111 protein-coding genes and 10 pseudogenes (2 of these 121 only partly in view) are annotated in these 110,708 nt (G+C 60.2%); 59 read left to right on the forward strand and 62 right to left on the reverse strand.

Annotation, left to right across the window (positions count from 1 at the left end):
* Both J2857_RS25190 and J2857_RS31545 read left to right on the forward strand, forming a co-directional pair.
* Nucleotides 1-428, forward strand: the 3' portion of a protein-coding gene (locus J2857_RS25190; protein WP_373426868.1) for a hypothetical protein. Its footprint begins 358 nt before the window's first position; the window shows 428 of its 786 coding nt (coding positions 359-786); the start codon falls outside the window, past its left edge; its stop codon occupies nt 426-428.
* On the forward strand, nt 382-813 hold the full coding sequence (locus J2857_RS31545) for a hypothetical protein (RefSeq protein ID WP_432420183.1): 432 nt from the start codon (nt 382-384) through the stop codon (nt 811-813). The genes J2857_RS25190 and J2857_RS31545 overlap by 47 nt, the downstream gene beginning before the upstream one ends.
* A gap of 305 nt (nt 814-1,118) precedes the next feature.
* Here J2857_RS31545 and J2857_RS25195 read toward each other — a convergent pair whose 3' ends face one another.
* The 7 genes from J2857_RS25195 to J2857_RS25225 all read right to left on the reverse strand — a co-directional run bounded on the left by J2857_RS25195 (nt 1,119) and on the right by J2857_RS25225 (nt 7,968).
* On the reverse strand, nt 1,119-2,807 hold the full coding sequence (locus J2857_RS25195) for a sensor domain-containing diguanylate cyclase (protein WP_245363810.1): 1,689 nt from the start codon (nt 2,805-2,807) through the stop codon (nt 1,119-1,121).
* Between the two features lie 224 nt (nt 2,808-3,031).
* A complete protein-coding gene (locus tag J2857_RS25200; RefSeq protein WP_210012818.1) occupies nt 3,032-3,298 on the reverse strand; it encodes a hypothetical protein in 267 nt (88 codons plus the stop codon).
* A gap of 133 nt (nt 3,299-3,431) precedes the next feature.
* Nucleotides 3,432-3,974, reverse strand: coding sequence for a MarR family winged helix-turn-helix transcriptional regulator (locus J2857_RS25205; protein WP_210012819.1), 543 nt, complete (start codon nt 3,972-3,974; stop codon nt 3,432-3,434).
* Nucleotides 3,975-3,997: 23 nt separating this feature from the next.
* Nucleotides 3,998-5,260 (reverse strand): TRAP transporter large permease, encoded by a 1,263-nt coding sequence (locus tag J2857_RS25210; protein WP_210012820.1) that lies wholly within the window; start codon nt 5,258-5,260, stop codon nt 3,998-4,000.
* Entirely contained in the window at nt 5,257-5,796 is a 540-nt protein-coding gene (locus tag J2857_RS25215; protein WP_210012821.1) for a TRAP transporter small permease, read from the reverse strand. The genes J2857_RS25210 and J2857_RS25215 overlap by 4 nt, the downstream gene beginning before the upstream one ends.
* 1 nt (nt 5,797) lies before the next feature.
* Nucleotides 5,798-6,904 (reverse strand): NADH:flavin oxidoreductase/NADH oxidase, encoded by a 1,107-nt coding sequence (locus J2857_RS25220; protein WP_210012822.1) that lies wholly within the window; start codon nt 6,902-6,904, stop codon nt 5,798-5,800.
* A 62-nt stretch (nt 6,905-6,966) separates the two neighbouring features.
* Entirely contained in the window at nt 6,967-7,968 is a 1,002-nt protein-coding gene (locus tag J2857_RS25225; RefSeq protein WP_210012823.1) for a TRAP transporter substrate-binding protein, read from the reverse strand.
* A gap of 143 nt (nt 7,969-8,111) precedes the next feature.
* Here J2857_RS25225 and J2857_RS25230 point away from each other — a divergent pair, with 143 nt between their 5' ends.
* Nucleotides 8,112-8,636, forward strand: a complete 525-nt coding sequence (locus tag J2857_RS25230; RefSeq protein WP_210012824.1) for a nuclear transport factor 2 family protein — start codon at nt 8,112-8,114, stop codon at nt 8,634-8,636.
* A gap of 760 nt (nt 8,637-9,396) precedes the next feature.
* On the opposite strand, the gene J2857_RS25235 is transcribed toward J2857_RS25230, so the two are convergent.
* Entirely contained in the window at nt 9,397-9,633 is a 237-nt protein-coding gene (locus tag J2857_RS25235; RefSeq protein ID WP_210012825.1) for a DUF6894 family protein, read from the reverse strand.
* Between the two features lie 1,613 nt (nt 9,634-11,246).
* Between J2857_RS25235 and J2857_RS25240 the strand changes: the two are divergent.
* A pseudogene (locus J2857_RS25240) lies at nt 11,247-11,495 on the forward strand (LysR substrate-binding domain-containing protein); the annotation flags it as partial.
* A gap of 12 nt (nt 11,496-11,507) precedes the next feature.
* Here J2857_RS25240 and J2857_RS25245 read toward each other — a convergent pair.
* The gene (locus J2857_RS25245; protein WP_210012826.1) at nt 11,508-12,410 is read right to left on the reverse strand and encodes an AraC family transcriptional regulator; all 903 of its coding nucleotides are present in this window, start codon (nt 12,408-12,410) and stop codon (nt 11,508-11,510) included.
* Nucleotides 12,411-12,508: 98 nt separating this feature from the next.
* On the opposite strand from J2857_RS25245, the gene J2857_RS25250 reads away from it, so the two are divergent.
* From J2857_RS25250 to J2857_RS25260, 3 genes are all read left to right on the forward strand, one after another.
* Nucleotides 12,509-13,267: an SDR family oxidoreductase gene (locus tag J2857_RS25250; RefSeq protein ID WP_210012827.1), complete on the forward strand. Its 759-nt coding sequence runs from the start codon at nt 12,509-12,511 to the stop codon at nt 13,265-13,267.
* Between the two features lie 39 nt (nt 13,268-13,306).
* The gene (locus tag J2857_RS25255; protein WP_210012828.1) at nt 13,307-14,251 is read left to right on the forward strand and encodes an alpha/beta hydrolase family protein; all 945 of its coding nucleotides are present in this window, start codon (nt 13,307-13,309) and stop codon (nt 14,249-14,251) included.
* A 1,124-nt stretch (nt 14,252-15,375) separates the two neighbouring features.
* On the forward strand, nt 15,376-17,637 hold the full coding sequence (locus J2857_RS25260) for a putative bifunctional diguanylate cyclase/phosphodiesterase (RefSeq protein WP_210012829.1): 2,262 nt from the start codon (nt 15,376-15,378) through the stop codon (nt 17,635-17,637).
* A gap of 43 nt (nt 17,638-17,680) precedes the next feature.
* Here the strand turns inward: J2857_RS25260 and J2857_RS25265 are convergent, their stop codons facing one another.
* The gene (locus tag J2857_RS25265) at nt 17,681-18,142 is read right to left on the reverse strand and encodes an ArsR/SmtB family transcription factor (RefSeq protein ID WP_306875978.1); all 462 of its coding nucleotides are present in this window, start codon (nt 18,140-18,142) and stop codon (nt 17,681-17,683) included.
* Between the two features lie 477 nt (nt 18,143-18,619).
* On the opposite strand from J2857_RS25265, the gene J2857_RS25270 reads away from it, so the two are divergent.
* Complete coding sequence (locus J2857_RS25270; protein ID WP_210012830.1) at nt 18,620-18,823, forward strand: hypothetical protein; 204 nt, start codon at nt 18,620-18,622, stop codon at nt 18,821-18,823.
* Between the two features lie 441 nt (nt 18,824-19,264).
* Here J2857_RS25270 and J2857_RS25275 read toward each other — a convergent pair whose 3' ends face one another.
* A complete protein-coding gene (locus J2857_RS25275) occupies nt 19,265-20,482 on the reverse strand; it encodes an NnrS family protein (protein WP_210012831.1) in 1,218 nt (405 codons plus the stop codon).
* A gap of 166 nt (nt 20,483-20,648) precedes the next feature.
* Here J2857_RS25275 and J2857_RS25280 point away from each other — a divergent pair, with 166 nt between their 5' ends.
* A complete protein-coding gene (locus tag J2857_RS25280; protein WP_210012832.1) occupies nt 20,649-21,344 on the forward strand; it encodes a Crp/Fnr family transcriptional regulator in 696 nt (231 codons plus the stop codon).
* A 50-nt stretch (nt 21,345-21,394) separates the two neighbouring features.
* Here the strand turns inward: J2857_RS25280 and J2857_RS25285 are convergent, their stop codons facing one another.
* The 5 genes from J2857_RS25285 to J2857_RS25305 are packed head-to-tail and all read right to left on the reverse strand — an operon-like array spanning nt 21,395 to nt 24,039.
* Entirely contained in the window at nt 21,395-21,595 is a 201-nt protein-coding gene (locus tag J2857_RS25285) for a hypothetical protein (protein ID WP_210012833.1), read from the reverse strand.
* Complete coding sequence (locus J2857_RS25290) at nt 21,592-21,888, reverse strand: metal-sulfur cluster assembly factor (RefSeq protein ID WP_210012834.1); 297 nt, start codon at nt 21,886-21,888, stop codon at nt 21,592-21,594. Before J2857_RS25290 ends, J2857_RS25285 begins: the two co-directional genes overlap by 4 nt.
* On the reverse strand, nt 21,881-22,402 hold the full coding sequence (locus J2857_RS25295) for a DUF2249 domain-containing protein (protein ID WP_210012835.1): 522 nt from the start codon (nt 22,400-22,402) through the stop codon (nt 21,881-21,883). Before J2857_RS25295 ends, J2857_RS25290 begins: the two co-directional genes overlap by 8 nt.
* Complete coding sequence (locus tag J2857_RS25300; RefSeq protein ID WP_210012836.1) at nt 22,399-23,757, reverse strand: hypothetical protein; 1,359 nt, start codon at nt 23,755-23,757, stop codon at nt 22,399-22,401. Before J2857_RS25300 ends, J2857_RS25295 begins: the two co-directional genes overlap by 4 nt.
* A gap of 12 nt (nt 23,758-23,769) precedes the next feature.
* Nucleotides 23,770-24,039 carry a DUF2249 domain-containing protein gene (locus tag J2857_RS25305; RefSeq protein WP_038546255.1) on the reverse strand — a complete coding sequence of 90 codons (270 nt, stop codon included), beginning with the start codon at nt 24,037-24,039 and terminating at the stop codon, nt 23,770-23,772.
* A gap of 199 nt (nt 24,040-24,238) precedes the next feature.
* Here J2857_RS25305 and hemN point away from each other — a divergent pair.
* Nucleotides 24,239-25,589: pseudogene (gene hemN / locus J2857_RS25310) on the forward strand (oxygen-independent coproporphyrinogen III oxidase).
* Nucleotides 25,590-25,656: 67 nt separating this feature from the next.
* On the opposite strand, the gene J2857_RS25315 reads toward hemN, so the two are convergent.
* The 6 genes from J2857_RS25315 to J2857_RS25340 all read right to left on the reverse strand — a co-directional run bounded on the left by J2857_RS25315 (nt 25,657) and on the right by J2857_RS25340 (nt 31,297).
* On the reverse strand, nt 25,657-27,555 hold the full coding sequence (locus J2857_RS25315; protein WP_210012837.1) for a nitric oxide reductase activation protein NorD: 1,899 nt from the start codon (nt 27,553-27,555) through the stop codon (nt 25,657-25,659).
* Between the two features lie 9 nt (nt 27,556-27,564).
* Nucleotides 27,565-28,377: a CbbQ/NirQ/NorQ/GpvN family protein gene (locus J2857_RS25320; protein ID WP_210012838.1), complete on the reverse strand. Its 813-nt coding sequence runs from the start codon at nt 28,375-28,377 to the stop codon at nt 27,565-27,567.
* A gap of 70 nt (nt 28,378-28,447) precedes the next feature.
* The gene (locus J2857_RS25325; RefSeq protein WP_210012839.1) at nt 28,448-29,794 is read right to left on the reverse strand and encodes a nitric-oxide reductase large subunit; all 1,347 of its coding nucleotides are present in this window, start codon (nt 29,792-29,794) and stop codon (nt 28,448-28,450) included.
* A 22-nt stretch (nt 29,795-29,816) separates the two neighbouring features.
* Entirely contained in the window at nt 29,817-30,269 is a 453-nt protein-coding gene (locus tag J2857_RS25330) for a c-type cytochrome (protein ID WP_105426817.1), read from the reverse strand.
* A 200-nt stretch (nt 30,270-30,469) separates the two neighbouring features.
* Nucleotides 30,470-30,742 (reverse strand): cytochrome C oxidase subunit IV family protein, encoded by a 273-nt coding sequence (locus J2857_RS25335; RefSeq protein ID WP_210012840.1) that lies wholly within the window; start codon nt 30,740-30,742, stop codon nt 30,470-30,472.
* Nucleotides 30,743-30,751: 9 nt separating this feature from the next.
* Entirely contained in the window at nt 30,752-31,297 is a 546-nt protein-coding gene (locus J2857_RS25340; protein WP_245363812.1) for a cytochrome c oxidase subunit 3, read from the reverse strand.
* A gap of 121 nt (nt 31,298-31,418) precedes the next feature.
* Here J2857_RS25340 and J2857_RS25345 point away from each other — a divergent pair, with 121 nt between their 5' ends.
* Together J2857_RS25345 and J2857_RS25350 are read left to right on the forward strand one after the other, a co-directional pair.
* Nucleotides 31,419-31,574 carry a hypothetical protein gene (locus J2857_RS25345; protein ID WP_167551678.1) on the forward strand — a complete coding sequence of 52 codons (156 nt, stop codon included), beginning with the start codon at nt 31,419-31,421 and terminating at the stop codon, nt 31,572-31,574.
* A gap of 10 nt (nt 31,575-31,584) precedes the next feature.
* A complete protein-coding gene (locus tag J2857_RS25350; protein WP_210012842.1) occupies nt 31,585-32,268 on the forward strand; it encodes an NnrU family protein in 684 nt (227 codons plus the stop codon).
* A gap of 20 nt (nt 32,269-32,288) precedes the next feature.
* Here the strand turns inward: J2857_RS25350 and ubiV are convergent, their stop codons facing one another.
* The 5 genes from ubiV to J2857_RS25375 form a co-directional block, all read right to left on the reverse strand.
* A complete protein-coding gene (gene ubiV, locus J2857_RS25355) occupies nt 32,289-33,224 on the reverse strand; it encodes a ubiquinone anaerobic biosynthesis protein UbiV (RefSeq protein WP_210012843.1) in 936 nt (311 codons plus the stop codon).
* 2 nt (nt 33,225-33,226) lie between these two features.
* Nucleotides 33,227-34,204 carry a ubiquinone anaerobic biosynthesis protein UbiU gene (gene ubiU, locus J2857_RS25360; protein WP_210012844.1) on the reverse strand — a complete coding sequence of 326 codons (978 nt, stop codon included), beginning with the start codon at nt 34,202-34,204 and terminating at the stop codon, nt 33,227-33,229.
* Complete coding sequence (ubiT, locus tag J2857_RS25365; protein ID WP_210012845.1) at nt 34,195-34,704, reverse strand: ubiquinone anaerobic biosynthesis accessory factor UbiT; 510 nt, start codon at nt 34,702-34,704, stop codon at nt 34,195-34,197. Before ubiT ends, ubiU begins: the two co-directional genes overlap by 10 nt.
* Before the next feature lie 133 nt (nt 34,705-34,837).
* Nucleotides 34,838-35,113 carry a DUF6522 family protein gene (locus J2857_RS25370; protein ID WP_210012846.1) on the reverse strand — a complete coding sequence of 92 codons (276 nt, stop codon included), beginning with the start codon at nt 35,111-35,113 and terminating at the stop codon, nt 34,838-34,840.
* A 130-nt stretch (nt 35,114-35,243) separates the two neighbouring features.
* Nucleotides 35,244-36,755, reverse strand: coding sequence for a UbiD family decarboxylase (locus J2857_RS25375; protein WP_210012847.1), 1,512 nt, complete (start codon nt 36,753-36,755; stop codon nt 35,244-35,246).
* A 664-nt stretch (nt 36,756-37,419) separates the two neighbouring features.
* On the opposite strand from J2857_RS25375, the gene nirK reads away from it, so the two are divergent.
* From nirK to J2857_RS25435, 12 genes are all read left to right on the forward strand, one after another.
* Nucleotides 37,420-38,553, forward strand: coding sequence for a copper-containing nitrite reductase (gene nirK / locus J2857_RS25380; protein WP_210012848.1), 1,134 nt, complete (start codon nt 37,420-37,422; stop codon nt 38,551-38,553).
* An 84-nt stretch (nt 38,554-38,637) separates the two neighbouring features.
* The gene (locus tag J2857_RS25385; RefSeq protein WP_210012849.1) at nt 38,638-39,543 is read left to right on the forward strand and encodes an SUMF1/EgtB/PvdO family nonheme iron enzyme; all 906 of its coding nucleotides are present in this window, start codon (nt 38,638-38,640) and stop codon (nt 39,541-39,543) included.
* Between the two features lie 147 nt (nt 39,544-39,690).
* Nucleotides 39,691-40,137, forward strand: coding sequence for a pseudoazurin (locus J2857_RS25390; protein WP_245363814.1), 447 nt, complete (start codon nt 39,691-39,693; stop codon nt 40,135-40,137).
* A gap of 302 nt (nt 40,138-40,439) precedes the next feature.
* Complete coding sequence (locus J2857_RS25395; protein ID WP_210012850.1) at nt 40,440-41,030, forward strand: hypothetical protein; 591 nt, start codon at nt 40,440-40,442, stop codon at nt 41,028-41,030.
* 308 nt (nt 41,031-41,338) lie between these two features.
* A complete protein-coding gene (gene ccoN, locus J2857_RS25400) occupies nt 41,339-42,991 on the forward strand; it encodes a cytochrome-c oxidase, cbb3-type subunit I (protein ID WP_210012851.1) in 1,653 nt (550 codons plus the stop codon).
* 4 nt (nt 42,992-42,995) lie between these two features.
* Nucleotides 42,996-43,748: a cytochrome-c oxidase, cbb3-type subunit II gene (ccoO, locus tag J2857_RS25405; protein ID WP_210012852.1), complete on the forward strand. Its 753-nt coding sequence runs from the start codon at nt 42,996-42,998 to the stop codon at nt 43,746-43,748.
* 9 nt (nt 43,749-43,757) lie between these two features.
* Nucleotides 43,758-43,928, forward strand: coding sequence for a cbb3-type cytochrome c oxidase subunit 3 (locus tag J2857_RS25410; protein WP_210012853.1), 171 nt, complete (start codon nt 43,758-43,760; stop codon nt 43,926-43,928).
* Nucleotides 43,919-44,800, forward strand: coding sequence for a cytochrome-c oxidase, cbb3-type subunit III (gene ccoP / locus J2857_RS25415; protein ID WP_210012854.1), 882 nt, complete (start codon nt 43,919-43,921; stop codon nt 44,798-44,800). Before J2857_RS25410 ends, ccoP begins: the two co-directional genes overlap by 10 nt.
* Nucleotides 44,801-45,010: 210 nt before the next feature.
* Entirely contained in the window at nt 45,011-45,817 is an 807-nt protein-coding gene (locus J2857_RS25420) for a DUF2189 domain-containing protein (protein ID WP_210012855.1), read from the forward strand.
* A gap of 6 nt (nt 45,818-45,823) precedes the next feature.
* A complete protein-coding gene (locus J2857_RS25425; RefSeq protein ID WP_210012856.1) occupies nt 45,824-48,097 on the forward strand; it encodes a heavy metal translocating P-type ATPase in 2,274 nt (757 codons plus the stop codon).
* On the forward strand, nt 48,094-48,246 hold the full coding sequence (ccoS, locus tag J2857_RS25430) for a cbb3-type cytochrome oxidase assembly protein CcoS (RefSeq protein WP_210012857.1): 153 nt from the start codon (nt 48,094-48,096) through the stop codon (nt 48,244-48,246). Before J2857_RS25425 ends, ccoS begins: the two co-directional genes overlap by 4 nt.
* 56 nt (nt 48,247-48,302) lie before the next feature.
* Nucleotides 48,303-48,614, forward strand: coding sequence for a hypothetical protein (locus J2857_RS25435; RefSeq protein ID WP_210012858.1), 312 nt, complete (start codon nt 48,303-48,305; stop codon nt 48,612-48,614).
* Between the two features lie 512 nt (nt 48,615-49,126).
* Here the strand turns inward: J2857_RS25435 and J2857_RS31070 are convergent.
* A complete protein-coding gene (locus J2857_RS31070) occupies nt 49,127-49,375 on the reverse strand; it encodes a flavodoxin domain-containing protein (protein WP_373426862.1) in 249 nt (82 codons plus the stop codon).
* Nucleotides 49,376-49,415: 40 nt separating this feature from the next.
* Nucleotides 49,416-49,532 (reverse strand): annotated as a pseudogene (locus J2857_RS31550) (zinc-dependent alcohol dehydrogenase); the annotation flags it as partial.
* Between the two features lie 126 nt (nt 49,533-49,658).
* Between J2857_RS31550 and J2857_RS31075 the strand changes: the two are divergent.
* Nucleotides 49,659-50,141 carry a hypothetical protein gene (locus tag J2857_RS31075; RefSeq protein ID WP_245363818.1) on the forward strand — a complete coding sequence of 161 codons (483 nt, stop codon included), beginning with the start codon at nt 49,659-49,661 and terminating at the stop codon, nt 50,139-50,141.
* 42 nt (nt 50,142-50,183) lie between these two features.
* Here J2857_RS31075 and J2857_RS31445 read toward each other — a convergent pair.
* A pseudogene (locus J2857_RS31445) lies at nt 50,184-50,321 on the reverse strand (hypothetical protein); the annotation flags it as partial.
* Nucleotides 50,322-50,472: 151 nt separating this feature from the next.
* On the opposite strand from J2857_RS31445, the gene J2857_RS25450 reads away from it, so the two are divergent.
* From J2857_RS25450 to J2857_RS25505, 12 genes and pseudogenes are all read left to right on the forward strand, one after another.
* On the forward strand, nt 50,473-51,228 hold the full coding sequence (locus J2857_RS25450; RefSeq protein ID WP_210012860.1) for a Crp/Fnr family transcriptional regulator: 756 nt from the start codon (nt 50,473-50,475) through the stop codon (nt 51,226-51,228).
* 21 nt (nt 51,229-51,249) lie between these two features.
* Nucleotides 51,250-53,172 carry a hybrid sensor histidine kinase/response regulator gene (locus J2857_RS25455; RefSeq protein WP_210012861.1) on the forward strand — a complete coding sequence of 641 codons (1,923 nt, stop codon included), beginning with the start codon at nt 51,250-51,252 and terminating at the stop codon, nt 53,170-53,172.
* Nucleotides 53,173-53,591: 419 nt separating this feature from the next.
* A pseudogene (napA, locus tag J2857_RS25460) lies at nt 53,592-56,014 on the forward strand (periplasmic nitrate reductase subunit alpha); the annotation flags it as partial.
* Between the two features lie 71 nt (nt 56,015-56,085).
* Complete coding sequence (locus tag J2857_RS25465) at nt 56,086-56,475, forward strand: nitrate reductase cytochrome c-type subunit (protein WP_373426863.1); 390 nt, start codon at nt 56,086-56,088, stop codon at nt 56,473-56,475.
* Between the two features lie 2 nt (nt 56,476-56,477).
* Nucleotides 56,478-57,185 carry a NapC/NirT family cytochrome c gene (locus J2857_RS25470; RefSeq protein ID WP_210012863.1) on the forward strand — a complete coding sequence of 236 codons (708 nt, stop codon included), beginning with the start codon at nt 56,478-56,480 and terminating at the stop codon, nt 57,183-57,185.
* A gap of 477 nt (nt 57,186-57,662) precedes the next feature.
* On the forward strand, nt 57,663-59,624 hold the full coding sequence (locus J2857_RS25475; protein ID WP_306875618.1) for a NosR/NirI family protein: 1,962 nt from the start codon (nt 57,663-57,665) through the stop codon (nt 59,622-59,624).
* Nucleotides 59,625-59,640: 16 nt separating this feature from the next.
* Complete coding sequence (gene nosZ / locus J2857_RS25480) at nt 59,641-61,572, forward strand: TAT-dependent nitrous-oxide reductase (protein WP_210012865.1); 1,932 nt, start codon at nt 59,641-59,643, stop codon at nt 61,570-61,572.
* A gap of 126 nt (nt 61,573-61,698) precedes the next feature.
* On the forward strand, nt 61,699-62,904 hold the full coding sequence (locus J2857_RS25485; protein WP_306875615.1) for a nitrous oxide reductase family maturation protein NosD: 1,206 nt from the start codon (nt 61,699-61,701) through the stop codon (nt 62,902-62,904).
* A complete protein-coding gene (locus tag J2857_RS25490) occupies nt 62,867-63,769 on the forward strand; it encodes an ABC transporter ATP-binding protein (protein WP_245363822.1) in 903 nt (300 codons plus the stop codon). Before J2857_RS25485 ends, J2857_RS25490 begins: the two co-directional genes overlap by 38 nt.
* Nucleotides 63,766-64,587 carry an ABC transporter permease gene (locus J2857_RS25495; protein WP_210012867.1) on the forward strand — a complete coding sequence of 274 codons (822 nt, stop codon included), beginning with the start codon at nt 63,766-63,768 and terminating at the stop codon, nt 64,585-64,587. The genes J2857_RS25490 and J2857_RS25495 overlap by 4 nt, the downstream gene beginning before the upstream one ends.
* The gene (locus tag J2857_RS25500) at nt 64,584-65,165 is read left to right on the forward strand and encodes a nitrous oxide reductase accessory protein NosL (protein ID WP_245363824.1); all 582 of its coding nucleotides are present in this window, start codon (nt 64,584-64,586) and stop codon (nt 65,163-65,165) included. Before J2857_RS25495 ends, J2857_RS25500 begins: the two co-directional genes overlap by 4 nt.
* A 3-nt stretch (nt 65,166-65,168) precedes the next feature.
* Entirely contained in the window at nt 65,169-66,080 is a 912-nt protein-coding gene (locus tag J2857_RS25505) for an FAD:protein FMN transferase (protein ID WP_210012868.1), read from the forward strand.
* Between the two features lie 483 nt (nt 66,081-66,563).
* On the opposite strand, the gene tatA is transcribed toward J2857_RS25505, so the two are convergent.
* Both tatA and J2857_RS31080 read right to left on the reverse strand, forming a co-directional pair.
* Nucleotides 66,564-66,749 carry a twin-arginine translocase TatA/TatE family subunit gene (tatA, locus tag J2857_RS25510; RefSeq protein WP_210012869.1) on the reverse strand — a complete coding sequence of 62 codons (186 nt, stop codon included), beginning with the start codon at nt 66,747-66,749 and terminating at the stop codon, nt 66,564-66,566.
* A gap of 274 nt (nt 66,750-67,023) precedes the next feature.
* A pseudogene (locus J2857_RS31080) lies at nt 67,024-67,313 on the reverse strand (IS30 family transposase); the annotation flags it as partial.
* Nucleotides 67,314-67,321: 8 nt separating this feature from the next.
* Here J2857_RS31080 and J2857_RS25515 point away from each other — a divergent pair.
* The 3 genes from J2857_RS25515 to J2857_RS31325 all read left to right on the forward strand — a co-directional run bounded on the left by J2857_RS25515 (nt 67,322) and on the right by J2857_RS31325 (nt 68,172).
* On the forward strand, nt 67,322-67,621 hold the full coding sequence (locus J2857_RS25515; RefSeq protein WP_210013048.1) for an oligopeptide/dipeptide ABC transporter ATP-binding protein: 300 nt from the start codon (nt 67,322-67,324) through the stop codon (nt 67,619-67,621).
* A gap of 90 nt (nt 67,622-67,711) precedes the next feature.
* The gene (locus tag J2857_RS31320) at nt 67,712-67,933 is read left to right on the forward strand and encodes a hypothetical protein (RefSeq protein WP_281068646.1); all 222 of its coding nucleotides are present in this window, start codon (nt 67,712-67,714) and stop codon (nt 67,931-67,933) included.
* Complete coding sequence (locus J2857_RS31325; protein WP_210012871.1) at nt 67,930-68,172, forward strand: hypothetical protein; 243 nt, start codon at nt 67,930-67,932, stop codon at nt 68,170-68,172. The genes J2857_RS31320 and J2857_RS31325 overlap by 4 nt, the downstream gene beginning before the upstream one ends.
* 90 nt (nt 68,173-68,262) lie before the next feature.
* Here J2857_RS31325 and J2857_RS25530 read toward each other — a convergent pair whose 3' ends face one another.
* From J2857_RS25530 to J2857_RS25545, 4 genes are all read right to left on the reverse strand, one after another.
* Entirely contained in the window at nt 68,263-68,631 is a 369-nt protein-coding gene (locus J2857_RS25530) for a hypothetical protein (RefSeq protein WP_210012872.1), read from the reverse strand.
* A gap of 327 nt (nt 68,632-68,958) precedes the next feature.
* A complete protein-coding gene (locus J2857_RS25535; RefSeq protein WP_210012873.1) occupies nt 68,959-69,189 on the reverse strand; it encodes a hypothetical protein in 231 nt (76 codons plus the stop codon).
* Between the two features lies 1 nt (nt 69,190).
* The gene (locus tag J2857_RS25540) at nt 69,191-69,826 is read right to left on the reverse strand and encodes an OmpA family protein (RefSeq protein ID WP_210012874.1); all 636 of its coding nucleotides are present in this window, start codon (nt 69,824-69,826) and stop codon (nt 69,191-69,193) included.
* A complete protein-coding gene (locus tag J2857_RS25545) occupies nt 69,823-70,272 on the reverse strand; it encodes a hypothetical protein (protein ID WP_210012875.1) in 450 nt (149 codons plus the stop codon). The genes J2857_RS25540 and J2857_RS25545 overlap by 4 nt, the downstream gene beginning before the upstream one ends.
* Nucleotides 70,273-71,442: 1,170 nt before the next feature.
* Between J2857_RS25545 and J2857_RS25550 the strand changes: the two genes are divergently transcribed.
* Both J2857_RS25550 and J2857_RS25555 read left to right on the forward strand, forming a co-directional pair.
* Complete coding sequence (locus J2857_RS25550; RefSeq protein WP_210012876.1) at nt 71,443-71,709, forward strand: type II toxin-antitoxin system ParD family antitoxin; 267 nt, start codon at nt 71,443-71,445, stop codon at nt 71,707-71,709.
* Between the two features lie 3 nt (nt 71,710-71,712).
* Entirely contained in the window at nt 71,713-72,027 is a 315-nt protein-coding gene (locus J2857_RS25555; protein WP_210012877.1) for a type II toxin-antitoxin system RelE/ParE family toxin, read from the forward strand.
* 222 nt (nt 72,028-72,249) lie between these two features.
* On the opposite strand, the pseudogene J2857_RS25560 reads toward J2857_RS25555, so the two are convergent.
* Nucleotides 72,250-73,119 (reverse strand): annotated as a pseudogene (locus J2857_RS25560) (IS1595 family transposase); the annotation flags it as partial.
* 277 nt (nt 73,120-73,396) lie between these two features.
* Here J2857_RS25560 and J2857_RS25565 point away from each other — a divergent pair.
* The 6 genes from J2857_RS25565 (at nt 73,397) to J2857_RS25590 (ending at nt 77,913) form a co-directional block, all read left to right on the forward strand.
* A complete protein-coding gene (locus J2857_RS25565; protein WP_210012878.1) occupies nt 73,397-73,714 on the forward strand; it encodes a hypothetical protein in 318 nt (105 codons plus the stop codon).
* Nucleotides 73,683-74,324 (forward strand): hypothetical protein, encoded by a 642-nt coding sequence (locus tag J2857_RS25570; RefSeq protein WP_373426861.1) that lies wholly within the window; start codon nt 73,683-73,685, stop codon nt 74,322-74,324. The genes J2857_RS25565 and J2857_RS25570 overlap by 32 nt, the downstream gene beginning before the upstream one ends.
* A 156-nt stretch (nt 74,325-74,480) precedes the next feature.
* Entirely contained in the window at nt 74,481-74,792 is a 312-nt protein-coding gene (locus tag J2857_RS25575) for a hypothetical protein (protein WP_210012879.1), read from the forward strand.
* Between the two features lie 387 nt (nt 74,793-75,179).
* Nucleotides 75,180-75,767 carry a hypothetical protein gene (locus J2857_RS25580; protein WP_210012880.1) on the forward strand — a complete coding sequence of 196 codons (588 nt, stop codon included), beginning with the start codon at nt 75,180-75,182 and terminating at the stop codon, nt 75,765-75,767.
* Between the two features lie 275 nt (nt 75,768-76,042).
* Nucleotides 76,043-76,966 (forward strand): ArdC family protein, encoded by a 924-nt coding sequence (locus tag J2857_RS25585; protein ID WP_210012881.1) that lies wholly within the window; start codon nt 76,043-76,045, stop codon nt 76,964-76,966.
* A gap of 638 nt (nt 76,967-77,604) precedes the next feature.
* The gene (locus J2857_RS25590; RefSeq protein WP_018326263.1) at nt 77,605-77,913 is read left to right on the forward strand and encodes a DUF736 domain-containing protein; all 309 of its coding nucleotides are present in this window, start codon (nt 77,605-77,607) and stop codon (nt 77,911-77,913) included.
* Nucleotides 77,914-77,974: 61 nt separating this feature from the next.
* Here J2857_RS25590 and J2857_RS25595 read toward each other — a convergent pair whose 3' ends face one another.
* Together J2857_RS25595 and J2857_RS25600 are read right to left on the reverse strand one after the other, a co-directional pair.
* Nucleotides 77,975-78,529: a hypothetical protein gene (locus tag J2857_RS25595; RefSeq protein WP_210013065.1), complete on the reverse strand. Its 555-nt coding sequence runs from the start codon at nt 78,527-78,529 to the stop codon at nt 77,975-77,977.
* A 164-nt stretch (nt 78,530-78,693) separates the two neighbouring features.
* Entirely contained in the window at nt 78,694-79,107 is a 414-nt protein-coding gene (locus tag J2857_RS25600) for a SyrB-like regulator (protein WP_210012882.1), read from the reverse strand.
* Nucleotides 79,108-79,501: 394 nt separating this feature from the next.
* On the opposite strand from J2857_RS25600, the gene J2857_RS25605 reads away from it, so the two are divergent.
* Nucleotides 79,502-79,729, forward strand: coding sequence for a hypothetical protein (locus J2857_RS25605; RefSeq protein ID WP_210012883.1), 228 nt, complete (start codon nt 79,502-79,504; stop codon nt 79,727-79,729).
* A 207-nt stretch (nt 79,730-79,936) separates the two neighbouring features.
* Nucleotides 79,937-80,110, forward strand: a complete 174-nt coding sequence (locus tag J2857_RS25610; RefSeq protein WP_210012884.1) for a hypothetical protein — start codon at nt 79,937-79,939, stop codon at nt 80,108-80,110.
* Nucleotides 80,111-80,145: 35 nt separating this feature from the next.
* Here J2857_RS25610 and J2857_RS25615 read toward each other — a convergent pair whose 3' ends face one another.
* The 6 genes from J2857_RS25615 to traC form a co-directional block, all read right to left on the reverse strand.
* Nucleotides 80,146-80,571, reverse strand: coding sequence for a thermonuclease family protein (locus J2857_RS25615; RefSeq protein ID WP_210012885.1), 426 nt, complete (start codon nt 80,569-80,571; stop codon nt 80,146-80,148).
* Nucleotides 80,572-80,715: 144 nt separating this feature from the next.
* The gene (locus J2857_RS25620; RefSeq protein ID WP_210012886.1) at nt 80,716-80,976 is read right to left on the reverse strand and encodes a WGR domain-containing protein; all 261 of its coding nucleotides are present in this window, start codon (nt 80,974-80,976) and stop codon (nt 80,716-80,718) included.
* Nucleotides 80,977-81,245: 269 nt separating this feature from the next.
* On the reverse strand, nt 81,246-81,398 hold the full coding sequence (locus tag J2857_RS25625) for a hypothetical protein (RefSeq protein WP_210012887.1): 153 nt from the start codon (nt 81,396-81,398) through the stop codon (nt 81,246-81,248).
* 15 nt (nt 81,399-81,413) lie between these two features.
* Nucleotides 81,414-83,357 carry a Ti-type conjugative transfer system protein TraG gene (gene traG, locus J2857_RS25630; RefSeq protein WP_210012888.1) on the reverse strand — a complete coding sequence of 648 codons (1,944 nt, stop codon included), beginning with the start codon at nt 83,355-83,357 and terminating at the stop codon, nt 81,414-81,416.
* Entirely contained in the window at nt 83,344-83,559 is a 216-nt protein-coding gene (gene traD, locus J2857_RS25635; protein ID WP_210012889.1) for a type IV conjugative transfer system coupling protein TraD, read from the reverse strand. Before traD ends, traG begins: the two co-directional genes overlap by 14 nt.
* A 4-nt stretch (nt 83,560-83,563) precedes the next feature.
* Complete coding sequence (gene traC / locus J2857_RS25640) at nt 83,564-83,860, reverse strand: conjugal transfer protein TraC (protein WP_210012890.1); 297 nt, start codon at nt 83,858-83,860, stop codon at nt 83,564-83,566.
* Between the two features lie 255 nt (nt 83,861-84,115).
* Here traC and traA point away from each other — a divergent pair.
* Together traA and J2857_RS25650 are read left to right on the forward strand one after the other, a co-directional pair.
* A pseudogene (gene traA, locus J2857_RS25645) lies at nt 84,116-85,795 on the forward strand (Ti-type conjugative transfer relaxase TraA); the annotation flags it as partial.
* A gap of 216 nt (nt 85,796-86,011) precedes the next feature.
* Nucleotides 86,012-86,800: pseudogene (locus J2857_RS25650) on the forward strand (IS3 family transposase); the annotation flags it as partial.
* 425 nt (nt 86,801-87,225) lie between these two features.
* On the opposite strand, the pseudogene J2857_RS31090 reads toward J2857_RS25650, so the two are convergent.
* From J2857_RS31090 to J2857_RS25670, 5 genes and pseudogenes are all read right to left on the reverse strand, one after another.
* Nucleotides 87,226-87,345: pseudogene (locus J2857_RS31090) on the reverse strand (IS110 family transposase); the annotation flags it as partial.
* Nucleotides 87,346-87,573: 228 nt separating this feature from the next.
* Nucleotides 87,574-88,236 carry an SH3 domain-containing protein gene (locus J2857_RS25655; RefSeq protein WP_210012891.1) on the reverse strand — a complete coding sequence of 221 codons (663 nt, stop codon included), beginning with the start codon at nt 88,234-88,236 and terminating at the stop codon, nt 87,574-87,576.
* A 26-nt stretch (nt 88,237-88,262) separates the two neighbouring features.
* Nucleotides 88,263-88,526, reverse strand: a complete 264-nt coding sequence (locus tag J2857_RS25660; protein ID WP_210012892.1) for a cysteine rich repeat-containing protein — start codon at nt 88,524-88,526, stop codon at nt 88,263-88,265.
* Complete coding sequence (locus J2857_RS25665) at nt 88,523-89,440, reverse strand: sterol desaturase family protein (protein WP_210012893.1); 918 nt, start codon at nt 89,438-89,440, stop codon at nt 88,523-88,525. The genes J2857_RS25660 and J2857_RS25665 overlap by 4 nt, the downstream gene beginning before the upstream one ends.
* Before the next feature lie 74 nt (nt 89,441-89,514).
* The gene (locus J2857_RS25670) at nt 89,515-89,820 is read right to left on the reverse strand and encodes a hypothetical protein (RefSeq protein ID WP_245363826.1); all 306 of its coding nucleotides are present in this window, start codon (nt 89,818-89,820) and stop codon (nt 89,515-89,517) included.
* Between the two features lie 216 nt (nt 89,821-90,036).
* Between J2857_RS25670 and J2857_RS25675 the strand changes: the two genes are divergently transcribed.
* On the forward strand, nt 90,037-90,741 hold the full coding sequence (locus J2857_RS25675) for a response regulator (protein ID WP_245363827.1): 705 nt from the start codon (nt 90,037-90,039) through the stop codon (nt 90,739-90,741).
* Nucleotides 90,738-92,084, forward strand: a complete 1,347-nt coding sequence (locus tag J2857_RS25680; RefSeq protein WP_245363828.1) for a sensor histidine kinase — start codon at nt 90,738-90,740, stop codon at nt 92,082-92,084. The genes J2857_RS25675 and J2857_RS25680 overlap by 4 nt, the downstream gene beginning before the upstream one ends.
* Before the next feature lie 242 nt (nt 92,085-92,326).
* On the opposite strand, the gene J2857_RS25685 is transcribed toward J2857_RS25680, so the two are convergent.
* From J2857_RS25685 to J2857_RS25695, 3 genes are all read right to left on the reverse strand, one after another.
* A complete protein-coding gene (locus J2857_RS25685; RefSeq protein WP_210012895.1) occupies nt 92,327-94,204 on the reverse strand; it encodes a heavy metal translocating P-type ATPase in 1,878 nt (625 codons plus the stop codon).
* 125 nt (nt 94,205-94,329) lie between these two features.
* On the reverse strand, nt 94,330-95,025 hold the full coding sequence (locus J2857_RS25690) for a VIT1/CCC1 transporter family protein (RefSeq protein WP_210012896.1): 696 nt from the start codon (nt 95,023-95,025) through the stop codon (nt 94,330-94,332).
* On the reverse strand, nt 95,022-95,426 hold the full coding sequence (locus tag J2857_RS25695) for an OsmC family protein (RefSeq protein ID WP_210012897.1): 405 nt from the start codon (nt 95,424-95,426) through the stop codon (nt 95,022-95,024). Before J2857_RS25695 ends, J2857_RS25690 begins: the two co-directional genes overlap by 4 nt.
* 275 nt (nt 95,427-95,701) lie before the next feature.
* Between J2857_RS25695 and J2857_RS25700 the strand changes: the two genes are divergently transcribed.
* Nucleotides 95,702-96,514 (forward strand): universal stress protein, encoded by an 813-nt coding sequence (locus tag J2857_RS25700; protein WP_210012898.1) that lies wholly within the window; start codon nt 95,702-95,704, stop codon nt 96,512-96,514.
* A 287-nt stretch (nt 96,515-96,801) separates the two neighbouring features.
* Here the strand turns inward: J2857_RS25700 and J2857_RS25705 are convergent, their stop codons facing one another.
* Genes J2857_RS25705 through J2857_RS25725 form a run of 5 tightly spaced genes read right to left on the reverse strand, consistent with a single transcriptional unit; the run spans nt 96,802 to nt 101,089 of the window.
* Nucleotides 96,802-97,722, reverse strand: a complete 921-nt coding sequence (locus tag J2857_RS25705; protein ID WP_210013051.1) for an FAD:protein FMN transferase — start codon at nt 97,720-97,722, stop codon at nt 96,802-96,804.
* Nucleotide 97,723: 1 nt separating this feature from the next.
* Nucleotides 97,724-99,922, reverse strand: coding sequence for a PepSY domain-containing protein (locus tag J2857_RS25710; RefSeq protein WP_210012899.1), 2,199 nt, complete (start codon nt 99,920-99,922; stop codon nt 97,724-97,726).
* Between the two features lie 18 nt (nt 99,923-99,940).
* Entirely contained in the window at nt 99,941-100,411 is a 471-nt protein-coding gene (locus J2857_RS25715) for a DUF2271 domain-containing protein (RefSeq protein WP_210013052.1), read from the reverse strand.
* Nucleotides 100,412-100,445: 34 nt separating this feature from the next.
* The gene (locus J2857_RS25720) at nt 100,446-100,778 is read right to left on the reverse strand and encodes a hypothetical protein (protein WP_210012900.1); all 333 of its coding nucleotides are present in this window, start codon (nt 100,776-100,778) and stop codon (nt 100,446-100,448) included.
* A gap of 44 nt (nt 100,779-100,822) precedes the next feature.
* Entirely contained in the window at nt 100,823-101,089 is a 267-nt protein-coding gene (locus J2857_RS25725; protein WP_245363829.1) for a PepSY domain-containing protein, read from the reverse strand.
* Between the two features lie 145 nt (nt 101,090-101,234).
* Between J2857_RS25725 and J2857_RS25730 the strand changes: the two genes are divergently transcribed.
* From J2857_RS25730 to J2857_RS25740, 3 genes are all read left to right on the forward strand, one after another.
* Entirely contained in the window at nt 101,235-101,894 is a 660-nt protein-coding gene (locus J2857_RS25730) for a response regulator transcription factor (protein ID WP_210012901.1), read from the forward strand.
* Nucleotides 101,895-101,944: 50 nt separating this feature from the next.
* The gene (locus J2857_RS25735; RefSeq protein WP_348635719.1) at nt 101,945-103,252 is read left to right on the forward strand and encodes an ATP-binding protein; all 1,308 of its coding nucleotides are present in this window, start codon (nt 101,945-101,947) and stop codon (nt 103,250-103,252) included.
* A gap of 248 nt (nt 103,253-103,500) precedes the next feature.
* On the forward strand, nt 103,501-104,748 hold the full coding sequence (locus tag J2857_RS25740; protein WP_210012903.1) for an MgtC/SapB family protein: 1,248 nt from the start codon (nt 103,501-103,503) through the stop codon (nt 104,746-104,748).
* Nucleotides 104,749-104,883: 135 nt separating this feature from the next.
* On the opposite strand, the gene J2857_RS25745 is transcribed toward J2857_RS25740, so the two are convergent.
* From J2857_RS25745 to arcD, 4 genes are read right to left on the reverse strand one after another with little or no spacing between them, the layout of a single operon-like run.
* Nucleotides 104,884-105,798 (reverse strand): carbamate kinase, encoded by a 915-nt coding sequence (locus J2857_RS25745; protein WP_210012904.1) that lies wholly within the window; start codon nt 105,796-105,798, stop codon nt 104,884-104,886.
* Between the two features lies 1 nt (nt 105,799).
* Nucleotides 105,800-106,801 carry an ornithine carbamoyltransferase gene (gene argF / locus J2857_RS25750; RefSeq protein WP_210012905.1) on the reverse strand — a complete coding sequence of 334 codons (1,002 nt, stop codon included), beginning with the start codon at nt 106,799-106,801 and terminating at the stop codon, nt 105,800-105,802.
* 13 nt (nt 106,802-106,814) lie between these two features.
* Nucleotides 106,815-108,029 carry an arginine deiminase gene (gene arcA / locus J2857_RS25755; RefSeq protein ID WP_210012906.1) on the reverse strand — a complete coding sequence of 405 codons (1,215 nt, stop codon included), beginning with the start codon at nt 108,027-108,029 and terminating at the stop codon, nt 106,815-106,817.
* 12 nt (nt 108,030-108,041) lie between these two features.
* Entirely contained in the window at nt 108,042-109,526 is a 1,485-nt protein-coding gene (gene arcD / locus J2857_RS25760; protein ID WP_210012907.1) for an arginine-ornithine antiporter, read from the reverse strand.
* 697 nt (nt 109,527-110,223) lie between these two features.
* Here arcD and J2857_RS25765 point away from each other — a divergent pair.
* On the forward strand, nt 110,224-110,708 hold the 5' portion of the coding sequence (locus J2857_RS25765) for a universal stress protein (RefSeq protein WP_210012908.1). It continues 340 nt past the right edge of the window; 485 of the gene's 825 nt are visible here — the first part of the coding sequence; the start codon lies at nt 110,224-110,226; its stop codon lies beyond the right edge, outside the window.

Below are 110,708 nucleotides of genomic sequence, written 5' to 3' on the forward strand. Positions count from 1 at the left end.
AAATCTGCCCCGATCGGGCGACGTCCGAGCTGATGGAACTGACGGCGCAGCTGGCAAGCGTTATATCCTACAGGCAGGCAGCGAATGTACTCGCTAAGTTTCTTCCTGTTGAGCCAACCGAGACGCACGCGACCGTGCGCAAGCGTACAATCAGGGTCGGCGAGCGGATCGACGACCAGTTTTCAAATGAAGAATGGCTCGCGACAAGGACAATGGAGGAGCGGCATCAACTCGAAATGCCGCTTCCTGGTGATCGACGCAAAGAGTTCGTCATCAGCATCGACACCGCCCATGTCCCATGCAGCAGATCGCGGACTGCATCGAACGATCCCAATCCGGTCTCTCCGAAGCCTCTCGTCCATCGACAGGGAGATCACAGGCGTGAAATGGCGCCTGTGGCACGGACGTGTCGATCGCGCCATCCGTAGTCTCGAGGGGCTATTGGCACGGCTGAAGCCGTCAGAGCAAGAAGGCATTTTCTCGCTCGAAAGGCTTCACAGCCTCGTTTCGCAATTATTGACCTATATTCGATCGAACCGAGGTGCGATCGTCAACTATGGACAGCGCTCCCGAGCCGGACTTTGTGTCGCCACCACCCTCGCTGAGTCGGCGGTGAACTCGTTGGTCGGCAGGCGGATGCTCAAGAAGCAACAAATGCGCTGGACGCTCAATGGTGCCCACATGCTCATGCAGGTTCGGGCGGCCGAGATCAATGGTGAACTTCGCGATCGATTGCGGGCACCGTTCCGACAGTCAGGGCTAAACGTGCCTTCCCTGTTCAAACCCCAACCGCCGCTCCTACGGGCCGCCTAGCCCCAGACAAGTTACCGGTCTCGGCAATGCTCACCACCCATAACCACTAAACGGCCTGACCAGGTTTTGGAAAAATCCGTCTCCACTCGCAACTTCCATTAATTGCTATAAGTTTAGGAGCGAATGCGGAGGTTGATTGCAGCGCTTCTCCCAATGGCTGTTCCCCGTCGGCCTTCTACAAACTCGCCCGCTTCGGCGGGCCTCTTTTTGAATCTCCATCGCTGTTCGGGGCCTATCCAAGTCCAGCGTCTATGACATTCAGCGAAACGAAGCTCCGCAGCATGGCGTTTGGAGCTTGCTTTCCGTCAGCCGGCCATAGCCGAAGCTACCTGCGGCGTGATCGGCGGACCTTGCCTGAATGTGCTGCGGGTTCGATTTCGCCCTGCACTCTTAGCTTCGTAAAGCAGCTTATCGGCTCGATCATAAAGGGTGGAAAAATCTTCGCCGCCACCGATGTCCGATATACCCATACTGGCAGTAACAGGTCGACTAAGGCCCGCAACCGCGTTAGCTACAGTCACTGAGATGGCCTGGCGTCGAAGTTCGGCCTGGATGTCGGCGTCGTCGCCACGCAGGAGAAGCACGAATTCTTCACCACCAAGGCGATATGCGTGCACGTTGGGGCCTGGCTGGAGTGAAGTCGCCACAGCCCGCAGGACTTGATCGCCGGCGCTATGGCCGTTCAAGTCGTTGATGGCCTTGAAATGATCAAGGTCAAGCACAGCAAGTGCGGAGAAGTCTTCAGTTCGAAGCTGCTCGAATTGTCGCTCGAGGGCTCGCCGGTTAAGTAGCCCGGTCAACGGATCGGTTTCCGACAACCGTTCTAGCAGATCAGCCTCGTTTCGTGCGCGGTCGCGCTCTCTTTTAATGGTCACGAGGCGCTCTGCCACGCCAAGGGTTGTAAAAAAAGCTTCACATATACAGCCGATATAGAAAAGCAGCATGGCATCTATACTGTGCAACCCGGGGACTGTGCCCGTCACTAGACGAACCAGTCCGACGAGTACCATCGGAGCGTATCCAATCGCCTGGAACCTTGCAGCGCGGCTCCCGCGGCACAAGGAATCGATCATTGCAATGATGAAAACAGCAAGAACCGGTGCAAACGCCGCCGTATACGCGCTCGATTGCACGGGACGTGCCACGAACGGGAAGGCTGCGTGAAACGCGCTTAGGAAGATTGCCCATACGGCACAAAAGGGCAGGATGCGTCGCAGAAACGGATGCATCAACCTTGGCTCGATGAAGCTGTAGGTAAACATAGCTCCCGAGCCAATCGTCATCCCGAATGCTAACGTCGTCATCCAGCTCAACGTCATAGCCGGAGGATCGAAAAACACGACTGACAGGCCAGACGTGATAACGACTGTCATCAGGAGCGAGAATGTGAGAGCCGCATGCCAGAGGACAAATGGTTCGCGCAAAGCGCGATAGAATGCTGCGTTGAAGATGAGGGGCATCACGAGCATGCCTGCAAGCCCCGCCAGGATCAGCAGGAATCGCAGGTCCTCGCCGTGAGTGTCCTCAGATGCGAGGTACGCTCTCTCCAGGGTCATTCGATGGCTGGGCAGGTCGAACGCGGCGACGACCTGGGTGGTCTGGCGTGTCACGTCTGGGAGGGACGCCTCGAAATATCCGCCGACAATCGAACTGGGCAAGGCGGAGGCGGGAATAAAGCTTTGACGGACCTCACCATCTTGATCAATCGCAACCAGATGCACCGCTTCAAGCGCGCTCCGTCTAGAAAGCAGGTGTTTGGGAACAGCATCGTCCGCCGCGATTTCGAAGCGAAGGAGCACGCGCTCTGCATCAATGGAAACTTCTTGGCCCGAGCAGGACCATCTCTCGTCGTTGCGCGCAATAGTGACGATATTTTCCGACAGACCGGCAGATGCCCAGCATGACGCGCGGATGGGAGTGGAATCGGCTGCGTTGGCGACGTCGATACCTGAGTGCGCCAGCATCATCAGAAGCAAACAAACTTTCAGCCTCATTAGAAATCCGCCCGAAGTCATGCTTTCTACGTTAAGGCGAAAAGCTTGTAATGCCGTTAAAGCGGCCAAAGAAGCGTCCCTTGAGGCCTGCGAAGCAGTTGCTGTGGCTTCAGGGGCGGATGCTCGGCTTGGTATCCAACGTTACGTCGAGAGAAAAAGGCGGCTCCTTTCGTCTATGTAAAGGCGCCATCCCAGCGTACGTTCCTTTGCATGAGTTGCTGAATCTACTTCAACACAGTCAGTAAATCTCCCGTCTTTTCCGGAGAGAATTTACCTTTTTGCGACTTGGCCGTTTCGGAAAGACGGTCGCGATTATCGTTGACCATCAAAGGCAGCGTAGAGGCAACAATGACGAGACACTGGGACAACTCGCCACAGAAGGCGTAGGTATTACGCGCGTGGGGACGCAGACCACAGAGGAGGCGATTCAATCGGGACAGCTGGTGCCGCTTCTGGAAGACTTCAATCCTGGAGAGGTTGAGGAAATCCATGCGGTGTTCGTTGGCGGGGCACACGCCGGCGCGCGTCAGGTGCTTTATCGACTACCTCGTTGAAAACTCACGCCTGCTCGGTCCCGGGCGCCCGGTGCGTCCGGACGAGGTACTCCACTTTCACGAGCGCAATCTAGCCGCTGGTTCTCTGGTTCACATCCCTCCTAGGCGTAGAACTACAATCCCTTGTCTCAGCTAAGTTGATGAGCCGATCAAGCGCAGTGAGGAAATCCGCTCGGGCGCGATTTCCACCAAGTATTTGGAGGAGTTGCTGCTCGTAAGCTCGCTGGCGTTTTTCCCCTTCTTCAAGAAGAGAGAGGCCTTTAGTCGTCAAGGTGATTTTTCGGGCACGCCGGTCCCCATCGACGGGGCTGCGTTCGACGAGCTCGCGACGGGCCAGACGATTGACGAGAGCCACGAAATTGGCACGCTTCAGCACCAGAAGGCTGGTCAGTTCCGCTTGACCCGCCTCTGGCGTCCGCTTGAGGAGCAACAAAAGAGCAAGCTCCGCCGGCCGCAACTCCAGATCGTGGAAGTGGCGCGCGAATTCTTCGAACGTCGCAAGCTGCGCACGCCGGAGTTTGTAACCCAGAATATCGTTCAGCACGCCCCCCACAGGTGCGGCCGCTTCGGGACCATTGTCGTAGGTCTGTTTCTTGACTGCTGGCGGAGCCATGGGTTCCTTTCAAGCACAGATTACTATCCCCGGTAGAAAAGCGAAAGGCCGGGAACGAGGATAACGACGAAAAGCACTATAAGCATGATTGCGATGAACGGCACTACCGCTTTGCATACGGTGAGGAAACTCTGCTTGAAGACGGCCGCCGCGATGATGACGTTGATCGCAACCGGCGGCATGACATAGCCGATCTGCAGGTTGACGATCATAATTATGGCGAAGTGGACCGGATCGAACCCGTAGGCTGCTCCGATCGGCGCGAGAAGCGGTGCAAGAATGATGATTGCGGACCCTTCATCCATCAATGCGCCGGCGACCAGGAGAAGCAGGTTAACGGCGACGAGCATCTGCCACTCGCTCGTCAACTGCGTCTGTGCCCAGGTGACAAGTGCTTGTGGCACACCTTCGTAATCCAGAATTGTATTGAGGCTGCCCGCGAAAGCGATGATCGGCATCATCGTGCCCAAAAGCTTCACCGTTTCGACGCCGATGGCGAAAATTTCCTTCGTCGAAAGCTCCCGGTGGATCAGCGTCTCGACGACCAGAGCATATCCGAGAGACACGGCCGCGGCTTCCGTGACCGTGAAGATACCCGAATAGATGCCGCCGAGCAGGATAACCGGCATCAGGATGGCGGAAATGCCGTCTCTGAGTGCTGCAAAAAGCTCCGAAAAGGAGAAGGCGGTGCGATCGGTATGGAGGTTTACGAAAACCGTGTAGATCGACATGAGGAGGGTCATCAACAGACCCGGCCCCCAGCCGGCCTTGAACAGGTCGGTGACCGAGACATCCGTCGAAATGCCGTAGAGTACCATGAGAATGCTTGGAGGGATGATGACCCCGAGCGTGCCGCCCGAACACAGTACCCCAAGAGCATAGCGCACGGAGTAACCATTTTTGACCAGTGCCGGATACATCAGCGATCCGATCGCCATCATCGTGACTATCCCGGAACCGGAAATTGCCGAGAACATCGCCATGGCGAGCACCGCCGCGACCCCTAGTCCGCCGGGCAAGGGACCTGTCAGGGCCGTCATGATACGCACCAGCCGGGCCGCGATCGTCCCTTGGGACATGATGACGCCCGCGAAGATGAACATCGGGATCGACAGGAGAAGTTCGCGATCTAGCGTGAACCACAGGTCCTGGATCAGATATTCCATCGCGCTGTTCGAGGCGATGAAAACGTGGATCATGCCGACCAGTACCGCAAGTGTCAAAATGACGTTCTGGCGAAGAGCGGTCAGAACGAGAAAGACGGGCAGTAAAGCGAACGCGTTCATGCTGCGGCCTCCGCCTCTTGTGGCTGGAGGGCCGGGAACAGGGCGTAGGTGATGTAGCGAACTGCACCCGAGAGGAACATCCAGATCAGAACGGACTGGATCGGCCAGACGACGATGCCGAGAGATGGATCCGTTTCGCCGAAATCACGGGTCTGCGACACGTAAAAGACCGCCCAATAGACGAAGAAGAGGCAGATCGCGGCGCTGACGATATTGGCGACGCGGCCTTGCGCCGCTTGCCAACGCTCGGGCACCAGCCCGTCCAGTGTCGAGACCCGGATATGCGACCCGGTGGCAATTGCAATCGGGAAGCCGATCAGCGCCGCAACGGCCGTGGAATAGACGGCTACTCGAAGCGCGCCAAAAAGGCCGAACTGGAAAAGCTCGCGGGTAATGATATCCGCGATCAGCGCGCCAGCAGAGAGGCACAGCGATACGACGGCAATGCTGCATTCAAGCTTGAAGATCGCGCTCAGTAAACGGTGTGCCACCACCGCAGCCGGTGAGGAGGCGGGGGCGTTTTGATCGGCAGTCATGCTATTGTTCTCCCCTTCCCATCGGGAATTCCTCCTGGAAGCCGCGAAAGCGGCGGACTGCCCGCCGATACGGCAGTGGCCAGGTCGAGTTGTCTTCGAGTTGTTCGGCAGCGCGATGGGCCCAATAGGGATCGTCCAGCTGTGCTCGCGCCATCATCACGAGATCCGCCGACCCGTCCTCGATGATGGAATTTGCCTGATGCGGATCAAAGATGACGCCGACTGTCGCCGTCGCCACGCCGGTCTCGGCGCGGACGCGGCGCGAGAATGGAACGTGGTATCCTGGATAGACCGAAACTTTTTCATCCGGGACGAGGCCGGCGCTCGAACATTCGATAACGTCCACCCCGGCGTCACGGAATTTGGCGGCGGCGGCGGTTGCATCATCGGGGCCGAACCCGCCCGGAGCCCAGTCCTCGAAGCTCAGCCTGAGGCCAAGCGGGAGCACTTCCGGCCAGGCCGCCCGGATGGCGTTGACGACACGTAACGGATAAGCGAGCCGGCGTTCCGGATCGCCACCCCAAGCGTCGTCGCGCAGGTTCGTCAGCGGCGAATAGAATTGGTGGAACAGATATCCGTGCGCGAAATGGAGTGTCAGCACCCTGAAGCCTGCCAGATGAGCAAGCCTCGTCGATTCCACGAAGGCGGCCTCTATCCTGTCCAGATCAGCCTCTGTCATCTCATGCGGCTGCCGGTAGTCACCGAACGACAGGGGGCTTGGAGCGTGGGTCGGCCATGCTGCTTCGGAGGGAAGAGCATCGTTGCCGTCCCAAGGGCGGTTGCGGGCGCTCTTGCGGCCACCATGCGCCAGCTGGATGGCCGGCACACTACCCTGCGATTTTATGAAATCCGTCACTGGTCGCAGGGCCTCGGCGTGGGCCTTCGACCAAAGGCCGAGGCATCCGGGCGTGAGCCGTCCCGTGGGTTCGACGGCGGTCGCCTCGGCGATCACCAGGCCGGTTCCACCGACGGCCCGGGAACCGAGATGGACCATGTGCCATGGAGAGGCGATGCCATCATCGGCCATATACTGGCACATCGGGGACATGGCGATGCGGTTCGGCAAAACAACCGAGCGCAGCGCGAGCGGAGAGAAAAGCGCGCTCATGAAAGAACCTCCGGATAGGGTAAGGAAGTGGCGTCGTTGGAGGCGCCACCCGAAGCTGGCAATCAGCGCTTCTGCGCGGCGAACTCCGTTTTGCCCTTCTTGACCGCCTCATAGATGGTCTTAACGCGATCGCTCATCGTCCCGACGAACTTGTCGATATTGGGGGTTACCATCGCCGCCCATTTGCCGCGTTGCTCGTCGCTCAGCTTGTAGAGCGTTCCACCCTTCTTGACGAAGGCCTGCGCCCGTTCATCCTGATCCGCGAGGAAGCGGTCGGTCGTCGAGAATGGTGTGGGAAGCGCTACCTTGATCGCCTTTTGCCTGTCTGCCGGTATCTTGTCCCAGACGTTCTTGTTCACGAAATAGAGCCAGGGGCTGTGGATATGATCGGTATAGACGAAATGCTGGGCGACTGCCGCGCCTGGCGTCGTCGAATAGAAGCCGATCGGAAGATCGCCCGCGACGACCAGTCCCTGTTCGAGCGCTGGCCAGACGTCCGACAGCGGCAGTTGGACAGGAATGGTCGAAACCGATTCCCAGAACATCCGTCCGCTGGCGCTGGGTGATACCCGCGTCTTCTGACCCTTCAACGCGGCCGGGTCGGAGCAGTTCATCTTGCAGAACACGCCGTTGTAGCCGGCTTCCTGGACGGAGAGAAGGACGAGGCCCTTCTCGTCGAACATCGCGGCAAGCGGATCCTTGAGCTGATGCGAGTAGACGTAATCGCGTTCCTCCCGGGAGATCCACAGATACGGCACGTTGAGCACCGCTATGTCCGGCATGGCCGCGGCGAGTGCGAGCGGCGACGTGACCCCGAAATGCAGACGTCCCCTCAGCACCTGTTGGACCATTTCCTGTTCGTTGCCGACGAACTGGATTTCGATCTTGCCGAGACCGCCGCTCGCTCCCACTACGGCGTTGGCAAATTCCTGGTCGAATGCAGCGCCGATATCCGGCGCGCGTTTGGCGGAAGCGAGTTTCCAGTCCTCGGCCGCTGTCACGGGCGCAGCCAGACCCGTTAGGCCGAGGCCAAGGGCCAAGGCCATTCCATGTAAGAATTTCACGATGTATTCCTCCCTTGTATTATTATGTCATTGACATAATCTTGGAGCGTACACCGATTTTTCGCCAAGGCAATGCTCTGTTGCACTAGGTGTCGGTGGGCGGAATAGGTACTCGAAAAACGGTGGGAGCCTCAGGAGGATTTATGCTCAGTTCAAATATTCCGGAGGTCCAATACCTCCTTGACCGGCAAGCAATACTTGATTGCGTCAACCGTTATGCCAGAGCAATCGACAGGCATGATGATGAGCTGATCATCAGCGTTTACCACGCCGACGGCATCGATGAACATGGTGTCTTCGATGGTAATCCAGTGGACTTCGCGAAATGGGCCAACGAGTTTCACGCCGAACACACGCTGTCGCACACGCACAACATTACTACTCACAATTGCGAAATAGATGGTGATACCGCGCATGCGGAATCCTATTGTCTGTACGCGCTACGGCGGCGAAACCAAAAGACCGTCATCTTGGGGGGCGGGCGATACATCGACAAGCTGACGAAGGAAAACGGCGAGTGGCGTATCAAGCTCCGTAAACTTTACATCGACTGGCGCGCAGAGGCTGACGCCACAATTTTCGATACACCAAACGGCTACCCGGTGGGTTCATGGGACCGCACCGACGTCTCCTACCAGAGGCCTCTCTCGCGCCGCGCGAACGCCTGATGAGAGCCTTTAACAGCTAGCACTTGTGCCAAAACAAAATTGGTGACGCCTCGAAGGGCCAGCCGTCCCGGAAGGCTAGCGCCATCGTAGGGACGTCCTGATCGGCGCGCGTGGCGCACGCCTGATGATCAGGATGCGATCCACTACACGGTCGCCAGGGTCTGCGGCGCGAAAGTTTGGACGCCTGCTGAGTGGCCTGGCGCAGACCAGAAGATGGCGAACAGCCCTGATCGAGCGCCCACAACTTGTCACCAATATCGCTTTCAAATCCCTGGTGAGTAGCGTCGGTTTGAACTGCTTTAGAGCAGATAGAAGTAGGCAAGCCACATGAGACCTATGGTCCACAATGCGGTGACCACAAGCAAAAGACCGAGAAAGAGTTTTACCATGCTGCGGACCTCCTGCACTTCATCGGCAAATCAACCGAGGTAGGACCTCAGTCCCGCACTGGAAAAGCTGAAAGCTGGCTCATAATGAAGTTGTATCCGCCCACCCATATGTAGGTCCACTCAGGTTTCTCGTCACCGAGATACCTGCAAGCGCGCCTGTCCTTTTTGACGGCCGCCGCGTCTTGCCTTCCTCGATCATCTTCTTTCGTTGCTCGCCAGTCAGATCCATGCCGCAGAATTAAAGACGGTTGCAGGCGTTCCAACCCTGTCGCCCAAAAATAAAATGTTTATACGGAAGATTACGAACGTCTTCGCAATACCCCGCGGGCTGCGACCGTGGAGGATAAGGTTACCGCTCTGCCGGGGAGGGGTTACCCCTGCCAATCGCCCGAGTACTGCAACTGGCCAACGAACACCTTGGCGTCCGCCTCATCACGGACGTTGACTAGGATTTTGACCGCTTGCTCGTTCGAGATTTCGTCTCGCGCGAGACCAGTCACAATCATTGCTACCTCTCTGCGAACAGCATCGGGGTCAGGAAGGTCAACCCCTTCATCATCTTGCATCGGTCCTTCACCGTTGATGACGTCGAAGTAGTATCTGGGCATGCTTCACCTTTCGTCAGTCTAGAGGACCCAAAACCCCACCTCCCAAAAACCGCTCCCGACGGGACCTCGATCAATATCGAAATTAACCGGAGGCAAACGGTCAAGTGAGTGGCTGCAGTAATTCGGCGAGGTCGTTCGCGTGAGATATTGATTGCTCGGCCTCATCGATCTTCTCTTCGTGCATTGGCTGTCCCTCGACCAGATCATCCCATGCCAGAGGAAGCTTACGCCGGAATGAAAGATGAAGAGCGAACAATGGCCGGGACAGCCCACATACGCCTCGGTCGCGACTGGCCTAGACCAGAAAGCCGTGGCTTGCCATTCAGGAATTCGTGCCATTTGAGGCCCGCAATGCAGCGCAGGGTCCCTGCGAGGCCAGCAGCGGCAGGCCTCTCCCGCACGGGGGTAGGGCCAGAGGGGCCACTGCGGTAAGCCACTTCTTCAAGGCGGTGAGTCCCGACGCTGACGCTGGTGTCTTGGTGATCAATCCGTGAATGTCCACGCCCGATGTCGCCTTGCGCGTCGTCTTTTCCTCAGGGTGACTTCGCTGTAGGCCGCAAGCGTTGCCCTTTACCCTCAGCGGCAGGCGATGCGATACCTGCATTGGGAACTATTTGCTGAGGGGCGGAGGTGTGGCGTTCGGCAAACACAAAATATGGACTGGAGACGACGGCGCCGAGTAGGACTATGCCTCCTGCTACCATTCCAGCCCTGCGACCAGATTTTCTTGAAATATCTGTCATGCCGGTTTGAACATACGTCCCAATGGACGTGCTGGCTAGACCGCCAAAAGTGGAAGCGACTACCTCTTCGCAGGGGGCGCGACGGCAGGGGGAGTATTCGAGATCGGAGCGGCAGAGTTCGGCTGACTGGGCCCGCGCGTCAAAAATGCGGCGAGCAGGATAATAACGATAACGGCGAGAATGCCGATCATCCCATTCTTTCCCATGTCACCGTTTCTCAGTTGATGGCCAACCACACCCCCCCGGCGATCAGGCAGCCGAGAGCTACGGTCTGGCAGCAATAAAACACGAATTCGTGCCGGTAGGGTGGTGTGCGGTACATCTTGATCTCCTCCTGGAAATCAAACCAACATGCACATCCAAGGTTCCAGAGGGGCCAGTGCAGGCGTGACGGCCTCATCGCGGCAAGAGCTACTTTGAGCTTGGCGACAATCTGCTCGGAGCAACTTAGATAACTCGTCCCTCCCGTGGCGCCTACCTCAAAAGTAGTCGGGCGAATTCGGCATTCTTTAAACGTGCATAATCCGTTCGGCTATCGTTCGGGACTGGTTTAGAGATTGCTAAAATTAGGATGGTCGAGACTCCATCTACTTCAATGCAAAATAGATGAGAGTAATTCCAAGAATAATTGAGCCGCCGACGAGGGCTGGCGCATAGAACAAATCCATGATCGGGCCTCCGGTGTTGCGGCCCTAACTAGGGCAGCTTGCCGAGACGTCCACCATTTCCCGGCCCGTCGCCTCCCCGCGACGCCCGATAAGGTGAGCCGGGCAAGGGCCCGGTTTACCGTCACATCGCGCTCAAGTCGTCGTACATTATCATGGGTATTCTCCCATCTGCTGCTGAACGCTTTTTAGCATTCTCACGCGCATCATGGTGCGGGATGCGGTGAGGGCAGGAGTTGGGCCGGCAAGGCTTCCGATCTCACTGGTGGCTCAAGATCTCGCTGATGGGACCTTAAAGCACTGGGGCGACATCGAGAATTCCGAAGTCGCGCTCTGGGCGCTCTACCCGTCGCGGCGCCTCTTGAGCGCGCGTGTCTCTGCTTTCCTCGATTTCCTGAAGCAGGTCTTTCCCAAGGGAACACCTGAAGAGTTGGCCGCCTATATCGGTGGATAAGGATCGGACGTATTAAGCCGCAGCAGCAACTGCGCGAGAATACGCCCCAGGCGGCATTCCCACATGCCGATTGAAGGCAACGCTGAAGGCGCTTGTCGATCCATAGCCGACGCGCTGGGCGATGTCGGCCATTGCGACATCTTCGCGGAGATACTCTTTCGCGAGCGCCATGCGCCATCCGGTCGCATACTCCATCGGCGCAACCCCTACTTCCTTGCGGAAACGATCGAAGAAGGTCGAACGAGACATCGCAGCCTCCTGGGCAAGCGTCTCCACCGTCATGCTGCGACCCGGATCTGCGTGGATGCGTCGCAGGATCGGCGCCAGCAGCGGATCAGCCATCCCACGCAGGAGACCCGGCGACGGCTTGGCGCTTGCTGCCGATCGTAACGCGTCGATGAACAACACCTCGAGCAACCGGTGGAGGACCATTTCGCGCGCCGCACGGTCGGCCCTCGTCTCGTCATTGATCATGCGGACCAGGGCCATCAGTCGTTCTTCCCCATGAACATGGATGACTTCCGGCAGCAGCGATACGAGAAGAGCTTTGTCATCCGAACCGAACGCACAATGCCCGACTAGTGCCTTGATCTCCGCCGGCGCTTCCGGGTCGCCCAGGCGAAAAACACCGGGGCTGGTTTCCAGGCGATGGGCAAGCGCGCCGCGTGGCGGCGGCTCCATGTTGCTCATCGTGAACGAGAAGATCTTTGGGACCAGGACGAAGTCACCCGCAGTGAGCACCATCGGCTCACGGCCGGCAATCGTCATCAGGCAACGTCCTTCGACCACGGCGCAGTAGAAGGGGCTTCCAAGCTCGGTGCGCTCAACAAGCCACTGACCGCCACCCGTCACCAGCTTTGAGATGGAAGGTCTTGGTTTCAGTAGGGAAACGACTTCGGCGACGGGATCGGTCATCAATTCGGACTTCCGCTAAACAATCTCGGACATACGCATATAGCAGGTCCGGGTGATCAGGTCCATCTTTAGCCTTGTTAAATGTCAGGAGACGGAACATGCCAAAGATCCTCATCACCGGTTGCTCGTCCGGTTTCGGCCTTGCGATCGCGCAGAAATTCTTGAACGCCGGATGGGACGTCGTCGCGACCATGCGCACGCCGCAAAACGACCTGTTTCCATCGAAAGACAGGCTGGAAATCCTGCCGCTGGATATAACCAGCGCGGACAGCATTACTAAGGCGGTCGAAGCCGCCGGCACGATTGATGCTCTGGTCAACAATGCCGGCGTCGGCATGCTCAATGTGCTCGAAGGCTCAGAGATGTCGAAGATCCGTGAGCTGTTCGAAACGAATGTGTTCGGTGCGATGGCGATGACGAAAGCCGTTCTCCCGCAGATGCGGGTCCGTCGCTCGGGCGTCATCATCAACGTCAGTTCCGCCGTCACGATAAGACCGCTGCCAGCACTTTCGGTCTACAGCGCCAGCAAGGCAGCGCTCAATGCCTTCACGGAGAGCTTCGCGATCGAGGCGGCGCTTTTCGGCGTCCGCGCTAAACTTGTTTTGCCTGGCTCGGCGCCGACGACCGGCTTCGGGAAGAATGCTGTTTCGCGCATGGGCATGGAAATTCCCGAGCCATATACCGCCTTCGTCGACGACTACATGACGAAGCTGCGGTCTGGCACAGAGGTCACGACATCGGATGCGGTTGCAGAGGCGGTGTGGCGGTCTGTGACAGAGATCGACGCGCCGATGAAGATCCCAGCCGGCGCCGACGCGGAAACCTCGTACCGCGAAGCGGGTCATTTGCTCGCCTGAACATCACCATCCGAAACCCACCTTTGGAGGTCCAGACCCATGAACAATCTGATCAATCTCGCCAAGCATATACCGACGCCTGAAACCACTTTGACAGTAGCCTACACGCCGATCCGTCTCTCGATGCCGGGCCGCCAGCCGTTGGAACTGCGTCTGACCGCGCCGGCAAACGGCGACAAGCTGCCGGTCGTGTTGCTATCGCATGGCTACGGTCCTTCCAACTATATCCCCTCAAAGGACGGCTACGCTCCCCTTGTCCAGTTCTGGGCGGAGAGAGGGTTCGTCGTCATCCAGCCGACGCATGCGAGTTCGCGGGTTGGCGGCTTGCCGTCGGATTCAACCGGCGCGCCGTTCTTCTGGCGTGAGCGTGTCGAAGAGATGAAGGCGATCCTGGACCAACTGCCGGAGATCGAGAGACAGGCGCCGGCCGTTGCTGGGCGGATGGATCATGCACGCATCGGCGCGGTGGGCCATTCCTTCGGCGGTCACACCGTCGGGCTCCTGCTCGGTGCACAGGTGGATGGTGAAAACTTCTCCGATCCACGCATCTCGGCGGGCGTTCTCCTGACAACGCCGGGACGCGGCGGCAAGGACATGACGCCTGAGAGTGCTGACCGGTTTCCGTTCTTCGACGTCGATTTCTCGACGCTGACGACACGCAACCTCGTCGTTTGCGGTGATATGGACAACCCGCATTTTACGACGCGCGGCCCCGAATGGCATGCGGATGCGTTTCATGACGCGCCGGGCGCTAGAGCAATGCTGATGATGCACGGCGTCGGGCATGGCCTTGGCGGGATCGCCGCACTGGACGCAAAGGAAACAGAGACTGAAGCGCCAGACGTGCTGGAAGCAACACGGCGGCTCACGCTCGCATGGCTTCAGACCGCGCTCAACGCGGACGAGGGCGCATGGGCGAGAGCGCGACTGATTTTAGAGGGTGAGGCTGCACCGCTGGCTACGGTCACTGAGAAGCCGCTGTAGCCGCCAACGCAGATCGGTACGGTTGAAGCCGGCCCAACGACGAGAGACCGGGCGCCACACGCTGGCGCTCGATGCGATCTGGATTATCCGTGGGTACTATTCCCGACAAGTTGCCGCAGTCAAATGGCAGAATCCGCGACCTGTTACGACGCCAGGCCCTGGCGTTGTACTCAGTCAATCCGGTCACAGGTCCTATGCATGAAGCGATCGAGGGCCGGCAACATCGGGCGCAGATCCACAAAAGTGGCTGGAGCTTGACGCACAACAAACTCGTCGGAGCTCTTTAGCTATAATTTAGAGATCACTTAACTAGAAGGGAGCCAACAATGCCAATCGAACTCCAGATGCGCGATCGATGCGTCCTGTATCAAAAAATGATCTGCGATATCGAGCGCGAATATCCCTACCTTGACAATCTTTCACACGCCCCCACCCGTCGGGAACAGGAAGTTATCATCTCGCTGGCGGGATATCGAAGTCAGCTAAGGGCCATCTTGTCGCGAGAGGACGCCGATCGGCATCCAAGCTAAAAAGCAAAACCCTGGGAAAAAACGGCCGCTCGAAGGACAGACCGCAGATCCGAGAGGGCGGCACCTGGCCGCAGTCCCTCCGGCCACTAAAAAAGATGAGGGAAGATAGTCGGTATTTGCTGACGCGTGAAAACTCCGGCGGCGTCTTTTTCGTCGTCCGCCGCACTACCGCAAGCGACCGAGAAATATGATCCCAGGCCTCCGCGAGGTCGTTATGACGGCAGATGCTCCATTCGCTCCGGGGGGAAAGCCTTTCATAGATCTCAAGTCAAACCAACCGCACCGCGAAGCAGGTTTCTGCTGCATAGGTCTGGTCGGCTCATCGGGAAGTCTAATTCGCGTCATTATCGCGGCGGCGGAAGCATAGGAACGTCATCCTGGGAGCGCCGGCGAGACGTCAGGTGATTTTTGTCGCGACACGGTCAGAGGTTGTCCGTGCCCATTGCTCGAGCATGTCTCCAATCGCTGCGTGTTGACTTATGCGGCACAGGTAAGGCCTTAAAATCAGAAGATGCTAAAACATTTACCAGATCCATTCGCGTGGGTTTAACCCAGGCGCGATAGACTGAGTCTGATTAGAAGGCAGATGTTCGCATGACTTGGCAATCGCAGTGGCTCTTGAAATGGTTTGTTCCGACGTTCACGTCGATCCTCGTCGGAGGGGTACTCCTAGGAACTATTTTCTGGTCCGCAGCGCAAGTAGACGAGGTAGCTGCGCTACGACAAAAGGATCTGGTAACCCTGATCGTCTCCCAGATACAGTCCGGTGTAGCCCATGACCAAGAAAGCGTGACGGTATGGGACGACGCTGTTATCAAAACAAGAGAAAGAGATCTTGATTGGATGGAGACCAATCTCGGCCAGTGGATGAACACCTATTTTGGGCATGATGCCGCTGTGGTACTCTCCGTCGAAGGGTCGCTCATCTATCAGTTTATAGCGGAGTCGGACAGCGCTCCTTCGTCTGAGGATGTTCTCGAGGCCTATTTGCCCCTGGCAAAACGCCTAAGGCAGCGACTTGCAATCGGAGACGAAGATGGTGTCTCAGATAGAGTTCTGTCGATCGGTGAAAGCGATTTGACATACGTTGGCAGCCGACCTGCGGTCGTCAGCGTCAAACCGATAACCTCCGACACGGGAGAGATTAAGCAGCGGGCTGGTGAGGAAAACCTTCATGTTGCGCTGCGGTTCCTTGACGGAGACTTTCCCCGCACTATTGGCGACGAATACCAGTTTGCGGAATTACAGTTCACGATCGGAGGGTCCCCCGACAAGGAGCATTCGCAGGTCGCCTTAATCTCGAAGTCGGGTCAGGGCATCGGATATTTCAATTGGCACCCGTTCCAGCCCGGCGCCCGTGTTCTGCGTGCGACCTTGCCCGTTATCGGTGTATCTGTCCTCGGCATATTCATTGCAGCGAGCTTTGCAGGTCACGCGATATGGAGGAGGTCTGTGAGGCTGGATTCCAACCGGCAAGAATTTCGGCATCTGGCACTCCACGATTCACTCACGGGTCTCGCAAATAGGGCCTATTTCAATTCAGAGCTTGCCGACCGGTTGGAGCGGGTGCTTCCAGAGGAGGCCCTCAGCGTTCTCTTCATCGATCTCGATCGCTTCAAGGCTGTTAACGATACCTTCGGTCATCCGGTAGGCGATAAGCTGATCTGTCTCGTGGCGCAACGAATGAGCGTGCTGTTGCCCGACTCCCTGATTGCTCGCATCGGAGGTGATGAATTCACGATCCTGATCGAGGGAACATGTTCAGAGGAGGTGGGGGGCATTGCCGACAGCATCGTGAAGTGCCTTCGTGAACCGTTCTCCATCGACGGCGTTCAGGTCTCGATTGGCGCAAGCGTCGGCGCGGCAATCGGACAGGGAAAAGCGGATCCCATTGAACTAACGCGGCAAGCCGACATCGCACTCTATCACGCCAAATCGGCGGGACGAAACACCTATGCCTTGTTCGGCGATCATATGGATGAACTTCTTCGCACTCGACGAAAACTTGAGCATGACCTTCGTGAAGCGTTAACGACGGGTACGCAGATAGAGGTGTTTTACCAGCCTATCTATTGTGCAGACAGCAGCGAGCCATGTTCGTTGGAGGCACTCTCACGGTGGAATCACCCGCAGTTGGGATCCATTTCCCCAGACGTGTTCATTCCTCTCGCAGAGGAGATTGGCGTCATCCACATGATCGGCGCATTCGTGATCGAAGATGCGTGTAGCCTGATCGCTGATTTGCCTTCCATTGGGGTGGCCGTGAATGCTTCTGCAGTGGAAATAGGTTCTCCCGGATATCCTCTCCGCGTTCTCTCCACGCTCGCCAAACGGGGGATTGAACCCGCGCGGCTTGAGATCGAAATTACTGAGAGCCTTGCTATCAGCGGGGAGGAGCAAACCGAGCGCAACATCGCGATGCTTAGGGCCGCCGGAGTGAGGTTCGCGATCGACGATTTCGGTACCGGATATTCTTCGTTCTCAAGGGTGCAGAGCGTGACCGTGGACAGGCTCAAAATTGACAAGTCGTTCATCAGGGCGATCCACGACGGCCGAAGCAGAGCGCTGGTGGAGGCGATTATCAACATGGCGCGAGCACAAGGACTAAATACAACTGCCGAAGGGGTTGAGACAGAGGAGCAAAGGGATGCGCTCAAGTCGCTGGGATGCGACAACGTCCAAGGCTTCCTGATGTCGCGCCCAATTACGCGCGGAGAAGTCATGAGCCTTATGGTAGCACAAGAAGACAAGATCGACCGGGCTTCAGGCGTGCGGCAGCTTCCCAGCGGCCCGAACGAGCGAGACGCCGAGGCCAATGTGTCCTCCCGGGGGCAAAGCGCGGCTCCGACCGGATGATTGGCCCAGTAGGCCAGCCAAGGACGAGAGCGTTGTAGTCTCTCTATGCGGTTCGGCGCGCAGAGCTTGATTCATCCTGATGCCTTGCAATGTCTGTTTCGAAGATCTCACCAAGGACCCCCAGGACACTCCGCACTCCATAGTCGCTGCATCGATAATAGATCGTCTGTGCATCTCGCCGGGTGCTTACAAGATGGTCATCCCTGAGCCTCGCCAGGTGTTGCGACAGGGAAGACTGACTCACGTTCAAGATTTGTGCCAGTTCACCAACGGAAACCTCTTTTTCTAAAATGATCGAAAGTAGTTCCAATCGGATCTCGTTGGATAGATTTGCAAGCAGCCTTGCCTTGGCCGCAAGTGAGTCATCGCGCATGAGTTGATTTGCTCCGCTAGTTCCCGCAGTAAGCCAGGGCTTAGCTGCGAAAGCTCGCTCCAGGCTGACCGGCATCCTGTTGATATGAGGAATTTCGGGATAGTGGGCGACCATGATTGGCGACGGGGACATCGTTGCAACTCATCCACATCGGCTATCTTCCGACGCAGTGCCTGCATCGATTGTAAAAAGAGTCTCGCCCGCGGGCTTCATAACATCCGGGGCTTAAGGCCAGGCCGACAGGTGCTGGACGCCGGAGGAGGGGATGCGCCGCGCGTGCCGCGGACTGACAAGCCAGCAGGTTGGAACCCCACATCTAGGGCCCTCTTCCACCAAGCGGAGCGGATTATCCGCTGCACTTTCAGGAAACTCTAGTGACCCGCGTTCAACCTTGTTGAGCCGGGGCTGGCTCGCGTCGGCTTTCATCTGCCGGCGGAGCCGCATAATCTCGGCGTCGCCCCGTGATCGAACGCTTCTAGCTGCCGCCCGTGATGACACCCGGTCTGCGAAGGCGCTGTTCGCGCCATCGTCGGAATTCTGCTTCGGGCTTGATCTGCCTCAATGCAACCATTTGTCTCGTCCTGCAATTTTTTGCCAAGAGGCACAGAGATGACCGAGGATTCCGGCATCGATTTCATTAGAGAGCAAGCTCTCATCTACCGCCTGCTGATCGCTGATCTGCAGCGGCGAAACCCTGAACTTGCGGCTGAACCCGCCACTCTATCCAAAGCCGGCACCGAAGACGCGCAACGCATCGTTGCCTACCGGGCATCACTCGCCTTGCTGTTAAAGTTCCTCGAAGCCGCCGGTTAGGGTCGGGGGATTGCGTAACATTGGCGGCGGGAGGTGCTGGGAACTACGTCTCCTATTCAAGCTAGCCCGTCTTCGGAAGCTGATTGCCGCAACCCAGCAAGTAGGCCCGGCCGCCAGATGGCGCGACCGAGAAGCCAGTTTCATTTGCTTGTTCAGGCCGCAACTTCGGCGCGCGCTTCGCCCGATATCAAGGCCTGCGAGTGAGACTGCCATCCTTCCAAGCCCGGTACCGCTTCGCTAGATCCGGGCATCTTGCCGACTGCGCGCTGGACAAGACTGGCGGCCCAAACCGTGTCACTTGCGCACCGGTCTTCCTCTGAACTGCAGGCGGAGCGTTCCCTCTCGTCGATACCTAGATGTCATGCCGGATCGCGTGAGCCCTCCTTACCAGATAGCGTGCTGAGGCGGCCTGAGGATGCTCGCCAAATCCAGACCGGTGCTTTATCCTTCCACCACCCGCCGCCGCACGCGGGTCAGCATCGGTCCGTATTCGAGGACAAAGAGGCCGAAAGCGGCAAGCCATGCGGCGCCGGAAAGCGAATAGATCAGGCTGGTAAATTCCGGAAAGAGGCCGGCGCTTGGCCTTATAATGGCGCAGAGCACGATTGCCGTATAGGAAGCGACGGTTGTTCGCGACGCCGTCAGGACCCGCCCGGTATGGCCCCGGCTTGCCCGTGTCATGACGGCGAGCATCATAGTGGTCACGGTTCCAACGCTCAGGACGTGGATTACGGACGTCTGGTCGAAGAGGTTCACGGCTGCGAGGCCGATCGCAAGGAGCCCCAGCGGCACGAAGAGGTAGGCGATATGCAGGATCGTCACCAGCATTTCCGCGGTCGTGGTCCAGCCCCGCCAGCGCGCGAGCCGGATAGCCTGCATGGCCGCCGCCAGTCCTGCCGCCCCCGCAACGAGCTCTCCGTCGTCCAGAATGACCCAGGCGGCTAGGGCGGCGACCCCGCACAGGATGGCGGCCGTATCAAACCGGTCATAGGCGGCGGGGAAATCCGTCCGGCCGGTCTTGTTGATCCAGTTGCGGGTGAAGCTCGGGATGATTCGCCCGCCCACAATGAGGATCATTGCGGTATAGGCCGAGAGGGCAAGCTTGATCCCCAGGGACGGGTGCTGCCCGCCGGCCACCGCCAGATGATACAGGATGTTTGCAGCGGAGAGCGCGACGAGGCCGGTGATGACCTTCAGATCCTTCCATTTCCGTCCGGCGACCACTTCGCGCACGCAGATAAAGAGGAGGAGGGGCAGAAAGGCGCTGTCGGCCAGGATGGCGGCCATGGTGCCGATAAAGTCGGACAGAAGAAGCGCCAGCCGGCCGGAGACCCAGACGAGAAACAGGAAGACCAGCGGCCAACCGGACACCGGCAGCCTGCCGGTCCAGTTGGGAACAGCGGTCAGCAGAAAACCCGCCAACACGGCGCTCGCATAACCGAACAGCATCTCGTGTGCATGCCAATGGACGGTGCCGTAGGAAACCGCCACGTCGATCAGCCCAGCCAAGCTTGCCAACCACAACAGCATCGCGACGGCCGCCCAGAGGGCGGACGAGAGAAAGAATGGCCGGAAGCCGTAGGAGAATATGATGGGGGCGGTTGTGGAAAGTCCCCTCGGGATGCTCCCAGATCGCCGCCCGGCCGGAATTGTCGTCATCTTCGGAACTCCTTGTTCGGCACCCTTGTAGCGGCGGCGGCGAAGCCCTTCATTGCGGCGTCGCAAGCAGACGCGGGAATGTTTGCTGCCGACGCGGCAATAGCGCATCTTCGATCTCGCCGCGGGCTGTGCTAGGTTCGCCCAGACCGTAGCGGAGCATAGGCCGTTGAAGATCGATAAAAGTCTCGTGAGAAGTTTTCCCCTGTTCGAAAGGATGGAGGATGCCGATACGGAAGCGCTTCTTGCTCACGCAACATCACGTCGGGTGCCGGTCGGCGAAGCCGTCTTCGAACAGGGGGCGGCCGCAACGCATTTCCATCTGCTTCTGCATGGCAGGCTGAAAGTAACGCAGGTCACCGAAGACGGTCAGCAGATCATCGTGCGCGTCGTCCACCCGGGCGATCTCTTCGGTTTTGCCAAGGCGCTTCAACGCATGGACTATCCCGGCACGGCGATGGCCGTCGCAGAAAGCGTCGCGCTTTGTTGGCCGACGGAACTCTGGCCCCAGTTCGTCGATCGCAATCCCCGGCTTGCGGTCACCGCCATGCAGACGATCGGGCAGCGCCTGGAAGAAGCCCATGCCCGTATCCGCGAAATGTCGACACAGGAGGTCGAGCAACGGGTCGCTCACGCGGTTCTGAGACTGGCCAAGCATGCGGGCCGCAAAGAAGGCGACGCGGTGCGGATCGACTTCCCGATTTCTCGGCAGGACTTAGCCGAGATGACCGGCACCACACTGCATACCGTCTCGAGGATCATAAGCGCATGGGAGGTGAAGGGGCTGGTCGAAGGCGGACGTCAGAAGCTGCTGGTGAAGGATGCCGAAGGCCTGCAGGTGCTGGCCGAAAGCACGAAGGGATAACGGGGGGATAGGCGTTCCGAAATGGGCGCCGGACAACCCGGCGAGATGCCTCAGATCTCCCGGATGATCGACTCGCTCAGGCGCTCTATTTCCTCGATGATGAACAATGCCGGATCGTCCGCAGCGCCGGATGCTACCATCTCGTAGACCGCATGGCGCTTGTCCCGGACATACCCCACTTGCGAAACGAGCGGCGCCCTTTCGTGGTGCCGTGTCTCTCTCCAGCGCCTGGTCAGCGTTAGAAGCTTCATGGCGTCATCATCGAAGGGTTCCACGGCGGATCGTAGGTTAGCTCCACCTCGACGCTCTTCACGCCGGCGACCGATGCGGCACAGGCCCGGATGGCTTCCTTCAGAAAGGTCGAGGCGGGGCAACCTTTCGTTGTGGTCGTCATCGATATGTGCATGTCGCCGACCCGATCCGCCTCGATGCGGTAGATCAGGCCCATGTCCACCACGCTGCGCCCCATTTCCGGATCGATGACCATGGAGAGCTGTTGCCTGACCTGTTCGATGAGGTTGGCCCGCTCGGACGTGTCAGGCATCGGCACCCCCTTTGCCGATGCGGATCATGATGCGGTAGGCGCTGCCGTCCCGATCGAAATTGCCCACCCATTGGTGGCCCCGGCGCGTCAGTTCCGGAAACAGGAAGACCGGCTCGCGTGCTAGCACCGCGAAGATCACTTCGCCTGGGTTGAGCGCTTCGGCCGCGCCGAGAATTCGCTGCATCGGTTCCGGCGGATCGAGATCGGAAAGGTCGAGCTGCACGGACGGTTCCGCCCACAGTTCGGGTGAGACCGCGTTTTCGGAGAGCGCTACCGGTTCTTGCCGGCGCGGCGTGAAGCGGACCTCGAAATCCCCGCCGTCGAGTTCGACAACGGAGTGATCGAAGCCCTTGGCATCCATGACGCGGTAGAGCGGTTGCGGCTTGAAGGGCGCAAGCAGCTTCAGTCCCTGACCGGGCTGCAGCGTCCCGACCGCCGTCATGATCGTTTCGAACGGCTCGCCGCCGTTCTTCAGGATCGGCCTGACATCGAGTTCCTTGAATTCCTGGGTCATCGTGACCTCCCGTTGAAGCTTGGTAAGATGAGCCGCCGTGCGGCGACGGCCGATGGCAGCCGGGTCGCGGCCGGAACCATGGCGAGGCGGCGGGCCTGGATGAACTCGAAGGAGAGAGCGCAGACAGCCGCGAGCTGAGCGAATGTAGCCGCCCTGAACATGTCCGGCATGTCGAGGATCAAGACTGCGGTCGCCGTTGCCGTCGCGGTGAAATAGAGCGCGAACCACAGGGATGCCCGCCGCTCGTTGACGAGGTCCTGGACGCGCGGGACGGCTGTGCGGCCAAGAACAGGGCCGTAGAACTCCAGCCACGTCATGAATGCCACGATCTTGTAGAGCTGCCCGAGGCCGAGCCCGGTCAGCCATCCGAACGTGAAGAGATGGGCGATCGGCATCACCATCCCGGCCGGGTTGCCGATCACGATCGAGGCGGCGAAAAGAACGAAGCAGAGGAGCAGCATGCCGATCGCCACCAGGCTCGCCATCACGTTCAGTTCCACGGACTTGCGTTTCCGCTCGCGGAAGATCGAGTGGATATCGATCGCGTAGAAAAGAGAGGCAAGTCCCGAGAGCGCTATCGCCAGGTGAAGCGGCCGGTCGGCGGGCAAGCCGGTTCCATCGGAGAAAATGCCACAGCCGGCGGCCACGAGAGCGGCGGCCAACAGCCAGCCGATCGCCCGGCTTATCCCGCGCGTCTTTTCGGGCGACAGCAGGAACATCGTCAGGAGGCGATAGCTGACGCCGATCGCGGTGATGGTCATCCATCCGAACAGGCCAAGATAGGCGTGCGCCGGCCCGGCCGATAGAACCAGCCCGACGAGATGCGGATCATCGGTGAGGCCGGAGAGAGAAAGGGTAAACACCAGCCCGACCAGCGCCGTGGCGATCAGTGGCACGCAGCCAAGGGCGACGAACTTTGTCGGCAGCGAGTACGGCCTCGCTGCCACGAGAGTGCCCGCGACCATCCAGCAGAGGCCCGCGAATGCCACCGTCAAGAGAAGGCCTCCGGCCGGCAGTGTCCATGTCCAGAGGGGCACGAGATCGGCCAGCCCCAGGAACCCGCCGAGTAGAAGGAGGAGCCCGATCATGGTCAGCAGCAAGGCGGGGAGGGCGAGATGGGGGGATTGCAGCTGTCGCGAGGCGATTACCGGTACGAACTGAAGTAGCGATCCGGCAAACAGGAGACCGAGCCAGCCGATCGCGATCAGGTGAACGATCACCAGCGAGGCCGGGTCGTCGATGGGAGCGGATGGATACCCGAACCCCGATATCGTCAAGGCCAGCCCGGCGACCAGGCAAACCAGCGCCGTCGCGAAATAGGATATCGTCCAGGGGGAGAGAGTGGCGCCGGGCATGGCTTTCGTCTTTCAATGACCGCAGCAGCAGTCGCAGCCGGAGCTTTGCGCCCGCTGGATTTCGACGCGCCAGACATCCGGACCCTGTTCGAGATATTGCCAGTCGAACTCTTCCGGATACCGGCTCTCGATCTGGTAGTGCAGCGGCCGGGGATCATGGTCGCTGGTGACATGCATGACGCCGCCGGGGATGAGGGACGTCAGCACGCCAAAAATCTTCGGGTGACGTTCGGCGGGAGCGAGCGTCCTGACATCGATGGAGGGGATCTCAATATCCGACATGGTTTGTTCTGGGCCTTTCGAGCTGGTGCAGCGGCCTGGCCGATCCCGGCCGCCTCGATGAGTTAGCAGCGGCCCGATCGACGGAATTTGCGTCGGGACAAATATTTTACAGAAAGACGACGCTGTCGTTGATTTCGCACAAAGAGAGGCGGCTGCGGGCAGCTAAATGCTCTTTCAAGAAAATTGAAAGGAGCCCGACATGTCCGCAGCGATAATCGAGAAATATGGCGATGCACGGCTACCGCGCTACACGAGCTATCCGACGGCTCCGAACTTCAGCTCGGATTTCGACGCCCTCGACTATCCGGCCTGGCTCAAGCGGCTGCCCGAAGGACAACCCACCTCGCTCTATATCCACATTCCCTTCTGTCGGTCGATGTGCTGGTATTGCGGCTGTCACACCACGATCACCGAGCGCGACAGGCCCATTCTCGACTATATCGAGATCTTGCACCGGGAGATCGAGCTTCTGGCATCCGCTCGAGCCGACAGCTTCAGCCTCGGGGAAATCCATTTCGGCGGCGGCACGCCGACGATCATCAAGTCGGAGGAATTCATCGCGTTGATGGATGCGTTTCGCAACCGTCTCGGTTTTGCGAGGAGCATCAATGCGGCAGTCGAAATCGATCCGCGCACCTTGACCCGGGAGATGGCGATGGCGCTCGGGGAGTCGGGCGTCACCCGCGCGAGCCTAGGCGTCCAGAGCTTCGACCCGAAGGTCCAGAAGGCGATCACCGCATCCAGAGCGTCGAGACGACGATGGATGCGGTGGAGCATCTTCGGCACAACGACATCAACGCGATCAACTTCGACCTGATCTACGGGCTGCCGTTTCAGACCGTCGAATCCGCGTCGAGACGGTCGACGCGGCCGTCAGGATGCGGCCGGACCGTCTTGCCGTCTTCGGTTACGCGCATATCCCGAGCTTCAAGAAACACCAGCGTCTCATCGACGAGGCGGCGCTTCCCGATGCACGGGAACGCGCGCTTCAGGCATCCGCGATATCAGACGCCCTGGTGGCGGCGGGCTATGTCAGGATCGGCCTCGATCATTTCGCCCTGCCTAACGACGACCTCTCGCTTGCGCAGACCGAAGGCCGGCTGCACCGGAATTTCCAAGGCTATACGACGGATGCCTGCGAGGCGCTGATCGGGCTCGGTGCCTCCTCGATCGGCCGGTTGCCGCAGGGATATATCCAGAACGAGGTTCCGCCCGGCCTCTATGCGACCCGGGTGTCGAAGGGCGAACTGCCGGTCGCCAAGGGCTATCGTCTCACCCCGGAAGACCGTCTGCGCGGCGACGTGATCGAAAGGCTGATGTGCGACTTCGCGGTGGATGTCGCCGCACTTGCGGCGGCGCACGGCTTCGATGCCGACCTTCTGTTGCGGGGCAATGATCGGCTGGATGAGCTTGAACGGGACGGGCTGATCGAGCGTCAGGGCGGGAATATCCGCGTCTCGGAGGATCACCGGTTCATCGTCAGAGCCGCAGCCTCTGCGTTCGATGCCTATCTGAACAAGAGCGGCAGGTCTTTCAGCAAGGCGGCATAGGGTTCAGAGCGGAAAATGGAGGTCCGGCAGTCCGCCGAGCCGGAACTCCCGCGCGGCCGGGATCCCCCTATCCCGTCAGGCCGCGATAGATGGCGGGCAGAGCCGCCGGAAGCTTTGAAATATCACCGACAACCGCATAACCGTTGCGTCCGAACATCGTCGGCAGATAGGATTTCGCATCCTTGTCCACCGTCACGGCGAAGATGTTGACGCCGAGGCGCTTCGCCTCCTGCACGGCGCGGCGGCTGTCCTCCATCGCAAAACGGCCCTCGTAGTGGTCAATGTCATTTGGCTTGCCGTCGGTCAGCACGAGAAGCAGCCGGGTCCGGTTGGGGCGTTTCGCGAGGTCCGCGGTGGCGTGCCGCAGGGCGGCTCCGAGGCGGGTGTAATATCCGGGTTTCAGGCCGGCGATCCGGTCCTCTACGACTGGCGAAAGCCGCTCGTCGAAGCCTTTCACGGTCTCGACCCGCACCCAGGAGCGGCGCCGGGAGGTGAAGGTGAGGATGGAGTGGTCCGTGCCGCAGGCGCTCAGGCCTTGCGCGAGAACGAGAAGCGCTTCCTTCTCGACATCCAGAACCCGCCGGTTGTCGATCCAGGCGTCGGTCGAGAGAGACACGTCGACGAGAATGGTGACGGCGAGATCGGGGATGCGTGGTCGGCTTGCCACATGGATACGGTCCGTTGCCTGTCCCCCGGCAAGCAGATCGGTCCGGCGCCGGACGACGGCGTCGAGATCGAGTTCCACGCCGTCCAGCTGCGATTTGAGCATTTCCTGGCGCGGCCGCAGTATTTCGAACTGCTTGCGTACCTTCCTGACCAGCGCCTTCGTGTCTTCCGATGTTTCGAGGCGGGCGCCGCTGACTGATGTCGGGGCGGCAAGGACCCGGCAATGGTTCTTCAGATAGGTGGTTTTCCGGTAGTCCCATTCGGGATAGGTGAGTTCGGCTGCGATTTCCTGGAGATCGACCATTTCCGGCGGAAGGTCGAGATCGAAGTGGAAACGTGAAGAGGGGCGTTCCTTGCGGCGCCCGAGAACCATTTCGTCCAGATCCTCGGCCGCCTTGCCGTCCTCTTCGGGCTTGTCGTCGGTCGGCCGGTCGACATTGACCATTTCCGTCATCGCCAGAATTTTCTCGAAGCGGTTGAGGATGAACGGGCTCCGCTCGGAGCGCTTCTCGTCCTCCCGCTCGCGCTCAGCGCTGAACCGTTTCTTTCCCGCCGGACCCTGCGGATTGCCGAGCGGGGTTTCCGAATCCTCCGCCGAAGAACGGCTTTCCTCATGGGATAAGAATTCCGGCCAGAGCGGCACGTCCATCATCGGCTGGTAGCCGGGCGGGGCATGGCGCGGGAAGATCGCGCTTGGCGTGTCGTCCGGCAGGCCTGCGCCTGCCCGCAGCAGGCTGATGATCCTGCTTTCCAGTAGCCGTTCCAACGAGGGAAGCCTACCGCGGCGACGCTCGGTAAGTGTTGCTTGACATAAATCTCGATAGATCCGGCGCAGGCCCGGAAATGCGATAAGCGTCTCGTCGACATTGGAGAATGCCATATGCAGCCGCTCGAGATCCTGTGCGAGGGGATCCGGCGAGGCTGGCCGGGTCTCGGGCAATGTAGCGATGGCGGCCGTCAGCCAGACATACAATGCCCGGTTCAGGCTGCGATCCGGAAAGTAGTCTATGACATCAGGCAGCATTGCGCGTGCGAAATCCCGGCCGGAACGGGCAATCCGCTCCTCGCCGAGCCCGACGAGTTGGCGAAGCTTCAGGCGGTGTTTCGACGTGCGCTGATGGGCCGCCACGAGCTGGACCGCATGATCGCCCCCGAACCCGCGGAAGCAGGATGCGAGGACGGGTTTCATGTCGTCCAGCGCCACCGCGTGTTCGGGATAGCGTGGCAGGCTTCGCGTCTGGCCGACCAGGCGATGCCAGGCCTTGCCGACGGTTTCTTCCAGCTCGAGAAAATCCAGCATCAGAGCACCTCAGGCAACGACGGCATTCGCGACTTCGATCAACGCCGCGCGCACGTCCGGATCGTCCGTCAGCGGCTCGATCATGGCAGCCCGTATCGCGCGGCGCGGGTCGAGCCCGCTTTCGATCAGCGTGGCGCAGTAGACGAGCAGGCGCGTCGAAACCCCTTCCTCCAGGTCGTGCCCCTTGAGGGCCCGCAGGCGGTGGGCAAGGGTGACCAGCGGTATGACATGCCGTTCGGAAAGACCGCTTTCCGCGGCAACGATCGCCACTTCCTGCTCCCGGGGAAGGAAGTCGAACTCGATGGCGACGAAACGCTGCTTGGTCGAAGGCTTCAATGCCTTGAGGATGTTCTGGTAGCCGGGATTATAGGAGACGACCAGCATGAACTCCGGCGGGGCTTCCAGCACCTCACCGGTTCTTTCGAGCGGCAGGATGCGGCGGTCGTCGGTCAAGGGGTGGATGACGACGGCGACATCCTTCCGCGCCTCGACGATTTCGTCGAGATAGCATATGCCGCCGCCGCGCACCGCCTTCGTCAGGGGGCCGTCCACCCAGATGGTTTCGCCGCCTTTCAGGAGGAACCGGCCGGTCAGATCGGCGGCAGCCAGATCGTCATGGCAGGAAACGGTCGCAAGCGACAGTCCGAGACGCTCGGCCATGTGGCAAACGAAGCGGGTCTTTCCGCATCCGGTCGGGCCTTTCAGGAGAAGCGGAAGCTGCCTCTTCCAGGCCGTTTCGAACAACTCGCATTCGTTGCCTGCGGGAATGTAGTGCGGGATTGGTCCGGCCTGGGCCGGCTTTATCGGAGAAATCACGGTCATCTGAATGTCCTGATCTTTGGAGGGATGGAAGAACGCGGCTCCGTCGGTGAAAAGACGGAGCCGCGCTGCATCATTCGGCCGGCTGGATGCTTGGCGTCCCGGCGGGTCGCCGTTCGCGCCCCGGTACGAACAAGGCCCAGAGGAACATCAGCGCCGAGATGAGCACGAAGACGCCCGATCCGAGCCGGACCCAATAGAAGATCGCCAGTTGATCCTGGACATCCATGAAGCTTTCGCCGAGGACGCGCTGCAGGTGTACCTGAAGGACGCCGGCAAAGGTCAGCGCGAAGGTCATGACGGACATCGCCGTGCACATGATCCAGAAGCTGACCATCGAAAGCCATTGGTTATAAGGGCTGCGGCCCCGAAGTTCCGGCACGGCGTATGCCATGACGGCAAGGTTCAGCATGACGTAGGCGCCGAAGAAGGCGAGGTGGCCGTGGGCTGCGGTGACCTGCGTGCCGTGGGTATAATAGTTGACCGACGACAGCGTGTGCAGGAAGCCCCAGACGCCCGCGCCGAAAAAGGCCATGACCGAGCAGCCGATCGACCAGAGAAGTGCGGCACGGTTCGGATGCTTGCGCCCGGCCTTCCAGGTCATCACGAAAGTGAAGATGACCATGGTGAAGAACGGCGCCACTTCCAGGGTGGAGAAGAGCGAACCGATCCATTGCCAGTAACCGGGGGCGCCGATCCAGTAGAAATGGTGGCCGGTGCCAAGAATGCCGGAGAAGAGGGCAAGGCCAACGATCACGTAGAGCCATTTTTCAACCACTTCGCGGTCGATGCCGTTCAGCTTGATCATCAGGAAGGCCAGCACCGAGGCCATGATCAGCTCCCAGACGCCCTCGACCCAGAGATGGACGACATACCACCAGTACATCTTGTCGAGCGCCAGATTGATCGGGTTGTAGAAGGCGAACAGGAAGAAGATCGCCACACCCCAGAGGCCGAAGATCAGGATGTTGGTGACAACTGTCTTGCGGCCCTTGAGCACCGTGAGCGTGATGTTGAACAGGAACATCAGAGCGACGACGACGATGCCGACCTTGATGAGGAACGGCTGTTCCAGAAACTCGCGGCCTTCATGATAGTGGAACAGATAACCGACCACGGCGATCGCCGCCGCGACGAGGAAAAGCCAGAACTGCGCAACCGCGATCCTGGTGCTGAACAGCTCCGTTTCGGCCTCTTCGGGCAGCAAGTAGTAGGTCGAGCCCATAAAGCCCATCAGCAGCCAGACGATGAGCGCGTTGGTGTGGACCATCCGCACGATGTTGAAGGGCAGCAGTTCCGAAAGCGTGTTCGGCAGGACGTAGATCGTTCCCGCCAGAACGCCGAACAGGACCTGGGCGATGAACAGGCCGAGCGCGCCGTAAAAATACAGCATGGCGACCTTCTGGGTTTGATATTTCATATGTTTTTCCCTTCCCGTGAGATCAGCCGGCATCGTTCGGCGGCCAGTTCTGGGTCTTGATCCTGCTCGTCCATTCGAGGAAGTTGGCCAGATCTTCGAGTTCCCGTTCCGTCAGGTTGAACTGCGGCATCTGCCGCCTGCCTTCGATGCCGCTCGGTTGCGCGGCCATCCAGGCCTTCAGCGTCGCGCGGGCTGTGTCCGGATCGGTATCGCCGCCCCATCGCTTCCACACATTGCCGACCTCGGGGGCGAAATAGGCGCCTTCCCCGAGTATCGTATGGCAGTTGATACAGGCGTTCTTTTCCCAGACGTGTTTGCCGCGCCCGACGGAATCCGAGAGCGTGGCTTCGTCCGTGGACGTGGTTCGCATGTAGTAGTGACTGTGGGCGGTAAGCCCGAGAAAGATTACGAAAAAGAACGCGGAGCCGCCGTAAAAGACGTTACGTGCCCCGGTCTTTGTGAGGCGTTCTGCCATCCTCATGTCCCCTTTGTGCGGATGCCTTGCGGGTTGCTGCGGGGCGATATCCGCGAACGCGGACGATGACCCGTGAAGCTTCTATGAGCGGCTTTCCGGAAGCGTTCTTTGCGATTTACCAAACAAAAAAGCGTTGCCCGCGAAGTCCGCTATTTTTCGGGAAGGTAAGCATCTGCCTTCCTTGCGCCGGGGGCGTGGCCCTAGAGAAAGGTGGCCAGTACGACCTTGCCCAGCGACAAGGCAGAGAAGAAGATCGGCCAGATCATCAGCGCGCGGGCCAGATTGGGCCGCATCCCCCGCAGGTCCATGAAGTCGAGCACAATGAGCCGTATCTTGGCGATGGTCATGACGAGGATGATCGCAAGTACTGCCCCCGGTATCACCTCATGCTTCCATTGCGCGGCGATCAATGCGCCGACGATGCCGAGCATCATGATCCAGTTGGCGCTGCCGAAGAGTTTCGAATCGTCCATTCCGGCCTCCTAGCTCAGATAGATCAGGGGGAACATCACCAGCCAGACGATGTCGATTACGTGCCAGATGGTCGTCAGCGTGACGATCGTCGACCGTTCGAGCCTGATCGCCGCCAATACGAAGAGGGTGGCAACGAACGCGACATGGGCGAGGTGGAAGCCGGTGATGAGGAAGTAGAGCTCGAAAAAGGTCTGCAGGTTCTCGTCCCCTGCCGCCGTCCATTCGGAACTGTACTCGGCGAATTTGAGGGCGACGAAGAGGAATCCCAAAAATGCCGCGCCGAGCAGGAACAGGCGCTGCCGGCGAGGTTTTCCCTGGGAAATGGCGGCAAGCGCCGCCTGCCAGCTACTCGCCAGCAGCACGACGGTATTGAACCCCGCCAGCCGCGGCGCGAGATGGAGCTTTGCGAGCGCAAAACTTTCCGGATGCAGCATGGACATGACGACATAGCCGGTCAGCAGGATGCCGAACGCCGCAAGCTCGCCCCAGACGAGCACCCAGAGAAGAAGGTCGCCGCCTTCATCCCTCTCTTCGCTGGTCGAGATTGCCGCCATTCCGAAACCTCCGGTATTCTTCCGTCCCGGAAAATGGAGGCAATACAGGTCCGGCTCTTTGTCATATCGCAAAGAAACGGCAGCTGGAGGGGGTAGGATGACGGCAAACCAAGGATTTGCCATGTCTGATGCACAAGTCGGCCTTCTGATGGCCGCCCCGATCATTGTCATATTCGCCATCGCCCTGAAACGGATGGGTGTCCTGCAGGGTTACAGCTCGCTGGCGGCGGTCGTCTTTTCCGTGGCCATTGCGGGCGTTCTTTTCTGGCAACAGTAGCGGCCGTGTGATGACGCAGTTCCTGCTGGCTTTTGCGGCCTTCATCGCCCTGCATTCCATCCCGGCAATCCCGAAGATCCGCGGCGCGCTGATCGGGTGGATGGGGCATGGAGGCTATATCGCCGCCTATTCCGTCGTTTCCACCGCAGCCCTGGCCTGGCTCTTCCTTTCCGCTCTGAACCTCGATTACGTGGAAATCTGGCAACCGAGGCCGTGGCAGGCCTGGCCTGCCTTCGTGCTATCGCCCATCGGGCTTTTCCTGGTTCTTGCCGGCCTCTTCAGCCGCAATCCCGTCTCGATCTCGTTCCGCAAGGGAGGCGAGCCGGATGCGATCGTGTCCGTCACGCGCCATCCGGTTCTCTGGGGTTTTCTCTGCTGGTCGGTCGGGCACATTCCTGCGAACGGAGATCTGCGTTCGTTGCTCCTGTTTGGCGGCTTTGCCGCCTTTTCCGCCGCCGGCTTGTTCATGCTCGAAAGGAGGGCACGTCGATCGCTGGGGGCAGCCTGGCCGACGGCCTCGTCGCAGACTTCGGTCATTCCGTTCGCAGCTGCGATCAATGGTAAGGTTGGAATTACAGTAGATATGCCGATGGCCGCCGCTGCGCTTTGCGCGGCAGCGTTGCTCGTCTGGCTTCTCGGCGGGGGACATGCGGCTTTGGTGGGCGCGGATCCGCTTCTGTTTCTTGGCGCCTGATCGTCTCGTGAGGCAAGTGCTCAAGCTCGACCATGAGCCGTATCGCGGGCACGCGCAACCCATGCCGCACCTTCGCGGGCATGATGAAAGCCGTTCGACAAAGCGGCGGTGGGATAGATTTCGCGCAGCAGCGTGATCGCCTTGTCCGCGTCCAGGGCGTTGTCCAGCACGGCGCGGTAGAGCTTTGCAACCGCCACCATGTCACAGTCCTGCGGCGACAGGCGGATCCCCGAGATACCGCATGCGGCGAGGCCGGCGAGCTCGCCCAGCAGGGCCTGGCAGGTGTGGGACACGGTCTGCACGCCGTTGAGCGCGAGGAAAGATTGACGGTCAAGGGTCTTCACCGGCAGGCCGTCCGGATCTTCGCCGCAGACGAATTGGCAATTGTCCTTGATCTTGCCCTTGGATCTCGCATGAGCGCATCGCGCCGAGATGGCGAGCGGCATGCGGCCGAAGGCGAAGACCTCGAATGCGATTGCGGGCGCGCCGGCGACGATGTTCTCGACCGACGTGAAGGGCAATTCTGGAGGCAGGCAGATGCTGGTCGCTCCCCGGTCGGCGAGCAGTCTGGCCGTCGGCGCGTTGTAGACGTTGACCAATGGGCCGATGCTGTGGGGCTTGCCGTTCAGCAATCCGAGGGCGGAGAGGTCGTTGGCCTCGATCGCATGTTCGCTGTCGGCGACGAGATCCCGGATCTGCCGGCTTTCGCGCTCTAGGGTGACAAGCGACAAGGTCGAGAGGACCACGGTCTTGCCCGCCGCTTCCAGTCTCTCGATGACCTCGGCGATATGCGGTTCGATGAAATGCTGCCGCTTGGAACAGACGGTTTCGCCGATCACCACGCGTTCCACCGGCGCCTCGTCGGCGAGGCGAAAATGAAAGTCGCGCCATTTGGGGCCGTCCCAAAGATAATAGACGGGTCCTATCGTCAGGGAGGGTGAAGTGGTGTGGTGCATGTTCATCTCCAGCGCTTCTCGTACGCGCCCGACGTGGTCTTCTGGCCTTCGCTGAGGCCACGCAGGCGCATGAGCAGCGCCGTTCGCTGCTCCGGTCCGGCCGACAGGGCCTTTTTCAGGGTCGAGACCACTTCGGCGACATAGGCCTTGCCGCGCTGGCGGCCTTCGATCTTCAGGGCGCTGACGCCCGCTGCCGAAAGCGCATCGATCTCGCCCATGACATCCAGGGAAACCGGGTCTTCGAATGCATAGGCGGGGCTGTCGGCGATATCGAAACGACCCTTGCACAGGGTGGGGTAGCCGGCCGCTTCGCCGGCTAGGAAGCGGTTGATCGTGTAATCGCCAAGTTCGGACACCAGTTCCGTGCGTTCCTGGCGATAACGCGCATGACTTGCCGGCGAGCAGACGCCGTTCATGTTGGGCGACTTCCCCGTCGCATAGGAGGAGAGCGAACAGCGGCCCTCGGCCATGACGCAGAGCCCGCCGAAGACGAAGACCTCGATCTCGCAGCGGATCTGTGGCGCGATGCGGGCGATGTCGGCAATCGTGAGCGTTCGCGGCAGCACGACCCGCTTGGCATGGAAGGCCTCGACGAGGAAGTTGATCGCATCGACGTTCGAGGCGGAGGCCTGCACCGAGACATGCAGCCGCTGCTCGGGGTGGCGTTCAGCCACATGTGCCATGAGCCCGAAATCGGCAAGGATCAGCCCATCGGCTTTAAGAGCAACGGCGTCCGCGGCGGCGCGGTACCAGATCTCCTCGTCTCCGGCACGCATGAAGGTGTTGAGGGCGACGAAGGTCTGGGTGCCATGCCGGCGGGCATAGGCGATCGCCTCGCGCAATTCCTCGCGGCTGAAATTGAGGCCGGGAAAATTGCGGGCATTGGTCTCGTCGCGGAAGCCGCAATAGACGGCGTCGGCGCCTGCATCGACGGCTTCGCGAAAGGCGGCCGGCGTTCCGGCGGGGCAGATCAGTTCCATGAGGACGTCTCGTTGTTCAGTGCACGGCGCCGGATATCCCGTCCCATCCGTCCGAAGAGGGGCGCAAGAGGGCCGGCGAGCCTCGACAGGTCGCGGGGCAGATCGATGTCGGTGCCATCGAGGGCATTGCGCATCGCCAGCATCGCCTCCATGTCGCCGGTGACGGAAAGGTCGCGCGAGAAGAACAGCGCGTCGGCATCGCAGCGGCCTTCGAGCAGGGCAAGCAACAGGAAGAGCGGCCCTTCGACGGAGGCGTCGGCGAGGTCCTGCATCGCCGGCTTCCGGGTGACGCGGATGGATGGCCCGGCCGGCTCCACGATGAAGGCCAGCGGCAGGTCGCTTGGAAGAAAGGCAAAGCGTTTCGCCTTGTACTCGCCCAGCCGCTCGAACAGGTCGGGATGTTCTTTGAGCAGGCGCTGAAACAGCAGTCCTGTCGCCCGCTCGATCGCGGCAAGTGGCATATAGGCCAAGGGGATGGCGAGTGCGCGGGGAAATTCCATATTCATGCGTCCTGCTGAAATGCAGGCACAGGCTATCGATTGCGGGAGCGGCCGTGCTTGAGCCAGCGCAAAGAGGAACGATGGTTCTTTGAGAGGCCGGTGCACGTCGATTGCAGCAGGCCGGCAATCGGCGTCAGGATCCGTCGGATCGGCCTCTCCCGCGGACGAAAGTCACGACCTCGTTCTGAACCTCGCCTTCGTTGTTGAGGACGGCGCGCCACACGCGGTTTCCGAGACGAACGCTGAGGCGGGACGTTCCGATATCCTCAGCTTCGCCACGCTCGACCGTGCTTGTCACGAGGCCCCGGCGGATTCTCTGCCGGAAATCGTCGCGAGTCAGCCCGAACCGACCGGCAATCTCGTCGGATTCCAGGATGAAGTCGCCGTTCGGGTCGCGTTCGATATGCATCGCTCTTCCTCAGGTCGACGGTGTTGCGGCAAGGCTTGCCGGTTCAACGCCCTTTTTACGTTCTACGACACTGGTTGAAACCTTGGAAAGCCGTTTGCCGATAATGGTTTCGTGACAAATGTCCGGCCGGTCACGACGAAGTCCCGTCGAAGCCGAGCGACGCCCATATCCGGTCGACCTTCTCGATGATTTCGGGGGGCATTTTGAGAATCCGGCCCCATTCCCGTGTGGTCTCGGAGCCGATCTTGGTCGTGGCATCCAGCCCAAGCTTGCCGCCGAGGCCCGGTTGAGGAGAGGCGAAGTCGAGGTAATCGATCGGCGTGTTGTCGACGAGCATAAGGTCACGGCTGGCATCGAAGCGGGTGGAAATCGCCCACATGATGTCCGGCCAGCTTCGCACATCGATGTCGGGATCGACCACGATGATCAGCTTGGTGTAGCTGAACTGCGGCAGCATGGACCAGAGGCCCATCATGATCCGTCGAGCATGGCCGGGATAGCGTTTGTCGATCGACACCACCATGGTCCGATAGGAGCAGGCCTCCGGCGGCAGCCAAAGATCCCTGATCTCCGGGAACTGGCGCCTGACCAGCGGGATGAAAATGTCGTTCATGGCTTCGCCCAGCCTGGACGGCTCGTCCGGCGGGCGGCCGGTATAGGTGGAGAGATAAACCGGATTGCGGCGCATCGTGATCGCCGAAAGGGAAAGCACCGGGAAGCTCTCGACGGCATTGTAGTAGCCGGTGTGATCGCCATAAGGTCCCTCGTCCGCCATCTCTGTGGCGGAAATCGTGCCCTCAAGGACGATCTCGGCCTCCGCGGGAACGGGGAGCGGTACGGAAAACGCAGGCGCAACCGCCTGACGCCTGCCTTTCAGGACGCCAGCAAAATTCAGCTCGCTCATTTTGTCCGGCAGTGGCATGACGGCCGCGAGGATTGTCGCCGGGTCGGCGCCGATGACGACCGCCACCGGCATGTCCCGGCCGAGCGCCTGCCACATCCGGTGGTGTCTTGCGCCGCCACGATGAGCGAGCCAGCGCATGACCAGCCGGTCCTTGCCGAGCTTCTGCATCCGGTAGACGCCGACATTGACATCCGCCGGATCGTCCGGCGCCTGGGTGATCACCAGCGGCCAGGTTACGAGGGGGGCGGGCTCGCCGGGCCAGCAGGACTGGATCGGCAGCCGGTCAAGATCGATACCGGCGCCTTGCCAGACGATCTCCTGACACGACGGGTACGAAACCGAGCGGGAGTTCAGCGAGAGCGCCGCCCTTAGCTGCGGAAGTTTTCGCCACGCGTCGAGCATCGATCTGGGCGGCCGCGGCTCGCGCAGCTCGCTCAGGAAATCGGCAAGCCCCGTTATGCCGCCGGCTCCGAGCCCAAGGCCCCACTCAATTCTCTCGCGGGTTCCGAACAGGTTGGCGACGAGCGGGATTGCGACGGTACTGCCGCCGGCATCGACCGGCTTTTCGAAGAGCAGCGCCGGCCCTTCTTCCACGAGAATCCTGCTGTGAATCTCGGTGATCTCATGGACCAGCGAAACGGGCTGCGAAATCCGCTTCAGCCGCCCCCTGCTTTCCAGAAGGGATAGGAAATCCTGGAGATTGCCGTAGTGGCGGGGAATTGTGGCATCTGCTTTCATGCCCCCCAGATTGAGAAGAAAGGAGCGGCTGTCTTTGCGCTTGCGCAAATTGACAGATTTCGCCAAATCACTGGGCGTATTCCAGGTTCAAAGACCCCGGGCGCAGCATAAAGGGATACCCTGCACTGCGTACCGGCTGCGCCATCCGGCCCCGGCGTTACGAAAATCCCTAGACGGGATGATCGTGTTCAAGCCATCGCTTAGGAAAGGTCAACTCGGCGCTACAGTGACATTCGCAGAACGCGCCCTACCCGCATCCGTCACCAAGATCTCGACCATTCATGCGCCGGCTTAAGCACGGTGAGTTCCCTGCGATCGGAGCCATCATCTTGCGCACTACGGTTTCCGAAATGATCGAGACGGGTGCCATCCATTCTCATGCCGGATCTATAGGTGGTTAAGGGGCGTGTTTTAATCTGCGGACCTCATCGCATTTCTTGCCGAAGGATCTACAGATGTTGGCGCATCTTCCGAAACCTAAGACCGCCTGCGATACTTTCAGAGCCAGACGCGCATAGGAGATTCCCCCGTTTTCTTGCGAAAGCGCAAGCAAATGCCCATGCCCTGTTTGTTTCACGTCAAAGAGAAGAAGTTGGCGTGGACATAAATTCTATTTCCAGAGGACGGCGATTTATTCCGCCCCTTGTTCCGAAGGAAAGAAACCATGACCGACAAGATTCAGATGACCAGACGCTCGATCCTTGCGGGGGCAGCCTTTGTTGGCGCGATCGCACCGGTCGTGCAGGCTTCCTTCGCCCATGCGGTCGAAGCGCCCCCCGCAAAGATGAAGCCAGGCGACCTCTCGCGCCTCCGTCGCGAGAAGGTCGAGCTCGTGAAGCCGCCTTTCGTCCATGCCCATGCCCAGAAAGCCGATGGTCCGCCGAAGGTCGTCGAATTTACGCTGACCATCCAGGAGAAGAAGCTCGTCATCGACAAGGAAGGAACCGAGATCAATGCGATGACCTTCGATGGGTCGGTTCCGGGTCCGCTCATGGTGGTCCATCAGGACGACTACGTCGAGCTCACCCTCATCAACCCCGACACCAACGAACTCCAGCACAATATCGACTTCCATTCGGCCACCGGCGCCTTGGGTGGCGGAGCGCTGACGGTGGTGAACCCCGGCGAGAAGACTATTCTCAGGTTCAAGGCAACCAAGGCCGGCGTCTTCGTTTACCACTGCGCACCTCCCGGAATGGTGCCGTGGCACGTTACCGCGGGCATGAACGGCGCCATCATGGTGCTCCCGCGCGACGGCCTCAAGGACGGCAACGGGAAACCGCTGACCTACGACAAGATCTACTACGTGGGTGAACAGGATTTCTACGTCCCGCGCGACGAGAACGGCAAGTTCAAGAAGTATAACAGCGCCGGCGAAGCCTATGAGGACACGTTGTCGGTCATGCGGACGCTGACCCCGACGCACATCGTCTTCAACGGGGCGGTCGGTGCCTTGACGGGCCAGAACGCCATGACCGCCGCCGTCAACGAGAGGGTGCTCATCGTCCATTCGCAGGCAAACCGCGATACGCGGCCCCATCTCATCGGCGGCCATGGCGACTATGTCTGGGCCACGGGCAAGTTCGCCAACCCTCCAGAGATCGACCAGGAAACATGGTTCATCCCGGGCGGTGCGGCTGGCGCTGCATTCTACACCTTCCAGCAGCCCGGCATCTACGCCTATGTCAACCACAACCTGATCGAGGCCTTCGAGCTGGGCGCTGCGGCACATTTCAAGGTCACCGGTGATTGGAACGACGACTTGATGACGTCGGTCCTGGCGCCGAGCGGCACCTGATCGGAAACGGCCGGGAGCATGAACTGTCATGCTCCCGGCCGGCCTTCATCCCCTGCAAGCTAGATTTCGCCTCGGGAGGCGAACATGCGATGGACATACGACAGGCCAAAACTCCCGCTCCTCCATACCGGGCTTCCGATCACGCTGATCGCTATGTTGGCGGCGGGTATCTTCCACCAGGTGGGTTTCATGAAGCCTGCGCCCCCAGAGGGCGCGATCTATGAGCCCGCGACGGTCGTCGTCCCTCCTCGTACCTACAGCTACAGGAGCGATGGAGAGTTTCTGAAGGGCACGGCGCCCATCGATCCCCCGATGAAGACGGTGGTTGCAGCGTCGAGCCTGACGATCATGAAAAATCACGTCACTGCTTCGGAATACCGGGAGTGCGTCGCCTCGCGCGCCTGCAAATCCTCTGAAGCGACCTCGTCAAGGCCGGACGTTCCCGCCACTGGCGTGAGCTTCGACGATGCCACGGCTTATGCCCACTGGCTTTCTGATGTGACCGGCGAATACTGGACCTTGCCAACCGACGAACAGCTGGCGCAGGCCGCGGGCAAGCGGTTCCCCGACGATGCTCTCGGCCTCGATCAAGACAGCAAGAACCCCGCGCTGCGATGGCTGGCCGACTACGAGCGCGAAGCGCGCGAGCGGGCGACAGGTGATCCCGTGCCCCGGCCGACCGGAAGCTTTGGGGAGAACGAATATGGTCTAGCCGACTTTGGCGGCAACATCTGGGAATGGACTTCCACCTGCCATCGCAGGGTCCATCTCTATGCGAACGGTTCCGTTCGCGCGTCGGAGGAGATTTGTGGCGTCTACGTGACTGTCGGCCCGCATCGCTCGCCGATGAGTTCGTTCATCCGGGATCCGAAAGGCGGCGGTTGCGCGGTGGGCACGCCGCCCGACAATCTAGGTTTTCGCCTGGTCAAGTCCACCCGGTGGTATGCGCCACTTCTGAAAACGCTTCGCCAGGCAGGTTGGACTACATGATCGTCACTCGCGCCATCCGCGCAAGCCGACGTCAAAGCGGGCCGCAGCAAACTCCGAACCGTTTGTCATAGGTCAAGGAGGACCGGCTTTTTTACCCTAGTGTGAGTTCCAACGAAGCCGAGGGCTTTCGAGAAAAGGAGTAAGGAAATGAAGAAGATTTTGGCATCCCTGGTCGGCGCGGCAATCGCAACGGCTGTCTGCACAACGGTGGCTTCGGCCGCCGATTTCGAAGTGCAAATGCTCAACAAGGGCAAGGACGGCGCGATGGTATTCGAGCCGAGCTCCCTCAAGGTCGCCAAGGGCGATACCGTCACCTTCATCCCGACCGACAAGTCCCACAACGCTGAAACCATCGACGGGTTGATCCCGCAAGGCGCAAAGCCCTTCAAGGGCCAGATGAACGAAAGCGTGAAAATCACGTTCGACGTCGAGGGTGCTTATGCCGTGAAATGCGCGCCACATGTTGGCATGGGCATGATTAGCCTCATCGTTGTCGGCAACGCTCCTGCGAACCTGGAGGCCATAAAGACTGCGAAACTGCCCAAGAAGGCTCGCGAACGTCTCGATGCGGATATTGCTGCTTCTGGCGTTTAAGCCGGAGCCGTACAGATGGCGGCCGCACCCTCGTCCTGGGTTGGACAGGCTGTTCGTGCAACAGAGCCTCAGGCGGATCCGGGAAGAGGGCTGACCCAAAGCCGACTGAGTTAGCCGTCCGGTCGAGAAACGAAGGATCTCCACTCCTTCACCACAAACCGCGTTCCGCCATTGCGCGGAAAAGCAACATTGTCGGTTTAGTGTCTCGAGCCGTAGATGTCGACGGCCGCGAACTTCCATCGGTGGCGCACAGTACACGGTCATTCAACGGGGCGTTCGATCCAGCATCCTGAATCGCGCGAATGCTCGAAGCCGGAGCCGAGAAAGCAGAGGAAGGTTCACGCGGCGCCATCGTATCCCGCCGGCAATGCCGGGAAGCCTCAAGGAGTGCCGGCCGCAGGCCAGGCTTGACGTGGGCAACGGTGCCGTTCTGGTTGTCTCTCCGGGCTCAACAGGTCGGCGTGGCGCTTGGGCCTGGCTTACTGGTGCAATACAACAGTCCCGACGTGTTGAAGAGTAACCTGCAGAGCTTCTTAAAAGTCATTGAAGAGGGCGGAAAGCCGCAACCTGCCAGCTCCCTGACTGCCACCGCCAGTTATAGTATCATGCGAGACACGAAATCCCTGGAGTGGTTGCTGCGCTATGAGGGCTTTGACCAGTTGAATGCGGCAGATATCAAACAACGGGAGGAGCGGCAGAAGACCGGCGCGCCCTTCAATCCAACCACGGATCCGACGTTTCGGAAGCTGTTGAGGGTGGACGCGACCGTCATCTCCAAGGACCCCGACGCGGCCGATCGCAAGCTGATGGTCAACGAACCGCGCTCGCGTCATGTCGGCCCAGCCGTTCATGTCCAAACACAGCGGATGGCAGGGACGTCGTTCTCTACGTAAACCCCAGCGTACCCGCGCTGATGCCCGTGCCGCTTGAGGAGGGCAGACGTTATGCGCTCATCGCTCGCACCACGCCTCTCAAAACTGGTGCCTCGCAACTCGATCTGATCAGCTACGATCGCCTTGATTGATGAGCGTAGGACCGGAGGAGCGGCACTTGGTGCATTTTCTCAGAATGCTCCCATGGGTTTGACTTGGTGCAGGCCCAAATTGCTCCCATTGTTTGCCGATACCTAGAGTTATGGTATTTGGGGATTCGAAGCGTATGCATGAGCTATGTATTGACCGCTATATGAGGTAAAGGCTTGATGGGTCAGCTGACGTCGGGAGAACGCGACCTCGCAGGGTTGGTTCTGGTATTCATGGCTGTTATCGGCATAGCAATGGCAGCTATGGGGGGAATGGAGCCGCTCGGCATTCACGGCGTCATGGTGCTTTTGTGCAGCGTTGGCCTTCTGTTCGTGCTCATGTCCAGTGCGTTTGGTCCAGCTCCCGATCCCGCCCGTCTGAGCAAGTACTATGACGACCCGATCAAGGTCGGTGTGGGCTTTACCCTCGCATGGGCGATCTTCGGCATGTTCATCGGTGTCTGGGCCGCGGCGCAGCTTGCGTGGCCGAGCCTCAACTTCGATACCTCCTGGGCGAGTTTCGGCCGCATCCGTCCTGCTCATACGTCCGGCGTGATCTTCGGCTTCGGCGGGAATGCCCTGATCACGACGTCCTACCATGTCGTCCAGCGCACTTCCCGGGCGCGTCTCGCCGACCAGTTTTCTCCCTGGTTCGTTCTCCTCGGCTTCAACCTGTTCTGTCTGATCGCGGTTTCCGGCTATTTTCTCGGCGTCACCCAGTCGAAGGAATACGCGGAGGCGGAATGGTACGCAGATATCTGGCTGGTGGTCGTCTGGGTAGCCTATTTCGTCCTCTATGTCAGAACGCTGGCGCGGCGCAAGGAGCCGCACATCTACGTCGCAAACTGGTACTACATGGCCTTCATTCTCGTCGTCGCCATTTTGCACATAGTCAATAACCTGGCGGTCCCGATTTCGTTCACGCAGGCCAAGAGCTATACGATCTGGGCGGGGGTGCAGGACTCCATGGTGCAGTGGTGGTATGGCCACAATGCCGTCGCCTTCTTCCTCACTGCCGGCTTTCTGGCCATGCTCTACTACTACCTGCCCAAACGGGCGGAGCGGCCGATCTTCTCCTACCGCCTGTCGATCCTGAGCTTCTGGGGCATCACCTTCTTCTATATGTGGGCCGGCTCCCACCATCTTCACTATACGGCCCTGCCGCACTGGGTGCAGAACCTCGGAATGACATTTTCGGTGATGCTGTTGGTACCATCCTGGGCTTCGGCGGGGAACGCCCTGCTGACGCTCAACGGCGCGTGGCACAAGGTACGGGACGACGCCACCTTGCGCTTTATCATGATGGCGGCGTTCTTTTACGGGCTTTCGACGTTCGAGGGGTCCTTCCTCGCGATACGCCCCGTCAATTCCCTGTCCCATTACACGGACTGGACGGTGGGCCATGTTCACGCTGGCGCGCTGGGATGGGTCGCAATGATCACGTTCGGTTCGCTCTACACCCTTGTGCCGTCGATCTGGAAGCGTCAACGGATGTACTCGGCGACACTCGTGGAGGTCCACTTCTGGCTCGCACTCGTCGGTACGCTCATCTACGTCTTCGCGATGTGGAATTCCGGGATCATCCAGGGGCTGATGTGGCGGACCTATTCCGAAGACAATGCCCTTGTCTATTCCTTCGTCGATACTCTGGTTGCGATGTACCCCTATTACATTGCGCGCGCGTTCGGAGGGTTGCTGTTCCTCATCGGCGCGGTCGTCGCGTCGTACAACGTCTGGATGACCGTCCGGAGTCCGAGCCCCGCGCCGTCTCCTGCGGGTGATGATTTGCCCATTGGCGAACATTCAGCCACAGTTCCATCGGCCGCGGAGTAGGAACATGACCGATACGCCTCACAGGAAACTGGAACGGTCCGCGACGGGCTTCATGCTGGCTATCGTCGCTGCCGCCAGTGTCGGCGGGATCGTCGAGATAGCTCCCCTTTTTACGATCGACAACACCGTCGAAAACGTTGAGGATATGCGCCTCTACACGCCGCTGGAACTCGCCGGACGTGACATCTACGTCCGCGAAGGATGCTACGCATGCCACAGCCAGATGATCAGGACGTTGCGGGACGACGTGGAGCGCTACGGCCCCTATTCGCTCGCTGTTGAGTCAAAGTATGACCACCCCATGCTCTGGGGGTCGAAACGCACTGGACCGGACCTCGCCCGCATCGGCGGCAAGTACTCGGACTTCTGGCACGTCGCCCATCTGAGTAATCCGCGGGACGTGGTCCCGGAATCCAACATGCCGTCTTACCGATGGCTCGCCACGACGCCCCTGAAGCTCGGCAATCTGCCTCTCATGCTCCAGGCGCAGCGCGCAGTGGGCGTGCCCTATACCGACGACATGATCGCCAACGCTTCTGCCGATGCCCGCGGCCAAGCTGTGCCGGACAGCGACCAGTCTGCGGGCGTATCCGAGCGGTATGGCGCGGCAACGCAGATTTCCGCATTCGACGGCGTGGCGACGAACATCACCGAAATGGATGCGCTCGTCGCTTATCTCCAGGTTCTGGGACAACTGACGAAAGCCGCTTACGAAAGCACGGCGGCTCCCGAACAGATGCCTAACCCCAACAATTAGGAGGACGCGATGGATTTTACGCATGATACGATCGTCGCAATCTCAAAGAGCTGGGGTCTGTTCTATCTGATCGGTTTTTCGATTTGTGTCATTGTCTACACCTTCCTGCCTTCGAACAGGAAAAGGTTCGAAAGCGCCGAGAGGGAAATTTTCGACAAGGAAGATGGCCCATGGAAGTAGAAGAGGTTGACCCCGTCAGCGGCCGCAAGACCACGGGCCACATCTGGAACGGCATCAAGGAGCTGGATACCCCGATACCGCGGGGCGTTCTGCTGTTCCTGATCGTCACGCACGTGTTCGCGGTGCTGTGGTGGTTCCTGCTTCCGACATGGCCGCTCGGCAGGACCTACACGAAGGGGCTACTGGGCATCGACCAAAAGACGACCGTGGAGGAGACCTTGCGTGAGGGGGCTGACGCCAGAGCCTCATGGATGAGCAAGATCGGCAGCATGTCCTACGACGAGATACGGGCGGACGAGCGGCTCATGGCCACGGTGCGGTCCACCGGTAAGCAGCTCTTCGGCGACAACTGCGCAGCCTGTCATGGCCGCGACGGAAAGGGTGGCAACAACTATCCCGACCTGACGGACGATGACTGGCTTTGGGGTGGCGGGCCGGAGAAAATCCAGCAGACCTTGATGGTGGGTATCAATTCCAGGCATCCCGATACCCGTATTGCCCAGATGCCCGCCTTCGGCAGGGACGAGATGCTCGACCGTCAGCAGGTTCTCGACGTCGCCGCCTACGTCATCTCGCTGAACGATCCGACCACATCTACCGCCAAGAACGTCAACCAGATCGACAAGGGCCGTGAGGTGTTTCTCACCACCTGCGCTGCCTGTCACGGCGAGAACGCGAAAGGCAAGCCGGACGTCGGGGCACCGAACCTAACGGACCGTCAGTGGGTTTATGGCGGGAGCCTGCAAAGCATCATCGATACGATCCATGGAGGGCGGCAGGGACATATGCCGACGTGGGACGAGCGGCTTTCGCCATCCGAGATCAAAATCCTCGCGCTTTATGTGAACGCGCTCGGGCAAGTGGAACCCTGAATGAGTGAGACGGCGGGAAAGAGTCGTGGATGGTTCAGGCCGTTGTTGATACTCTCGGCGGCGGCGTTGCTGGTGCTGCTGGCGAACGCGCATCTCGTCTATGTTGCCGTCTCCACACAGCCGGACTGCGTCCCCCATCTCAAGGAAAGGGGCGGCTCACCCGGAGCATACCGGGCCGCCAAGTCGGCATGTTGATGTCAGGAGATCACGATGGCCACTAGAGACAACACGCCCGTTCTGGTTTCCGAGCTGTCGGATATCGAGGAGACCCGCAACAAGCGATACAAGCGCGATGTCTCCTACGAAGCGCCTTTTCGCTGGCTTGCAGCTGGATGGCGTGATCTCTGGACCCGGCCTGTCCCGAGCCTCATCTACGGTGTCGCGGTGTTTGTCGCCTCCTTGGTCTTCATCGTCTACATGTACGATACCGGAAGAGACTATTTTTTGTTTCCGGCGCTCGCGGGTTTTATGATCGTCGGGCCGCTGGTCGCCGCGGGGCTCTATCTGAAGAGCCGCGATATCGAAAGCGGCCAACGCGTCACCCTCGGGTCAATGCTTTCCGTGCAGCCTCTCGCGGGAGCTCAGGTGTTCTTCACCGGGATGGTCCTCACGATGCTCATGCTCCTGTGGATGCGAGCGGCCGTCCTGGTCTACGCGCTGTTTTTCGGGGTCCGACCCTTTCCGGGCCTCGACCACGTCGCGGCCATGCTGGTCACCACTCCAGTCGGCTGGGCGATGCTTCTGGTCGGCAGTCTGATCGGAAGCCTGTTCGCGGGGTTTGCGTTCGCCATCAGCGTATTCTCGATCCCGATGCTCCTCGACCGTAGGGTGGATGCGATGACGGCGATGGGCGTGAGCATGGCGATCGTGTGGAACAACCTCAGGCCGATGTTGCTTTGGGGCGCGATCGTACTGGCGCTCTTCCTGATCTGCGTTGCCACCGGGCTTATTGGATTGATCGTGATTTTCCCCTGGCTCGGCCACGCGACGTGGCACGCTTACAAAGAGATGCGGTAGACAGTCATGACGTGCTGCGCCTCGAGCACTGCTGCGATAGGCATCGGGCATTCTGACGGATGCTCGCCGGAGGAAGTCGCGTTCTCGAGCAAAGAGCTGAGGAACGGAGTTCGGCAGACCACCCTGTCCGTCCCTGAAATGCACTGCGCGTCCTGCATCCGGGCGATCGAAACTGCCCTGGCGGCTGTTGACGGCGTTGAGGCCGCCCGGGCCAACCTCTCGCTGCGGACGGTCGTCGTGAACTGGAAAGGAGATCGCGGGGCCCCCCCCGATCTCACGGGCGCGTTGTCAGCTGTCGGCTACTCGTCCCATCTGCCGACGAACGATATGGGGGAGGAGGATCGCGTTCATTCGCACCTGTTGCGCGCCCTTGCCGTCGCAGGGTTCTGCTCAATGAACATCATGCTGCTTTCGGTTTCAGTCTGGGCCGGTGCAGACGCAGGAACGCGGCAGGCCTTTCACCTGCTGTCCGCGGCTTTGGCTCTTCCCGCCGTCCTATATTCCGGGAGCGCCTTCTACGCCTCGGCGTGGCGCGCGCTGGTCCACGGCCGGATGAACATGGATGTGCCGATCAGCGCGGGCGTGCTCCTGTCGTTCGGGCTAAGCCTCTACGACGCCATTGGCAATGCGGCGCAAGCGTATTTTGAAGCAAGTACATCGCTGTTGTTCGTACTTCTCGGGGGGCGTCTGCTGGATCATATGATGAGGCGCAGGGCGAAGTCGGCGGTAGCAGGACTGGCGCGCCTCATGCCTCAAGGTGCAAACGTCGTGGCGGCCGATGGGTCGGTCCGTTACGTCCCATTGAACGAGGTTCACCCCGCATCGCGGGTGCTGGTGGCAGTCGGCAGCAGGGTCCCCACCGATGGCGTCGTTGTCGAGGGCCGTTCAGAACTGGATAGCTCGCTCGTCACCGGAGAAAGCGCCTGGCAGGCGATCGATCTCGGAAGCCAGGTTCGGGCGGGCGCGATCAACCAGGGTGCACCCTTCGTGTTGACCGCCTCCGTCGCTCCTGCGGATTCGCTTCTCTCGGAAATGACGAGAATGCTCGCAGCCGCAGAAAACAGTCGTTCGAGCTACCGACGCCTGGCGGACCGCGCAGCGGCTCTTTATGCCCCGGTTGTTCATTCCATGTCTCTGCTTGCCCTGATCGGCTGGTTCTACGGTACCGGCGATATCCATCGAGCGCTGACCATCGCAATCACGGTTCTCGTCATCACCTGTCCATGCGCCTTGGGGATCGCCGTGCCGATGGTCCAGGTGGTCCTCGCGCGACGCCTGTTTGACCGGGGAGTAATGGCGACCGACGGTTCCGCGTTCGAGCGCCTTGCCGGAGTCGACACCGTCGTGTTCGATAAGACAGGCACACTCACGACCGGTCAACCCAGCCTTCTCAATCTCGATGAAATATCGGAGAAACACCTTGCCATTGCCGGGTCGATGGCGCGTCTGTCAAATCATCCGATCTCCTGGGCACTGTCGGCAGCTCACTCGAATTCGGGCCAAAAGCTGATCACCTTCGACGAGACGCGAGAGTTTGCTGGCTACGGCCTCGAGGCCACGATCGGCGCGGATATCTATCGACTTGGCAGGGTTGAGTGGGCGGCAAGCGCGGGCTTTACGTCAGGGGCAGCGGAGCTATCCGCCGTCAGCCTGTCGCGGAACGGACAGACAATGGCGATGTTCACGTTCGGGGAAACACTGCGTCCCGGCGCAGCCGAGCTGGTCAAATCCCTTCAAGCGGGGGGGATCGATGTTCGGATACTGTCGGGAGACTCCAAGCCCGCCGTCGCGCGGATCGCCCGCTTCCTGAACATCGAAGGATTTTCCGCCGGTCTACTGCCAGGCGATAAGGTGACGGCAATCGCCGACTTGCAGGTTCGCGGGCATAAGGTCTTGATGGTCGGAGACGGGATAAACGACGCCGCCGCGTTACGGGCTGCGCATGTGTCGATGGCACCGTCAACGGCAAGCGACATCGGACGTAGCGCCGCCGACTTCGTGTTTCTGGGCGACAGCTTGTCGGTGGTCGAAGAGAGCCTCGAAGCGGTAAAAAAGGCGATGCGACTGGTCAGGCAGAACTTCGCGCTGGCGGTTATCTACAATACCGTCAGCCTGCCGCTTGCGCTTTCCGGGTTCGTAACACCTCTCATCGCGACCGTGGCTATGTCATCATCGTCCATTCTGGTGGTAGCAAACGCGCTCAGGCTATCTGGTGGCGAGAAACAGATGGAGGAGGTGCGAATGCCTCGGCCTCACCAAGCGGTGGAGGCGGGCGCATGACAGCTCTGAGCGTATTGGTCCCCTTGACCGTCGCGATGGGAGCGGCGGGCCTGCTGGCCTTTCTGTGGTCAATGCGGTCGAAGCAATACGAAGACCTCGATGGCGCGGCCGAAAGAATACTGTTGGAGGACGATGACGCGACCGGTTGACTGCGGCAACCCGAGCGGGGTCTATTGCGTTCCAGGACTGAGACAAAGGAGCGAGCATGGCTACTGAAACAGGACAGGACACGCCTGCGGAACAACCATCCAGGACCAGGTTACATCGCATTCTGATCGTTGATCCGGCCGATGCGGTAACCGGGCTGAGTATCGTCTTCGGAGTGATAGGCGCGCTGGTGGGCGCAATCGCCGCCGTGGTGGTGACGCCTGACGTCAGCCTCGCTGTGCTGGGCTATTGCGTACTTGCCGCCTTGGCAGGCGGTTCGGCAGGTATCGTCACCGGGGGAATGGTCGGTGCGATTCTCGCCGTTACGAAAGGAGTTACTCCGCCGCGGGACACTGGCAAACGACCATAGAATTGCAGGTTGTTCAACAGCCGTGTAATGACTCACCGAAAGTCTGCGGATCGGAACCTGCGTCGAAAGACCTTACGATCGCCGAACGCTGGTGACTTGGATCAGCCACCCGGATATGCAGAACCTGACCGTCGCCTCGCTGGAGGCGGACACGCGAGGGTGCGAGATCGTCTATGGGGTCTCGGCAAACGACTGGGGCATTTGGGACAACCGCCGCACCCTTGGGCTGGGGTATCTTCCGCCCGACAATTCGGAACGTTATGCCGAGGAGATTCTCGCTCAGGCCGATATAGCGAGGCTTTCGGCAGGGCAAAGCGAAGGATTGCGGTCATCGCCTGCACGTCAGCACCCTAGTCGCGTCGCGAAACCAGCGACAGGTTCCATGTCTTGGGCGTCGCCCTTTGATGGTTCAGCTCAAACTTGAGGCCCAGCACTTTCGCAACGCTGTGCCCCCAGCGGGCGAAATTCTGCGGGGACTGGCGGTCTATCGTATCGAAGGGTGTAAGCTTCCACTAGCCTCTTTGAACCGCGACCTGTGCGATCTCTGCCGCAAACCCACAGAATGCCGGGAAGCTGCGATCGCCAAAACCAACCACGGCAAGCGGAAGACCGGGTATTACCGGACAGCGCTCGAAGTCGTCGAGGAAGCCGCCTGCGGAGGCCGGTGCCGCGCCATTGCCATAGGTGGCCGCAAGTACGATGATCCGCTGCGCCTTCGGCCCGCGGGCCGGATTAGAGCCCGTCGTCGGCGCGACATGCACCCGAAGTCCCTGCTCCGAAAGAACAGACTGAAGAGTGGCGGCAAACCCGCGCGTCGTCTAGGATCTCGACCGGCCCCGGCACAGGCACAGGGACACATTCGATCGCGAGCGGCTTGCCGACCTCATGCACGACGGCGGCCTTCATTGTCTTGACCATCGGTTGACTCCATAGACGTTTTACGAGGCCACTGTCCCCGGGCGACCTTGGACGCATTGATCACCGTCAATGGCGGCCCGGGCCGTTTATCAGATGATCGACGGAGTAAAACCGGGAGGCATCGGAATGTCAGACATCTATAAGGTGGGAACGCTCCGCCAAGGCCAAATTGCCCGCGGATACGCAATCGTTAGGCATCTTTTTCCTTCAGTGTCCTTCGACGAATGGAAGTTGGCAACAGGGACAGTGATTCAGCGGCGGAGCTGGCTTGCCGTGACCGATCCTGCGGGAACCATCCGAGGCCTCTGCTATATATTCGTCAACCATCAGCGACAATCGCGCGAACTAGAGGTCCCGATTTTCGCGTCGGTTAGTTTGTTCGACGAACTCGGAGTGGCTCGCGAGCTTTTTGATGTGGCGAAGGAACGGGCGCGAGCGTTCGGCTACGATAAGCTGCACTTTTGGCCGGCTGGACCGCTAGGTTGGTCTATCGTCGCTGAGCCGGAGCAGGCATCGGTCCCATCCGAAGGCCTTCTCTATGATCTTAACACAGATCAGGCCCCGGAAATTCAACAGCAGCGGCGCGATATCCCCGACGCCGCCCACTGACTTGACAGGTTGAGGGCGCCTGCTCCCGGCCTCGATCTTGCGGCGCAACCGCGTGACCTGCGCGTCGAATGTCCGGTTGAAGGCCGCAAGATGGCGAGCGCGGCTCTGTTCCATCAGGAAATGGCGCGTCAGCACCCGCTCACACGGAAATACGGACGGGCACATGGCGCATCCTCGCATCGTCGTACACCAGAAGAATTTCGGGCTCCGAAGCTACCGCATTGTCGGGCCGAAGTTACAACCTGTTACAATTGGACACTCGTTGGTACCAAAGCAGCATCCTCGCGTTACGCAGCAAAGGTCTACTACTCTGCAACGGACGGAGGCTACCATGTATATTGCAAGCGAACATACTGCTCATTTCACCCGCAAACACGCACCCTCAGATGGGGCAAATTGCCTGCGCGACCTTTTCAGTAAACAGCCCGTTGAGCATCGCAGCGGAAACAGATCGCTGTTCTTAGAGGGTGACGAGGCTGCGCATGTGTTTCAGGTTGTTGAAGGGACGCTGAGGATCTTCAAGATCATATCCGACGGTCGTCGCGTCATCACCGGCTTCCTCTATGCCGGCGACATCGTTGGGATATCGCTGGGAAAGCGTTATCTCTACAGCGCCGATGCGGTCTCATCGACGACAGTCCGGAGGCTGACCCGAAACCAGTTCGACTCGGGAATCGACGAAAGTCCGCGGCTGCGCACGGAAGTCTCCGCCCTTGTGTCTGACGAAATGGCGGCGGCGCAGGACCAGATGGTGCTCTTGTCTTGCAAAAGCGCGGAAGAAAGGATGTGTTCGTTCCTCCTGAAGCTCCTGAAGAAGAGCGAATTGCTCGGTGAACGGCGTCTAAGTATCGAGCTCCCTATGAGCCGGCAGGACATCGCCGACTACCTCGGCCTGACCATCGAGACGGTATCCCGCACGATCACCAAATTGATCAACAAACGGGTTTTACGGATCGAGAATGCGGTCGCACGCCACTCCATCAGCGTGGAAAGACCGGTTTTGCTTGCGCAACTTGCTGGTGATGATGATGATTGCTCGGACATGCGGCATGATTTGGTTGTCCAGGGGAGCCAGCGCCGCCACTAGGAACCCCCGTCAGGAGCGGCGATGTCGGATAAGAGCATCAGGGACGGCGGAATCGCGGAGCAGCTAGAGATCATTACATCCTTGCTGGCTCAGGCCAATATCGTCGCCCATGGCATGGACGGCATTATCCGTGGTTGGACCATGGGCTGCGAGCAACTCTATGGTTGGAGCCGGGACGAAGCGCTTGGAATGGTGGTCCATGAGCTCCTTCAGACACAGTTTCCGCGGCCCGTGCAGGAGGTCCGGCGGCTGGTCCAGGAGGAGAAGTCTTGGAGCGGCGAGGTTACCCATCGTCACAAGGACGGCCGGCTGCTTTCGGTATCGACGCGGTGGGCTCTCGTTCAGACGCTGCCAGGAGAAGACCCAATTGTCATCCAAACGAGCAATGACGTTACGGATCTGAAAATTATGCAAGTCGATCTTGCCGAACGGGAAGCACACCTGATGTCCATCCTTGAGACGGTCCCTGACGCTATGGTCGTCATCGATGAAAAGGGGACGATTTCATCGTTCAGCGCGGCGGCTGAGCGTCTGTTTGGATACACGTCTGCAGAAGTTTGCGGCCGCAACGTCAAGATACTGATGCCGAACCCCGACCGGGACGCCCATGACGGTTACCTCTCTCGTTACCTAACGACCGGCGAACGACGCATCATCGGATACGGCCGCGTCGTAACAGGGCTGCGCAAAGACGGATCGCTGTTCCCGATGGAATTATCGGTCGGAGAGGCCGTCGCCAAGGGTAGACGAATCTTCACAGGCTTCGTCCGAGATCTCACCAGCCGACACAAGATCGAAGAAGAATTGCGCCAGTCGCAAAAGATGGAGGCGATCGGCCAGTTGACCGGTGGGTTGGCACATGATTTCAACAACCTGCTGACCGTCATCAGTGGTAATCTTGAGATGATGGAAAGCAAGCTCTCGGACGAGCGGCTCCGCCCAATGTTGCTCGAGGCGCAGGATGCAGCGGAGGATGGTGCCAAACTAACGGGCCAGCTACTTGCGTTCGGTCGGCGCCAACCGCTCAATCCAAAACTCGTCGACATCGGACAACTAGTCAACGGATTTTCGGACTTGATGCGTCGGACGCTCGGGGAAACTGTCGAGCTTCGAACGATCGTATCCGGCGGTTCCAACCAGGCTCTTGTGGACAGCTCACAGCTTCAGAACGCATTGCTGAACCTGGTCATCAATGCTCGAGATGCCATGCCGAAAGGCGGAAGGCTAACTATCGAAATCTCTCGGGTCAAGCTCGACGCGGATTATGCTCAAATGTACCCCCATATCAGGACCGGCGAGTACGTTCTGGTATCAGTTACCGATACCGGGTCAGGGATGACGGCGGAGGTAAAGGAGAAGGCGTTCGATCCTTTCTTCACCACAAAGGGCGTGGGTTCCGGGACCGGCCTTGGCCTAAGCATGGTATATGGTTTCGCCAAACAGTCAGGTGGCAATATTCAACTTTACAGCGAGCCGGGGCAGGGGACCAGCATCAGGATCTTCCTGCCAGCTGCGCAGCGAGAAGTTGGTTTGACAGCTGGTGGTGGAACTGCAGCCGCTCTGACGGCCATCCCCCATGGCACAGAGAAGATCCTCGTCGTTGAAGATGATCCTAGGGTTCGGCGGGTGGCCGTTTCGCGACTTAGCGACCTCGGCTATCAAGTGATAGAGGCGAGCAACGGAATGGAGGCACTGGACCAACTCGATCATAACGGTGATATCGCGCTGCTCTTTACCGACGTTGTCATGCCAGGAGGTATGACGGGGGATGAGCTTGCGGAGCGCGTACGGTTATCGCGTCCGGCCATCAAAATCCTCTTCACGTCCGGCTACGCCGAGCCTGCTATTGCTGGGCGCGAACTGGCTCATTCCGGAAGCTGGCTGAAGAAGCCATACACCTCGCGGGATTTGGCAAATCGACTTCGTGAACTTCTCGATAGTTGATCCTCCGCTCGTTCGTCATATGGGCCTGAAAGACGTTTGCCTTTGGCTGAATCGCCATCACGAACGCTTTTGGGCGTGACCTGCGCGATTGGTGAGGCAGCCAAGCAACACCTAAAAGCGATAATTTTTAAGGTGAAGATGCGTGATACAACGGTGGCGTCACTGCTATAGATTGAGGCAGGGCGGATGACCGCGAGGGGTAGTCAAATGTTGGGGTGGTTTCGACGCCGCTGGATCCGTCGTGACGAACACGAACGGATGAAAGCATCCTATGAGACCCGGATCTCGTTACTCGAAGCAGCCTTGGCGAAGCATGCGGGCTTCGTCTTGATGGATGAGCTTCCACCCAACCTTAGCTTGGAACTCCTGAGGCGTCTGAGTGCTAATGCACGACAATCGCACTAGGGAGCTCCTGCGATCCGTCGAGGGCTCAGCCCGTTCCAGGTGGCGTCGAATCACTCGAAATAGAGTGGTCGAAAGCTCCATGTCGTTCTGCGGTACAGGTTGCGGGGTGATGGTCGGTGTCAAGGAAGGCCAGGTGGTCGCGACGCATGGCGACATGCAGGCCGAGGTCAACCGTGGCTTGAACTGCATCAAGGGCTACTTTCTCTCCAAAATCATGTACGGCGAAGACCGTCTGCAGACGCCACTGTTGAGAAAGCGCAATGGCAAGTACGCCAAAGACGGAGAGTTCGAGCCGGTCAGTTGGGACGAGGCGTTCGACATCATGGCCGAGCAGTGCAAGAAGGTCCTGAAGGAAAAGGGGCCAACCGCCGTTGGCATGTTCGGGTCAGGCCAGTGGACGATCTTCGAAGGGTATGCGGCCACCAAGCTGATGCGTGCGGGGTTTCGCTCGAACAACCTCGACCCCAACGCGCGCCACTGTATGGCCTCCGCGGCCTCCGCATTCATGCGTACGTTCGGCATGGACGAACCGATGGGCTGCTACGACGACTTTGAAAACGCAGACGCCTTTGTTCTGTGGGGCTCGAACATGGCGGAGATGCATCCGATCCTCTGGACGCGTCTGGCCGACCGGCGTCTCGGTCATCCGCATGTGAAGGTAGCGGTCCTCTCGACATTCACCCATCGCAGCATGGACCTCGCGGACGTCCCGATTATCTTTACGCCTGGCACCGATCTCGCCATCCTGAACTACATCGCCAACCACATCATCACGACCGGGAAGGTGAACGAAGATTTCGTGCAAAAACACACTACCTTCATGAAAGGAGTGACTAATATCGGATACGGCCTCCGGCCGGAGGACCCGCTTGAACTAAAGGCGGGGAACGCGGCCAATCCGGGTAATATGGAGCCCACGGATTTCGACTCCTTCAAGAAGTTCGTCTCCGACTACACTCTCGAAAAGGTCGCAGCGCTGACGGGATCGGACCCGGGCTTCCTGAAGCAGCTGGCCGAGCTTTATGCCGATCCGTCCCGAAAAGTTATGTCCTTGTGGACAATGGGCTTCAATCAACACGTGCGGGGCGTATGGGCGAACCACATGCTCTACAATCTCCACCTGTTGACGGGCAAGATCTCCGAGCCGGGTAACGGGCCTTTCTCCCTGACCGGCCAGCCTTCGGCCTGTGGCACGGCGCGCGAGGTTGGGACTTTTGCGCATCGTCTACCTGCAGACATGACGGTCACCAATCCAGAGCACCGACGCCATGCCGAAGAAATCTGGAAGCTTCCCGAGGGGCACCTCCCGGACAAACCGGGCTACCATGCGGTCCAGCAAGACCGTATGCTAAAGGATGGCAAGCTTAGCTTCTACTGGGTCCAGGTCAACAACAACATCCAGGCCGCGCCGAACACGAAGAACGAGACCTACCAGGGGTATCGGAACCCGGACAACTTCATTGTCGTCTCGGACGCCTATCCCACCATCACCGCGATGGCGGCCGACCTCATCCTTCCGGCAGCTATGTGGGTAGAAAAGGAGGGGGCATATGGCAATGCCGAACGCCGGACTCACGTATGGCACCAGCTCGTCCAGGCACCGGGTGACGCCCGCTCAGACCTGTGGCAATTGGCAGAGTTTTCCAAGCGCTTCACGACAGAGGAGGTTTGGCCGCCGGAGACTTTGGAAAAGCACCCGCAATACCGAGGCAAGACCCTCTTCGACGTGCTGTTCAAGAACGGTCAGGTGGACCGCTTCCCGTTGAGCGAAATCGATCCGGTTTATGCAAACAATGAAGCCAAAGCGTTCGGGTTCTACATCCAGAAGGGCCTATTCGAGGAATACGCCTCCTTCGGTCGTGGCCACGGGCATGATCTTGCACCTTACGACCGCTACCACCAGGAGAGGGGGCTGCGTTGGCCCGTGGTCGACGGCAAGGAGACAAAATGGCGTTATCGCGAGGGGTATGATCCATACGTCAAACCGGGGGAAGGGGTAAGGTTCTATGGAAGGCCGGACGGGAAGGCGGTCATTCTTGCCGTTCCTTACGAACCTCCCGCCGAGTCACCGGACAAGGAGTACGACTTCTGGCTCGTGACGGGGAGGGTTCTTGAACACTGGCATTCCGGCTCGATGACGATGCGGGTGCCGGAGCTGTACAAGGCGTTTCCTGGTGCTCGATGTTTCATGAACGCTGACGACGCCCGAAAGCGCGGGTTCAATCAGGGCTCAGAGATAAGAATCGTCTCGCGTAGAGGAGAAATCCGCTCGCGGGTCGAAACTCGCGGCCGCAACCGCATGCCGCCAGGTGTGATCTTCGTGCCCTGGTTCGATGCCAGCCAGTTGATCAACAAGGTCACGCTCGACGCCACCGATCCCATCTCCAAACAGACGGATTACAAGAAATGCGCAGTCAAGATACTCCCCGTCGCATAGCTCGTGGTCACTGGACCGTCGTCACAGCGGTTGCCGCCGGTGTGTTCTCGGGCACGTTCGCAATCGCGCAGATGGTTCCCGATCTATCAGGGCCCGCGGATGCGATGGGGCAGGTACGAGCGAAGCCGATGCCAAAGTGGAATGTCGATGACGTGCGCAAGATGCGCGCGTACCCGGATCAGCCGCCCGTCATCCCCCATTCCATCGAAGGTTATCAGCTGTCGGTAAACACCAATCGCTGTCTCTCATGTCACAAGCGTGAGTTCACCCAAGGTGCTGGAGCGCCCATGATCAGCGTGACCCATTACATGACCCGCGAGGGTCAGATGCTCGCTGACGTTTCCCCCCGCCGGTATTTTTGCACCGCGTGCCATGTCCCCCAGGCCGATGTGAAGCCGCTTTTGGGCAATACTTTTCGGGACATGAGCCAGATGGGGGTCCAACCCATGGGGGGAAACTAGAGATGGGGAGGATTACGCGATTGGCCGGCTGGATTTGGAAGCTGCTCACGACGCCAGCTGCCACTCTTAGCCTGGCATTCCTGACCTTGGGAGGCTTTGTCGGGGGGGTGGTTTTCTGGGGTGCATTCAATACCGCGCTGGAAGTCACGAACACGGAAGCTTTCTGCGCCGGTTGTCACGAGATGCGCACAAATGTCTACGAGGAGATGACCCGAACCGTACACTTCTCGAACCGCTCCGGTGTGCGAGCATCCTGTCCGGACTGCCATGTCCCTCATGAGTGGACCGACAAGATCGCCCGTAAGATGCAGGCCTCGAAAGAGGTCTGGGGAAAGATCTTCGGAACGATCAATACCCGCGAAAAGTTTCTCGATCAGCGACTGCGCCTCGCTCAACACGAGTGGCACCGCCTGAAGGCCAATGACAGTCTGGAGTGCCGCAACTGTCATTCCTCTGTCGCTATGGACCTATCGAAGCAGACGCAGAGGGCCGCAGACATCCATACCCGCTATCTCCTGAGTGGAAAAGCGACCTGCATCGACTGTCATAAAGGCATCGCGCACGATCTTCCCAACATGCAGGGCGTAAAGCCGGGCTGGCAGATGCCAGACGAACTCGAAGACCCACCGGTGCCGGCCGCGTCGGCTATCGACGACCTACGAAACGCAATGGCGCAGGCACATCGCCAACATGTTGAGCAGGAACGGTGAGAACGAGCGGTCGCTTGGTGATGCCGCATTCGGCTCGGCTCGACCACGGGGTCAGTACCGGAATTTCACCAGATTTCCGACTCCGATGAAACCGCCCCTGTTGCAGCAGAGTGATGGATCGGTGAACCACCCAAAAGGTCAACCCAGAGCGCCACTTGTCCACCGCCAATCTAGTTGCTCTGCTTTTCGAGAAAACAATCGGCAGTTTGATCTTGCGCAATGATGATGTTGCGCGACCGCTTATTGCTGCAGCAGTGATTTCCGGGAACCCGAATGCGAATCTTTCGTCCAATCCTTCTGCTTTGCACCTACCTTTGTTTTGCGGTTTCCGCCGGCGCTGCCGCGGTTCTGCAACAGTATCTGCCTGAGACAAACATCTCGGATCTGGTCCCGGGTGCGGACGCCCTCGGACCTATGCGGAAGGACTTGGCCGTCGCTCCGGTGTTAAAGGACGGCCAAACCATTGCGTGGGTTTTCGTGACATCCGATTTCGTCGGCACGACCGGCTATTCCGGCAAGCCGATCCATACCCTCGTCGCCGTAGATTTGGATGCGAAAATCGTCAGCGTGCGGTTGGTGAAGCACTCGGAGCCAATCGTCCTCATCGGAATTCCAGAAGCGAAGGTAAAGGCACTAGTTGCGGGCTATGCCGGCCTGGATCTCGTCGCCGAGGCAAAATCCGGCGGGACGGCCCATGAGGTGAATATCATCTCCGGTGCCACCGTGACCGTGATGGTGATCGACGATTCGATTGTCCGCTCCGGCCTAAAGGTCGCCCGGGCCCTCGGCTTGGGTCGGCTGGTGCCGGAAGCCGCTGATGCTGGGCCACGTTTCGAGATCGATCCCGCGGCGAAACAGCCGGCCGACTGGCCGGAGGCCGAAGGCGACGGGACGGTACGCCGGCTCTCGCTTGATGTGGGGCAGGTCAATGGCGCCTTCGCCGCCCATCCCGATCCGCGCGCCCGCGATCGGGCATTGACCGCGGCGCCGCAGACCACTTTCGTCGAGATGCAGGTGGCCTTGGTTTCGGTTCCGGCAATCGGCGGTGCCCTGCTCGGGCCGGCCGAGGAGGCCAACCTTCGCAAATGGCTGGGCGTCGGCGAGCATGCCATCGCCGTAGCAGGACGCGGCCTCTATTCCTTCAAGGGGTCGGGGTATGTGCGTGGCGGCATCTTCGACCGGATCGTGCTGATCCAGGACGACGTGTCCGTGCGCTTCCGAGACCGCGACCATCATCGCCTTGGCGGAATCGCGCTCCCCGGCGCGCCGGAATTTACCGAAATGGACCTGTTCCGCATTCCCGCGGGCGTCGGTTTCGATCCCGCAAAGCCGTTCCGCATCCAGCTGCTGGTGCAGCGCGAGGTCGGTCCAGTAGAGAAGGTCTTCCAGACATTCGATCTCGGCTACCAACTGCCGCAGAGATATCGGCGCGCAATCGCCGCTCCGGCCAAGGAGGCAAAGGAGGTCGCTGCCGCCGTCAACAAGAGTGAGAACACCGCCCAGGCGGAACTCTGGAAGCGGATCTGGAGCGACAAGCAGGTCGAGATCGCCATAGTCGCCGCCATGCTGTTGGTGCTGACCGGCGTATTCTTCTTCCAGAGCTTCGCCACCAAGAATGCCCGCGGCTTCTACATCTTCCGTATGGGTTTCCTAGTCGTGACCTTGGTCTTCCTTGGCTGGTATGCCAACGCTCAGCTTTCCGTCGTTAATTTGATGGCGCTGTTCGGCAGTCTGGTCAGCGGCTTCTCCTGGCAAGCCTTCCTGCTCGATCCCCTGACCTTCATCCTCTGGTTTGCAGTTGCAGCGGCCCTGCTGTTCTGGGGCCGGGGGGCCTATTGCGGCTGGCTCTGCCCCTTCGGCGCGCTGCAGGAACTTACCAACCAGATCGCCCGCAAGCTGCGAATCCCCCAATGGACTCTTCCGTGGGGCCTCCATGAGCGGCTCTGGCCAATAAAATACATGATCTTTCTCGGTCTCTTTGGCGCCTCGCTAATGAGTATCGAGCAGGCCGAGCATCTTGCAGAGATCGAACCGTTCAAGACCGCAATTGTCCTGAAGTTCATCCGCGCCTGGCCGTTTGTGGCCTATGCCGTGGCCCTCCTGGTCGCCGGGCTGTTCGTCGAACGCTTCTACTGCCGATATCTCTGCCCGCTCGGCGCGGCGCTGGCGATCCCGGCTCGGCTGCGCATGTTCGACTGGCTCAAGCGGTATCACGAATGCGGAAATCCCTGCCAAACCTGTTCAATCCAATGCCCGGTCCAGGCGATCCACAAGACCGGGGAAATCAATCCCAACGAATGCATCAACTGTCTGCATTGTCAGGTCCTCTACCAGTCAGAATCCGTCTGCCCGGTCGTGATCAAGAAAATGAAATCACGGGCAAAGCTGGCCGCAAGTCCGGGGGGCGCTCCGGTCCAAGTTCCCGCAAACAAAGTCTAACCCAAGAAGGAAATCGATGATGGATCCGAACGAAAACAAAGGGCTGAGCCGCCGGGCTCTGTTCAGTGCTACAGCCGGTGGGGCTGTTCTGGCTGGAATGACAGGACCTGCCGTCCTGGGCCTCGGCGCTGTCGGCCTTGCGACGCCAGCCAACGCTGCAACCGGGAGCGATGGCTCCGTCGCACCCGGTAAGCTTGACGACTATTACGGCTTCTGGTCCTCGGGCCAGACCGGCGAAATGCGTATTCTCGGCATCCCCTCCATGCGCGAATTTATGCGGGTACCAGTATTCAATCGCTGCTCAGCTACCGGCTGGGGTCAGACAAATGAATCAATCCGAATCCATCAGCGCACGATGTCGGAAAAGACCAAGAAGCAACTCGCCGCCAACGGCAAGAAGATTCACGACAACGGCGACCTGCACCATGTGCACATGTCCTTTACGGACGGAAAATATGACGGTCGCTATCTTTTCATGAACGACAAGGCCAACACTCGCGTGGGGCGGGTCCGCTGCGATGTGATGAAGACTGATGCCATCCTGGAAATCCCCAACGCCAAGGGCATCCACGGAATGCGTCCGCAGAAATGGCCGAAGACGAACTACGTTTTCTGCAACGGCGAAGACGAGGCGCCGCTGGTCAACGACGGCTCGACCATGAAGGATTTATCTAGTTATGTGAACATTTTCACCGCAGTCGATGCCGAAAAGTGGGACGTGGCATGGCAGGTGCAGGTATCCGGCAATCTAGACAATTGTGATGCCGACTACGAAGGCAAATGGGCCTTCTCGACCAGCTACAACTCCGAAATGGGCATGACGCTGGAAGAGATGACCAAGTCAGAGATGGACCACGTCGTGGTCTTCAACATTGCCGAGATCGAAAAGGCCATCGCCGCAGGCCAGTATAAGGAGATTAACGGCGTCAAGGTGTTGGATGGTCGCAAGGAGGCAAAGTCCCTCTTCACCCGTTATATCCCGATCGCCAATAATCCGCACGGCTGCAACATGGCGCCGGACAAGAAGCATCTGTGCATCGGGGGCAAGCTCTCGCCGACGGTCACGGTCCTCGACGTGACCAAATTCGATGCCTTGTTCTACAAGAATGCCGATCCGCGCAGCGCTGTGGTGGCGGAACCGGAACTGGGCCTCGGCCCGTTGCACACCGCGTTTGACGGTCGCGGCAATGCCTATACTTCGCTTTTCCTCGACAGCCAGGTGGTGAAGTGGAACATCGCGGATGCCATCAAGGCGTTTGCTGGCGAAAAGGTCAATCCGATCAAGGACAAGCTGGACGTCCAGTACCAGCCCGGCCACCTGAAGACGGTCATGGGCGAGACGCTTGACGCGTCCAATGACTGGCTGGTGTGCCTGTGCAAGTTCTCCAAGGACCGCTTCCTGAATGTCGGCCCGCTAAAGCCGGAGAACGATCAGTTGATCGACATTTCCGGCGATAAGATGAAGCTCGTGCACGATGGCCCGAACTTCGCCGAACCGCATGACGCGATCGCTGTTGCGCCTTCCATCCTATCGAACATCCGTTCCACCTGGGACCGCAAGGACCCGATGTGGGCGGAAACCCGCAAACAGGCCGAAGCCGATGGCGTCAACATCGACGAGTGGACCGATCAGGTGGTCCGGGACGGCAACAAGGTCCGAGTCTACATGACTTCGGTGGCGCCTGCGTTCAGCCAGGAAAGCTTTACGGTCAAGGAAGGCGACGAAGTCACCGTCATCGTCACCAATCTTGATGAGATCGATGACCTGACCCACGGCTTCACCATGGGCAACCACGGCGTCGCCATGGAGATCGGGCCCCAGCAGACGAGTTCGATTACCTTCGTTGCCGCCAACCCTGGTGTCTACTGGTACTACTGCCAGTGGTTCTGCCATGCGTTGCATATGGAAATGCGCGGCCGCATGTTCGTCGAACCGAAGGCTGCTTGATCGATGCGCCTGTCTCTCCTTCTGATCGGCCTTCTTCTCACTTCGCCGCTATCAGCCGCGGAGCGTGAAGTCATGCCTGGGAAGGGCAGCCTGGCAGCAGCCGTCGCCGGTGCCGAGCCCGGCGACGTGCTCAAGCTCGTGGACGGGGCCTATGGGGGCCCCGTCATCATTGATCGGCGCCTCACGATCATCGGCCCACGTGGGGCCGTGGTTGATGGGCTCGGCGAAGGCAGCGTGATGACGATTGCCGCGCCAGATGTGATCCTGACCGGCTTTACGGTCACGGGCTCCGGCCGCGTGAACCAGAACCTCGATGCCGGCGTCAAGATCATCGAGGGCGCTGATCGCGCCCGGATTGAAGGACTGATGGTCACGGGCAACCTGCATGGCGTCGACGTGCATGGCGGACGCGACGCGGCCGTTCTGACAAACGAGATCATTGGCACCCGCAGCCCCCGGATGAACGAACGCGGCAACGGCATCTATGTTTGGAACAGCCCGGGCACGCGGCTTGAGCGCAACAGGATTCGCTACGGCCGAGACGGCATATTCTCCAATGCAAGCGCGAAGAGCTACTATCGTGACAATGTCATGCGGGATCTGCGCTTTGCGGTGCATTTCATGTATACCCGAAATACCGAGGTCACTGGCAATATCTCGATTGGAAATCATCTCGGCTTTGCCATCATGTTCTCGGACCGGACGAAGATCCGGAACAATCTCAGCCTGGGTGACCGAGAGCATGGGCTGATGCTGAATTACGCCAACAATGCCGACGTCACGGGCAACCTGATCCGCGGTGGCGCGAAGAAATGTCTCTTCATCTACAACGCGCACAAGAACGTCATCTGGCACAACCGCTTTGAGGGCTGCGGCATCGGCATTCACTTCACCGCCGGCTCCGAAAAGAACGTGCTGACCGACAATGCATTCATCACTAACCGGGAACAGGTGAAGTATGTCGGCACCCGCAACATGGAATGGAGCCACGAGGGCAAGGGAAACTTCTGGTCCGACCATCCTGCCTTCGACCTCAACGGCGACGGTGTCGCCGACAGCTTCTATCGGCCCAACGACCTGATGGACCAGATCCTCTGGTCACAACCGGCTGCGGGCCTACTCACCGGCTCGCCCGCTGTCCAACTCGTGCGCTGGAGCCAACGGGATTTCCCAGCAACGCTGCCCGGAGGCGTGCGCGACAGCGCGCCCCTGATGCACTCTTTGACCATATCCGTCCGGCCCGAAATTCTCGCTTATGAAGCTGAGGCCGCCAACCGCTGGACCGAAGGAAATCATGATGACGCCGACTCTGACGATCTCTCGTCTCACTAAGCGGTTTCAGTCCGTGGAGGCGTTGCAAGATGTCTCGCTGTGTCTGGAGCCTGGAAAGCGCGCCGCTTTGCTCGGTCATAACGGCGCTGGCAAGTCGACGATAATGAAGATCGTCCTTGGCCTCGTCCCGTTCGAAAGCGGCGACGTGTCGGTCTGCGGTGCGCGTCCGGGGTCTTCTGAGGCGCGCGCGAAGGTGGCCTACCTTCCGGAAAACGTCGCCTTTCATCCGGCCTTGACCGGGGAAGAGCAACTCCGCCACTATCTTTCTCTACGGGGCGAACGCCCAAGCCAGGCTATGGAACTGCTGGCGCGTGTGGGCCTCTCGCATGCTGCGCAGCGGCGGATCGGCACCTATTCCAAGGGCATGCGTCAGCGTGTGGGGCTCGCTCAGACGCTGATCGGCCACCCCCGCCTGCTGGTGCTCGACGAGCCGACATCCGGCCTCGACCCGGTGTCACGCCGCGACTTTTATGAACTGCTTGATGGACTTGCGGCGGACGGTACCGCGATCCTCCTGTCGTCGCATGTCCTGACAGAGGTGGAGGCGCGCACAGACCGCATTCTGATCCTCTCTGGTGGAAAACTCGTGGCCGAAGGCACGCTCGCCGATTTGCGCACGCGCGCGGCGCTGCCGACTGTGCTTCTGGTTCGCTCAGCGGTTGGCCATGAGGCAGCGTTGGCCGCAGCCTTTCCCCAGGGCATACCTGGCAAAGACGACGTTCTGCGCATCGCCTGCGTCCAGTCGGAGAAGCTGGCGCTCCTTGCCGGCATCGCCGCCCTGGGCCAGCAGGTGGCGGATCTCGACGTGATCCCGCCGAGCCTCGAGGACATTTACAGCCATTTCAGCCGGAGGGACGGGCAATGAATCGCATCCTTGCCACTGCCATCTCTGAGTTCCGCATCGCATTCCGCAACCGGTGGGTTTCGATCGCTACCGGCATGATGGTTCTCTTCGCGCTTGTACTGGCTGCCGCCGGCTCCGCTCCCACCGGCGATGTCGGCGTCGACCGGCTGTCCGTAACGGTGGCGTCGCTGACCTCGCTTGCCGTTTACCTCGTTCCTCTGCTGGCGCTGTTGATGAGCTTCGACGCGGTGGCCGGCGAGGTGGAGCGCGGCACGCTTCCTCTGCTGCTCACCTATCCGGTCTCGCGTCTGCAGATCCTGCTTGGCAAGTTGCTTGCGCATCTTGCCATCCTCGCGCTCGCGGTCGCCCTCGGATATGGTGCGGCGGCGCTGGTCGCCGTCTGGTCGGATCCCGGTGCGGTGGCCGGTCTGGCCTCTCTATGGCGGCTGATCTGGTCCTCGGTTCTGCTCGGCGCGACCTTTCTCGGTGCCGGCTACACACTCTCGTCCCTGGCGCGACGGCCCTCTGGGGCAGCTGGGCTCGCTGTCGCCGTCTGGCTGGTTGCTGTTGTTCTCTACGATCTCGCCTTGCTGGCGCTGATCGTCTCGGACGGTGGCGGAGCCTTCACAACGCAGGCGCTGCCCATCGCTCTGCTCGCCAATCCGGCCGATGCATTCCGCGTGTTCAATCTCTCCGCGGCGGCGGCGGTCGCTGCGGCGGGCGGCATCGGAGGGGCGGCGTACTCTATCCCAATTTGGCAGTCGGCTGCGTCTCTTCTTCTCTGGCCGCTGGCATCCGTCGCGGTTGCGACCGCAGCCTTTCGGAAGGTGACACCATGATAAACCGTATGTGCCCCGCACTCTTCTTGGCCATGCTCGCGCTACTGACTGCGTGCAAGCAGGAGGTGAGCCAGAACATCACACCCCAGGATCTTACGCCCGAAACGCTCGGTCACTACTGCCAGATGAATCTTATGGAGCATCCTGGCCCCAAAGCTCAGGTCTTCCTCAAGGACAATCCGGCGCCGTTGTTCTTCAGTCAGATCCGGGACGCCATTGCCTATACCCGCGCGCCCGAGCAGGTCGCACCCATCGTGGCATTTTATATCAATGACATGGGTGCTGCCACCGCCACTTGGGATGAGCCTGGGGACGGCAACTGGATCACTGCTGACAATGCCTTCTATGTCATCGGCTCCGGTAGGCAAGGCGGTATGGGGGCGCCGGAAACGGTGCCATTCTCGAGCCGAGCGCGGGCAGAGGAATTCGCTCGCGCCGAGGGTGGACAGGTGCTGAGGCTCGCCGAAATCACCGACGACTTGGTTCTCGCGCCGGTCGAGAGCGATACAAACCAAGAGAGCACCAACGCGGACCTTCAAGACCGCCTGCGCGCGCTGAACAACAAAACTGGAGGCTGACCCATGCCGATAACACGTCGTCGCCTCATCACGATTTCCGCCGCCTTCGCCATGCTGCCGGCGGCCGCGCACGCTTCCATGCGGACGTCGCGTCTCTGGACCGGGCAGGCTCTTGGCGCGCGCGCCTCAATCCGTATCGACCATCCGGATGGCGAAGCCATTAGCCGACGAGTTATGGCAGAAATCAATCGACTGGAGGATATCCTGAGCCTCTATCGCCCTAACAGTTCTCTCGCCACTCTCAATCGTGAAGGGCAGCTCGCCAGTCCGCCTTTCGAGTTACTGGAGTGCATGTCGCTGGCTGGCGGTGTTCATGCAGCCACCGGCGGCCGCTTCGATCCAACCATTCAGCCGCTCTGGGCACTTTGGGCCGAAGCTGCCGCCCAAGGCAAACGACCGGAGGCGCGGGCGATCGAACAAGCAAGACGGAATGTTGGTTGGCACATGGTTGAGCTGGATGTGGCAGGGATAACCCTAAAACACGGCATGGCGCTGTCACTCAACGGGGTCGGTCAGGGGTATGTTGCCGACCGAGTGGCAGCGCTGCTGGAGGCTGAAGGTCTCAACAACATCTTGATTGACACAGGCGAACTGCGGGCTCTTGGCGGTCAACCAGAAGGCGGCGGCTGGCCGGTTTTTCTCAAGACTGGCGAGGCGTTGAAGTTGCGCCAGCGCGCGCTCGCCTCATCCGCTCCCCTTGGGACGACCTTCGATGACGGCGGAAAGTACGGTCACATTCTTGATCCCGCAACGGGAATGCCAACCCTGGTTGGATGGGACACCGTGTCGATCTCTGCTCCCTCGGCGGCTGTGGCAGATGCTTTGGCAACGGCCGCTTGTCTCATGCCGAATGCCGGATCGATAGAAGCGATGCTTACGGGCTTCGCAGGAGCGCGTCTGGAAGGCAGCGTCTAGCTATAAGGCTACGTCTTTTTGCTGCTAATAGGAGCTCGCCATAAAGCTAGCCGCGACACCATTGCCAAGCTATCTTTTAAGCATCGAGTGCATTCCGCAGAAGCTATGTTGTGGCGGGCATGGTCACGCATGGCTGAAATTGTGACTGCGACTGAGTTACCCAAGAATCAGGACCCTCGCGATGACGATCTGCTCCCTTCGCTTCGTCGCGATTACTTGCAGCAAAGAGGCGCGGGTTCGCATCCGTCGGATAGTCAAGGACGTCATTTCAGTGCGCGCGAACAGGGAGGTCGCTTCCGGTAGGTGATGTGATGCGTGGTGACGAAATGGCGGCGCCAAATTGGCGATCAGGACGCGCGGCTGGAGGAGAAGCTATCCTAACCGAACCAAGAGTAGCGAGTGTCTTTTGGGGTTCGGCCTCGTCCGCGGCCTTTCCCTTCTGCTCCGACTCTGTGGCCGACTTAAGTAATTTACTGTTACAAGCTACTTGGGCTCACCCTCTCCGGCAGGCTGACCTTCACCTTTGTTTTCAGTCTCTCGAATGCCCTTCTTGAATTCGCTAATCCCTCGGCCAAGATCCGCCATCAGTTGGGGGATCTTTCCACGCCCGAAGAGGAGCAAGAAGACCGCCAACAAGATCGACCAGTGCCAGACGCTGAACGTCCCCATGCCCTTCATCCTTTCGCTCGCTTGCGGGAAGCATCGGTTTCCCACCCTCAGGCCGCAGAACAACCTGCTGCGCCATGTGCAAGGTTGGCTACAAAGCTGACGTGTTCACCTTCAGCCCTCGCGATAGCTCTCCGCCTTGCTAAAGGGCACTATAGCTGCTCCGCGAACCCTCTCTTTGCGTTATCGCAAACCCAGATCCGCGCGTGCGATCGTGTGGCGTCTCTACACGCAAAAACTGCTCATCGTTGCGAGATCGGGCACTCAAACGGTTGAGGCCGCCACGCGGCTTGCGAGACCCACGCGGCAAGTGTCGGCAACGTCGCTCAGGCAGGTACTCGTAAAGGCCAAGCGGATAATCCTCCTTGCAGTAGATTAAGCGATAGATCGTTTCCGGCCAGATGCTGACTGGGCCCATCCCGTCAGCCGGCCGGCAATCTGTTCCGGTGACCATTTGGCCTTCAGTCGATCGATAATCGGGTCTCGTAGCTGTGGATGTCGTCTGAGCTTGCGCAGCCGGCGGCGGCGCTCCTTGCTCATGTCGTTGGCGATCGTCCCGAAGTGACCAGTTCGAAATCGGACCGACGGACCAGGTCTTCGCCAACCCGGCGCATCCTTACACGGTGGCGCTGCTGTCCGCCGTGCCTGTCGCGCGAGCCGGCACCAGGCCCGCCCGCATCCTGCTCAAGGGCGATATCCCCTGGCCTATTTCCCCGCCTTCCGGCTATGCGTTCCGCACGCGCTGCCCCTACGCCCTGCCCGCCTGCGGAGACGATCGCCCTGCAATGCGTCGGGTGGGCGAAAACCACGACAAGGCCTGCATTCGCGACGATATCGACGCGTTGAAATCAAAAGGAGCTGAAAGCCGTGTTTGAAAATCGACCGGGCACACTCGATAACGACACAAGGGAAAAGATGCGGACGGTGACCAGCTCCTCCTCAAAAGAGGTTTCGACAACACGTTCATGATCGGCGTCGGACCCGTCATGACGGGCAAGCGTCGCATGGTAGGGCAGGCCTATACCATGCGGTATATTCCCTATCGCCCGGACCTCGGCAACGTCTTCCAGCGGGACAACCGCAAGGATCTTCAACGCATCGCCGTCGAATCCGTGCCTCCCGGCGACGTTCTCGTCATCGATTCCCGCGGCAATGCCGAAGCTGGATCCTGTGGCGAGATCTCATGATGCGCATGATGGTACGCGGCGTCGAAGGCGTCGTCACCGACGGGGGTTATCGCGATTCCCCCTCGATCGGCGAGCTCAACATCCCGACCTTCCATCAGACGCCATCGGCGCCGCCGATCATGGTCAAACATCATCCGGCCGATACGGCTGCCCGATCGCCTGCGGCGGCATCGCGGTCTTCCCCGGCCGATATCATCGACGAACCCGTCGCCGAGGAGGCGGTCGAGGAGCCACAATGATGTATGCAGCTAGTCCGGGTGCGTTGCAAAACCATTTGGACGGGCGGCGTACATAGTTAACGCCGTGGGCGGCATTTCCTGGACGAGCGACTACAATTGGGTGACGGCGTAGGCACCGAAGCCCAGACAAAGACCGACCGCAAAAATAAGAAGGCTGGTGATGGTTTTACCTAGACGGTTCCTGTGTATTGTTGCATCGGGGATGTCGCGATGGGCCATAAGCGCAGGCGTTTTCTTCAGCGCGTCGCTGGCACCGATTTCCGGTGCGATGGGATGCGAATCAGGGGGCGGCACCGCTTGCGCAAGCTGGAGAACGACTTGGGTCACGTTTTCCTGATCGAACTTGACGGTGAAAGTCTGTTTATCGCCATCTCGAAGCCTGGCGAGCGTCCTCTGGGCAGCCGCGATCTCATCATCCGCCTCGACAAGTGAGGTATGATTGACCAGGAAAAAGGGCATCGGAGTGTAGCTTCCTTAGATTTATTCGTCGACCGATTTTAGCGCAACAGAAGCACGTCGGCCGACGAATTGTCCGGCCCGCCTATCTTGGAGGTCAATTTCCCCAGGAATAGGTGTCGGGGGGGTGATCCACCCTTCCCCTGACCCTCTAGGCTAGAGCATGTCGAAAGATGGGAGCGCGTGGCGTTTCAGCTCCTTCCACAGGTTCTCACATTCCCACACCAGTCTCGACCCGGAGATCGTGCTCGCCTTTCGACCCCTCAACTCGGCCTCACCAAGGGTGATCCTCCTGGCCCCACGACCAATTTGACGTCTCTGGCTTGCTCACTAACTCAAGACGGCGGCGATCACGATGGCGGCAAAAGTGGTGAACATGATGCTTCCAACTATGATCGTAACAAGCGCCTGCGCCGAGATATATGTCCCCGCCATACCACCAAGCACGTCAGGCCAAGCACTTCCACCTTTTTGTTGCCCCAGTGGATAGCCGCATGACGGGCATGCGAGAGCCTTGTCGGACACCTTGCCTTCGCATTCAGGGCAAACCGTCATTGCCATCTCATTCGTCTCCAATGATAAACTGGACCCGCCGGTTCAATTGCCGACCCTTGGGATCATCGATACCGCCCTCCGTAATATTGGGCGCGACAGGAGACCGTTCGCCTTTCCCCTCTGTCGTTATTACTGACCTCACGCCGCTTTCTGACAGCCAGTTTTTCACGGAGATTGCCCGGCGGTTTGACAGGCGGTCGTTGTATTCATCGCTTCCTTTGGAATCCGTGTGGCCGATGATGGAAACCCGCCTTTCGCTCATCGCGTTCAAGACCCCGGCGAGCTTCAAAAGGACTGGACGCGCGTCAAGACGGATGTCGGCTTTGTCAAAATCAAATAGGATATCGCTCGGCAGGTCCACGATGATACTGCCGCCTTGCGGCTTCGCGCGGAGTTCGGACAGGGCCGTCTCCGTCCTCACCCGCGTTTCGTTGTTCATATTTTTCAACCCAAACGAAGAGGCCTCCGTTGAGAAACCTCCACTACTGGGCTGCATTTTCTCAACGAAACTCGGCTGGGGAAACTCTATTTCGCGAAATTCCGATTGCTGCTCCTCCATGGATTCTTTGATGATCTTCACGACATAGTCCGAGGCATTGGCCGGAGTGGCCATGAGAACGGCAAGTATGAAGGCTGCCTTCATTTCTTCAGTTCCAGCGGTATCGTCACCCCCGGGGCACTTGTGTCGTCACCTGAATTTCCCGCATTGAACACGAGCGCAATCTTCTTGACGTTTGAAGGAATTACACCGGGAAAGACCAGATCGCCTTCCATCGTAGTCCCGTTAACGACCCTCATCCATTTATTGTCCGCGATCTGGCGCATGTGCAGCCGCTCCTGCTCGCCGTCTCCCCAGGATATGTAGGCATTCTCCTGATCGTTCATGTTGACGAAGTTGGTTTTGTGGCTGTCGAAGCTCGCTTGAAGGCGTATTTTGGTCGCGTCGCTACCAATGCTCAGTGCCTTGACCTGCACCGTCAACCCGACTGGCACGCTGACCTGTCCGCCCGAAAGTACTAGATTCTGATCTTCCGCCAGCACCAAACCGCTGAAGAGTAGTGTAGTGATGAACGTCACATTTTTCAGCAAAGATGCCTCCTGCCACACAAACTGAAAACCTCGAAGGACCCCGGCGTGAACGGGGACGATCGCGAGTTTCCCTTGCTAGCCAACTCGCTCCCTGTTTTCAACGCCGGGCTTCAAACATAGTCGCGGATAGGAGATTGCTGCGAGACGAGAACATCTGGGCCTGAATTGCTAGCAACATCTGGCGATCGGTGGAATGAACCCCTTCGAACATCCCGAGCTAAGATTGCCGCTACCCGCAAGCGGAGCACCAAACGTTCGTTATCGTATGCAGGGTCCGTTGGAAAGAAGCCAATGTTAGACAGGCCCAATGGCTGACGCGCCATTGGGCCGTTCCTTAGCGGACCAAGCCCGGGCAGCAATTGCCAGGCTTCGTCAAATAAAGGAAGGCTCCCTGTGAACGAGCCTTTTTTGAGCATCTCGGCTAGGGGTAGAACCGTTATTGATGCTCTAGCAATTCAAAGCGACAACTGAACCGAATGTTCCTTCTCTTTCAGGCATCTCCCCGTCTGCCCCAACCGCAACGTTGCTCCACGCAGCGGCACTCTGAAGTGTAGTATCGCGTAGGTCGGATGGTCAGACCGGCTTCATCAGCAGCGGCAATGGGTGCGAACTGGGGTGATGCCAACGGCACCAACTGGAAACAGGCCCAAAAGACACACCCCATGTAATTGTGAACGCGCTGGTTCCACATCCAGAGGATCGCATGTAAGTTGAACGCGTTCCCTCTCAGGAGAGCGGTTTGTCTCCTACATAGACCCGGCTCATGCAGTCGGGTCTTTTTTTGGTTAGGGACGCGGTCCTTCTCAAATGGCACGCCCTCCTTCCGCGAGGCGCAATAGCGAAGGAATCTGGCTGCGCTGTGCTCAAATCCGCCAAGGCCACCTGATCGCTACATGGCGGCGTACAAGCCATCCCGTACACAGGCGTCTTCCTGATGCTCGCGAAATGGTGCCGGGGCGCGACGCTTCATCGAAAGCGCTCCTTAGTTCTGCGGAAATGGCTGAACCGATAGTTCTAGTCGTGACCCTCTGCCAGTGGGATACGTCACCTTTAGCCAAACTGCGACCGATGCACGTGCGGGGCGCCCGTAGAGAGTGGCCGTCAAAGTTTGACATCTATTGCCATCTGTTGAAGTTTGCCCGATACTGGACGGCAACGAAAGGATTCCCCATGCCGAACGTCGCGCTTGGAAATCACTACGAGGAATTTGTGAAAAAGCAGCTGGAATCCGGCCGCTATAACAACGCCAGTGAGGTTGTCCGCGCAGGTCTGCGGCTACTGGAAGACCATGAGACCGCGCGTGAGCGGTGGCTCAATGAAGAAATCCCGGGGCGTTATGAAGAGCTGATGCAGAATCCGTCCATAGGCATTCCCGCTCAAACCTTGCGTGCCCGATTTGAGGCCAAGCGTCGGCAACATGCGGCGAAAGCCGAGTAGGGCATGGCCTACCGGATCATCTATCATCCCAAGGCGGAGACGGAACTCGACAAGCTTTACGCCGACATCGCCGTGGAAGCGGGTACAGGGATCGCTGGACACTATGTCGACGCCGTGATCACATACATCGAAGCGCTCGGCACCTTTCCCGAGCGTGGCACCGTGCGGGAAAGCGCCATCCCCGGCCTGCGGATCATCGGCTACCGGCGCAACGTCAGCATTGCATTTTCGGTGCGCGGCGATGAGGTGTTCATTCTCGGCGTGTTCGCGCGTGGCCGTGACATCAATGACGAGATTCTGGAAGAACGCAATCAATAGCACGAGCTGGCAGGTCAACCGATCGGCCAGCGCCTGACTCCGCCGGATCGCAGATGTACAGGCCTGTACCTTTTCCGAATAATAGGAAGAGAAACTCCGGTAATATGCTTGCGTGTGACGGGATTGACCGGAGGATTTCCATGGAGACGGCCAGGGCTCTGCCAAGAAACCCGTGATTAAGTGGTCAGAACAAGAGCAGTCCGAAATCGTACGCGGCCTTTATCAACCAAAGACAGCTACGGCCGATTTGATGGTGATGCCCCCCTCTGGGCTTCTGCGCATTTGGCGGCCGGTGGCAGCGCGGAACACTTGCAATAACAACTGCAGTGCGGGAGGCACCCGCGACCAAAGGGTTTTCATGCTTTCCTTGCCATTTCGGCTTTTTCGCAGAGCCTGTCCGGTAACAATGCGCTGGGACCAGCGGAAACCGATTTCGTGGAAATATAGGTCGGCAAGTTCTGGGCTGATGTGATGAAAAACACCTGCGATGGTTCGGCGGACCCGTGCATTGAACCCTTCAACTGAATTGACGTGGACGGCATCCCGGACATATTCACGGCTTGAGTGGTTGATTGTTTCGTGTGCGGCGAAGCTTTCGCCAATGGCCATGAATGCCTTGGCCTCGTCACTCATCAAATGCGCATGAAGCTCAACTTGTGTTGTAATTGCGCCTACGGCAGCACGCAATGAAAGGCCGGTAACGACAGCGGCGCGGGCGTCGCCGGCGGTGGAGCCAGGGGTAATGTCTGCCGGTCGCTGCACGATCGCCATGACCGACGTCTTCTCAGTTTTTGTCTGCCCCTTGCGGCCTCTTCCGGGCGGCGGATCATCGGCATGCTTTCTGGGCCTTCCGCCAAGATAGAAATGGTCCACTTCGAACGTGCTGTCGAGCGTATGCTCGCGCGCCACCATGAGACGCAACGCATGACCGATCCGCCAGGCAGTGGGCTGGCTCACCCCCAGTACCTCTGCAAGACGGACCGAGGAAAGGCCTTTGTCCGACTGCAGCAACAATCACATCGCCCTGAGCCATACGCGCAAGGGAAGTTCCGTGGCGTGCTGGGGCTCCTCTCGGCAGTTGCCATCGGTGCAAGCTTCATCTTCTGGCTCGATCAGTTAGCGCTGCCCCTAGGTCGCGACTTGAAATTGCTCTTCGCCGATAATATCTGGGCATCACTTCCCGATGAGACGATGTCCTGCTCGCTGCAATCGCGGCGGCGTTTGACATTGTCCCGGGATACAGAAGAAGGCGCTCCCCTCACGGGTCGAGCGCCTTTTTTGTATCGGAGGTGTCCGCAAACATGGTCCTGCACCTTGACCGAAGCCGCTTTGCAGACGAGACCTCAATCAAAATACTCCGTGGGAACTTATGCCATTTTTTCTCGTAACGCAGACATCGCTGGTCGAAGCTCAAGATGAGCAGGAGGCCGCTCAAAAGGGCGTCGACCGCCTCCGCTCCGGAGGACAGGTCACCGTCGCGGTCAAATCGGATGAAACAACGATCACGCACGTTGTGGTCGCCGCAGTGGCCGAAGAGCCTCTGCCGGTCCCGCCATCCGAGGCCGCCGATCCACCGCCTGCTGCTGTTTTTATCCCGGAAGCTGCCTTAGCTGCACCGGAAAGCAGGAAACTGATCTTGAAGCGTATGCTCGCCGATGGTCTGGCCCTTCTGGGGCTGCGAGCCTAGTCCCGTCCTCCAAGCTGCCGACAGAATCTATGGCGGCAAGCGCTTCTCGCGCCATGCCGCCTCTCTATTTGATGAGCAGGGCAAGCTCGCCTTCGATCAGGACACGCTTCGCGTCTCCGTTCGCTCGGTGCTGATCGACGTTCTGTCGTGCCGCCGGGGCATGTCGAATAGCGGCATGGTTTCGCGCATCGCAGGCGAGGCGGTCGGCGCCGACGAATACTTGCCGAACATGGGTTCGGAGGAATTCCTCTCGTGCCTTTCTCGCCAGGCGCTGGAGGCGTCGTGCGCCGAGGCTTCCGTGCAGCCGCAGCAGAAGGTTCGTGAGACGCGCGCAGCGCTCGTCGAGCATTTCGCGAGTGAGCATTTCGTCCATACCTCTGCACGCTTTGCGCCGCCAGCCGACGAATTGCTCGACTGGATCCGGGCAAGCTCTCCCACCGATACCATCGGCACGGCCCCGCATGATGACGAAGGCGATCGTGTTGACGACCCCGCCGAGGATCAGGAACGGCAAATCGATGAGGCGGCGGATCAGAACGATCTGCAGGATCCGGATCTGTCTGACGACGAAGAGCACGACGCTGACTTCGATCAGAGGGCTGCAGCATGACCGCCGCCTGCCAGTCGAACATGGCAGCACCCACCCCCGATTTTCGGGGGGTGGCGTTTACCACCAGCGCGGACGGCTTCGTCGTCAATCTCGCGCAACACGCTGAAAATGACTGGCCATCCTTCTTCATCGGCTGCCGAAGCCCGGGGATGTCACATGATCGACATCCGCGCTTCGAAACCGCTGGCGAAGGCAATCGGAGCCTGGCGAGCGACCCAGCGGCATCTGGAATGCCTGACCCGGCAGATTATGGCGCGCGCGAGTAGGCAGGCGACGACAGTGAACGTCCAGAGCCGGACGCGTCGAAGATCCGGCCCTCGTACTTACTATCGGGAGCTCATTGACCGCCTCACCTTCGAGTGCTGGGTCGAGCTCGACATGATCACCTGCAGGCACGCGATGCAAGAGCAGGTCATCAGTGAACTCCAGCATCGCGACGATGCGCCTATGCATTATCCGGCGACATAGGCGGAACCGAAACGAAGGCGCGGATGCGGAACCTGCCTAACTTCGATGTCGGCGGGATGGCGGGCATGGCCATAAACCGTTCCTTGCCCCTCGAGACAGAAATCCGGCCCGTGCCGGACTGCCCTTCTTATTCGCTGTGGTCTGAACCGGCGGCCGGTCGTTTCAAGGCCGCCGTCGCGCCGCGTTGCGGCCGATCCAACCTCACTGCGCGAGGGCAGGCCCGCGTTCCCAAGCAGGTCAAAACCTGCTGGCCCGCAGACCTGCTCTGCTGGTTCAAGCCGGATCGGACCTGTGAAGCCGCCCGTCCTTTGCCGGTTCTGGTCGTCCGCATCGAAGGGCAGACCGGCACGGGCCGGAACCGCTTCGGCAGCCAAGGAAGGAACAGATATGGCCAAGCCCGCAACTCCAAACCGCTCCAACGCACGGATCTCGCAACTCCGCAAAGGAGCGACCCTCGAAATGGTCCGCCACACCTGCCCAGACGCCGCCCAGGCACTCAAGATCGCTGAAAGCTTCGGCACCACGTTCGTCGACAGCGATGGCATCCGCAGCCTGCATGAGCGGCTGATCGTCGAGACCGCCGATAGCCTTTCGGAAGGCTTGGGCGAGAGGGCCATGCAGATCCATCTGCAGCGCATCGTCGGGGCCTTCGTCGGATCGGCCCACGGCGCCGGGCAGTTTTACTCCCGCGCCGTCACTGAGGCACGCGACGCAACCGCCAAGGCATCGAACGATGCCCGCGATGAGGATCTCGACGGTCCGGTCGGCTATGACAGCGCCGCACAGCGCAAGCGGGAATTCGCGGCCGACATGGGTATCCAGTCCCATGCGCTGCGCATGGCAGCCGAGGGCGCGGTGGCGGCCTACGAACAGGTCGTTGGGGAGACATGGAAGCCCTTCGACCGGCCGGTGGAAAACCCGGGCGCATCGCTCGACCGCAAAGCAGCCGAGGTTCAGATGGCCGCATTCGGATGACACATTTGGCGGGGTCGCACTCTGCCTTTGTACCGGGTCCGAGGCCGGTGCCTAGAGCGCCGGCCTTTTCTCATGTCGAAAAGGAGACTGGAGACGCCCCGATCGCGGCCCGTCCCGCTCGGCGGTCCTGCAGGAGCCGGGTGCCCATGCAACGGCTTTGCCGTCCTCCACGCTGTTGCGGCCGTTCCGGTGCACGGCCACACCATCGGCCCCTGACTTCGGACCTCCGCGACGGACCGCGATCGGCGCGGTCCTAAGAAAAGGAGAGAGAAGTTATGGCAAAGAAATCAGAATTGGACCGTGTGGACATCTACGCGCGGATCACCGATCGGATCGTCGAGGATCTCGAACAAGGGGTGCGACCCTGGATGAAGCCGTGGAGCGCAGCCAACGCCAGTGGCCGCATCACCCGGCCGGTGCGCCACAATAGCCTTCCCTATTCAGGCATGAACGTACTGCTCCTATGGTCGGAGCAGATGTCGCGTGGCTTCGTCTCGGCAATGTGGATGACGTTCAAGCAGTCGCTCGAACTCGGCGGGGCGGTGCGCAGGGGCGAGACCGGCTCGACCGTTGTCTTCGCCAGTCGTTTCACAAGGTCTGAAGCGGACGGGAACGGTAACGAGGTCGATCGGCAGATCCCGTTCCTGAAGGCCTATTCGGTGTTCAACGTCGAGCAGATCGACGGTTTGCCCGAGAGCTATTATGCGCCGCCCGCCAAGGTCCTTGATCCGATCGAGCCGATTGAGAGTGCTGATCGCTTCTTCCGCAATACCGGCGCGGTCATCCGGCATGGTGGCAACCAGGCCTACTATTCTCCGGTCATGGACTATATCCAGATGCCGCCCTTCGAGGCGTTTCGCGATGCAGCCGGATACGCTGCCGTCCTCAGTCATGAGGCGACCCACTGGACGGCGGCGGAGGATCGCGTCGGACGTGACCTGTCGCGTTATGCCAAGGACCGGACGGAGCGGGCGAGGGAAGAACTCATTGCCGAACTTGGGAGTTGCTTCCTCTGCGCCGACCTCGGTATCGCGCCGGAGCTCGAGCCGCGGCCGGATCACGCGTCATATCTGCAGTCGTGGCTCTCGGTCCTGGCCAACGACAAGCGGGCGATCTTTCAGGCGGCAGCCCATGCTCAACTGGCCGTGAGCTTCCTTCATTCCTTGCAGCCGGAGGCGGGTGTGAAGGCTGCGGCCTGACCCGTAAGCGCGGTCGGCACCACCGGTGGCGGCCGCCTGATCCTTCTCACGCTGGTCACTAAGACCTTGTGCAATGTCAGCATCCAGCCTTCCCCAGATCGACGGTTTTGCGGCGTCGGGTTTCGGTTTACGGGACGGTTTGCGTTCGACGATGAACGGCTTGGTCTGCTGACGCATTGTTCTTCCAGGCTACGATTCGTAAGCGCAACGATATCGCACCGGGCACAGTCAGCAAACGGGCCAATGTTAGCAGGAACGTTTGTCCCCGATTGAAGCAGGCAACGACGGCGGTCCAACTGGAAGTGGCTCCAGAATGCCGTTTCTACCCATGGCGAATGCGGCCGAACGCCATCGCCATATCCCTTCCCGTCAGAGTTTCCGGCAGACCATCTGCGGGCTCGATGAGGCATGTCTGACCGGAGACCGGCTGCGCCTCGATCGTCTTCCCGCAACGGCAACAACCACTTTTCTTACCCCCGCCGGCTGCGCCGCCATTCCTCTCCGACTAACAAAAGTGGCAGTTGCCGCCCTCCACTTTGTTTCGGCCTTATCAGGTGCGGTCCGATCGTCACCTGTCTGTTCGACAGCCATCGAGGCCGCGATGGGCGCGGCCCGAACACCAGAAAAGGAATACGACAATGGCAACCATCGGCACCTTCACCTCCACCGAAAACGGCTTCACCGGCTCCATCCGCACTCTCGCCCTCAACGTCAAGGCCCGCATCGCCCGGGTGGAGAACCCCTCAGACAAGGGCCCGCAGTTCCGCGTCTACGCCGGTAGCGTCGAGCTGGGCGCGGCCTGGCAGAAGACCTCCGAGCAAGGCCGCGACTACCTCTCGGTCAAGCTCGACGATCCGAGTTTCCCGGCTCCGATCTACGCCACGCTCGCCGAGGTGGAAGGCGAGGATGGCCTCCAGCTCATCTGGTCCCGCCCGAACCGAGACTGACTGAAATCAGGAGGCTCCGCCACCGGCGGAGCCTTTTCCCTTATCGGAAATGGGGGCAAGATTAGCGCCCGTCGAACCTGGCGATCATCTTGCGCAATTGCGCGTTCTGCTGGATGAGCTTTTTTGCAAGCTGACGCCGCAACGCATCGACCTCAGCGTCGAGGTCGGCCATCTCATCCATGAATGATTTTAGCCCGGCAGGAGCGACCTCGGCGGTGGCGGAAACCACAGGCTCCACGGTTGGATTGATGTTCTTACGACGTGCCGGCGCTCGCTTCACCAGCGTTTCGGCAACTTCAGTCAGCGTGGGAGCAGGCGACTTCTCCTCGGGCTGTTGCGGGGTAAGGAGAGCAGCAGGCTCTTCCTTACCAACTGGGGCCGCAGCAGCCTCTGCTGCAACGGGTGCCGCTGGTTCGACGTCAGTCGAGCCGGTATTTTGATCGAGCAAGCTTGCCTCGAATTGCGCATCGGAGCCGGCTTCAGCGGAGCGATCGACTGCCGCCGGTTCGATGCCCGGGTGTTCCTCTTCAGGAACCGGCTTGTACTCGAGCGCAAAGGTTTTCGCTGCGACTGCAGGGCTCTCTGGCTTCGGTTTACGCGACACCAGGTCAGCCACAAATCTCCATGGTGTTCTCATCACATTACCTTCAAAGCATGGCGGCAAGGGAAACAGCCGCGGTCGTTCATTGTCACCAGGACCGCATTGGTCTCGGCTCAATCAGGCGAAAGATCGACGGCGCCGTCGCATGCAAATGCGCGGCGCCGCTCAGAAACCGAAACTCAGGCCTTGCCCAGGCGCTTACGCAGATCCGCATTTTCGGCGCGCAGCTTCTCGGAGAGCTCCTTGCGAAGCTGCTTGTTCTCTTCCTCAAGCTTGATGAGGTCGGCGATGTCATCAATGACGTCAACAGAGGTGACGGCGGGAGCGGACGTAGCGGCTTCAACGCGAGGTGCGCGAGCGGCGGCCGCTTTGGGTGCGGGAGCCGCTTTTTCAACCTTCACCGGAGCGGTCTTGGAGCCACGCTTCGCGCGTGTCTTCTTGGCCGGCTTTTCAACGGGTGCAGTAGTCGCATCAATGGTATTGGATTCACCCAAAGCCTTCGGTGCCCGAGGCTTGCGGGTTTTCTTCTCGGCGGGAGCTGCGGCCGGCGCTTCGGTGGTCGCAGTCGTCTCGATCGTGGTTTCGTCGGCCATCAGTGTTCTCCTCTGTTAGGCCGGCAAGCTTTTGATTCGCCGTTACTCAAAGTCAATGCGAAAAGCCCATTTTCGCGTGCGTTCGGCGCTTGTTAGGCCACCACCAGCGGAGCCATCTCCCATCGGTAGTTAAAGCCGGACCCGGCATCGAGCCAGGTCCGGCTTTTTTGGGTAGCCACCGAGAGGAGGAAAACCTGCTCAGTATCCGGTGATGATGCCGACGGGACTGCCGTCGTCAAGGATGAGCGGTCCCCCCGATTTCGAATTGGCAGCAGAGCCGCCAACACGAAATCGGCTCCCCCACTCCCCGGCGTCGCCGGTCGCTTTGGCGATCCCTGACATCGTCACTCCCTTTCCGGCGTCGCTGTTCGTCTTTCACATAGGAGATCAGACGATGACCTTCGAACTCGAACGCCAAATCGGAGAACTTCTTGCCGAACTGCGTAACGCTGTCGATGCTTGCGCGCGTCGCCAGATCGAAGCCAAACTCGACTTCGCACAGGCGGAACCCAAGCTGGCGATTGCCGAGATGGACGGCTGCGTTGATGCGGAGCCGCCTTTCGAAGGGGGCGGCCCCAAATCGCGTCGTGTGCATCATGCGGTACCGAAGATCTCCTGTTGATCCGATTTCATTGACATCAGGGATGGTGCGTCCCGGGCGTCTGGCTGCAACCTGATGACACCAGAATTTTCCCCGCCTGCGGCTCCTCGCGAATCAAAATTCGGTCGCCATCAGGTCCTCTGCTCCGCTTCGGCCCTGTGGGTGCAGCCCTCCTTCCCTGTCCGCTCTTCATCCCCGCAATGAACAGCAGTCAACAGGAGATCCACGATGCAACAGCTCGCAAAATTTCTCAGCGCTACCGGCCGCCGTCTTCGCACCCTTGGCAAGGTTGTCAGCCACCTCTTCCGCAAGGGCAAAGTCGGCCTGAAGATCGCGATTAAGATTCCGTTCTTCGCGGACGTTGAGCTCAACATCGAAACCGAATGGGACCGGCGCGCGTGAGCGCCGACAGGCTCGGCCTTCATCGGCCGAGCCGGCTAGCACCATGGTTCGCGACGTCCTGCCCAGGTCCGGGCCAGGCCTTCCGAGACCAGAATATCGCCGAGGCTGTGGCCATGTCGCGTGAGGCTCCGGAGGGTACGGCCATAGCGATCCTTGTCACGACCCGGCCATGCCTGCAATTCGAATGGACCTTGGTTCAGAAGTTCGATCAGCCGCTCGGTCGCCCGGTTACCGAGAGCAAGTTCCGAGGCGCATTTGGGCTCGCTGATCTCGGGTGCATCGATGTCGGCGATCCGGATTTTCGTGCCTCCGATCCACAGCGTGTCGCCATCGATAACGCAGGCGGTTCGATGGCCGCCGGTGCATTTTTCAAACTTTACCGAAGTCATATGCGGTGCGGCCAGCGTCATCGTTGGAGCATTGACCGCCAGGGCAGCGGCGCTTGCGAGGCCAGAGATCATCGCGAGGATCGCGCGATTGCGTTGCCTTCTCTTTTTCCGGACGAGAAGCCGGAGATCATGCGGATATGCCAAACGTCAAATGCTCCTGTCTCATCATCGTCGATGTATGGAATTGAGCCAGAGGCCGCAAGAGATCGCCGACCGTCAGTGACGGGCTGCCGAAGGGGTGACCCGGTATCCGCGGCTTCGCTTCTGTCGAAGAAGATCGAGGAAGGCAGCGACAGCGTCTCGCTCTCTGGCAAAATGCTGGACCTTCATCTGGCCGTATGCTCCGATCCGACCCCAACGGCGTGTCAGGCAGACCTCGCCGAACAAGTCGGGCTCGATCGTCATAGCATAGAACCGAGCCATGTTGCGGGCTTCGTCCGTGCGTTCGACGTAAAGCTGGTAGGGCTGAATGAGCATGGCAGCATAATCGCTCGCCCGCCAATTTTCGTCCAACGAGAGATGTGAATCGATTGCGTCTCACCGATTCATTTTCGTGAAGTTCGAACCCGAAAATTTCTGGGCGGGTCCGCCTGCGGCGTACAGCTCTATTCGCCGAGGCGAACGATGCCCTGCGGTCTTCGCCCATTCGGGTCGCGATCTTCCCGTAAACACCAGGCGCCGTCGGGGCAAACGGGCGTCGATCAATATCCGAGCAAGCCGAGGACATCTCCGCCATAGAATTCTCCTCAGTCGTCGGGAAGACCACTGACGTCTCCACTTTCCTTATCGATAAGCGCGCCGTCGGCTTCGCGAACCCACGCCGTGATGCCATGTTTGCGGCATTCCTCGATCGCCTCGGCCGCCGTCACCCCTGCTTCGCATGCTTCCCAATATCGCATCGTTGCGCCCTCGATCTATCGCACAACCGGTTCATGCGTGCCGGAAGAGTTCTTGTGAAACCGGTTCTCGCCGACACAGGCTTTCATGTCCTCGCGGCGGAACCACACGGCGCGCCCGCATCGAAGGGGTGCATTGCCCGAGGTGAAGACGATCTGTTCGTCGGCGCGCATGCGCAGAACCTCATGCGGAAGGATCAACGGCCGGCGGTTGAGTTGCTTCGACCGCGATCTCGACGATCCCTTCAATCCGGACGAGCGATTGGTTTGGTCGACCTCGACCGTCGTGTCGCCGCAGCGCTTCGAAATGTAGTCGGCGGTATCAGGATCGTTGATCGCCGAAAACGAGATCCAGGACGCGGATTCGAACCATTTGCTCGTCGCATCTCCCCCGCCATAAGCCTCGCGCATCTGGCCGAGCGACTGGAAGATCATCGCCAGCGTAATACCGTATTTGCGGCCTGCGTCTCGGGCGGTTTCGAGGATGCGCAGGTAGCCGAGGCGTGCCACCTCGTCGAGCAGGAAAAGGGTGCGACCCTTCACATCGCCGTTGCGGTTATAGATCGCGTTCAGCAGCGAACCGATGACGACGCGAGCGAAGCCTGGATGGGCTTCCAGCACTTTCAGATCGAGCGCGATGAAGATGTCCGTCTCACCGTTTGCGAGATCGTCCGTCGAGAAACTGTCCCCAGAGACCAGAGCGGCATAGTTGGGGTAGGACAGCCAGTGCGTTTCCTTGACTGCATTGGAGTAGACACCCGAAAATGTCTCCGGCGTCATATTGACGAAGACGGCGACATTTTCCTTCACGAAGTCGGACTCTGACCCTTCGTAGATTTTCGTCAGGCGTGCCCGGAGCTGCGGTTCGGGTTCGGACAGATTCGCGCGGACCTGGCGCAAGGACTGGTCTTTTTCAGCTGTGTGACCCGACAGGCAGACGTCCGCGATCAGCGCCGTCAGAAGCTGCATCGCCGACGCCCTGAAGAAGTTGTCGCGGGCGGACGCCGTGCGCGCATTGTCGGTCATGATCCATGTGGCGACGGCGACAATGTCCTCTTCTTTCGTATTGCCATGACGGCCGATCCAGTCCAGCGCGTTGAAGCCGACACCAGACGCGGTTGGATCGAGCACGATCACCTTCCGGCCCGCCTGGCGCCGATGCTCGCTGACCATCGGCGCCACCTCGCTTGACGGATCAAGCACAACCAGACCGCCTCCCCATTTGAGCGCGGTCGGGATCGTCACCGAGGTCGTCTTGAAACCGCCCGAACCGGCAAAGACGATCCCGTGCGACGAGCCGAAGGAACCGTCGAAACAGAGTAGGGGCGCCTTGCCACCGCCGCCCCAGCTTTGTTTGTCATAGGCCCGGAACGGCAGAGCGGCAACACTATCGCGATCGACGCGATATCGCTCGCCGATGACGATGCCGCCGTCTTCAGGAAAGAGCTTTGCAGCCTCCTGCATCTTCATCCAGTCGGCCTCGCCGTGGACGGCGCGCCTGCCGGCAATCCGCTTTGGTCCCGCCATTGCGAAAGCGGCATTCCCCTTGATCGCAACCCGCAAAGCGAAGACGCTTGCGATGAAGCAGACACCAGCGCCAATCATCGTTGCCGGGTCGGCATAGGCGAGAACCGATTGTTTGGGTGGCACGTCGTTGGCGATAGCAGCCAAGCGAATCGTCTCGCGTGCGATGGCGGTTATGATGACCGCAACGCCACCAGCCAATGCGCTCAGACCGGCCGCCTTGATATTGGCTGAACCATGGGCGGCGAACAAAGCGACGACGCCGATCGCAGCGCCCACGATATAGGGCAGGGCGAGCCCGCCTCGGCCCAGCATCAGCTTCGCCTGCGCCGATGTTCCGAGCGCCGCCAGCCGATGTTCAAAGCCTGACATGAGGACCATCGCCGCGACCATGATCGCCGCGGGCAGGATTGCCAGAAGCAGCCTATTCGCCATCATTGCCGAAGGCCTCCGCGCCGATTGCCGATAGCCGGGCCTTCTCAGTTTCGTCGCCCCTGATCCGCTTGCTTGCGTCGAGCAGCAGACCGAGCAGTAGAGGACGCTTTTCGTAGCGAAGGCCTGCCTTGACGATCAGGCCGCCGAGTTCGATTTTTTCGCGCGTGTCCTTTTTGCGCGCCTCTGTTGTCGTTGATTTCGCCATCCGCTCAAATCTCACCAGACCCGCCCGCATCCGCGCCAGGCGACTGCGCCGTGGACGGCTCGCTGCCGCTTCTGCCCTCGCCGGCATTCTTTCTCCCGGTCGCAGCACCTTTGCCTCCGCGAAACCGCTTTGCGGTCTCCTCGAAGGCCGCCTGAAGCTCGACCTCGTCGATCTCAATCTCCCCGAGGCCAGCCTTCAGCGCGATACGTCCGATGCGTTCGGCTTCACGGGTCTCTGCCTGCTTGAGCTGGTCCTGCAATCTGGCGATTTCTTCCCTGATCCTCGATGACGGCTTCTTCATTCCGGTCGCTCCTTTGATGTCTGGGCGTTGCGTTCGCGACGCCCAGATTCTCCCGGATGGCCCCAAAAGGACATCTGCAGATCTGCAGATCGCCATTGGCGATGCTTTGGTGAATGATCCCGGCCGTTCCGAAGGAATGGCTCCAAGGGCGCAATTATACGTCGCGATACGACGTGTTGCTTTCATGCCCTGGCGGGGCCATGTGGCCCCCGCCGCTCCGGACGAACGCGGTTCAAACCTGGAGCTTCCTTCGTCGTGGCCATCGCCCATTTCTCAGCCAGCATCGTCAGCCGTGGCTCCGGCCGCAGTGTCGTGCTGTCTGCGGCGTACCGGCACTGTGCAAAGATGGAATACGAGCGTGAAGCCCGCACCATCGATTACACCCGCAAGCAGGGCCTGCTCCACGAAGAGTTTGTGTTGCCCGCTGGCGCGCCGAAGTGGGTTCGTTCACTTGTCGCTGATCGTTCTGTCTCTGGAGCGTCGGAAGCCTTCTGGAACAAGGTCGAAGCTTTCGAGAAGCGTGCCGATGCGCAGCTTGCCCGGGACCTGACGATTGCACTGCCGCTGGAACTGTCGTCAGGGCAGAACATCGCCCTGGTCCGGGATTTTGTCGAGAAACACATCCTTGCAATGGGCATTGTGGCGGACTGGGTTTATCACGACAATCCCGGCAACCCGCATATCCATCTGATGACCACTTTGCGGCCGCTCTCCGAGGACGGCTTTGGGTCGAAGAAAGTCGCGGTCATCGGCGAGGACGGCCAGGCGGTACGAACGAAGTCCGGGAAGATCCTCTACGAACTCTGGGCCGGGTCGACGGAGGATTTCAATGTGCTGCGCGACGGCTGGTTCGAACGACAGAACCATCATTTGGCGCTTGCCGGGATCGATCTTCGCATCGATGGACGCTCCTACGAAAAGCAGGGTATCGCTCTTGAGCCCACCATTCATCTCGGCGTCGGGGCCAAGGCGATCGAGCGCAAGGCAGAGCAACAGGGTGTCCGGCCGGAGCTCGAACGGGTCGAACTGAACGAGCACCGACGCACGGAAAACGCCCGCCGCATTTTGAAGAATCCTGCCATCGTGCTCGACCTGATCACGCGGGAAAAGAGCGTGTTCGACGAGCGAGACGTCGCCAAGGTCCTGTATCGCTATGTCGACGATCCGAAGCTCTTCCAGCAATTGATGCTGAAGATCATCCTGAACCCGGATGTGCTGCGGCTGCAACGCGACACCATCGATTTTGCCACGGGCGAGAAGCTGCCCGCGCGTTATTCGACGCGGGCGATGATCCGGCTGGAAGCGACGATGGCACGGCAGGCCATATGGCTGTCGGCCAAGGGGACGCATGCCGTCTCTGAGGCTCTACTGAATGCGACCTTAGGGCGACATGAACGGCTGTCCGACGAGCAGAAAGCAGCGATCGAGCGCATTGCCGGACCTGCCCGCATCGCTGCCGTCGTCGGCCGCGCCGGGGCCGGCAAGACCACGATGATGAAGGCGGCTCGTGAGGCCTGGGAACTGGCCGGATATCGCGTCGTTGGCGGTGCGCTTGCCGGCAAGGCGGCCGAGGGACTGGAGAAGGAAGCCGGCATTCAGAGCCGGACGCTTGCGTCATGGGAGCTGCGCTGGAGCCGCGGCCGTGACGTTCTGGACGACAAGACGATCTTCGTCATGGACGAGGCCGGCATGGTTGCCTCGAAACAAATGGCCGGCTTTGTCGATGCAGTGGTAAGAGCAGGTGCGAAGATCGTGCTCGTCGGCGATGCCGAACAGCTCCAGCCGATCGACGCGGGTGCTGCCTTCCGCGCGATTGTCGATCGCATTGGCTATGCCGAACTCGAAACCATCTATCGCCAGCGCGAGGACTGGATGCGGAAGGCATCGCTCGATCTGGCACGCGGCAATGTTGAGAAAGCTCTCATTGCCTATCAGGGGTCAGAACAAGATTAGGGCGAAATCGTACGTTTAGCCGAGGAAGTGATGCGCGAGATCAATATTCGTCCCCAAAACTGGGTCTTAAATAGCACTTCACCCTAAAATTTCATATTCAGCACAGGCGGCAAACTATGGAAAATATGCGCGAATTCGCTTAGCGTACGATTTCGCTCTAATCTTGTTCTGCCCCATAAATTGTCGGTCGCACGCTAGGCAAAGCTTCTCGGCTTCAGCCGTGGCAGCGTCTATTATCTGCCGCGTCCAGTTTCGGACGGCGATCTGGCTCTGATGCGCCGGATCGACGAACTGCATCTCGATTATCCGTTTGCCGGAAGTCGGATGTTGCAAGGGCTCTTGAGGGGAGAAGGGCTGGAAACTGGGCGGCTGCACGTCGCCACGCTGATGAAGAAGATGGGCATCGAGGCGATCTACCGTCGCCCGAACACGTCCAAACCAGCGCCCGGACACAAAATCTATCCCTACCTCCTGCGAAAGCTGGCGGTCACCCGGCCCAACCAGGTGTGGGCAATGGACCTGACATATATTCCGATGGCACGCGGTTTTGTCTATCTCTGCGCTGTCGTCGACTGGTTCAGCCGGAGGGTTTTGTCGTGGCGGCTATCAATCACGATGGAAGCCGCTTTCTGCATAGAGGCGGTCGAGGAGGCTCTTGTCCGTTATGGCAAGCCCGACATCTCAGCGCGATGCGTGCATCGTCGCGACAACACGGACCAGGGATCGCAGTTCTCATCCATGGACTTCACGGCAGTGCTGAAGAAGGCGGAAATCGCCATCTCGATGGACGGCAAGGGCGCATGGCGGGACAACGTCTTTGTCGAGCGGCTCTGGCGTTCGATCAAATATGAGGAGGTCTACCTCCACGCCTACAAGACCGTGTCCGAGGCCCGTGTTGGCATCGGCCGCTATCTGACCTTTTACAATAGCCGACGCCCACATTCATCCCTTGACCGGCAGACGCCGGATCAGGCACGCCAGAGTTGACACCGCCTTCTTGCGATCCTTGTCGCTCAGTCCATCGAGCGTCCGGGTTTTGAATATCAGGTCGAGCTGTCGGCCCGACGCCGGCACCAGCGTATTGCGGGAGCTCATCATGGTCCTCCTGAGTGATTCTACGTCCACTTCGGAAGAGTGCCGCCTTCGCACCGCCTGAGACCAGTCTGTTCAGTTCGATCAGCGCCGCAAGATCGACGCGTGCCGTTCCCATGGTCATGCCGCTGCACACCACAGGATCGATCATCCAGCCCGAAATCGCGACCACGACACCTGGCGGCCCCAGAACCTTCAAAAACCGACCTGTCGCTCGTTCTTCGACACGGCAAATAGAAACTCTCTGGCCGAAATACGGATGCCAGCGGTAATAGACCTCGACGTCATCCCCGACATGGGCAGAATGAACGGGGCATTACCGATGCATCAACCTCGCCCCAGAAGCGAATCTCTCCCTCTCGGCCGGATTCGGCTACAGCAATCGCATTCTTCCGCTTGGCAACATCGATTCCAACGAACACTTCTCTATAATCTGCCACAGCTCGTCCTCCTGTGATGAGGATCGGCTCGGCCTATCCGAGCAACCCTCGGAAGACCAGTGTAGGGCGAGCCACCTCGGCCACGAAGACGGACATACGGTCTTACGGCCCGCCGTCTTGCGGAAGGCAGAACTCGTCGAGCGGTTCTTCTTCGACGTCGTCTGCCGCCGCGAGATGCAGAACTACGCGGCACGCGGCAAGTGGGATCGCATGACCTCTTGCGCCGCGTCAGCGTCCAAAGAAACGGGTGTGACTGTTGCCGCGCGGGCCGGTGCGGGTGACGGAGCAGGATTGGTCCACCCGGCTGCAGTTGCGCACCCTCGACGCCGTGTTGCCGCGGGGACCGTCGACCTCGCGAGTCGCGGTGCATTCGCCGTTTGCGCAGGTACGGTTATGGGTGGCCGTGCCGCCATAGATGCCGGTCGTCGAGCGGGTTGCGGTGCAGGTGCCGTTTGCGCATTCTACCGTCCGGTCGAAGGAATTGACGCGCGGCGCGACAACCGGCGGGTAATAACGCCAGCTCGAGTACCACGGGTAGCGCACGTAGTAGCGATCCCAATAGGCGCGATTGTAGCCGACGACCACGACGCCGATGCGCGGGGCAAGGGCCGGCGTCAGCACCACGGGCGCACCGCGATAGACGACCTGGATATAGTTCGCCGAGACCCAGCCTCGCATGGCGCCGAGCCCGATATCGCACCAGCTATAGCCGTCGAGGCAGCCGTAGGTGGTGATGCGGGCGCCTACCGGTACGACGGTGACGACCGGATAGGCGGTCGAGGGGCCGGCCCTCAGATTGACATTGCCGGTGGCGATCGCGGCGGTAGCGGCGGCTGCGACGGATGTCATGCCGGCGAGCATCGCGAGTGCGAGAAGCAGTTTCCTGAACATCGGATTTTCCTTTCGAAGGTGAGAATTCAGTGCTGCATCACGTCACTCAGCGCCGAGCGGCAGGAGGAGGAGAGCTTTTGCGCATTGTCCCTGAGGCAGGCGGCGATGCGACCATCCCCGCGCTCGACGCCGTCGCAATAGGTTTTCAGGTCGGTGCGGCAGGCGCGGGCGACCTTGAACGCCTGCTGCCGCGTTTCGGGCGAGATCTGCAGCTGGGCCGAGGCCGTGCCGGCGAGCGCAGCAAGGAGGAGGGCAAGCAGGCCTGGGGCAATGAGGAGTTTGCGGATCATGGGGATAGTTCTTCGGTTCTGGTGGTGGAGTTGTTGTCGGTCGGAAGACTGTCATTTGCAGGTCTTTCGATCGGCCGCGGGGCGGGGCCGACCGGTCCGAACAGCACCCGGAGCTTGGCGGTCGGGCCGGTTGCGCGGCGGAAATCCCGCCAAAGGATGGCCCATTCGCCAAGCGCGATTCGCCCCGGATTGAGCGAGGCCGGGCGGCCGCGCAGGCCGTAGCGGAAAGGCTCGGTCTTCGGTGCCTCGGCGAAAGTGCCGAACAGCCGGTCGAAGACGATCAGGATGCCGCCGAAATTCTTGTCGAGGCAGCCGGCATTGGACGCGTGGTGCACCCGATGGTGCGCAGGCGTGTTCAGCACCCATTCGAGCGGGCCGAGACGCGGCGAAAGCTCGGTATGGATGAAGAACTGATAGGCGAGGTTGAGGCCGAGCATGGCGACGATGCCGAGCGGATGGAAGCCTGCCCAAGCAAGCGGCACGAAGAACAGGAAATGGCCGGAAATATTGCCGGTCCAGCCGAGCCGGATCGCCGCCGTCAGGTTGAGCCTGGTCGGCGAGTGATGCACTGCATGCGTCGCCCAGAGCCAGCGGATGTGATGCGAGGCACGGTGATGCCAATAATAGACGAAGTCCACCGCGACGAAGAGCGCCAGCAGCCCGGCCGCCGTCGTGATGTCGATGTCGAACAAACGGTGCCGGTAGGCGAGCATGAACGGCACGGCGACGAGGGCAGCTTCGAGAGGGCGCACGAGGCCATGGATCACCGCGACCCCGAAGGACGCCGCCGATTCTTTCAGGTCATGCGTGTCGTGCCTCGCCAGCCTGCCGATCAGATATTCAAGCAGCATGAAGGAGGCCGCAATGATGAGGATGCCGGCACGCAGCGACGGATCGACGGAACTCTGGAACATGGGAGAACCTCGCGAAAAGGATTGCCCGGCGGCTCGTGCTGGGGGCGGGAAGCCGCCGGGCGCCGCGCCTCGGGTCAGTAGCGATGAAAACCGCCCGAGCGGGTAACCGTGTTGCCGCTCGGGCCGGTCGTGGTCCGGGAGCCGGTGCAATAGCCGCCGTCGCACGAGACCGAGCCGCTGCGCGACGTGCTGTAGCCGTTTGGGCCAGTGCGATTGATGCTGCGCGAGCAAGAACCGCCTGCGCAGCCGCCGCTCGCATGCACGGAGGCCATGCCGCGTGGGCTGCTAGTCGAGCCGTCGCGGGTCCAGGCATTTGCCTGACCGACCGAAAGCAGAGCGAAAGTGCCGGCGAGCAGGCCGGCTGTCAGTGTCTTGGTCATCGTTTCATCCTCGTTTCGATGTGGATCGTCGCATCGACGAAAGCGGGGGATCGATCGCCGACGTTAGTGAGGATGGCGGCGCGATGTATGCCGGTTATGTCGCGCCGGTTTCGATTTGTAGGCCTTTGTCGCCGGTTTGTAGCGTTTTGTATCAACGGCCGGCCGGCTCTTGATTTCGGCAAATCGCTTGTTCATGGTTGTGCCATGGACCGATCCATGCCCACGATTCTGATCGTCGATGACGATGCCGACATAAGGCAGCTCGTTGGCGATCTGCTGTCGCGCGAAGGTTTTGCCGTCGAGGCGGCCGAGGATGCGCGCGCCATGGACGAGGTGCTTCTGCGGCGTGAGCCGGACCTGATGATCCTGGATCTGATGATGCCTGGCGAAGACGGCCTCTCGGTCTGCCGGCGCATCCGTGCAACGCGGCCGTTGCCGATCCTGATGCTGACCGCGAAAAGCGACGAGACCGACCGCGTCGTCGGCCTCGAACTCGGGGCCGACGACTATCTTGTCAAACCGTTCGGCCCCCGCGAACTCTTGGCGCGCGTCCGGGCACTGTTGCGCCGCACCGCCCCCCAGGTATTTCAGCGGCCGAGCCGACGTTACGCCTTCGATCGTTTCGTCGCCGATCTCGATGCACGCCAGCTCGAAGCCGGGTCGGAAGGCGTCGTTTCACTGACGAGTGGAGAGTTCGAACTTCTCTCTTGCTTCGTGATCAGGCCGCGCCGGGTTCTCTCGCGTGACCAGATTCTTGACTGGACCCACGGCCGCACCGCCGATCCCTTCGACCGCACTGTCGATATTCTCGTCTCGCGGCTGCGCAAGAAACTCGAAGCGGCAAGCCCTGGCAGCAATCTGATCAGTACCGTGCGCAACGGCGGTTATCTGCTGACGGTGCCGGTGCGGCAGATGACATGATGTTTCGCTTGAGCCTTTCCAGGCGGCTCATCGCAATCGGAGGGGCGGGTTTCCTGGCGCTCTGGATTGTGCTGATTTCGTTCTACTATCTTGCCAACGGCCTTAGCCGCACCGCGTCCAACCCGCCGCCCGGCCAGATTGCCGCCATCGTCACGCTTTTGAAGAGCGAACCTTCCGCCCGTTGGCCGGCGCTGATCGACGCGGTGAGCTCGCCAATCCTCGATCTGAGTGTTGTCGAGATTGATTTGGCGCCAGAAAATGCCCTCGATCTCTGGGAGGATCCGGGCTACGGAATCTATCGAGAGGTTCTCGGCGACGACCTGCTGTCGATCCGCCTTCTGGTTCCGGAGCGCAGGTTCCGGCGGCCGCGTCTGTTTCAGGGCGTGCTCAATCCCGTCCAGTTCCGGCTCCGTCTTTCGCCGGATCGGGTGCTGGTGATGGAAACCCGCACGCCCTTCATCGTCTCCTGGTTCGGCCTGCCGGCGGGGCTCGGCGCTGGGTTGATCGGGACGTTGTTCGCCGTCGCGGCGCTGATCGTTCTGCATCGGGAAATCCGCCCGCTAACCCGGCTCGCCGCCGTCGTCGATCGGATCGACCCCGTCGGGGCGCCCATCGTGCTGCCGAAGCTGAAAGGTGCAGCGCCCGAAACTCAGGCGCTGCTCAAGGCCTTTGATCGGTTGCAGACACGCCTGCATGCGATCGTCCGAGCCAGGTTGGCGCTGATTGGCGGTATCCAGCACGACGTGCGCACGTTCGCGACCCGACTGAGGCTTCGCGTCGAGCACATCCCGAACGAGACGGAACGGGAAAAGGCCGCAGCCGACATAGACGATATGATCGAGCTTCTCGACAATGCGCTACTGGCCGGCCGCGCCGGTGTCGGAGCTCTGGACGAGGAACTCCTCGACCTCATGCCGCTTTTGGGGGCGGAGGTAATGGACCGCCGGGCTGCAGGGGCGCGCATCACCTTGGCCACCCTTCCGCCCGAGACGGCACTGGTAATTGGCGATCGTCTGGCACTGCGGCGGGTATTCGCAAACCTGATCGACAACGCGCTCAAATACGGCGGTGCGGCGCATCTGGCGATTGTGATCGAGGCGGAGTGGCTGCGAGTGACGATCGACGACGAGGGATCGGGCATTCCAGCCGATTGGCGCGAGTTCCTGACGGAGCCCTTCGTGCGTCTGGAACCCTCCCGTGCCCGCAAGACCGGCGGGGCCGGTCTTGGCCTCGCCGTCGCCCGCAATCTAGTGGAAGCCCATGGGGGCACACTGGAAATCGACGATGCACCGGGCGGGGGCGCGAGGCTGAGCGTCCGGCTTTATCTATTCGGCAGCCGATGAGGTCGCCCTTCAGGATCGGCGTGGGGATGGTTGGATTGGCTCCGGTCTCTGAGCTGCGATCCACGAAGGACGGTTAGATGAGGGAAACGGCGGCGGGTTTCGTTGCTGGGTGCTGGGAGTGCTCGGATTTGTGGCTCCGCCCGTCCTTTGCATCTCGTAGCCTGCGGTTTCGCAGTCTACCAATATGCAACGAACCACCGATCGCCAGATTAAACCTGAGAAATTCGGGGCGCTGAAGCATATTATTGCGGGAGTCTACTGGGTGCACCGGACCGTTGATCGAACGTTGGCTTGATCCTCAGCGCCCGAAGAGCATTTAGGATAACGGCCACATCGATCAGTTCCTGGAGCAGAGCCCCCTGCACGGGCGTCAAATATCCAAGTGCGGCTGCGATCATTCCGCAGATGGACATTCCGATTCCAGCTACCACGCTCTCCAGCGCGATACGTCGCGAGCGTTTTGCTATTTCAATGCCTGGGAGCAAGCGGTCCAGGTGGTCGACCAGAAGTACGATATCCGCCGCCTCTGCGGAGGCGGCGGCCCCCCGGGCGCCCATAGCAACCCCAATATCGGCGGCAGCAAGAGCTGGCGCATCGTTAACCCCGTCGCCGACCATCATGACCGGCCCATTCTTGCGCTCTGTTAATACCAGCAGAACTTTCTGGTCCGGTGTGAGGTCAGAGCGGACTGCGTCCAGCCGCAACCCTTTGGTCACCGTCTCAGCGACCGCCCGGCGGTCACCAGTCGCCAGCAAGATGCGGCTGATGCCTAACCGCCGTAGACCCGCGATGAGCTCCGCGGTGCCGGATCGCAGCGCGTCCGCCATGGTGAGATACCCCGCGATCCTGTTATCAACCGCAAGGGCGACGACCACGGTCCCCGCCGTCATGGCCAGGCTCCCTGTCGGCTTAACGCCGACCTTCGTACTCACGAAGGCGACGCCTCCTACGGCGACCTCCCGGCCGGCGACTGTTCCGGAAAGGCCTTCACCGGCCCGTTCGCTCACATGTTCCGGGACAGGCAGCACGACCCGTTGTCGGTGTGCTGCCGCGACAATCGCTTGGGCCATCGGGTGTTTCGACGCCTGTTCCAGAGCGGCCGCGAAGTAAAGAACCTCGCCTTGTGACATGCCGTTGTGGGTTTCGATGGAAACGATCTGCGGTCGTCCATCTGTCAGTGTACCGGTCTTGTCGAGGATCAACGTGCTGATCCCTGCCAAAGCCTCCAGGGGCTTTGCTCCTTTGATGAGGACGCCGAAGTGTGCCGCTCGAGACAGACCAGCCACCAAAGCCACTGGAACTGCAAGTATCAGCGGGCATGGTGTTGCCACGACCAGAACAGCCACCGCGCGAATGGGATCACCGGTGAGCCACCAAGCCGCTGTCGATAATGCGATGGTGACGGCCAGAAACAGCAGGGAATACCGGTCGGCCAGCCGGGCCATCGGCGCCTTGGATGCCTGAGCTGCCTCGACCAGCCGGACGATGCCGGCATAGGTGCTGTCTGCCGCACGATGCCGGACCCGCAGGTCAAAAGCATCGCCGGCATTGGTCGACCCACTCATTGCTTCCTGACCATGCTCCAGTCGTACAGGCATGGGTTCGCCGGTCAGCGCCGATTTGTCGAGGATCGCCCGCGGGCTTTCGATGTCACCGTCTGCCGGCACGACGGCGCCCTGGTGGATCATCAGCAGATCGCCCGGTTCGATATCCTGCAATCCGATCTCTTCGAGGCCGTCTTTGGTGTGACGCGTGGCGGATCTCGGCACACGCGAGAGGAGTGCACTCATTTCGCGCCTTGCACGCCCCTCGGCAAAATTCTCCAGAAAGGTCCCACCAGAATACATGACGGCAACGACGGATGCTGCGAGCGTTTCCCCGAACAGCAATGCCGCCGACATTGAAAGTGCCGCCACGATGTCCAGTCCGACCTCTCCACGCCAGAGACCGTGTAGGATTTCGATGATTAGTGCGGCAAGAACCGGGATGACGCCCGCTTGCCACGCGAGTTTGGCCGCATCGGCCCTATCAAAAGCATAAAGAACCAGCCCGAGCGCAAGACCTGACGCAGCCAGGATTAGTAGTGCAGACTTCAAGCGGTCGGAGTTCGGATAGAACATGGTTTTCTTTCCTCGCCGTTTGAGAGAACCCCGATTGTTTTTTTCTGTTGTGACACATCCAGCAGGGCTTTTGGGCGATGCAGTACCGGAAATCAGTGGCTGGCGGCGGGATGAGGACAGGCGACTTATCCTGCGGAACCGAAGAGCGCTCCGATTCCCGCGGTCAACGCCATTGCAAAGGCACCCCAAAAGGTGACCCGGACGGTCGCTTTCAAAACGTTGGCGCCGCCGGCTCTAGCTCCAACTGCTCCCAGGAGCGCGAGAAAGAGAAGCGAAGCGATCGAGACTGTCATCACGAGGCTATGCGATGGTGCGACCAACACCAAGCCAAGGGGCATCGCAGCTCCAACAGCGAAGGTGAGGGCGGATGTCAGAGCAGCGACGACAGGCCGCGCCGTCGTGACTTCCGAGATGCCGAGTTCGTCTCGTGCATGCGTTTCGAGTGCGTCCTTTTGCATCAACTGGTCGGCAACACGCCGCGCCAATTCGATCTCGACGCCGCGTTTGACATAAAACTGGGCAAGCTCCTCGCGTTCGGCTTCTGGTTGGGTCGCGAGCTCATGCCTCTCGCGGGCAAGATCTGCCTGTTCGGTGTCTGACTGAGAGCTAACCGACACATATTCGCCGGCCGCCATCGACATGGCGCCAGCCACCATTCCCGCCACGCCGGCGACCAATATTTCGGAGCTTTCAGCAGAGGCCGAGGCGACACCGACGATCAGGCTAGCCGTCGAGACGATACCGTCGTTGGCACCAAGGACTGCCGCCCTAAGCCAACCGATACGGGATACGAGATGGTTCTCATGATGCAACCGGCTCATGACTTCCTCTTGATGGTACCATCAAGGTGCGTCGCTGCGGCCACGGTGTTTGAGATCATGCCGTATTTCAGCACGTTCTTGTGGCGCAATTCCAGCCGCCTATCGCTCTCATTGCTGTCGACGACGAGTCCATAGTCGATCGAGATGATGCGGGGAGGGTTCTCTTGTCGGACTGCATCGGGGCTGACCTCGACACCGCCGAGTTTGAAATCCAGCATGGGTGTGACGTGCTCAATTCTTTTCACCAAGCGGTAGCCGATTGCGGCGAGCAGCAATTCGGCCGGATTGAAGGCGTCAGGAGAACCTGAGAGCCCCGACTCCAGCTGGATCTCGGCCGTCCTCGCATTGGCGACGCTGCCTTCGGCATTGATCCTTCGCGCTGCAATCCGGTAATCCAGCATTTTATGTCCTACTCAAAACCCGCCTGTGATTGCCACAGCGCAGAGGCTAGCACGAGGCGTCAGTGTCGGGCTTGACCCGGATCAATAGTAAAGTGATGCCGCGAGAAGCACCATTCCTGAACCGCCTGCTCAGCAACCGGGGCTCTAAGCCGAGCAGACGAATACCGAGAGTGATCGTGCAGACCCGTATGTCGAATGACCGGCCTTGACGAAAGTCAATGTGATGCGCCCTCGGCCCGCCTACATTGGTTTCACCATATCTGGAGGAGCTGGCAATGCCATTTACAACCGTCCTATGCGTCACCCGGAGCGACGCAGGTGATGCCGACCTCGATGCCGCCGTGAAATTCGCCCGATCCGCATCTGCGCATCTGTCGGTCTTGCTGATTTCTGTCGCTCTCCCTCCGCCGGTCGGGGTGCAGGCGGAAAGTGTCTCCAGGGCTTGGCAGAAAGAACGGGAAACCGATCAAAAGAAGCTTCGGGCACGAGCCGCAGTGGTCGAAGATTTGTTAAGTGGCGGAACGATTGCCCACGATGTTACGGAAATCTACACGGACCTCCTCCACGTCGATAACGCGGTGGGTGAACAGGCGCGCTACGCCGACCTGGTCATTCTGGGGCCTCATCTCATAACTGACCCCATGCTGAGAAACGCGGCGCTCGACGGCGCCCTTTTCCATTCCGGCGTGCCGGTGCTTCTGGTTCCCGATGGAGCAACTCCCACGATCGAATCTGCCTCAGTCATACTGGCGTGGAATAATTCCATCGAGGCCGCCCAAGCTGTTAAAAGAGGTCTACCACTCCTAAAATCTGCCCGTCGCGTTTATGTGGTTACAGTTGATGATCAAGCTGTGCCCCCTGAGCTTTCAGCCTACCTGATGCGGGCGGGCGTCAAGTTCAGCGTCCACGTGTTGGAGAGCGGCGGTCGAACAGTCGGTGCGGCAATCAATGAGTTTGGCGACGAGGTCGCGGCGGATCTGATCGTGATGGGCGCATACGGTCATTCCCGTCTGCGTGAGCGCATCCTCGGCGGCGTCACGTGGTGCATGATCGAAAACCCCGAGCGACCGGTTTTGCTCGCGAGATGACGCCATTCAGCTAGGCTGCAACAGTCGATGCCACAACGCTCGGGCTCAGACGCTCTCGGTTATCATAAGAATGAAGTGGCTTGCCAGCGGCTTTGGTTGGAGGCATTGGTGGTCCACAACTCCTCCGCCAGTCAAATCCCGTCACCACCGTTTGTGGCCCTTGCTCGGCCCCGGATCAGGCTGTGACTCCGGCGCGCATCGATGGCAGAGGTCAGCGACATAGCTTCCGGTTCCAACGGTGACGCGTAGCGTGACTTTGCAGAACCGGATAGGAAGTCGGCGCCTGGTCAACGAGTAAACAAACCACACCCGGTCCCTTTCGGCTGGCCGTGCTTGAGGAAGAGGACAGACAGCCCAAGCCTTTCGGCGAGCGAAACACCGCGCACCTCGCCGAGAACCATCATCGCCGTCGCCCAGGCGTCGGCGCTCATGCAATCGCGGCCGATAACGGTTGCCGATGCCGGAGAATGCATGAGCGGCATTCCCAGACGCGGATCCATTGTGTGTGAGAAGCGGTGTCCGCCGACATCGACCCAGTGTCGGTAATCGCCGGATGTGGCGACGGCGGTATCGTGAAGTTCGAGAATGGAGTGCGGGGCACGCATTTCGAAGTCGGGCATTTCAACGGCGACAGTCCAGCCGCGACCGTCGGGCTGTATGCCGAGCGCTCGCAACTCACCGTCGATGGCGAAGAGGCCGGCTTCGATACCGTGTTCGCGCGCAGCCTCCGCCAACTGATCGACACCATATCCCTTGGCGATACCATTGAGGTCGAAGCGCATGTTTGCGTGCTTGCGGGCCCGTCCGGTGCCTTTGTCGAGTTCCAGGACCTCATGGGCCGGGCGACGGCTCACAAGGCGGGCGGCCTTGATCCGGTCTTCGTTCGCCTCCACCGGCCCGAAACCCCAAGCGGCGACGGCATCACCCATGCCGATATCGAAGGCGCCATCAGAGGCGCGGCCGACGGCAAGACCCGCTTCCAGCACGGTGAGCAGCCGCGCTGGCAGCGCCATCCATTCGCCCGGTCTTGCCGCGTTCAGGCGGTTGAGATCGCTGTCCGGCTTCCCGGTCGACATTTGCCGGTCCACGTCGGCCACGGCTTCGGCCATAGCGGCGCGAGCGGCCTCGGCGTCGAAATCCGCAGGCATGTGGAACAGGGCCGACCAGCGCGTGCCCATGGTCGCTCCGTTCATCGCATGGCGCGTCATGTCAGTAAACGTCTTCGGCATAACGTCCCTCGGCTTTCAGAGTGGCAAGGCTCACGCCCTGCGGCGCGAGAATATCGGCAAGGGCGGCGGCGACGCCTGCGGCCATCTCCCGTCCGCCGCAGACGAGGATCTGCCCGCCGTCCGCGACGAGCTTGCCGAGCCTGTTCGCATCACTGCGCAGAATGTCCTGCACATAGGCCGGCGTCGCCGTCCGCGAATACGCGGTCGACACCGATGTCAGCTGTCCACTCTCCTTCCAGTCGGAAACCTCCTCTGCGTAAAGTGCATCGCTGGCCGGATGGCGGGTACCGAAATACAGATGCATGGGTCGGCACGCGTTATTGGCGCGGGCAAAACCGGCGAACGGACCAATGCCGGTGCCGGCCCCGATGAGGATGACCGGTTTGCGTCCTGGCATGGGGCGGAACCTCGGATTGGGGCGCAGGAAAGCGGAAATGGTTTCACCCGGCTCCAGCGCCGTCAACAGACCGGAGCAGAGACCACCGGCCTGCTTGCGTACGCAGATTTCAACGAAGCCATCCTTCGTACAGGAAGCAAGCGAATAGAAGCGTGGCAGATCGGAGCCTTGCGGCAGTATGCCGATCACGTCCCCGGCCTCGAACAGCGGGAAACCCTTGCCTGCCGAGCGCTGCCAGAGCGAAATCTTGGGCGGGGCAAAGCGCAGGATAGCGGTGGTCGCCTGCATGCTTGCCCCGTAGTCGCGGCGGGATATGAGCTGCAAGCTCCAGGTCTTCGGCGTGGTCGGGTGATGGTTCAGCTCGAAATCGAGACCAAGCGTCGCAGCAAGGCTGCGTCCCCAGCGGGCGAAATCCTGTGGCGACTGGCGGTCCACCGTATCGAAGTCGACAAGGGGGACCCAGCCCTTCTCCTCCGCGATCCGTGCGATCTCTGCGGCGAAACCGCAAAAGGCCGGGAAGCTTCGGTCGCCGAAACCGAGCACGGCGAGCTGCAGGCCAGGTTTTGCGGGCATACGCTCGAAGCGTTCGGTGAAGCCACCGGCAGAGGCGGGGGCCGTACCATCGCCATAGGTGGCGGCGAGCAGAATGACACGCCGCGCCTTGGGCCAGCGGGCCGGGTCGAAATCAGATATCGGGCCGATATGGACACGCAGTCCCTCTGCGAACAGAGTGGCTTGCAGCGTGTTGGCAAATCCCCAGGTCGTGCCGCTCTCGCTGCCGACGAGCAGGATCGTATCAGCATCACCAGCGGCAGCCCAGGACGTTTTCCGGCCGGGCCGGCCCCTGAGCCAGACAATCACACCGGTCCAGCCGAGGACGGGCACGCAAAGCGCGGATAGGCCGAGGATGACGCCGAGCCATGCCATGCCCTGCCCGGTATGCAGCATGGTGATGAGATGCGTGGCCCGATCGACCCAGCCGGCATCCGACCAAGCCAGCAGCGCGCCGTTACCCTGATCTATGTAAGCTTCGCCTTCTGCTGTCTTGAGCGTGAAAACGTCCGTTGCGTCGCCCGTGGCCGGGAAATTCAGCGATAGCAGGTCATCGACCGGGGTCTCCTGAAGCAGAGCGACAGAACTGAGCGCGGCGCCGGTCCCACCGCTGACGTCGGTCGGGAAGGTCGGTGCACTCCCGCTTTCGGGCAGGAAGCCGAAAATGGCAGCCGTCATCCAGAGAGCGGTGAGCGAGGAGAGAAAGAGACCTGGCAGGGCAAGGCGGGAGACGACGGCGTGCAAGCGCCCATACCCGGTGCCGCGAACGGACTTCAGGATGAAGCGCCAGCCGCCGGCGCGGCGCGCCAGCAGGAACAGCCCGGATATTGCAAGGGCGAGCATAATGGCCGCACCGCCCGCAGTCACGAAGCGCCCGGTATCATCGAGGAAAAGCGAGCGATGGAGATCGGTCAACCAGCGCTCCGGTCCCGAGGTATCAGCGCTTCCGATAGGCGTGCCGGTGGCAGGGTCGATGACCGCGGAGGCGGGCTGGGCGCCCTCGTAGTAGTAGGCGGTGATCCGCCCAGACGGCGCACGCCTGATCTGCTCCACCGAAGGTTCTGCCGCCTGGATACGTGCGGCGAGTTCCCCGACGCTGATTTGCTGCGCGGCAGGTGTGGTAAGCGCCTCCGCGGCGGGGAAGATCGACAGTGCCGCGCCGCTCAGCGCGAACACGGTGAGAAGCACCGCGGCAATTAACCCGAACCAGCGGTGGAGCGACCGAACCATGACGAGCGCCCTTCCTGATCAACGCGTATAGGTAAAGTCGGCGATGTAGCGGGTGCCCTTCACCTTCTGGCCGGAGCCGCCCGACGTCAGCGGCACGACGATCTCGTTCGGGCTGTCGCGCATGTCTTCCACGGCGGAATCGACGTGAAGCTGATAGCCGGCGTCGAACAGCGTATCGGCAAGATCGACCGTCACCTTCAGCGAACGGCCTGCACCGACACTGGCACCGGTGATACCGTTGATCTCGGCGGCATTGCTGCTCGTGGCGCGGTACCAGCCGCTGAGATGCTCGTAATACCTGGTCTTGCCGCCGGCCATCCACAGGCTGCCGACATATTTGCCCTGCGCATCGGTGACATAATACGCAAGATAAGCACCGTCGCCGCCATAGTTGCGCATGTTGGTGGTGAAAGTTACCTCGCGCGCCATGGCGAGGCCGGGAACGGTGAGCGCCGTGGTGACGGCAAGCATGGCAAAAAGCGATTTCATTCTCATCGATATTCTCCTTGGCTGGCTTGGCGGTTCAGTTCATCTGGGCGCGCGGTGTGGAGCCGGACGTGAAAAGGCCGTTGGCGGGCGGGGTGACGTTCTGCTGTTGCATGGCGCCGCCACGACCGCCGCAGGCACCGTTGTCGTCGTCATCGCCGGGGCAGCCGTCGGAAGAAGCTTGGCGACCATGGTCGTCACCATGGCGGCGATGCCCCTCGTGGTGACCATCGTCGTCGCGCTCGTCATAGCCGGCCGGCACAGTCCCGGTATCAATCTTCGGGGCGACGGCCGGCATGGCCAGACTGCCAACGGCGGCGAGAAGGCCGGTGCCGGCGCAGGCGACCAGAAGAAGTTTGCGGTAAGTCATAGGATTATCTCCCGTTGGGCATCTTGATGGGGATTGGGAGGAGGTCAGCGATGCTCACGGCGTTCCTCGATCTTGATGATTTCAAGCGTCGCAGGATCGATTTTCGCCTCAAAGCGGCGGCCGCTGTTGTCGGTGCCGTAGACTTCGTAACAACCGTCGTCGATCTTGATACGTTTCAGCGTCCAACCCCGTTCCTCGGCCATGGCGCGGACAGCCTCGCGCGCCTTCCAGCTGCCGATCGAAACGTCGCAATCGTCCTTTGCCTGGGCGGATGTCGCGGCCATGACGGCCAGGGCCAAGATGGGCAGCATGCCGGTCTTCATCATCGTTTCCTCTCGTTGTCGGGCTGATCAATCGCGTCGCAGGCTGACCGGCACCTGACAAACCGCGCGACATTGCTTCAGCTTCCCGTAAGCTGGCAGGCGGACTAGGAGATGAAAGAAACGGGAGGTAACGATGCGGGTCATGCTGATCGAGGACGATACCGCGCTGGGTGCGGCCATTCGCGATCAGATCGCCGCCGATGGGCATTCCGTAGATTGGGTCACCCGGCTGGATCGGGCGAGCGACGCGCTTGCCGCGGCGGTCTACGATCTGGTCCTGCTGGACCTCATGTTGCCCGACGGCCTTGGCATTCCCTTCCTGAAGGCGCTACGCGGGCGGGGCGACGTGACGCCGGTCATGATCCTGACCGCGCTCGACCAAGTCTCCGACCGCATTGCCGGACTGAATGCCGGTGCCGACGATTACCTGGTGAAGCCCTTCGATCTTGCGGAGCTTTCGGCCCGCATCGGTTCGGTGGCGCGCCGTTATACCGGCAACCCCAATCCCATCGTCTCGCTCGGCCCCCTCAGTATCGACCTCGCCGCCCGAAGCGTCACGCTGAACGGCAAGGCCGTGGCTCTTACGGCGCGCGAATGGGTACTGTTCGAGGCCTTCCTGCAGCGTCCCGGTCAGCTCCTTTCCAAGGCGCAGCTTGAAGAGCGGCTCTATTCCTTCGATACGGAAATCGACAGCAACGCGATCGAAGTCCATGTCAGCCGGTTGCGCAAGAAGCTCGGCGCGCATGTGATCGAAACCGAGCGCGGGCTTGGCTATCGTCTGGGACGGCCATGAAATTCAGTACTTCGCTTCAGACGCGCCTGGCGCTTGCGGTCGGGCTTTCGGTGACGCTGCTGTGGCTTGCGGCGGCGGCGGTAACGGCACATCGCCTCGGCGGGGAAATGCAGGAGGTGTTCGATGACGGGCTAAAGGCCACGGCGCAGCGTATCCTGCCAATTGCCCGGCACGATTTACGCGAGGGTCATCAACGCCGCGATTCTATCGAACACGACGAGGACGGGGACAACGACCGCGAAACACGCATCGGCCGCGAGGCTCGCTACGGTGAAGACGTAACCTTCATCGTGCGTGACCGGAACGGGCAGGTTCTGCTCAGTTCGAGGGGGGCGGACGCCTCGATCTTTCCCCCGTTCGCAAAGCCAGGGTTTCTCCGAACTGAAACGCACCAACTTTACTACGAGACAAGCTTAGACGGGAACCTGACGATTGCCGTTGCCGAACCGCTTGACCATCGCACGGAATTGTCACGCAAGATGCTGCTGGGCCTCGTGCTGCCGCTGATCGTAGTGATCCCTTTCAGCCTGTTGGCGATCCTTGTGGCGGTGCGTCGCTCCTTACGACCGGTGCGCGCACTTAGGCAGGAGCTAGCCAATCGCGGCGCGCAGGATCTGTCACCTCTTCCAGACAGCGGACTGCCGAGCGAGCTTCTTCCGATTTCGGCGGGCGTCAATCAACTTCTCGACCGCCTGACGGCGGCGTTCAACGCCGAGCGCGCCTTTGCAGCCAATGCGGCGCACGAGCTTCGTACGCCGGTGGCCGGCGCAATCGCGCAGGCGCAGCGCATTCGCTCCGAGACCAAGGAAGAGCTGACCAGTCAGCGGGCGACGGAAATCGAGACCACGCTGAAGCGGTTGATGCGCATGTCGGAAAAGCTGATGCAGCTTGCCCGCGCCGAAGGCGGACGTCTGCAAAGCGACGAGCCTTCCGATCTCAGAACCGTCCTGCAGATGATCGTTCAGGATTTTGCGCGGGCAGGGGAGGGGCGGATCGTTCTGACCCTTCCGCAAGAACCGGTTCTTTCCACGCTGGACCCCGATGCCGTCGGCATTCTCTGCCGCAACCTGATAGAGAACGCGCTGAAACACGGCGCGCAGGATGGTGTCGTTGAGGTCTCGCTGCGGCCAGACGGTCTGCTGAACTTCGCCAATGATGGACCGGTACTGCCCGCCGATGCCACGGACCGGCTGATGCGACGGTTCGAACGTGGCGACGGAAAGATCGGCGGAAGCGGTCTGGGGCTCGCCATCGTCAAGGCCATTGCTGACCGCGTCGGGGCTGAGGTGGACGTCATCTCTCCCAGACCTTTGAAATATGAAGGCGTCCAGGTTCAGGTGAAGCTACCGATCGCCTGATCTCGCGCTGAAGAAACTGGGGATGCACAAAAGGCGGCGAATCTTTATTTCTTGCCTTCGCATGTCCGCGAAGCTGGAAAGGCCTGTCGTTTAATTGAGGGATATCAAATCGAGCGCAAATTAAACTGTTAAGCTTGCTTCTGGTGTCGGAGCATCTGCAATAAAGATAGCACGTTACTGTTTTGCTGTGCCGCCCTATCAAGGCAGGTCTCGCAGGTTTGTGTTCACCGCTGCGCTGAAAGTCGATTATGAATCAAGTTATTGCCAGCTTGGGCCTTGCTCTGGCGATTGGTTTGTTGGTCGGCTTGGAGCGAGGCTGGCGAGAGCGCGATGCACCTGCCGGGAGCAGGACCGCTGGAATTCGAACCTTTGGAATATCCGGTCTTCTTGGCGGGGTAATAGGTGCTCTCTCGTCTGCTTTGCAAAGTTCATGGATGTTCCCGATTGGGTTTCTGACTTTTGCGATAACGTTTATCGTGTTCAAGTTACGCGAGGCGAACGCGGACGACGACTACAGCGTCACCGCGGTCGTTGCGGCGTTGGTTGTTTTTGCGCTGGGTGGGCTGGCGGTGGCCGGTGACCCGGTCGCTGCCGCAGCGGGAGGCGCAGCTCTGGCGGCAACGCTTGCAAGCCGGGAGATTCTGCATAGCTTTCTGAAGCGATTGACGTGGGTCGAGCTTCGTTCTGCGTTGGTGCTGGCTGTTATGACGGCCGTTATCTTGCCAATTCTGCCAAACCACACCATGGATCCCTGGGGTGGGCTCAACCCATGGGAAGTCTGGTTCGTCACCGTTTTGACCGCAAGCCTGTCGTTCGTTGGCTATATCGCCGTTCGGATCTTCGGGTCACGAAATGGCATCCTTTTGAGCGCACTCGCCGGCGCTGTCGTGTCATCCACCGCAGTTACACTGGTTCTTGCGCGATCTGCCAAGACCAATGCCGGATCGTGTTCGTTAGCCGGCGCTGCAGCGCTCGCCGCGATGGTGTCCGTACTACGTGTGGTGGGGCTGGTTGCATTTGTCGCGCCCCGCCTGATCATGGAGGTCGGTCCGGAAGCGGCCGGTGCTGCCGTCCCCTTTGCCGGTCTCGGGATGACGATGGTGCTGTGGCCTCAAGGTGGATCCGCCGTAGACGTAAGCGCCAAGAATCCCTTCGAAATCGCTCCTCTTTTATTTTTCGCCGGGATCTTTGCTGTGACCGTCACCTTGAGCGCGTTCCTCGTGACCTATCTCGGCGATTCGGGACTTCTCGTTACGGTGACCCTGTCTGGCTTCGTCGATGTAGATGTTGCAGTCTTGACCGCGCTGCGAGGCGCGGCAGAAGCGATGCCAACCTCCATCATCGGCCATGCGATACTGGTGGCGATGGCGGCAAACGCAATTGGACGGGTTGCACTAGCCGCTACGGTCGGACCATTCTGTTTCAGCGCATCGCTCGCCGCAATTACAGGTGTCGCCATTGCTGTCGCTGGTTTGACTTCTTACGTGACCCAATAGGACAGTTTTTCCAAATGCAGGTCGGCGTTGATGCCCTGGACACCGACATTTGCGATTGCGTCGCCGGAGCAAACCGGCGCCGTCGATCCGATTGTGCCTCGGGGGACGAACCGGCCGGCTTGCGGCGCTTCGTGCTCAGTCGGTGCGATCCGAAAAGAAAGTCGTTCCCTTTACACCCGCCACGATCGCCGCGGCATCCTCCAGACGGCCGATCGCGGCGCGATGCCCAGGTCCCGCCGAAAAGCGCGACGCCGCGGCGATCTTCGGCCGCATCGATCCTGCGGGAAATTGCATTGCATCCACCGACGCCGGATCGATCTTTGTCAGCGGACGTGCAGCCGGCGTGCCGAAATCGGCATAGACGGCGTCCACATCGGTCAACAGAAGCAGCATGTCGGCGTCGAGCTGTTCTGCGAGCAGGGTGCTGGCCGCATCCTTGTCGATGACGGCCTCGATCCCTGCCAGTCCTCCGCCGGGTCTCTCAACGACGGGAATCCCGCCTCCGCCGGTGCAGATCACCGTCACGTCCTGACCGACCAGCAGCGAAATGACGTCCGCCTCCATGATCGTCAGGGGCAGCGGCGAAGCGACGACGCGCCGCCATTTCTCTCCATCGGGCGCGATCTTCCAGCCACGCTCGGCGGCCAGCTTTCGGGCGGTTTCAGCCGCATAGACGGGGCCGATGAATTTGGTGGGCTTATGGAAGGCGGGGTCGTCTGCATTCACCTTGACGAGCGTCAGCAGCGTGGCGAAGCGATGTCCCTTCAGCAGCCCGGCGAGCTCCTGTTCGATCATATAGCCGATCATGCCCTCAGTCTCGGCGCCGAGAACGTCGAGCGGCAGGCCTGCACCATCGGGGCCGGCCGTTTCAAGCGCCAGAAGTCCGACCTGCGGACCGTTTCCGTGGGTGATCACTAGGGAATGACCCGCCGAAATCAATGCGGCGAGTGCGGTCGCGGCCCGCCGCACATTGGCGCGCTGGTTTTCGGCAGTCAGCAGCTCCCCGCGACGCAGCAGCGCATTGCCCCCAAGGGCAGCAACGATCAGCATCTCAGCCTCCGATCGTCGCGACGAGCAGTGCCTTGATGGAATGCATGCGGTTCTCCGCCTGATCGAAGACAATGGAGGCCCCGGATTCGAAAACCTCGTCGGTGACTTCCATGTGGTTTATGCCGTATTTCTCGGCGATTTGCCTGCCGACTTCCGTCTCGGCATCGTGGAAGGCGGGAAGGCAATGCATGAACTTGCTGTAAGGATTTCCCGTCGCTTCCATCATCTCCCGCGTCACCCGGTAAGGTGAGAGCAGATCGATACGCTCCTTCCAGGCGCTTTCGTCTTCGCCCATCGAAAGCCAGACGTCGGTATAGACGAAGTCCGCACCCCGAACGCCTGAAGCGATGTCATCGGTCAGGGTGAACCTGGCGCCGGCCTTGGTGGCTTCGGCCTTGACATGATCGAGGAAAGTGTTGTCGGGCCAAAGCGCCCTGGGGGAAACCAGGCGAAAGTCGATCCCCACCTTGGCCGCACCGACGGCAAGCGACAGGGCGACGTTGTCGCTGCCGTCGCCCAAGAAGGCCAGTGCCATATCCGACAAATGCTTGTGGGTGAACTCGCGCATTGTCATGAAATCCGCGAGCACCTGGGTGGGATGCCACACATCCGTCAGGCCATTGTAGACCGGGACGCCCGAATACCGCGCGAGCTCTTCCACCGCCGACTGCGCGAAACCGCGGAATTCGATCGCATCGTACATGCGGCCGAGCACGCGCGCGGTATCCTTGACGGACTCCTTGTGGCCGATATGGCTGCCGGAAGGGCCGAGATAGGTGACATGAGCACCCTGGTCATAGGCCGCCACCTCGAAACCGCTTCGCGTGCGGGTGGAGTCCTTCTCGAAGATCAGCGCGATATTCTTGCGCACTAAGCGAGGCACTTCGTATCCACCGAGTTTGGCTGACTTGAGTTCGGCCGCCATGCGCAGCAGGAAGCGGATTTCATCGGGTGAAAGGTCGTCAAGCGATAGGACGCTCCTGCCAATAAGATTGATGGGCATATGATTGACTTTCCTAGATGGTTTCACGAACGAGAGGGCAGGTCATGCAGTGCCCGCCACCGCGGCCGCGGCTGAGTTCGGCGCCTTCGACGGTGATCACCTCGACGCCCTGGCGGCGCAAAAGCGTGTTGGTATAAACGTTGCGGTCATAGGCGACGACCACGCCGGGTTCGACGGCGACGACGTTGTTGCCGTCGTCCCACTGCTCGCGCTCGGCTTCGTAGCGGTCGCCGCCGGTCGCCACGATGCGCAGGGCCTTGAGGCCCATGGCTTCGGCCACGACTTCTGTGAACGGGGCATTTTCCTCCCGGATGTCCATCGCTTCAGCGGAATCGCCCGGGCGCAGCGAAAAACTGCGCAACCGGTTGACCACCGGGGGATACAGGGTGACCAGATCGCGGTCGCAGAAGGTAAAGACTGTGTCGAGATGCATGAAACTGCGGTCGCGCGGCATCAAGGCTGCGACGACCCGGGTGGCGAGGCCGGCCGTGAACAGCCGGCTGGCAAGCGCACTCACCGCCTGGGGTGTGGTTCTCTCGCCCATGCCGATCAGCACGACGCCGTTCCCGACCGGCATGACATCGCCGCCTTCGAGGCTTGGTGCCTCTTCTCCGTCTGCCGAGAAGATTGGAAAATCGCTCCCCTGGAAGCGCTTATGGAAACGGTAGATAGCCTCGACATTGGCCGCCTCCGGCCGCCGCGCCTGCCAATACATCGAATTGATCGAGACGCCGCCATAGATCCAGCAGGAACTATCGCGGGTGAAGAGCTGGTTGGGCAAAGGCGGCAACACGAAATCCTCCGGCGCGAGCGCCCTTCCGCTCAATCCCATCGGTTCGAACGGCAGTTCCGCACGGGCGATGCCGCCGATCAGATAGGTCGAAAGTTCCGCGGACGGCATTTCGTTGAGCCACGCCTGTAACTCGACAACCATGTCCTCGCCGACAACCGGCGGCTCGATCCGCCGGCCGAGCAGCCACTGCCGCGCGTCGGCGTTGTCCATCGTCTCTGCGAGCAGGTCGCCCAGCGAATGGACCACGATGCCGCGTTCCCGCAGCGCATCGACGAAAGCGTCGTGCTCCTGACGCGCCCGCTTGACCCAAAGGACGTCATCGAAGAGCAGAGCCTTGCAATTGTCCGGCGTGAGCCGACGTAGGCTGAGATCGGGCCGATGGACCATCACCTCGCGGAGCCGGCCGACTTCGGAATGAACACCTAAAGTCTTCATTGTCCTATCTCCTCAGAAGGGACTGACCGCACCGGTCCACATTTCGTAAGCGGCAAGCAGCGCGACCGCGATGAGGCCGAAGGCGAGGAAGGCTTCCACAGGCTGGAAGACCTTCTGACCGCTCTGCCGGCGGGCGGCAACGTAGAAGATGAGGCCGGGCGCATAGAGCACGGCGCACATGAAGAGATAGGCCGGGCCTGCCGCATAGACGAGCCAGAGACCGTAGACGGTGGCTATCAGACCGGCGATCATCGGCCCGGTGCGGCGCTCTCCCGGCTTATAGGCTTCGCCCGTGATCGCCAGTTTCGCCGCATAGGCGCCCGAGAAGATATAGGGTACGAGGATCGCGGCGGAGGCGATCGAGAACAGTGCCTGATAGGTGCTCTGCGCGAACAGAGTCACCAGCAGGAAGGCCTGAACGAGGAGGTTGGTGATCAGCAGTGATGTCGAGGGAACGCCCCGGCCGCTCTCCTTTGCGAAAAAGGAAGGCATGGTGCCGTCCTTGGCGGCGGCAAGCGGTATTTCCGCCGCCAGAAGCGTCCAGCTCAGGAATGCGCCTGTGACCGACACCACAAGCGCGATATTGATCAGGATCGCGCCCCAGGGACCGACGATCGCTTCGAGGACGCCTGCCATCGAGGGGTTCTTGAGTGCGGCGAGCTCCGGCTGGTTGAGGATGCCGAGCGACAGCAGCGATACCAGCGCATAGAGAGCCAGGCAGGTCAGGAAGCCGGTGATCGTTGCGGCGGCGATGTCCTTGCGGCGTTCGGCGCGGGCCGAAAAGACGCTGGCGCCTTCGATGCCAATGAACACCCAGAGCGTGACCAGCATGGTGCTCTTCACCTGGGCGGTGATCGAGCCGAGGCTCGCATTACCGAGACCCGTAAAATCGGCGGAGAATACGTCCACCTTGAAGGCAACAACCGCCACGCCGATGAACAGGACGATCGGCGCGATCTTGGCGATGGTGACGAAGAGGTTGACGATCGCGGCCTCGCGGATACCCGCCAGGATTAGTGCGTGGACGAACCACAGTAGGATCGAGGCGCCTATGATGGCCGACCAGGTATTCCCCTCACCGAAGGACGGAAAGAAGTAGGAGAGGGCGCTGAAGACGACGACCGCATAGGAGACGTTGCCGATCCAAGCGCTCAGCCAATAACCCCAAGCGCTGTTGAAACCGACGAACGGGCCGAACCCGGCCTTCGCATAGGCATAAGGGCCAGCATCCAGTTCCGGCTTGCGTGTGGCCAGAGACTGATACACGAAAACCAGGGCCAGCATGCCGGCGGCCGTGATCGCCCAGCCGATCAGGACGGCGAGCGGACCGGCGCCAGCTGCCATGTTCTGGGGAAGGCTAAACACTCCTGACCCGATCATCGAACCGATGACGAGCGCGGTTAATGATCCGAGCCGGAGCTTTCGTGTCTTTGTGTCCGTTTTGACGACGGAATCGGGACTGGCCGATTCAGTAACTTTGATGTCAGCGGAAGCCATAGCTTCATCTCCCTGAGTTTGAAACTGAGGGAAGAAGATCACCTTAACGAGGCCGCTCCATTGATCACCGTCAAGCTGCGCGGCAACATCTAAAAATCCATCCATTTTTGAAATTGGAGAGTGTGAGGAAGCGTGATGAGGGGTGCTGTGGAGCGGGCCGGCGCATGGCGCACAAGGTGACGATTGCGTGGACAGTTCTCTCGCCGCTGTTACCAACCGCCGGTTTCGGTGACAAGAGGGAGAGGACGGTAGCGATCGCGTGTCGATCATGTCCGAATAGGTGCGAATGCCTTGCAGGTGTTCCCGGGCCTCGACATTGCTGAAGCCGTTCGTCATGACGAGACGCCGCCGTTTCCGGCGATGCCGTTTGGGATCATCGAGTGAATTGCGGCGACGAGGCTGTCGCGCTGGGCATCGCGGCCTGCGATGGCATGCAGCCTTGCGAGGCGGAGATGTCCGTCGGATCCATGGAATCCAGGAGGCTGGTGCTCAATACGGCGAAAAGGGTGACCTGGTCGATCATGCGCAGCGAGGTAAGGCGTGGCTGCGCTTGCCGATTTACGGCAAGGAAGGCTCAACAGTGCAGCCGTCTTAGTGCCGTGAGTGGAATTCCGGAACCCCGGCAGGTTGACAAACATCAAGGTGTAGCCGCGCCAGTTGGGCCAATCTTCCTCCAGCAACAAGCGGAGGGAAGATAATGTCATTTGCAACAATATTGAGTGTCGTCAGATCGGATCATGGCGACAGGGATGTGAATACCGCCATCGAGTTGTCGCGCTCGTCGGGAGCGCATCTGTCTATCCTGCTGCTGGGCATGGCAGCGGCACCGCCGATCGGCGAGTTCGCTGAAAACGCCTCGATGGCATGGCTGGAAGAGCGCGATCGGGACAAGGCCAAGCTCGCCGAACGGCTGACCGGCGTGAAAGACATTCTGCAGCACGCGAACGTCGCTCACGATATCGTCGACATCTATACGGAATTGACCTCCGTGGACAACGTTGTTGCCCATCAGACCCGGTACGCCGATCTTGTTGCTATCGGCCCGGATGCGGCTGCCGATGGATCTCTCAAGCATGCCGTCATCGACGGAGCGCTCTTCCATTCGGAGGTGCCCACTCTTATTATTCCTGGTAACGGAAAACCTACGTTGAAACCCACCTCCGTCGTGGTCGCCTGGAAGGA

Source organism: Neorhizobium galegae, assembly GCF_017877055.1.
In the GTDB taxonomy this organism is placed as follows: domain Bacteria; phylum Pseudomonadota; class Alphaproteobacteria; order Rhizobiales; family Rhizobiaceae; genus Neorhizobium; species Neorhizobium galegae_D.

What these genes read in the sequence shown, in the direction of transcription:
- J2857_RS25195 (WP_245363810.1), bottom strand. Translation starts at nt 2,807, where the DNA reads ATGAGGCTGAAAGTTTGTTTGCTTCTGATGATGCTGGCGCACTCAGGT.
- J2857_RS25200 (WP_210012818.1), bottom strand. Translation starts at nt 3,298, where the DNA reads ATGGATTTCCTCAACCTCTCCAGGATTGAAGTCTTCCAGAAGCGGCAC.
- J2857_RS25205 (WP_210012819.1), bottom strand. Translation starts at nt 3,974, where the DNA reads ATGGCTCCGCCAGCAGTCAAGAAACAGACCTACGACAATGGTCCCGAA.
- J2857_RS25210 (WP_210012820.1), bottom strand. Translation starts at nt 5,260, where the DNA reads ATGAACGCGTTCGCTTTACTGCCCGTCTTTCTCGTTCTGACCGCTCTT.
- J2857_RS25215 (WP_210012821.1), bottom strand. Translation starts at nt 5,796, where the DNA reads ATGACTGCCGATCAAAACGCCCCCGCCTCCTCACCGGCTGCGGTGGTG.
- J2857_RS25220 (WP_210012822.1), bottom strand. Translation starts at nt 6,904, where the DNA reads ATGAGCGCGCTTTTCTCTCCGCTCGCGCTGCGCTCGGTTGTTTTGCCG.
- J2857_RS25230 (WP_210012824.1), top strand. Translation starts at nt 8,112, where the DNA reads ATGCTCAGTTCAAATATTCCGGAGGTCCAATACCTCCTTGACCGGCAA.
- J2857_RS25235 (WP_210012825.1), bottom strand. Translation starts at nt 9,633, where the DNA reads ATGCCCAGATACTACTTCGACGTCATCAACGGTGAAGGACCGATGCAA.
- J2857_RS25245 (WP_210012826.1), bottom strand. Translation starts at nt 12,410, where the DNA reads ATGACCGATCCCGTCGCCGAAGTCGTTTCCCTACTGAAACCAAGACCT.
- J2857_RS25250 (WP_210012827.1), top strand. Translation starts at nt 12,509, where the DNA reads ATGCCAAAGATCCTCATCACCGGTTGCTCGTCCGGTTTCGGCCTTGCG.
- J2857_RS25255 (WP_210012828.1), top strand. Translation starts at nt 13,307, where the DNA reads ATGAACAATCTGATCAATCTCGCCAAGCATATACCGACGCCTGAAACC.
- J2857_RS25260 (WP_210012829.1), top strand. Translation starts at nt 15,376, where the DNA reads ATGACTTGGCAATCGCAGTGGCTCTTGAAATGGTTTGTTCCGACGTTC.
- J2857_RS25265 (WP_306875978.1), bottom strand. Translation starts at nt 18,142, where the DNA reads ATGTCCCCGTCGCCAATCATGGTCGCCCACTATCCCGAAATTCCTCAT.
- J2857_RS25270 (WP_210012830.1), top strand. Translation starts at nt 18,620, where the DNA reads ATGACCGAGGATTCCGGCATCGATTTCATTAGAGAGCAAGCTCTCATC.
- J2857_RS25275 (WP_210012831.1), bottom strand. Translation starts at nt 20,482, where the DNA reads ATGACGACAATTCCGGCCGGGCGGCGATCTGGGAGCATCCCGAGGGGA.
- J2857_RS25285 (WP_210012833.1), bottom strand. Translation starts at nt 21,595, where the DNA reads ATGAAGCTTCTAACGCTGACCAGGCGCTGGAGAGAGACACGGCACCAC.
- J2857_RS25290 (WP_210012834.1), bottom strand. Translation starts at nt 21,888, where the DNA reads ATGCCTGACACGTCCGAGCGGGCCAACCTCATCGAACAGGTCAGGCAA.
- J2857_RS25295 (WP_210012835.1), bottom strand. Translation starts at nt 22,402, where the DNA reads ATGACCCAGGAATTCAAGGAACTCGATGTCAGGCCGATCCTGAAGAAC.
- J2857_RS25300 (WP_210012836.1), bottom strand. Translation starts at nt 23,757, where the DNA reads ATGCCCGGCGCCACTCTCTCCCCCTGGACGATATCCTATTTCGCGACG.
- J2857_RS25305 (WP_038546255.1), bottom strand. Translation starts at nt 24,039, where the DNA reads ATGTCGGATATTGAGATCCCCTCCATCGATGTCAGGACGCTCGCTCCC.
- J2857_RS25315 (WP_210012837.1), bottom strand. Translation starts at nt 27,555, where the DNA reads ATGCTGGATTTTCTCGAGCTGGAAGAAACCGTCGGCAAGGCCTGGCAT.
- J2857_RS25320 (WP_210012838.1), bottom strand. Translation starts at nt 28,377, where the DNA reads ATGACCGTGATTTCTCCGATAAAGCCGGCCCAGGCCGGACCAATCCCG.
- J2857_RS25325 (WP_210012839.1), bottom strand. Translation starts at nt 29,794, where the DNA reads ATGAAATATCAAACCCAGAAGGTCGCCATGCTGTATTTTTACGGCGCG.
- J2857_RS25330 (WP_105426817.1), bottom strand. Translation starts at nt 30,269, where the DNA reads ATGGCAGAACGCCTCACAAAGACCGGGGCACGTAACGTCTTTTACGGC.
- J2857_RS25335 (WP_210012840.1), bottom strand. Translation starts at nt 30,742, where the DNA reads ATGGACGATTCGAAACTCTTCGGCAGCGCCAACTGGATCATGATGCTC.
- J2857_RS25340 (WP_245363812.1), bottom strand. Translation starts at nt 31,297, where the DNA reads ATGGCGGCAATCTCGACCAGCGAAGAGAGGGATGAAGGCGGCGACCTT.
- J2857_RS25345 (WP_167551678.1), top strand. Translation starts at nt 31,419, where the DNA reads ATGTCTGATGCACAAGTCGGCCTTCTGATGGCCGCCCCGATCATTGTC.
- J2857_RS25350 (WP_210012842.1), top strand. Translation starts at nt 31,585, where the DNA reads ATGACGCAGTTCCTGCTGGCTTTTGCGGCCTTCATCGCCCTGCATTCC.
- ubiV (WP_210012843.1), bottom strand. Translation starts at nt 33,224, where the DNA reads ATGCACCACACCACTTCACCCTCCCTGACGATAGGACCCGTCTATTAT.
- ubiU (WP_210012844.1), bottom strand. Translation starts at nt 34,204, where the DNA reads ATGGAACTGATCTGCCCCGCCGGAACGCCGGCCGCCTTTCGCGAAGCC.
- ubiT (WP_210012845.1), bottom strand. Translation starts at nt 34,704, where the DNA reads ATGGAATTTCCCCGCGCACTCGCCATCCCCTTGGCCTATATGCCACTT.
- J2857_RS25370 (WP_210012846.1), bottom strand. Translation starts at nt 35,113, where the DNA reads ATGCATATCGAACGCGACCCGAACGGCGACTTCATCCTGGAATCCGAC.
- J2857_RS25375 (WP_210012847.1), bottom strand. Translation starts at nt 36,755, where the DNA reads ATGAAAGCAGATGCCACAATTCCCCGCCACTACGGCAATCTCCAGGAT.
- nirK (WP_210012848.1), top strand. Translation starts at nt 37,420, where the DNA reads ATGACCGACAAGATTCAGATGACCAGACGCTCGATCCTTGCGGGGGCA.
- J2857_RS25385 (WP_210012849.1), top strand. Translation starts at nt 38,638, where the DNA reads ATGCGATGGACATACGACAGGCCAAAACTCCCGCTCCTCCATACCGGG.
- J2857_RS25390 (WP_245363814.1), top strand. Translation starts at nt 39,691, where the DNA reads ATGAAGAAGATTTTGGCATCCCTGGTCGGCGCGGCAATCGCAACGGCT.
- J2857_RS25395 (WP_210012850.1), top strand. Translation starts at nt 40,440, where the DNA reads ATGCTCGAAGCCGGAGCCGAGAAAGCAGAGGAAGGTTCACGCGGCGCC.
- ccoN (WP_210012851.1), top strand. Translation starts at nt 41,339, where the DNA reads ATGGGTCAGCTGACGTCGGGAGAACGCGACCTCGCAGGGTTGGTTCTG.
- ccoO (WP_210012852.1), top strand. Translation starts at nt 42,996, where the DNA reads ATGACCGATACGCCTCACAGGAAACTGGAACGGTCCGCGACGGGCTTC.
- J2857_RS25410 (WP_210012853.1), top strand. Translation starts at nt 43,758, where the DNA reads ATGGATTTTACGCATGATACGATCGTCGCAATCTCAAAGAGCTGGGGT.
- ccoP (WP_210012854.1), top strand. Translation starts at nt 43,919, where the DNA reads ATGGAAGTAGAAGAGGTTGACCCCGTCAGCGGCCGCAAGACCACGGGC.
- J2857_RS25420 (WP_210012855.1), top strand. Translation starts at nt 45,011, where the DNA reads ATGGCCACTAGAGACAACACGCCCGTTCTGGTTTCCGAGCTGTCGGAT.
- J2857_RS25425 (WP_210012856.1), top strand. Translation starts at nt 45,824, where the DNA reads ATGACGTGCTGCGCCTCGAGCACTGCTGCGATAGGCATCGGGCATTCT.
- ccoS (WP_210012857.1), top strand. Translation starts at nt 48,094, where the DNA reads ATGACAGCTCTGAGCGTATTGGTCCCCTTGACCGTCGCGATGGGAGCG.
- J2857_RS25435 (WP_210012858.1), top strand. Translation starts at nt 48,303, where the DNA reads ATGGCTACTGAAACAGGACAGGACACGCCTGCGGAACAACCATCCAGG.
- J2857_RS31075 (WP_245363818.1), top strand. Translation starts at nt 49,659, where the DNA reads ATGTCAGACATCTATAAGGTGGGAACGCTCCGCCAAGGCCAAATTGCC.
- J2857_RS25450 (WP_210012860.1), top strand. Translation starts at nt 50,473, where the DNA reads ATGTATATTGCAAGCGAACATACTGCTCATTTCACCCGCAAACACGCA.
- J2857_RS25455 (WP_210012861.1), top strand. Translation starts at nt 51,250, where the DNA reads ATGTCGGATAAGAGCATCAGGGACGGCGGAATCGCGGAGCAGCTAGAG.
- J2857_RS25465 (WP_373426863.1), top strand. Translation starts at nt 56,086, where the DNA reads ATGGTTCCCGATCTATCAGGGCCCGCGGATGCGATGGGGCAGGTACGA.
- J2857_RS25470 (WP_210012863.1), top strand. Translation starts at nt 56,478, where the DNA reads ATGGGGAGGATTACGCGATTGGCCGGCTGGATTTGGAAGCTGCTCACG.
- nosZ (WP_210012865.1), top strand. Translation starts at nt 59,641, where the DNA reads ATGATGGATCCGAACGAAAACAAAGGGCTGAGCCGCCGGGCTCTGTTC.
- J2857_RS25490 (WP_245363822.1), top strand. Translation starts at nt 62,867, where the DNA reads ATGATGACGCCGACTCTGACGATCTCTCGTCTCACTAAGCGGTTTCAG.
- J2857_RS25495 (WP_210012867.1), top strand. Translation starts at nt 63,766, where the DNA reads ATGAATCGCATCCTTGCCACTGCCATCTCTGAGTTCCGCATCGCATTC.
- J2857_RS25500 (WP_245363824.1), top strand. Translation starts at nt 64,584, where the DNA reads ATGATAAACCGTATGTGCCCCGCACTCTTCTTGGCCATGCTCGCGCTA.
- J2857_RS25505 (WP_210012868.1), top strand. Translation starts at nt 65,169, where the DNA reads ATGCCGATAACACGTCGTCGCCTCATCACGATTTCCGCCGCCTTCGCC.
- tatA (WP_210012869.1), bottom strand. Translation starts at nt 66,749, where the DNA reads ATGGGGACGTTCAGCGTCTGGCACTGGTCGATCTTGTTGGCGGTCTTC.
- J2857_RS31320 (WP_281068646.1), top strand. Translation starts at nt 67,712, where the DNA reads ATGATCGGCGTCGGACCCGTCATGACGGGCAAGCGTCGCATGGTAGGG.
- J2857_RS31325 (WP_210012871.1), top strand. Translation starts at nt 67,930, where the DNA reads ATGATGCGCATGATGGTACGCGGCGTCGAAGGCGTCGTCACCGACGGG.
- J2857_RS25530 (WP_210012872.1), bottom strand. Translation starts at nt 68,631, where the DNA reads ATGCCCTTTTTCCTGGTCAATCATACCTCACTTGTCGAGGCGGATGAT.
- J2857_RS25535 (WP_210012873.1), bottom strand. Translation starts at nt 69,189, where the DNA reads ATGGCAATGACGGTTTGCCCTGAATGCGAAGGCAAGGTGTCCGACAAG.
- J2857_RS25540 (WP_210012874.1), bottom strand. Translation starts at nt 69,826, where the DNA reads ATGAAGGCAGCCTTCATACTTGCCGTTCTCATGGCCACTCCGGCCAAT.
- J2857_RS25550 (WP_210012876.1), top strand. Translation starts at nt 71,443, where the DNA reads ATGCCGAACGTCGCGCTTGGAAATCACTACGAGGAATTTGTGAAAAAG.
- J2857_RS25555 (WP_210012877.1), top strand. Translation starts at nt 71,713, where the DNA reads ATGGCCTACCGGATCATCTATCATCCCAAGGCGGAGACGGAACTCGAC.
- J2857_RS25565 (WP_210012878.1), top strand. Translation starts at nt 73,397, where the DNA reads ATGCCATTTTTTCTCGTAACGCAGACATCGCTGGTCGAAGCTCAAGAT.
- J2857_RS25570 (WP_373426861.1), top strand. Translation starts at nt 73,683, where the DNA reads ATGGTCTGGCCCTTCTGGGGCTGCGAGCCTAGTCCCGTCCTCCAAGCT.
- J2857_RS25575 (WP_210012879.1), top strand. Translation starts at nt 74,481, where the DNA reads ATGATCGACATCCGCGCTTCGAAACCGCTGGCGAAGGCAATCGGAGCC.
- J2857_RS25580 (WP_210012880.1), top strand. Translation starts at nt 75,180, where the DNA reads ATGGCCAAGCCCGCAACTCCAAACCGCTCCAACGCACGGATCTCGCAA.
- J2857_RS25585 (WP_210012881.1), top strand. Translation starts at nt 76,043, where the DNA reads ATGGCAAAGAAATCAGAATTGGACCGTGTGGACATCTACGCGCGGATC.
- J2857_RS25590 (WP_018326263.1), top strand. Translation starts at nt 77,605, where the DNA reads ATGGCAACCATCGGCACCTTCACCTCCACCGAAAACGGCTTCACCGGC.
- J2857_RS25600 (WP_210012882.1), bottom strand. Translation starts at nt 79,107, where the DNA reads ATGGCCGACGAAACCACGATCGAGACGACTGCGACCACCGAAGCGCCG.
- J2857_RS25605 (WP_210012883.1), top strand. Translation starts at nt 79,502, where the DNA reads ATGACCTTCGAACTCGAACGCCAAATCGGAGAACTTCTTGCCGAACTG.
- J2857_RS25610 (WP_210012884.1), top strand. Translation starts at nt 79,937, where the DNA reads ATGCAACAGCTCGCAAAATTTCTCAGCGCTACCGGCCGCCGTCTTCGC.
- J2857_RS25615 (WP_210012885.1), bottom strand. Translation starts at nt 80,571, where the DNA reads ATGATCTCTGGCCTCGCAAGCGCCGCTGCCCTGGCGGTCAATGCTCCA.
- J2857_RS25620 (WP_210012886.1), bottom strand. Translation starts at nt 80,976, where the DNA reads ATGCTCATTCAGCCCTACCAGCTTTACGTCGAACGCACGGACGAAGCC.
- J2857_RS25625 (WP_210012887.1), bottom strand. Translation starts at nt 81,398, where the DNA reads ATGCGATATTGGGAAGCATGCGAAGCAGGGGTGACGGCGGCCGAGGCG.
- traG (WP_210012888.1), bottom strand. Translation starts at nt 83,357, where the DNA reads ATGATGGCGAATAGGCTGCTTCTGGCAATCCTGCCCGCGGCGATCATG.
- traD (WP_210012889.1), bottom strand. Translation starts at nt 83,559, where the DNA reads ATGGCGAAATCAACGACAACAGAGGCGCGCAAAAAGGACACGCGCGAA.
- traC (WP_210012890.1), bottom strand. Translation starts at nt 83,860, where the DNA reads ATGAAGAAGCCGTCATCGAGGATCAGGGAAGAAATCGCCAGATTGCAG.
- J2857_RS25655 (WP_210012891.1), bottom strand. Translation starts at nt 88,236, where the DNA reads ATGTTCAGGAAACTGCTTCTCGCACTCGCGATGCTCGCCGGCATGACA.
- J2857_RS25660 (WP_210012892.1), bottom strand. Translation starts at nt 88,526, where the DNA reads ATGATCCGCAAACTCCTCATTGCCCCAGGCCTGCTTGCCCTCCTCCTT.
- J2857_RS25665 (WP_210012893.1), bottom strand. Translation starts at nt 89,440, where the DNA reads ATGTTCCAGAGTTCCGTCGATCCGTCGCTGCGTGCCGGCATCCTCATC.
- J2857_RS25670 (WP_245363826.1), bottom strand. Translation starts at nt 89,820, where the DNA reads ATGACCAAGACACTGACAGCCGGCCTGCTCGCCGGCACTTTCGCTCTG.
- J2857_RS25675 (WP_245363827.1), top strand. Translation starts at nt 90,037, where the DNA reads ATGCCCACGATTCTGATCGTCGATGACGATGCCGACATAAGGCAGCTC.
- J2857_RS25680 (WP_245363828.1), top strand. Translation starts at nt 90,738, where the DNA reads ATGATGTTTCGCTTGAGCCTTTCCAGGCGGCTCATCGCAATCGGAGGG.
- J2857_RS25685 (WP_210012895.1), bottom strand. Translation starts at nt 94,204, where the DNA reads ATGTTCTATCCGAACTCCGACCGCTTGAAGTCTGCACTACTAATCCTG.
- J2857_RS25690 (WP_210012896.1), bottom strand. Translation starts at nt 95,025, where the DNA reads ATGAGCCGGTTGCATCATGAGAACCATCTCGTATCCCGTATCGGTTGG.
- J2857_RS25695 (WP_210012897.1), bottom strand. Translation starts at nt 95,426, where the DNA reads ATGCTGGATTACCGGATTGCAGCGCGAAGGATCAATGCCGAAGGCAGC.
- J2857_RS25700 (WP_210012898.1), top strand. Translation starts at nt 95,702, where the DNA reads ATGCCATTTACAACCGTCCTATGCGTCACCCGGAGCGACGCAGGTGAT.
- J2857_RS25705 (WP_210013051.1), bottom strand. Translation starts at nt 97,722, where the DNA reads ATGACGCGCCATGCGATGAACGGAGCGACCATGGGCACGCGCTGGTCG.
- J2857_RS25710 (WP_210012899.1), bottom strand. Translation starts at nt 99,922, where the DNA reads ATGGTTCGGTCGCTCCACCGCTGGTTCGGGTTAATTGCCGCGGTGCTT.
- J2857_RS25715 (WP_210013052.1), bottom strand. Translation starts at nt 100,411, where the DNA reads ATGAAATCGCTTTTTGCCATGCTTGCCGTCACCACGGCGCTCACCGTT.
- J2857_RS25720 (WP_210012900.1), bottom strand. Translation starts at nt 100,778, where the DNA reads ATGACTTACCGCAAACTTCTTCTGGTCGCCTGCGCCGGCACCGGCCTT.
- J2857_RS25725 (WP_245363829.1), bottom strand. Translation starts at nt 101,089, where the DNA reads ATGCTGCCCATCTTGGCCCTGGCCGTCATGGCCGCGACATCCGCCCAG.
- J2857_RS25730 (WP_210012901.1), top strand. Translation starts at nt 101,235, where the DNA reads ATGCGGGTCATGCTGATCGAGGACGATACCGCGCTGGGTGCGGCCATT.
- J2857_RS25740 (WP_210012903.1), top strand. Translation starts at nt 103,501, where the DNA reads ATGAATCAAGTTATTGCCAGCTTGGGCCTTGCTCTGGCGATTGGTTTG.
- J2857_RS25745 (WP_210012904.1), bottom strand. Translation starts at nt 105,798, where the DNA reads ATGCTGATCGTTGCTGCCCTTGGGGGCAATGCGCTGCTGCGTCGCGGG.
- argF (WP_210012905.1), bottom strand. Translation starts at nt 106,801, where the DNA reads ATGCCCATCAATCTTATTGGCAGGAGCGTCCTATCGCTTGACGACCTT.
- arcA (WP_210012906.1), bottom strand. Translation starts at nt 108,029, where the DNA reads ATGAAGACTTTAGGTGTTCATTCCGAAGTCGGCCGGCTCCGCGAGGTG.
- arcD (WP_210012907.1), bottom strand. Translation starts at nt 109,526, where the DNA reads ATGGCTTCCGCTGACATCAAAGTTACTGAATCGGCCAGTCCCGATTCC.